We start from the raw sequence: 100,504 nt of genomic DNA, 5'->3' as shown, positions 1-100,504 counted from the left end.
GCGCGCGTTTTGCGCTTTTTTCCCAATCTCAGTAGAAGTTTAATTGTAACCAGTTCGCTCAGCGCTTGCCTAAATCTTAGATGTTCCCGAGAAACACCGTATCGAGCCGCTTACGGGCCAGTTCCGCCGCCCGCTCCATCGTCTCTCGGGGGGTGGGGCGCTCGGTGAAGCGATACATGGGGTAGTAGCGGCTCAGGTGCAATGGCGTGTCCCGGCCCAGTTCGCCGGCCACCCAGTCGAAGAGGCCGGTAAGCTCCTCATCGCTGTCGTTTTTGCCCGGCACGACGAGGGTGGTGATTTCCAGGTGGCAGGCGGCTTTGTACAGCCGCGCCGAACGCAGCACCGGTTCGAGACGTCCCTTGCAGATGCCGCTGTAGTAGTCTTCCGTAAAGCCCTTGATGTCCAGGTTGACGGCGTCGATGTAGGGCAGCAGCGCCTTCAACGGCGCCTCCTCAATGTAGCCGTTGGTGACGAGGACGTTTTTCAGCCCCGCCGCCCGGATCTTGGGGGCTGTGTCATAGATGTATTCAAACCAGACGCTCGGTTCCGAGTAGGTGTAGGCGATGCCGATGTTGCCGTGGGCCTTCGTCTCTTCGGCCAGGGCGACGGCCTCGTCGGGGGTGATCTCCCGGGAATCGGCGTCCCGCTGGGCGATGTGGTAGTTCTGGCAGAAGCCGCAGTCAAAGTTGCAGCCCAACGTGCCTAACGAGAGGATCATGCTCCCGGGGTGAAAGCAGCGCAGCGGCTTTTTTTCGATGGGATCGAGACTGATGCCGGTCACTTTGCCGTAGTTGAGGCTGTACAGGGTCCCCTGTTCGTTCATCCGCACGCGGCAGACGCCCACCTTCCCCTCGGGGATGTGGCAGCGCCAGGGACAGAGAACACAGTGGACCTTGGGCGGGTCGGCTTCATAGTACATGGCTTCCCGCAACAATTCGGTTCCCTCCTTATGAACAGCCGTCGAAGGGAGACGCTCTCCTTATACATACCCTTTTCAACAAAAAGATGCAACTTTTTCGGCAAAAAAATGACCGGCCACAGGAGTCGCGCCGGTCCTGCCTCTTTTTTTGCAGTAAGCGGTCAGCACAGGGCTGTCCGCTTACGTCGTCACCGGTGCCTCACAACCTCAAAACGGGATAACGCAACGTCTTTTTCTGCTGGGATGCCGGCTTTCTGCCGGGCGATGCCCACCTGCTCCTCCACCGTGTCGACGCCGTCGAGCATGGGCAGCAGCAGCCCCTGTTGGCGGCCGGAGCGGACGATGACGCCATAGCGCTGGGGATCGAGGTCATTCATCGACGCGACAGGCTCTTCTGGCATGAGCACGTCGACGGAGTAGACCAGTTCATCCAGTTCGTCCTCCTCGACGGGGAAAAAGCGCGGGTCGTTTGTCCCGGCGCTGATGGCATTGTGGCGGATCTCCTCGCCCAGGCTCTCTTGCGTCGGCGAGATGGTGCCGATGCAGCCGCGCAACTGGCCCTGCATTTTGATGGAGACAAAGACGCCGGCGGGGTCGGCGTCGGCCAGTTCGGCCGGGATCGGCGGCAGCGGCTCTTTGCAGACATGGGCCTCCAGGGTCTGGCGGGCGAAACGGACGTAGACCGATTCACCGGCGCGGGACTTTTCAATCTGCGCGCGCCGCCCTTGGATGTAGCGGGAGAGGCGCGCTTCCCCCATCGCCGGCGCGTGGCCTGCCTCTTCCCCGCTGGTGACCGAACCGACGAGGTATCCGACGCCGAAGGGGCCTTCATAGCTGTAGACGCGGCTCTTCGTTCCCGGCCGGTCAAAAGCGCCGGCCATCATCAGCAATGACCGGTAGCCGCATTCTCCCGCTTTTTCGCAGAGACTCTCCTCTATATTCAGCAGGTCGTCCAATTCCCAGACGCCGAAGGCCCGCTCGATGGCCTTGTCAAACTCATGGGCCTGCGGGTGATAGCCTGCCGGCGCATCCTCGGTCAGGCGGTGGGACAGGTCGCTCGACGCGATCAGGGCGACGCGGCGGGGCGACTCGCTCATGGCCTCGCGCAGGGCGATGCCGAAGCGAAAGAGTTCTTCCCTGGATAGCATGGCCATGGCGATGGGAACGACCTTGCCGCCAAAGCCGGCCTCCATGAGGAAATATAGCGGCACCATGGTGCCGTGATCGAGTTCCTGTTCAATGGAAAACCGTTTCGCCAGGCTTTCGTCCATCGCGGCGACGCTGACGCCGCGGCGCTTGGCCTGGGCGATGATGGACGACACCAGGGGCAGGTCGTTCTCCACATCGGCCTTCACCTCTGGGGCGTTGAACCGGGCCAAGTCACCCTTCAGACGCGGAAAAGCCGTGACGGCGATGGCGTCTTGAAAGACGGGGCCATGGGGGCTGATGATGATCACCGTTTCCGGGTCCTGCTCCAGGCACTCCTTCGCCCACGCCCGCATGGCATCGACGGTCTTCTGGACGCGGGGCAGGTTGCGACCGCCCACGGCCGGCACGATGATCGGCGGATGGGGCGCCACCCCGCCAAAGACGACAGTCATGGGAACACCTCCCTAGCTCGAAAAGGGCATTTCTTTCCATTCCTATTTACCATTTCTATTGTACCGCAAGTCCAATCCAATGGTAGTGTTTTCTCTTGCCGCGCCTTTATACGGAAGATGATCCGCCGCCGGCAGGAATGAGCGGCCCTTCTGTTGAGCGACGTCACTCTGCCGACAAAAGCCGCACTGGCAGACAAGCCGCACGGCCAAGAGGATACAAAAAACCTGCCTTTCCCTCTTCGGGACTGGCAGGCTTTTATCAGGGTTGCGGCTGAATCGTCGCAATGTCCCCCGGTCACTGCTGGTTCAGATGCATGATGATCACGCCGCCCTTTTCATCGCGCACAGGCGTGACAAGCATCTGAAACCTGTCGCATCCAGTAGGTGAACTGCATAAGTACTCATGAGAAAAAACCTTCTCTTTTCCCTCGAGAACGGACAGGATGCCTTCATAAGCGGGGCGCACATCGTCACACCCCTGGTCGATGGCGGAGCGACAGACTTTCAGATAGTTGATCCCGACGCCGGCCAGCGAGGGATCGGAAATGTCGTTTTCAATGGAATGGCGCTCCCACTCCTGGTTGACGAAGGTGATGTACCCGCTGGCGTCCAAAACCACCAACAAGATGGGCAGGGAATTTAGAATCGTGATATACCGGTTCTCGTTTTCTTGAAGCACCTGAATGAAGCGTTTCAGTTGGGCTTCCCGCTCTTCGCACCTGCGTATGGCTGCTTGAGAGTCTTGCACGTGTTCCATAAGAAGCCCCCTAAGCAATATTAATATCGATAATCATTCTCTATTAATCAGCAAATTCCTTCATCGTTATTGTCATTATTTTAACAAACCTTCTTCGACAAAGCCAGACGTCTGTATTTCTGAAACACAGTAAAGGCCCTGCATCCCGAGTATTCCGGTCGCAGGGCCTCTTTGTTATGATAATCTTCTCTCTCACGAATCGAACATCCCCGGCGACAGGGCGCGATCAACCTCGGGGATGAACCCGCCAGGCGCATCGGTCGTGGCGCCTTTCGGCTCCTCCGCCGGTTCACCGGCCAGATAGCGGGCGATGCCGGTGGCGATGCCTTGGGCCAGTTTATCCTGGTAATCGTCTTTGAGGAGCAGCGCCTCTTCGGCCGCGTTCGACAAAAAGCCGGTCTCCACCATCACCGCCGGGCATTTGGTCATGCGCAGGACGAAGTAGTCTTCTGCCTTGGCCTGCCGCTTGTCCTTGTTGCCGACCCGTTGGGTCATCTCTTTTTGGATGTGCAGGGCCAGGCGCTTCCCTTCCGCCGATCCCGGCTGGTAAAAGACCTGCGCGCCTGAACAAGACGGCGACACGGGAAAACTGTTGGCATGAATCGATACATAGACGAGGGCGTTGGCCGCCTGGGCCTTTTCCACGCGCTTCGTCAATTCGCTCCGCTGACTCCATTGACCGACGCTGAGATTGTCTTCCGTCTCGCGGGTGAGGATGGCTTTGCCCCCTGCCTGGTTCAACTGATCGACCACTTTTTTGGCGATCTGCAGGTTGACGACCTTCTCCTGGGTTCCCCGCGTCCCTTTGGCGCCGCCGTCTTCCCCGCCATGGCCGGGATCGATGGCGACGACCTTGTCCTGGATCATCCCCGAGAGAGACTGAACGGTCCGATCCTCCAGCAGCCGGTCAATGCCTGCGTAGATGAGGACAGCGGACAGGGCCAGGACGGCAGTCACCCACAGCCGGGGATGCTTGCCCACGATCATGAACACCGAACGCACGGTACAACCCCCCTTCCTGCGAAAAACATATGCAGAAAATGGGGGCGCAAGACCCTCGATAGAAGAAAGCGATAGGGGTTTTATGGAATCCGATGAACAGTAAGCCTTTCAAACAGAAGTTCTTTGCAATTCTCCCAGAGGGTTTTATTGGCGTATTAGAGGGTCATAGACTTTCTGCATTTTTTCTTCGCTAAAGGGCAAGCCGTACAGCGTTCCCAAGGTGACGCATTCCGTATATGATTGGCCTGCCATGTTGTATCGCAGCAGCGGTCGAGCGAAGAAAACATCGCTCTGATCTTTCAGGGCAATGTCGAGCGAAACAGATATCGTTTCCGCAGGCGCTAAGGTGATCCCGGCGATATGATCATACTTTTGATCGCCTTTCGTAATCGCGATTTTACCCAGAGCAACCTCTTCGGAGGCAAATGTGAGTTCTTTCAATTCCACGCCGCTCGTCGAATTGTTCCTTAACTCAAAGGATGTTCGAAACAATGGGGAGACGGCTGTTTCCTGTGAACCGACCACTACGTTGGAAGTGGTTTTTGGAAGGACATGAACAAACATCCGATTCATCGGATATACCTGCTCAGTATTATCCCGAAAACTTTACTCCGAGAACGCCAAAAAGGCTGCCGACTTTCGCCGGCAGCCTTTTTGTTACGCCTTTTCTGGCTGTCAATCTTGCGTCTATCCTCGTGTCTGTCACGGTGGAGACGGCGGAAGGGAAGCCCGGCCTTGCGGCGGGTCTTACATCCCCATGTCCATGCCGCCCATGCCGCCCATGCCGGGGGGCATCGCGGGGCCGTCTTTCTTCTCGGGCTTGTCGGCCACGATGGCTTCCGTCGTCAGCAGCATGGCGGCGATGGAAGCGGCGTTTTGCAGGGCCGAACGGGTCACTTTGGCGGGGTCGACGATGCCGGCGGCGATCATGTCTTCATACACTTCGGTGGCGGCGTTGAAGCCTTGGCCGACGGGCAGGGACTTGACCTTCTCGACAACGACGGAGCCTTCGTAACCGGCGTTGTTAGCGATCTGACGGAGGGGTTCTTCCAGGGAGCGGCGAATGATGGCCACACCGGTCGCTTGATCGCCGGCGGGAACTTCCACGCTGTCGAGGGCTTTCTGAATGCTGACCAGAGCGGTGCCGCCGCCAGGGACGATGCCCTCTTCAACGGCCGCGCGGGTGGCGTTCAGGGCGTCTTCGATGCGCAGCTTCTTGTCTTTGAGTTCGGTTTCGGTCGCGGCGCCGACTTGGATGACGGCAACACCGCCAGCCAGTTTGGCCAGGCGCTCTTGCAGTTTTTCCTTGTCGAACTCGGAGGTGGACTCTTCATGTTGACGGCGGATCTGGGCGATGCGGGCCTTGATATCGTCGGCGCTGCCGGCGCCGTCGACGAGGATGGTCTCTTCTTTGTTGATGCGGACCTGACGGGCGCGGCCCAGCATGTCGATGGTGGCGCTGTCGAGCTTGATGCCGACTTCCTCAGAGACGACGCGGCCGCCGGTGAGGATGGCGATGTCTTCCAGCATGGCTTTGCGGCGGTCACCGAAGCCGGGGGCTTTGACGGCGACGCAGGTGAAGGTGCCGCGCAGCTTGTTGACAACCAGGGTGGCCAGGGCTTCGCCTTCTACGTCTTCAGCGATGATCATCAGTTGCTTGCCGCTCTGGACGACACGCTCCAGGATGGGCAGGATCTCTTTGATGGAGGAGATCTTCTTATCGGTGATCAGGATGAAGGGGTCGTTGAGGACGGCCTCCATCTTGTCGGGGTCGGTGATCATGTAGGGAGAGATGTAGCCGCGGTCGAAGTTCATGCCTTCGACGACTTCTAGGTCGGTGGTGAAGCCTTTGGACTCTTCGACGGTGATGACGCCGTCTTTGCCGACTTTCTCCATGGCTTCGGCGATCAGGTTGCCGATGGTGGCGTCGCCGGCGGAGATGGCGGCAACCTGGGCGATGGCTTCTTTGCTCTCGACAGGCTTGGAGATGGCCTTGATCTCGGCGACAGCCTTCTCAACGGCGCTCTCGATGCCCCGCTTCAGCACCATGGGGTTGGCGCCGGCGGCGACGTTCTTCATGCCTTCGCGGATGATGGCTTGGGCCAGGATGGTGGCGGTGGTGGTGCCGTCACCGGCCACATCGTTGGTCTTGGTGGCGACTTCTTTGACCAGTTGGGCGCCCATGTTTTCAATGGGGTTTTCCAGTTCGATCTCTTTGGCGATGGTGACGCCGTCGTTGGTGATCAGGGGAGAACCGAACTTCTTCTCCAGAACGACGTTGCGGCCTTTGGGGCCAAGGGTGACACGAACGGCTTCCGCCAGGGTGTTGACGCCTTTTTCCAGGGCGCGGCGGGCCTCTTCGTTGAAGACGATCATTTTAGCCATGGGGTTGTCTACCTCCTTAACAGCTTCCCGCCTGTATGGTCGGATTTGCTCCGGCGCGGGCGGGGGCGGGTCTCATGCGCTGGGTTTCCTATAAGTAAGGGAACGCCTCGATTCGATCAAGCGATTACAGCTTGGCCAGGATGTCGCGTTCGTTGAGGATCAGGTACTCATTGCCTTCGATCTTGATCTCGGTGCCCGAGTATTTGCTGTAGATGACCCGGTCGCCGACGGTCACTTCCAGAGCGGCCCGCTCGCCGTTGTCGAGCAGACGGCCGATGCCCACAGCCACGACTTCGCCTTGCTGGGGTTTTTCTTTGGCGGTGTCCGGCACGATGATGCCAAATGCGGTTTTTTCTTCCGCTTCGATGGGCTTCAATACAACCCGATCAGCCAAAGGTTTGATGTTCATACGAAACGGTACCCTCCTTCAGATGCTTGCAATTGTCTCGTTTGTTAGCACTCACCTTGGACGAGTGCTAACACCCAAGTACTATAATAGGGAGCCGCCCAAAGTGATGCAAACACCACGATCGGTCGTTTGGCTGATTTAGCTCCCGAAATTAAATATTTCCCACACCTTTTGCCAATATACACCTTCATCCTTCTTTTTTGGGATTTAACCAAACAGGTTTTTTTCCCGCCTCAAATCCTCCCTTTAGCAGGGATGAGCCACAAGAAGGGAGAAGATCTCCCCAATTATCGACGACGACAGTCTAGAATGAGATTAGAATGCCGGCTAATTAATCGGAGGGCTTCCAGTGAGCGATCGCCTGTTTCCTCAATACAAACAACTGCAAGACAGCGTGGCCCTCTGCAGCGTCTTTTTCGACCTTGTTGATTCCACTCGGCTGAAGCAGCAGTTGGGGCCGCTGGAAGGCGTCGCCCTCTCCCTGCGCCATAACGAACTCTGCGCTCAGACCGTCGCCCTTTACCAGGGCCAGGTGGTCAAGCATATCGGCGACGCCATCTACGCCGTCTTCCCGAATCCGCTGCCGGCGTTGCTGGCGGCCCTGGATGTGAAGTACACCATCATCAAGGAAAACCTGCCCTTTCAGACCAAGATCGGCCTCTCCTTCGGCCTTGTGACGCCGGTGCGCACTCCTGATGCCGATTACCTGGGGGCTTCCATCGACATGGCCGCCCGCCTGGCTTCTCAAAGCGCCCCCAATCAGGTCCTGCTGGACGAGTCGACCTTCCAGATCCTGAAGCCGCTCCTCAAGAGCCTCGACACGGTCATCTTTCGCTTTCTGGGGATCCAGGAACTTAAAGGCCTCTCGTACACGCCGCTCTACGAACTCTCTCACATCGATTTGGGTTTCGTCCAGGAGAAAAAAGCGCCTTCGCCCCAGGCAACCCGTTTCTTCGCCCGTCCGGCCAATCCCCAGCCGGCGACGATTCAGTCCGTCTCCCCTTCGTCAGCGGGGGGCGAAGGTTCCGCTGGCAGTTCTGGCGGCAGTCACAACGGCGGTTCCGTCAGTCCGGGCGGCTTGACGGGTTCTATCGGCTCCACCTCCGTCGCTTCGAGCTTCTTCGGGGGCACCGGCGCCAGCCCCGGTTCTGCTGCGGTCACAGCCGCGGCCGTCGACCATACCGCTGCGCGGCAAGGGGGCGCCGGCCCAGTCGGATCAGCGGCAACGGCAGCGGCAGCCGCGGTGGCGACGGCCGGCCTTTCCCCGCTCGTTCAAACCTATCTGGAACCGGTCCCTGTGGCGGACGAAGCCTTCCGTCAGTTTCTGCGGCGGATTAACCTGAGTCGCGAGGATGTCGATCAGGTCTTTACGATGCTGCAGAACATGCACTATGCCCTGAAAGATCGCGCTGACTTTCCCGTGCGGAGGATCCGTCCGGGCGGATCGTTCATGCGCGGAACGATGATCCGGCCGAAAAAAAGCCTGGACCTGCTTGTGGAGATTTCCCCTACCGATGGCAAGACGCCTAATGTGACGGAGGTCCTCGGCCAGATGCGGGAAATCCTGTCCAAGGTCGGTTGGAACCGCGATGTGGAAGAACACCAGACATTCCTCGTCCTGGGGCATGAGGACAGTTTCCGCATTTCCCCCGTGTTGTCGCTGGTAGAGGAGGAAAAGGAGGTTTTCTATCTCCCCAACGGTCCTGACACCTGGATCCCCCGCGACCCCCAGGCGCCGGAGCGGTGGATGTCAGAGGCTTTCCGGCGGCACGGACCGACCTTCCTCGCCCTGATCCGCATCCTCCGTGCCTGGCAGCGCACGAACTGCCGCATCCTGCGCACCTTGCACTTGGAAATGCTCACCGACCTGCTGCTGCGCAAGGTCCGCCTCGAACCGGGTCCCGAAGGGCTTTACAACTGGTTTCGCTACATCCACCAGATCTTCAGCCAGCAGAAAAAACCCTTCCTGGCCGATCCCTCTGATCCCACCTACTTTGTTGACGGTTATCTGATGACCAACCCGGCCACCTTCAACCAGTTCGGCCGGTTGCTTTCCCATTCGCTCCAATTGGCGACGGAGGCCGTCAACCTGGCGCAGCAGAAACAGTACCTGCTGGTCCAGAACAAGTGGCGGGCGCTCTTGGGTCCCGGTTTTGGCGCCTGATCCATTAGCCGGAGAACCTTAGCCGAGCGGGTACGCCGGCAAGAACAGCAGCCGCATTCCCGGCTGGAGCGCTAGGCGGCGGGCTGTTCCGGCCGCCAGTTCGAGCGTCGACAGGGCGTCCGATCGGCGTTGCCCGAACCTCCCCGGCGGCAAGGCCTCATCGATGTCGATGATGACGCCTTGCCCGTCGAGATAGAGAACATCGATGGCAAAACCCATGCCCACCGTGTGGATCTGGTTGCAAGGGGTCAGCAGCAGCCCCCGGTCCGGCGGCAAGGCTGTCTCATCGAGCAGGCCGCGCAAACGGCGCCAGAAGCTGTCGGCGACGTCCACCCAGACGGGCAGGAGCACCGGCGTCGACCCGAGACCGGCGATTCCCAACTGGTACAGCGGAGTCAACAATCAAAGTCCCGCCCTTCTCAACGCTTGTAGAGAACCGTTTCTGAACCTATAGTGAACCTATAGAGAAACCTCTCTCTTCAGGCTATGGCGAAATGAAAACAAAGGTCCGCGAGGGTTGCCAACCGATCGGTTGGGCAACTTTCGCGGACCTTTTTCCATGAACCGATTCAAAAACCAACCTGTGTTTTATTTGCGATTGCGCTGTCGTTTCAGGCGCTATGCCAGGCTAAGCCATAACGCCGTACACGTATGCTATCTTACACCTTATACCTTGCCGCAGCCGACTGCAACTCCGTCGCCAGGTTGGACATGGCCTCGATGGCACTGGCCGTCTCTTCGGCGCCGGCTGACGATTCCTCGGCGATGGCGGCCACGTTCTGTACAGCCCGTGAGGCCTGTTCCGTCGTGGCGGCCTGTTCTTCCGCCGCTGCGGCGATCTCGCCGACCTCGGTGGCCGTCTGCTTGACCTGCTCCTTGATGTGCTGGAAGGATGCGCCGGCCTGCTGGGTCAACTCGCGGCCGCTCTTGGCCGCTTCCACGGCCCGGCCCGTCACCGCCTGGATCTGTTTGATCAGGCTGGCGATCTCCTTGGTCGCTGAACCGGACCGTTCAGCCAGCTTGCGCACCTCGTCGGCCACGACGGCGAAGCCTTTGCCGGCGTCACCGGCCCGGGCGGCCTCGATGGCGGCGTTGAGGGCGAGCAGGTTGGTCTGGGCGGCGATATCGTCGATCATCTCGACAATTTCGCCGATCTTTTCCGAGTTCTGGCCGAGGACCATCACGTTTTCCGAGATGGCGTCCATGCCCCGGACGGTCTCGTCGATGATCTTGCCGCCCTCCATGGTGGCGTTGGTCGTCGTCTCAGAGGACATGGCCGCTTTCTGGGCCGATGTGGCCACCTGGGTAGCCGCGCCGGACATGTCGTTCATCATCGAAGACAGGCTCTGGGCCTCCTGGGCCTGGGACTGGGCGCCGCTGGCCAACTGTTGAGACGAGGCCGAGATCTGCTGGCTCGATGCGGCCACCGACTGGGCGCCGTCCTGCACCTGCTTGACGAAGCTGCGCAGGTTGTTGACCATCTGATGGATCGATCGGGAGAGGGAGGAGATCTCGTCGCCGCCTTGCTTGTCGGCCACGTTTTTCGTCAGATCGCCCTGGGCGATCCTCTCGGCCAGTTGCTCCAACTCGCCGAGCGGCTTGGAAATGCTGCGGGAAAGGACCACCCCTGCGCCCAGGGAAAGCAAAAAGGCGACGGCGATGACGGCCACCATCGTGGTTCGCGTCGATGCATATATATCATCGGAGTCCTTTTTGGTTTTTTCAGAGAGTTCTACCTGGAACTGGACCAGTTTTTCCAACTTTTCATCCAGATCGAGCGCTTTTGTCCGCCCTTCCGTGCGGGCGATCTCCAGCGCCCTGGCGTTCCCTTCCGCCGTTCCCATAGCGCTAGATTGAAGTAACCGCTGCGACACCTCACGGTAGCTGCTCCAGGATGATTCAAGGTCAGACAACATCCGCTTTTCATCAGCGCTGATTTCGGTTCCGCCGTATTTTTTTAATTCCTGTTCAAAGCTCTTGGCGTACTCTTTCGTCTTCGCTTCCCATTCGTCCAGATCCCGTCTGTCGGAGGAAATGATGTGGTTATAGAGGGCCACGCGGTATTGTTGCAACTTGGCCTTAGACTCTCCCAGGTAACGGACCGGCAGCAAGGAGTTGCTGTACATACCGTCAAGGCTCGCCTTTTCTTGGGCGAGGCTGTTCAAGCCGTAGAAACCGACGGCGGCTGTGATCAGGCACGAAATAAGGATCACCAGGAGTATCCGGGCGCCGACTTTCATCCGCGAAAGCATTTGCATCCACTTCCCTTCGCTTTACCTTCGCTTGCGTTACGCTTTCCTTTCGCTTGCCTCATCGCTTCCTCGCGCTGCCTCCTGATTGCCTTACGACGCACTCGTTACTTCTGGGAAAGCTTTGCCACGGCTTCTTCTTCCGTCTCCACGATAGGGAGCAACTTGTCGAGGCGGGTGATCTCCAGAACCTGACGCACCGACGGGGTGATGTTGCAGAGGACCACCTGCCCTCCCTTTTCCCGGTAGCGCTTGTAGAGGAAGATCAGATTGCCGATGGCTTCACTGGTGACAAAACTGACGCCCAGGTTGATGACCAGGCGCTTGTTTTCGCGTGAAAGTTGAGACAGGGAATCCTTGATCCGGTGGGCGTCGCCGACGCCGATACTGCCATAAAAGCGAATGACCGACACGTCGCCCCGTTCCTTGATCTCATACTCCAACAAATTGGATCACCTCGTCCCCTCAGTTCTGCAACCGATCTCCCGCTCCCCGGCGGAAGATGGCGCCGATATTCAGGATCAGGCTGACGCGACCGTCACCCAGGATGGTGGCGCCGGCAAAGTGTTCCAGGTTCAGCCAGGGCGCCTTGATGGGCTTGATCACGATCTCCTTCTTGCCGATCAGAGAGTCGACCTCCAGGCCCATCCGCCGTTCGGCCAAGCCTACCATGACGACTGACCGGTACTTGCGACGCCCTTTCTCGGGATCGGGCGGGAGCTGCAGCAGGTCTTGCAGCCGGTAGAGCGGCACGATCCGCCCCCGCACCGAAAAAACCTCCCGCCCACCGACCGACTGCACCTCGTTGTTCTGCAGTTGGAAGCTTTCGAGCACGTTGTCCAGGGGGATGATCAGGCTCTCCTGCTCCACCCGGACGGTCAACCCCTGGATGATGGCCAGGGTGATGGGCAATTGCAGTTGAAAAGCCGTTCCCTGTCCCGGCTCCGATTGGATGTCGATGATGCCGTGAAGGCTGCTGATGGCGCGTTTCACCACGTCCATCCCGACGCCGCGCCCGGAGATGTCTGTCACTTTGTCGGCGGTGCTGAAGCCGGGGGCGAAGATCAGGTCGAGGATCTCCTGACGCGAAGGCGTCTGTCCCTCGGGAACCAGCCCCAATGCCCGCCCCTTGGCGAGGACCTTGCCTTCGTCGATGCCGCGCCCGTCGTCGCGGATCTCGACGACGATGCGGCTGCCTTCATGGGTGGCTTTCAACCGGATGGTCCCTTCCTCCGGCTTGCCGGCCTGAAGGCGAACCTCCGGCGGTTCGATGCCGTGGTCGACGCTGTTGCGGATCAGGTGCATGATCGGATCGCCGATCAGGTCGACGACCGTTTTGTCCAACTCGGTGTCCTGGCCTTCCATGATCAGATTGACTTTTTTCCCCTGCTTGCGGGCCAGATCGCGGACGATGCGGGGGAAACGGCTGAAGACGCCGCCGATGGGGACGAGGCGCGCCTTCATCAGCCCGTCTTGCAGTTGTGTCGTGATCCGCGCCAGTTGGTGCGTCTCTTCGGCCATCTCGACAGCCAACGGCGTCTGGCCGTGCCGCTCCAGGTAATTCTCCTGGATCCGGGCAAAGCGCGCCTGGGAGATGAGCATCTCGCCGATCAGGTTCATCAACAGGTCGAGCCGGTTGGCCTCAATTTTGATGTACTCTGTCGCCCGGTGGGCGTCGCTGTGGCTGGCCCGGTCGGCTGCCGGTGTTTCCGCCGCCTCTGTTCCGCGGTGGTCTGCCGCTTGGTTATCCGCCGACCGGTTCTCCATCCCTGGCGACACCGTGTCAACAGCCGGCAGGGAGACCGCCGAGGAGGCGCCCGGCTGCGCCGAAGTGCCGAGTTCAGCGCCTTTTTCGTTGCCTTCTCCGCTGTGAATATCGATGCGCCGCACATCGGCTACGTTCAAGGCCCGTTCCAGATCGTTGCGGCTTCCCTGACGCCAATCGAGCAGTATGGTCGCCTCTTCGTAGGCGTTTTCGTTGGCTTCCATCTCCGGCCAGGCGGGCACGGACCCGATCACTTCGCCGAATTCTTTCAGGTTGTTCAGGATGAGGAAGAAACGGACGGAGCGCATAAAGCAGTCGGTCGTAAAGGTGACGTGAATCTCCGTCGCTTTGCCCTTGTGGGTCGCTTGGCTGCGCAGTTCGGCCAGTTGGGCCGCCCGTTCCCTGGCGCCCTTCTCTTCCGATCCTTTGGCTGGCGCAGGCTGCTCCTGGATCTCCGCCAGTTTGCGGGCCAGTTCCTCTGTCTTCGCCGGATCGACTGCTTCGGGATGGAAGAGGCAGTTCTGTATGTAATCAAGCGCCTGAAAGACCGTGTCGATATCCTTGGCGCTTAAAGCATGCTTCCCTTCTCTCACCTTGCCGAGCAGGTCCTCCACCTTGTGGGTCATCTCGGTCACCGCCGGGAATCCGGCCATGGCGCTGGAGCCCTTCAAGGTGTGGGCAGCGCGGAACATCTCGTGAATCATTTCCTGACTCGAACTGCCTGATTCGATGGCCAACAGATCCCGGGTCAGGATGTCGAGTTGCTCCTTCGCCTCCGAATAAAAAAGGTCCATATACTGGTCCATGAAATTTTCGTTGCTCAATCCTGTCACCCCCTCCGTTCTGGATTATTGCGGGGTGGTTTCAGTGCTGAATCAATGCAGGGATGTTCAGTAAGGCGATCAGCCGTTCCTCTGTCTTGACCACCTTGTCGATGAACTGTTCCCCCACGCTGAGGCCTTCCGGGTTGTCGGCGAGCATCTCCTCGCGGACGGCCGTCACCGCCGAAACGGCGTCGACCCATAAGCCGACAACGATTTCATCGAGGTGAACGACGATAATGCGGTTGTACTTCCCATCGCCCTGCGGGTCCAGTGTCAGGCGGCGCCGGAGGTCGATTACCGGGATTACGTTCCCCCGCAGGTTGATCAGGCCGAGCACATGGGGCGGCGCATAGGGGATAAAGGTCACCGGCGACGGCCGGATGATCTCCTGCACCTGTTCGATCGGAATGCCGTACGCCTCGGTTCCCAGTGAAAATGTGACGATCTGAAAGGGCTCCATGGACGTCTCCCCTTTCTTGAGACCTGCCGCTGACCTTAATGCGGATATGACCGTTACGCTGGATTGTTTATCTTGTTCGTAGTTTAAACATACGCCTAATTCCAAAGACTAGCAAGTACTAATCGACATTTTTCATATCATTGATTTATATTTCTTCGAGACCAAGCCGGATTTCCATTATACCAAGGGATGTCTCCAACTCCGTCAACAAGACGTTATCCTGCCCGGCCATGATGGCCAGTTTTTGTCCCGTCACCAGCGTAGGCGGCGTGATGTCTGCGGTCACTGCAGGGGCCAAGGCTGTCACCGCCGTACCGGCGGCCATGTTGGCGAACTCGCAGAGGGCGCTTTTGACCATATCGTCCAATTCCGGCAGGACCATGCCCCCCATCATCTGGCCGGCCAGGGCTAAGGCCGTCCCGGCAGCCATGGAGATGACGACGGCGCCGCGCAAGTCCCGGGCAAGACCGATGATGATGGCCAGTTCGTAGACGCTGAAAAAGGAATCGGGCGGGACACACCTGGCCTGGGGGGTGGCCGTCACGCCCATCATGGACAGAACATCGGCGGTTCCGCGGGCAAAGGTTTGCAGTTGGGCCTCCATGTCACCGGTCCCCCCTTTCCATGCTCAGGTGAATGAAGATTTCCCCGTCGTTCCAGGCGACGCGAGCCGTCTGCAGATCGGCCTGGGCGTCGAAGACCTGCATCCCTTCGCCCACAAGGATATTGGGCGGCGTCAGGCGCAAGCCGGGGCGCTCAGGACCGTTGTTGATGCGCGTCACCGCAGCGCCGCAAAAGATGTTGCTCAGTTCGGAAAGGGCGTAAAAGATCATCTTGTCAAAAGGGGCCAAGTCCTCCTGGTTGAGCGCCTGACCGAGGTGCTGGGCCGTGTCGATGCTCATCTCCATCACGACCCGGCCCTTGCGGGCGCCGACGAAACCCAGCAGGGAGACGACGGTGACCCCGGCGGTGATGGAGGGCAGCACCGGCGCCGCCTCGAGCCAGACGCTGTCGATGTCTGTCATCTTTTTTAGCACCGAAGTCATGCTTTCGGCCAAACAGGTCAGGTATTCCCTGCCCATGGGGGATTCCTCCTTACGGCTCATCAGAATGGTTTTGCGGGACCTGTCAAGATACGCTCAAATGTTTTTCCACCGCTTCCAGCAGTTCGGGGTTGGAAAAGGGTTTGGTCATAAAGCCGCTTGCGCCGGCGTTGCGGGCCTCTTCGAGGATCTCTTCATCGCCCATGGCGCTCAGCATCATGATCTTTGCGCCGGGGTGTCGGGAACTGATCTCCCGCGCGGCCTCGACACCGTCCATGATCGGCATGGTGATGTCCATGATCAGCAGGTCCGGTTGGAGGCTGCCGTAGTTCTCTACGGCCTGCTGGCCGTTGCGGAAAGCGCCGCAGATCTCGTAACCGGCCGGCTCCAGGGCTCTGCTCAGGGCCTTGTGGATGAAGGGAGAGTCGTCGACGAGCATAATCCGGTGTTTTTGCAGTTCTGTCATGGCTGTTCCTCCTTGATTTTCAGTTAGCCGATCTGTCGCGCGCCGCCGGTGGCCATGTGGATCACCTCGACGGCGTTCATCACCAGCGCCACGCGCCCGTCTCCCATGATGGTGGCGCCGCCCATGCCCGGCAGGGAGGCCAGGTAGTCCGGCAAGGCCTTGACAAGCACATCCTGCTCGTCGATCAGCCGGTCGACGACGACACCCACCCTCACGTGGCCGTCGCTGAGCACAACCACTGGTGTTTGCCCCTCCGCCGGCTGTTCGGGCATCCCGAGGATGCCGGCTAGGGAGAGGACGCCGAGCACACCGCCGCGGTGCTGAAGCATCCGGCGGCCGCGGCGAAAGACGAACCGATCGGCTGGAACCTTCAGGGTTTCGATCACGTTTTCGAGGGGAAGGATCAGCAATTGTCCCGCCGACTCGACGAGCAGGCCTCGGGAGACGACCAGCGTCAGGGGCAGTTGCATCGTCATCTTCGTGCCTTGGCCTAAGCGGCTGTGGACGGCGACGGTTCCGCGCAAGGCGGAGATATTGTTGCGGACCACGTCCATCCCGACGCCGCGTCCGGAAATCTCCGACACGGCGCGGGCTGTGCTGAAACCGGGGAGGAAGATGAGTTGGAAGGCCTGGGCGTCGCTGAGTTCCTCCGCCTGGGCCGCTGTGATGAACCCTTTCTCCACCGCCTTGGCCTTCAACTTCTGCGGGTCCATTCCGCGACCGTCGTCTTCGATCTCGATGAATACATCCTTGCCGCGGCTGTAGGCGCGCAACCAGACGCGCCCCTGGGGCGACTTGCCGGCGGCTCTGCGTTCCTCTTCCGGTTCGATGCCGTGATCTGCGGCGTTGCGGACCAGGTGCATGAGGGGGTCGCCGATCTGCTCGATGATCGTCCGGTCCAGTTCCGTCTCTTCGCCCTCCATGATCAGTTGGATCCGCTTGCCTGTCTGCAAGGCGATGTCGCGGATGACGCGGGGGAACTTCTGGAAGACCATGCGGACCTCGGTCATGCGCATCGCCATGATGGCGTCTTCCAGTTCTGCCGAGATGCGCTCCACCCACTGGCCGGCCTCTTTGACTTCCCGGGAAATGACCGGCAGGTTGTAGTCCATCATCAACTTGCGGGCGATCTGGCTGAAGGCGTTTTTCGTGACGGCCAGTTCGCCGATGGCGTTCATCAGACGGTTCAGCTTTTCTTCGCTGACCCGGACCGAGTGACCGTTGCCGTTTTCCTGCCCGTTGCGCTTCGCGCCGTTGGAGTTCACGGGATCGGCCCCTGGGCGATGATCGCCTTTGGCGCCGCCACCCTCCTGGGGCGAATGGGAGCGAGCCTTTTCTGGATGCATATCCGGCAGGTCCGTTGATGTGGGAGGGGCAATTTGCGGCACATCCGCTCCCGGTGCGAGGGGGGCCGCCGGTTCTGCCGCTCGGGCTGCAGAATCGCCGGCGCCGATTTGCTCCAACCGGAGGCGGGCGTCATCCAGTTGCAGCATCAGCGGCGGGTTGGCCGGATCGGGATGGCCTTCGCCGGAGCGGACCATCTGCACGAGGCGGCGCAGGGCGTCCATGCAAGCAAAACAGAGGTCGATCGCCCATACGGGCAAGGGCAGCCGGAGGGTGCGCACCTTTTCCAGCATCTCTTCCATCCTTTGGAACACTTCCATCGTTTCTTTTATCGGCGTCCAGAGTGAGCCTTCCGGCGCGTTAAAACTGAGCAGCAGACCGAGGTTTCCCTTCAGGGTGTGGACGCGCCGGAACAGTTCGGCCAAGGCGGATGTATCGGCCGGCTCGCTGTCCAGGGTGATGAGGAGGCGGTCACAGACGATCTCGCTGTGCTCCTCCGCTTCGAGCAAAAAATTTTCCAGCGCCGCCTTGCCGGCTTTTCCCTTGATCACGACGAGGAGTTCGTCCTCTTCCCCGGCAGGCGCCGGCGGAACGGTGCTTCCGGCGGCTTGGGATTTCGCGCCGGCAGGGGCATCTACGGCGGCACCGTCCACCCCATCCGCTTCCGCCTGACTCGCCGCAACGAAAGCCCCCTCCTTCGGCGGCAGCGCCGCTTCAAGATCGCCGATCAGGCCGTCCAGGTCGCGGTCGATCTGGAACCGGACCTCCACACCGGCGCCGGCCGACACCGCCTCACAGGCGGCGCGCAACTGGCTGAGCAACTCCCCAAGGGCGTCGACGCTGTCCAGCAGCAATCCGATGCGCATGCCGTCCATTTGGGCGCGGCCGCTGCGAATGCTGTCGAGGAGGAATTCCGCCTCATGGCTGAGCCGGGTGATCTCGGCAAAGCCAAAAAAGGAGGCCAGTCCTTTGATCGTGTGGACATGGCGAAAGATATCGTTGATTGAGCCGGAGTTTCCCTCCGCCGCTTCGAGTTGCAGGAGTGCTTCTTCGACCTGCTGCAGGTACTCGCCCGCCTCGTCGGTGAAGGCCTGCAACATCTCCAGATCATCGGGACCAAATTGATAATGCATGGGGGTCAGGCCTCCTTTCCGCCGCTCCCTGGAAGCAGACGGCGGATCCAGTGAACGAGTTTTTCCGGCTCCGTCGGCTTGACAACGTACACATTGGCGCCCAGCTCCAGTCCCCGCGCCGCGTCGACGGCATGGTCCTGGGTGGTGACGATGATGATCGGAGTCTCCCGGTGGGCCGCCATTTCTCGAACTTCGGCGATAAACCGGAAGCCGTCCATGCGCGGCATATTGATGTCGGTGATGATCAGGTCGTGATCGCCCTTCAGCAGCGTTTCCAGAGCGAGTAGGCCGTCTTCCGACTCCTCCACGTCATAGCCGAGGGAAGTCAAAATATAGGCGTGGTATCGTCTCACCATGGCAGAATCGTCAACAACTAAGATGTGTGCCACATCGTCACCTCCTACGGCTTGTAGTACACGATGTTTCCGCCGACCCGCTTCATCTTGAAGGCTTCCGTGATCCGGCTGACCGACTCGGAATGACCGAGATAGATGAATCCGCCGCTGCGGATGGACCGGTAGAAGTTCTCCAACACCTTGAGACGCGATTCGGGATTGAAGTAAATGAGCACATTGCGGCAAAATATGAAATCAAACCCCGACTGTTCCTGCATCCCCTGTTGATCCATCAGGTTCAAATACTTGAACTGAACCATCTTTTTCACATTCAGGTTGATCAGGTGCCTATCCAGCCGGCGGGTGAAATATCGTTCCAGGTACTCGGGAGGAACATCCTTAACCGAGCGGGCGTTGTAGTACCCCTTGCGCGCCTCCTCCAGGACCCTTGTGTTGATATCGGTGGCCAGGATCTCGATCTCCCAGGACTTCGGATCCGGCAGCATCTCCAAAAGAATGATGGCGAGGGTGTAGGGTTCCTCGCCGGTGGCGCAACCGGCGCTCCAAATCTTCAGCTTCCGCACGCCGGCGGCTTGCTTTTCTCGGACGACCTCCGGAAGCACCGCTTCGGCAAAACCGGCCAGTTGGGGAAAGTCTCGAAAAAAGTAGGTCTCGTTGACGGTGAGCCGGTTGATCAACAACTCGATCTCGGCGGTGTCGTTGGAAAACTTGATCAGGTGGTAGTACTCGCGGTAATCGATGACATCCAGTTCTTCCATCCGCTCGCTGATCCGCTTTTCCACATAGTAGAGTTTGTGCGGTTCAAACCAGATCCCGGTGCGTTTGTAGATCAGATCGACATAGCGCTGATAGAGGTCAGTCGTCAAGCTCATCCCGCCGACCTCCTATCCGTTTCAGTTCCTGGCTGACCGCCTGGGCCATCTCTTCATCGCACCCGGTCACGGTTCCGCACCCGGTCCCGGACAGGGACTCCAGCAAGGCCTCCAGGTACTCCTTCCCTTTGGCGCCCATCCGGGTCATACCGCGAACGGCTGCGAGGCGCAAGAGCGGGTCAACCTGCTCGATGTTGTCTGTGAGCCACTCGAAGGTTTCCGGATGCCGGAAGATCTCGGGACAGGTGAGGATGTGGTAGCGGTGGTTGCGACAGGGGTCGTTCTCATAGAGATAGCGGAGCAACCGGTAGACGCCGTCGCCGCTGCGCGAGGCCAGGCTGGCGATGGCCACGCGCCGAACCTCCTGATCAGGGTCGTTGGCCAGCGATTCCATGACCGACAAAAAGACCTCTTCCGAACGAATCAGGCGGCTGGCGCGGGCGACGCGGGAGCGGACATCGCGATCGGCCGCTGCGGCGGCGCGCAGGTAGGCGCTATGCAGGTTGGCGCTTCCCAGGGCGGTCATTACCTCCAGCACCTCTGGCCGCGCCGTTTCGGGGCAGCGGTCAAAGAGCCGTTCCAGTTCCGTCTGCAACCCTTGCGGCGACAGGATGGACAGGGTGTCCGCCGCCTGTCGCCGCACGCGGCCGCTGGGGTGTTCCAGCGCCTTGAGGAGCACCGGCTGGGCGCCTTCGCCGCAGATCAATCCGAGACCGGAAAGGGCGACAGCCGCCACTTCCGGTTCCCGGTGACGGGCCATGGCGTTCAAGAAAGGTTCCGCCCCGATCCCACAGCGCCAGGCCAGCGACACCGACTGCCGCACGATCACCTCGTCAGCGCGCCCCGCCAGTTCTTGCAGGACCTCCAGGGGAAGGATCACCATGGCCTGTTCGGCCGCCCCGAGGAGCAGGCCGGCCAGGCGATCTTCGGCGTTTTCTAAAAGCCGTGAGAGCCGCTCAGGGGACGGGCCGGCTTGCAGCAGCGCTTGGAGCAGTTCCTCCCGCACGCTCTCGCTCTGACCAAACTTCGCCACAAGTTTGGGAAGGTGTATGTACAGCAGCGCCGGACAACAGCGGGCGGCAAGGCGGGCGGCGGTGACAGCCTCCCGGGAGCCGCCGTCTTCCAGATACTGCGCGATCAGGTCGTTCATTTCCGCCCCCGCCGGTCCCGGCTCGATTCCACGGTCTTGCAGGCTGCCGAGCAAAATCAGCAGTTCTCGCGGCGTCAGCAAGCCCTCCCGGCGCAAGTCCCAGGCTGCGGGCAGGCATCGCTCATCGCCGAGCCGGCCGGCGGCAAAGGCCCAGATGCCCGCCAGCGCCATCCGCTCCCGCCTTCCGCCCCGGAAGGATGCGAGATAGGTGTCAATGGTCGGCATAGCGGTGGGATCGCCGAGGCGAGCCAGGGCTTCTATGATGCTGAAGGCAACCCAGACGTTGTTTGCCTCGGCCAGTTTCATCCGCAGCAGCGCTGCGGCGTCCGGTTCCTTCCGTCCGCCTAACGCCTCGGCGCTGGCGGCGGCCACATTGGGATCGGGATCGTCCAATCCCTTTTGCAGCAAGCGGCTGGCCCGTTCGCCGGGAATGGCAGCCAGGGCGTCGGCGGCCAGCTTGCGCAGGTCCCGGGAGGGGGACTGCATCCGTTCCTCCAACGCCGGCACCGCCACCGGACCGAGGTTGCGCATCACTTCCAAAGCGGCGTTGCGAACGGCTGCGTCAGCGGAGGAGAGCAGCCCGGCGGTGACGGCGGCGGTGCGGTGGTTGCGCATCTCCCCTAAAGCCCGGATGATCTGTCGGCGCACATAGGCGGACGGTTCCCGCTCCAACTGCCGGGCCAGCAGCTCCACGCCGCTCAGCGAGGCCGTTCCGGCGAGGAGAGCCACCGCCTCGCTGCGGTCTGATTCACGCTCGCTCTCTAGCAGCCCTTTCGCCTTGTTCATTCCATGAGCCCCCTCAGGCAAAATTTCCCCGCATGCTCTCCCACCAACGGCGCAGCTTGGCCTCCGACAACCGGACCGCCTCGATCACCTTGTCCAGGTCGGAAAAAGGCTTGAGCAGATAGTCATTGGCGCCCTTTTCCAAGCAGCGCACCGTCTTGTCCATTGTCGAGTAGCCCGTCATCATGATCACCTGGGCCAGGGGATCATAGGCCTTGACGGCCGACAAGAGTTCGATCCCGTCCATTTCCGGCATGACGATGTCAGCCAGGATGATGTGATACTTGCGGGCCTTGACCATGTCCAGCGCCTTAATGGGCGATGTCGTGTATTCGGTCACATAGCCCTCCAGTTGCAGGATTCGCTGCAGGCTGATGCAGAGTTCCTCTTCGTCGTCAATGAGCAGCACTTTCGTTTCCGGGTACATCCCCTGTCCTCCCTTCCGACCGGTTCTTCCGTTCCGGCCTGTCGCAACGGGCTTCAAAGTGGCTCCTGTAGACCGGCAGTTCCCCTGTCACAGGGGCCGCCGCCTCCAGGATGTTCAGGTGGCGTCGCGTATAGGGGCCGTCGGTAATCAGACCCAGCTGTTTTCCCTCTCTCGCCAGGGCAGAACGGGCTTCGCTGAGGCGCCGCAGGTCGGCGGGTTCGAGGATTTCCCTTTCGCTGATATCGATCAGCGCGACCCCAATCCCCCCAAATCCGGCCTCGGCGATCAGCGCATCGGCGCCGGAAAACAGGCGGTCATTGACCGGCGTCAGCGCCACCTTTTCCACATCGCCCACATCGCAATTCTGCCGGATCGCTTCATCCGATTGATCGGTGGTCACAACCAGGATCAGCGGGTGATCGGGCCCCTCGCCGCGCCGGCTATCGAGAATCCGGCCGGCCTGCTTGAGGCGCTCCTGCACCAGGAAGTGGCGAACGTCAGGCATCGGCGCATCGACGTTCAAGCTGATCCGCAGGCAGAGCAGGCGGCTGCCCGGCGGATTTGCCGGTGTTATCGCCTTCGCGGCGCTATCTTCAATCACTGACGGTCCTGCAGCTGCTGGATTCACTGCTCGCCCATCTTGGCCGGCAGCTTTTTCTTCAAAACCGGACCCATGTCCGGCCGCAACCTCCTCAGCAAACCCCTCGTCAGTTGCCTCCAGTGTCTGCAGATACCGCCGCTGTTCCTCAGCCCAATCGATGTCCAGATCGCCGGAACGCAATCCTGTCAATCCGGCCTCCATCCGGTCCATCGCATCGAGCAGGATATTCACCATGGCCGTCCCTGCCGGTTTTCCCCGGCGGAAGGGATCGAGCCAGTCCTCCATGCGGTGGGCAAAGCGGGCCAGATCGTCAAGATCCAGGCTCTGGGCGCCGCCCTTGATGCTGTGAAAGGCCCGGAAGACCTCTGGAACGGCCCGGCTCGGCTGTCCCGTCTCTTCGGCGGCCAGCAACGCCGCGCCGGCCGCCGCCAGCATCTCCAGCGACTCATCAAAAAAAACGGCGTAGAAATCGTATTGGCTGTTCAGATTCATGGTCATACCTCCTCCGGCGGCATGGCCGGCAGCCGGATAGTGAAGACGGCGCCTGCCCCGGGTTCGCTGGCCACGGTGATGGTGCCGCCATGTTCTGTCACAATGCCCTGGACAATGGACAAACCCAAGCCGGTTCCCTTGCCGTCGTTGGTGTAAAAAGGCTCAAAGACATTGGGCAATTCTGCCGGGTCGATGCCACAGCCATTATCGCGAACGCGGATGATGGCCTGTCCGCTTTGATCACTAGCGACGTAAGACTCCACCAGGAGCCGTCCCGGCGCGCGTTCGGAACGTTGAATCGCCTTGAGGGCGTTGTGCATCAGGTTGATCAGCACCTGCTCCAACTGCTGGGCGTTTCCCCGCACGTACAGGTCGCCAGGGACCTGATGGGCAAATTGGACGTGCCGGGATAGCTCGCTGTCGCTCGACACGAGCAGCCAGGCGTCCTCCAGGCATTTGCGCAGTTGGACGGCGCATTTTTCTCCCCGTTCCTGCCGAGAAAAGTACTTGAGACCGCTGACGATGTTGGCGATGCGTTCCACGCCCCGGAAGATGGCCTGATTGGCCCGCTTCGCCTCGGCCTCCAGCGCCGCCTTGCCCGTTGTGGAAGATGCGGGTCCGGTGGCGGCAGCAGAAACGGCAGCAGGCTTGCCGGCAGGATCCGCCGCAGCAGTTGCGATAGGATCGACAGCAGGCGCATCGCAGAACAGCTTTCCCCGCTCCAGATACCGCGACAACAGTTCCGCATTCACCTTGATGAAGGTGAGGGGGTTGTTGATCTCATGGGCCACGCCGGCGACGAGGCGACCGATCGTGGCTAGGCGATCCGCTTGCTGGAGCGCCTTCTCTTTTTCCTGCAAGCGGTGGACCAGATCGCGGTTCGCCCGCACCCGATCCTCCAGCAGGCCCGAGGGCGCCATTCCCTCGCCTTTTTCCACCCAGATCTGCATCTCTTCCACGAGGGCCACGACGCCTTGGCTGGTCAGCATCAGTTCCTCCGTCAGGCTGCGCACCTCATCCTGGAGCCGGTTGAACTGATTCAGTAAGGCGCCCAGGCTCCCGGCCACCTGGCGCCATCCGTCTCCCTCCGCCCAGCCCTTGCCTTGGTCGGGCGCGGGAAGCGGGTGGGTGTCGCGAATCTGCAATTCCCACCACCGTTCCCCCGAGGAGGCAGATATGGCATTGGGAAAGCAGGCGTCGAAAACAGGGTCTGATTGGGGGGGAACCATCCCCGCCGGAACGGCCAGCCGGCTGGCGATGAGAAACCCCTCTTTATCCTGCGACAGGCGCCCCTGCCACTCGCCGGCCTCTTCGCCGGCAGCAGACAACTGCCAGAGGATCAGCACAATCCCGCGCAAAAAAGTATCCGGCCTAGCGCCGGCTTCTCCCAAAAGGCGAGCAAAGGCCGGCAACACAGCCTCGGCCTGCCCGCGACACCGGGCCTCCAGCGTTTCCTTCATGAGCGGACCCGGGCCAACAGCACCGTCGCGTCGTCATCCTGTTTTCCCCATGTCCGCACCCATTGACGGCACATATCCCCCAGATTCCCCCCCTTCAGGTCTGCCGTTGCGATGGATTCCCAGTGGAGCGCAACGCCTTTTGTGGCCGCTGCCAGCACCATGCCCGTTGTCATGGGCAATCGGCGCAGGATCAAGGGCGGCAACGAATGCCCCACCCTTCCCGTCTGGCACTCGACCTCACGCCACCCTCCTGGCCAAAGCAACGCCCCGGAGATCTCCCCGACAGCCACGTATTCGAGTAAATGCCTTCGGTGATCATACCTCCCCAGCAACAGGGAGGCCCCTCCTCCGCCGAAGGTCTGGCGGTGCGCCATGGCGACCATGTCTGTGAGCGGCAATCCCTGCAAGCTGCGCAGGGCGCCTTCCAGGGAATTGCGGCGCCAAACCGCACCTCGTTCAACCGGATAGTGGGCGTTATCAAAAAGGGCCAGCCATGTCGTCAGCCGGTCCTGTTGAATCCAAAAACCGTCGTCACAGCAACTGTGTTCGCGATGGGGCCGGCTGTAGACGCCGAATTCCAATTCGTTGCCGCGCCCCTCGCCAGCCCATTTCGTCGCCTTGACCTCGGTGCCGCCGGGACCGGAGCGGATGGAAAACTCGTCGGCCAAGCGACGAATCGCCCCCAACCCACCGCCGAGGCTGCCTTTCGAGGAGGCGCCATCGACGAGCGCGGCCGTTACATCGCCGATCCCCGGGCCTTCGTCAAGCGCCTCGATGGTAACACCCTTACCCCCGGGAAGCGCTTCCACGCTCAATCTCCCGGCGGTGGCGTGCCGCGCCAGATTGGTGGCCAGTTCGGTGATGATGATGGCCAATTCCGCCTGCTCCTGCGGGCTGAAGGCGATCTGGCCGCAAAAGGAGAGCGCCTGCCGGCGAACGTGGCCCACCTCGTCATCGCGGTTCACCTTGTACGCTGGCATAGCACCGGCCCTCCCTGATGGGTCAGCCATTCAGGCCAACCATTTGATGATCTGGACAACCGTTCCTTGACCGATGCGGGAGTCGATAGTAAACTCGTCCATCAGGCGGCGAGCGCCGCTCAACCCCAGCCCTAAACCGCCGCCGCTCGTATAGCCCACAGTCATGGCCAGTTCCACGTCAGCGATGCCGGGCCCCTGATCGCGAAAGACGAATTCCAGGCCTTTTTCTCTGCCTTTTCCCTCGCCTGACACCTCCCGGCACTCCATCGTACCCCGTCCGGCATAAAGGAAGGTGTTGCGGGCCAATTCACTGACAGCGGTGGTGATGCGGGTCTGGTCGATCAGGGAAAAACCAAGTCGAATCGCTGCCTGGCGGGCAACCTGCCGGCAAAGGACGATATCCGGTTCGGTGGCAATCTCCACCCGGCCCATCATTGGCCGTTCCCCCTTCGGGTTATCCCGCCCCCTTTAAATTTCGCCATAGCGTCTTCCAGATTTAGGGCGGTTTGTGTCTCTTCGATGATCAGACCCATCTCCACCATGGTGATCGCCACCGTCGGTCGCAATCCGACCAGCACGGTGACGGCGCCCATGAGGCGGATCATCCGGGCTGTATCGGAGAGGAGGCGGGCCATATAGGAATCGATCAGATCCAGTTGGGAGACCTCGATGATGACGCCGCGCACACCTGAACGCGAGACCGTTTCGAGCACATTGTGCTGCATCCCCATGGCCGACTGGTCGTTCATGTCGCTCTGGAGAGTGACCAACAGGAGATCCTGCAATTTGACGATGGTCGCCTTTTCCATGGCCTTAACCGGCCGTCGCTTCGGAACCGATCCGCTTCTGTAACAACTCCAGGGCCAGGGCAATCCCGTCGGCCATGACGGCCCGCGTGGTGACGGCGCCGAGATCGACGCCCATATGGACCATCGTCTGGGCGATGACGGGGCTGATCCCGGTGATGATCAGGGTCGCGCCAAGGAGTCGCACGGCAGCGGCCGTCTTGAGGATATGGTTGGCAACCAGCGTATCGACAGTGGGGACACCGGTGATGTCGAGAATGGTCACCCGGGAATTCGTCTCGACGATCATGTTCAGCAGCTTCTCCATCACCTGCTGGGCGCGCTTGCTGTCCATCGTTCCGATCAACGGCACGGCGAGGATGCCCTCCCAGACGCGGATGACAGGCGTCGAGAGTTCGAGCAGGTCCTGGCGCTGGTTGATGATCAACTCTTCCCGAGATTTCAGGTACACATCAAAGATATAGAGCCCCGCCTGATCCAGCACGGTCGTCCTCTTTTTCCCGTCGATATGGGGCAGCAAATCATCCAGGAAGGGACGCAAGGAGAAGACAAAAAGCGCCGTGTCGTAGGGATTCAAGCCGTGCGCCACCGCCATTTCCGTGATCTCCCGCAGCGTCTTCCGTAAAAACTCCGGCAATTCTCCCGTCGTCGCGGTGATGGAGATCCCGTCGATCAAATGTTGTCCCAGCCGTTCCGTCTCCTGAAGGTTAAAAGCGCCGCTTGCGCCCCATGCGCTCCTTCTGACGGCGGAAAGCCAGTCGGCATAGGCATTTTGATTATCCTTTTCCGTCGGATGCTTTTCATTCATCGTTGTTCCTTTTCTCCCTTCATGGTAAGCGGCCGCTACCAGCGGTTCACGGCTTTGACGATCTCCCGGGCGATCTGATGGGAAGGCGCCACGATTTCGGCGCCGCCCCGCTCGATCGCCTCCCGAGGCATGCCAAAGACGACAGCCGTCGAGGCATCCTCGGCGATGGTCACCCCTCCGGCCTGGCGGATGGCCACCATGCCGTCGGCCCCGTCCGAGCCCATCCCGGTGAGCAGCACGCCGACGGTCCGTTTTCCAAACAATTCCACGACCGAATGCATGGTCACGTCAACAGAGGGGATAAAGAGGGTGTTGGCCGGCTGCGAAGTGAGGCGGATGAGCACATCGTCACGGAGGGCGTTTTTCTTCAACACCAGGTGGTGACCGCCAGGGGCGACAAAACCCTCACCCCTGGCCAACTTGTCGCCCGCCTTCGCTTCAGAAAAGCGCAGATGGCAGTAGTCGTCAAGGCGCTTGGCGAAGCTGTTTGTAAAGGTGGGCGGCATGTGCTGGACGACGATGACCGATGCGTCGAGATCAGCGGGCAGGTAGGGCAGGATTTCCATCAGTGTGCTCGGCCCGCCCGTCGATACGCCGATGACGACAACCTTGCGGAAGGCGCGGTCCGGAACAAGGATGGAATGGTCGCCTCGCTCAGCGCGGTTCGCGCCAAGGGGGGGCCGCCCGGCGCTCCGGCTGGCGTTGCGCCCGGCCAGACGGGATCCGGGACGGCGGCGTTTGCGCTTCGCCGCCGCTTTCACCTTGGCGATCAGTTCCCGGCCGACAATGTGCAGGTTTGCCGAGACGGTCCCCGAGGGTTTGGCCACATAGTCAAAGGCGCCCAGTTCCATGGCTTCAAAGGTGGTGATAGCGCCTTCCTGGGTCAGGGAACTGACCATCACCACCTGCACCTCGGGGATTTGTTCGAGGAGAAGGGACAGGCAGGTGAGCCCGTCCATCACAGGCATGTTGATGTCCAGGGTGATCACATCAGGCGAGAGTTCTTGGGCTTTCTTCAAGGCGTCTTCGCCGTCGCGTGCGGCGGCCACCACCTCGATGTCCAGATCGGTTTCGAGGATCTGACGGAGCGCCTTACGCATCATGGCCGAATCATCGACCACCAACACTCGAATGCTCATCGGCTATCCCTCGATTTTTAGTATCCGTTCCGAGTCGAGAATCATGACCATGCGCTTGCCGCCGCTCAGTTTGGCCACACCGCTGATGTACTCACGGTCGACTGTTTCAGAAAGCAGGCGGGGCGTCTCTTCGACCAGACTCCGTTCGAAGCGGAGGACTTCAGTGACGGCGTCGACAATGATGCCGGTTTTGCGCAGGCCCACGTCGACGATGATGATGCGGGTGGCGTCATCGTGGGTCCGTTCGGTCATGCCAAATCGGCGGCGAAGGTTAAGCGCCGGGATGATGTTGCCCCGCAGGTTGACGAGCCCTTCCACATAACCCGGCGCGCCCGGCATCTGGGTCACCTGGGTCATGCGGTTGATCTCCTGCACATCGGTGATCTTGATGGCAAACTCTTCCTTGCCGAGACGGAAGGCGACCAGTTGTTCCTCTTCAATGGCCCCGGAACTGCTCTGGTTTTCCCGGACCACGTTGCTCTCGCCTCGCTCCAGCAGGTCGCTGACCAGGTCGGCGTCGAGCAGGTTGGCGGCGTTCAGGCACATGAAGAGCCGTTTGCCCTCATTCAACTTTGCGACGCCGCGGATCTGCTCCAGTTCTCCGTTGATGAAGATGGGCGGCGGCGGCTCGATGACGCTCCTGGGGACCCGGATGACCTCTAGGACGCGGTCGACGCGGAAGCCTGCCGTCATCTGGCCCAGGTCGACGATGATGATCCTCGACTGGTCGGTGACAGGCACGTTCGGCATGTTGAAATACAGGCGCATGTTGACGATGGGAAGCAACTGGTTGCGGATCGAGACGACCCCTTCCAGATAATGAAGCACATTGGGCACTGCGGTGATCTCGGGGACCCGGATGATCTCCTTGACATGCATTATGTCGAAGGCGTATTCCTCCTGGCCGAGCAGGAAGGTGACCAGTTGGTCTTCTTCCAACTCGGCGCGCTGGGCCGCTACTTCGCGGACCGCTGCCGCCGCGGCTGTTTGCAGGTCAAAGTCCCTGTTCTCTGATTCGACGGTGAGCGCCTGTTCCAGGTTCAAGGCCATGATCAGGCGCTTGCCTCCGTTCAATTTCACAACGCCGTCAAGGTAGCGGACCGCTTCGTTGCGGATCACCGCCGGCGGCGGATCGATATCGGCGCCGGCGACACGGAGGACCTCTGATACGCGGTCAACGACGATCCCCGTCACCTGTCCGCTCACATCGACAACGAGGACCCGCGTGTTTTCGTCGCGTTGACCTCGATCCATCCCGAAGCGGGTGCGGCCGTCGATGATCGGGAGAATGCTTCCTCTCAGATTGCAGACACCTTCCACATAGTCTGGCGCTTGGGGGATCTTCGTCACTTCGGCGAAGCGGATGATCTCCCGCACATTCATGATGTCGGCGCCAAACTCTTCGTTGCCGAGGTGGAAGGTGACCAGTTGCCGCTCCGTCAGGCCGACGGCCCTTGCAGTTTCGGCTGCTGTCATTCCTTTTGCTCCTTCCCCTCCGCTTACATCGTCTGCAGTTCGTCGGCCAATCCGGAGATCTCCTCAATGGCTTCGGCCAGTTCCTGCATTCCTTTGGCTTGTTCTTGGGCGGCTATGTTGGCTTCCGCGGCCGCTTTCTCGGCTTCCTGGGCGGCGGCGGCAATCTGGTCGACGCCTTTGCGGGCCTGTTCAAGGGCGATCAGCGATTCTTCGGCGCCTTTAAGCACCTCTTTGACACCCTTAAGGATGACCAGCATGGCGTCCTCAATCTCGTTCAGGTTGTGGGTGGACTTTTTCGCCTTTTCCACTTCCTGAACGGCCTTTTTCGCCGACAGTTCGATGTCTTCCGTAACCTTCTGAATCTGACTCTGGATATTGCGGACCAGGTCTTTGATCTTGTCGGCATTCTCAGCCGACTCGTTGGCCAGGGTGCGGATATCACCGGCGACGACGGAGAAGCCGCGGCCGTACTCGCCTGCCCGGGCGGCTTCGATGGAGCCGTTGACAGCCAGCATGTTTGTCTGGATGGTCACATTCACAATCGCGTCGACGATTTTGTCGATCTTGCGCGTCGTCTCTTCAAGGATCTTGATGTTGCGGGCTGAAACAATGCTTGCGTCGGAAGCATTGGTGATACCGATGATTAGGCCGTCGACACCTTTTTTATTGGTATCGAGCAGGGTGCGCAGTTCGGTGACTTTCTCTTCGGAAACTGAGGAGAGGCTGCGCATCTGGTTGGCTGCGGCGACGAGGCGCTCCGAGAGGGCGGCGCCCTTCTGGGTCATTTCCCCTTGGGCCTTGGCGCCTTGGGACAACTGGCCCATGGCCGTCATGATCTGGCGGGAGGCGCTGTTGGCTTCTTCCACGTTGGCTGACAACTCTTCGGCGGCAGAGGCCAGTTCCTCCGAGGACTTCTGGGCGTCCGTGGACACCTTCAGCGTCTCGGCCAGTTGGGCCAGTTCGTTGGCGGCGGAGCCCATCTCTGAGAAGGCTTTATTCTGCTCCGACACAGCCTGGTTGACCTCTTCTGCGGCGTTGCTCTGCTCTTCAGCGGCGGCGGCCACCTGTTCGGCCACGGAGAGGAATTCGGCCGCGCCTTGGGTGGCGTCGACAGCGCTCTGGGCGACTTCCGTAACGGCGCTCTGAACGGCCACCATCTCTTTGCTGATCTTGTTCAGATCCTCGGTGATCTTTTTCGAATTTTCCACCTCGGCGTTGGCGGCGACGCCGGCCTCTTCCACATCCTTGACGACGATCTTCACGTTCTCCTGGATGTTGGAGACGAGGTTGCGGATGTCGCGGGCCGATTTTTCCGAGATCTCGGCCAGGTTGCGCACCTCGTCGGCGACGACGGCGAATCCGCGGCCGTGTTCGCCGGCGCGAGCAGCCTCGATGGCGGCGTTTAAGGCCAGCAGGTTGGTCTGGTCGGCGATGCGGACAACTGCATCGACGATGTTTCCGATCTCAGCCGATTGCTTCTCCAGATCGTTGACCAATTTCGTCGATTCTATGTTCGTATCGGCTGATTCTTTGATGCCGTCGATCAGTTGTTCTATGTCGGCAGCGGTGGACAGGACCAGGGGTTGGGCGATATTGACCTTCTCCAAGGATTCTTTGGCGCGGCTGCTGGCGATGACCGACGCCTTGTCGATCTGGTTGATCGCTGCTCGCTGCTGCTCGGCGGCGGATGCGGCTTCATCGGCGCCAGTGGCGATCTGCGCCATCGTCGAGCCCAGTTCAACGGCGGCGTTGCTGGCCTGTTCGATGCCGGAAGCCAGTTGCTCCGTGGCGGTGGCGATGCGTTCAGCCAACTGCTGTTGCTTGGCCAGGGTGCGGGCGCGGACCTTCTCCATGGCCTTCCGTTTGGCCAGGTCCCGCTTCTGGGCGATCTCTTCCGCCGCACCCCCTTGATCTTGGCGTCCCAGTTTGTGATTCAACTGGGTTGAGCTAGGGCCGCTCACCGATCCTGCAGCCGGTCTGGCTAATTTTTTCTCCACGCTGATGTCCTCCTTCTGCATTTTCAATGGCCCCATAAGACTTGGGTCCTATTATTTATTAATGCAAAATCCGTGCCAACGAGGAGTGGGCGCCATATTTTTTTGAGAGGCCCTTGTAATTCCATCAATTCTTAACAAATTTTCGCTGAGTGAATGCAACGGGCATCGGCTTCGCGTCGCCCTGGACAGTGCGGCGTGTACGGATCGGTGCACCGATCGGTGCATCTGTACGTTTTCGCGCGCTCTCGCAGGGAGCTAAGCAAAACGCCGCTGCGTCCTCTCTATCGACCAGCGGCGTTTCTTTAGATTTTTCAGGGTTTATTTACGGAGTTCACGGTTTTATTTACCGAGACACGCCTATTTCCATCCCTCAACATTGGCCACGCCTTTGAAGCGGTTCTGTATCCTTTCCAGCCGACAGTAGAGGGATCGGCGGGAAATGCCCAGATAGCGGGCAGTCTCTGTCTTATTCCCCCGGTGCATTTGCAAGGCCTCACTGACGATGCGATCAACAAAGTCCTCCAATTCAAAACCCTTGGCAGGCAGGCTGAACCGGTAGGGATCGAGGCTGGGGGTTTCGGGCGATTGCGCGACCAACGACTGCGGACGCGACGCCTGCAACAGAGCCAGGTGGGTCGGCTGGAGTTCCTCCTCGTCAAACATGAAGACGACCCATTCCATGGTGTTGCGCAGTTCGCGCACATTGCCCGGCCAGGGGTAATCGAGAAGAATCATGGCCGCTTCCGTGCTGATCCGCTTAAACCGTTTTTGTTTCTGTTTGGCCGCCGCCCGCAGGAACATGCCCGCCAGCGGGACGATGTCGTCGGGACGCCGACGTAGCGGCGGCAATTGGATGTGGCCTACCCGGAGGCGATAGAACAGGTCTTTGCGAAAGCGGCCTTCGGATACGTTTTTCTCTAAATCCTGGTTGGTGGCGCAGATGATCCGCACATTGGCGGCAACCTTTTTCAGTCCGCCGACGCGATAGTACTCCTTTTCCTGGATCACCCGCAGGAGCTTGCCCTGCAGTTCAAGGGCCAGTTCGCCTACCTCGTCGAGAAAAAGCGTACCGCCCTGGGCCAGGTCCAGTTTGCCCCGCTGTCCCTTGGTCAGGCCGCCGGTGAAGGCGCCGGCCTCATAGCCGAATAGTTCGCTCTCAAAGAGTGTGCTCGTCAGGGCGGCGCAGTTGATATCGATGAAGGGCGCCGATTCTTCGATGCTGCCAAAGTGGATCAACCTGGAGATGACCTCTTTGCCTGTCCCCGTTTCTCTTTCGATGAGCACCGGTATGGATCGGTCCGTGTGGAACTTGAGGGCCGACTGGACAATCGACCGCATGGTCTCTGAAAAGATGCCGATGCCGCTCAAGGTGGCCGAGTGAATGACCACCCGCGTCTGGCCCGGCTCCGTCACGATGGCCTCTTTGACCTCCACCGGCGCGACGCCGCTGCTCCGGCGGGGCTTGGGGTTCCAAACTTGGCGGGCGGCGATCCGCTCGGTGATGACGGCCAGTTGCTCCACGTTGATCGGTTTGAGCAGGTAGTCGCTGGCGCCGGCGCGCAGGGCCGAGACAGCGGACTCCACATCGCCGTGGCCGGTGAAAAGGACGACAGCCGTATCCTGTCCGGAAGGCTGGGCCATGATCGTCTGCAGCAGGTCGAGCCCCGACAAGAGGGGCATGCGGATATCGGAGAGCACCATCGCGTAGGCGCCCTGGTAATAGCGGGTTAAGGCTTCTCTTCCGTTGTCACATTCGTCGACAGCATGCCCGAGATCGCGCAGAAAATCGCCGATGCAGGCGCGGCTGTCCAAATCGTCGTCGACCAAGAGGATGTTCATCCCTGCGCCCCCTCTCCTGCATGTCCGGCATAGGTGGGAAAAGTAACGCGGAAGGTGGCGCCGCAATCAGCGTTGGCGACGGTGTCGATACACCCCTGAAAAGATGTGACGACAGAATGGACAATGGAGAGGCCGAGGCCCATCCCCTCGATCGGTTTGGTCGTAAAAAAGGGTTCAAATATCCGCCCACGCAGTTCTTCTCCGATGCCGCAGCCGTTGTCTTCCACTTCCAGGATGACCCGGCTTCCCGCCTGCCGGGTGGAGATACAGATACGCTTTTCCAGCCGTTCCACGCTGTCGAGGGCGTGCATGGCGTTGACGACCAGGTTGATGATCACCTCTTCCAGCCGGTTGCTCACCGCCAGAATCTGCGTCAGCGAAGGGTCAAGGCAGGTTTTGACGACAATCCCGTGCGAGGAAAGTTGGCTGCCGAGCAGCGCCAGTGCGCCTTCCACTGCCACGTTAACCTGGCAGGGCCTCGGATCTACGGGGGTCTGATTGCGCACAAAGGTGCGAATATGTTGAATGATGTCGTTGATCCGATCGGCCTGGGCCGATATACGGCTCACATTCTCCATGATTTTTTCGATGTCGGCAGGTTTTCCTTTTCTGTGCCAGTAGAGCATGCTGTCGGCGATCACCTTCAGTGAGTTGAGGGGCTGGTTGATCTCATGGGCGATCCCGGTGGCGATCCGCCCCAGCGATGCCATCCGTTCCGCCTGCTCGTCCCATTCGAGAACCTCTCTTTGGGGTTTCCGCGCCCGGCTATCCTCGGGCATACCAATGGAAACATCGCGCCTGCTGTCCATCTCGATGTCTCTCACCTCACGCTTGTTCCTTTCGGTATGTAAACGCAGGGATAATCACTTTCGTTGGTTATATGATGACATACTTTAATAAGTCGTCAATCGATAGACTTCATCAAAGCTTATTCTCCGTCGACGGCGACAAACCCTCTTCATCAATGGCGCGAAGCGCATGCAAAAGGCGGAATAAAAAAAGCGAACCTATGCAGGTTCGCTTTTTCTGTGACTTTGCGTTTTTGTGCCTGTCGGGTCCAGCTTCGAATGATATTCGAGGCCGGCATCGACATGGAGACAAATTAGCGCTTGGAGAACTGGGGAGCGCGGCGGGCCGCTTTGAGGCCGTACTTTTTCCGTTCCTTCGCCCGGGGGTCGCGGGTGAGGAATCCGGCGCGCTTGAGGACGGGACGCAGGCCGATATCGGCTTTCAACAGCGCCCGGGCGATGCCGAGGCGGATGGCGCCGGCTTGTCCGGTGGTGCCGCCGCCATGGACGTTGCACAGGACGTCGAAACGGCCTTCGCTCTTGGTCAGATCGAGAGGCTGACGGACGATCATCTCCAGGGTTTTCTTCCCGAAGTACTCCATCAGGGAACGGTTATTGACGAGGAACTTGCCTTCGCCGGGAACGAGACGCACGCGGGCGACCGACTTCTTCCGGCGGCCAGTCCCTAAAAATTGCACTTGAGCCACAGGTCACTACCTCCTTCCCTAATCGCGAATGGTCCAGGCTTCCGGTTTTTGGGCCTGATGGGGATGCTCGCCGCCTTTGTAGACATTGAGCTTGCGATACATCTGCTCGCCCAGGCGGTTCTTGGGCAGCATGCCCTTGATCGCTTTTTCCACGGCGCGCTCGGGTTTGGTCTTCAGCAGGGTGCCGTAGTTGATCAGGGTCATCCCACCAGGGTAGCGGGAATGGTGGTAGTACATCTTTTGGGTCAGTTTCTTGCCGGTCAACGCCACTTTTTCGGCGTTGATGATGATGACATGGTCGCCGGTGTCCACATGGGGCGTGAAAATGGGTTTATGCTTTCCGCGCAGCAAGCGGGCAGCCTCGGAAGCGACCCGGCCCAGAGGCTTGTCGGCGGCGTCGATGACGTACCACTTGCGTTCGACGTCTTCGGCCTTGGCCATGAAGGTGCTCATCGCGTTCCCTCCTCAAAGGTATCGTCCTGTTTATCCTATCGGGGCGGCCCTGCATTCGTTTGGCCGGTCGTCGCCGCCCGCAACGCCGGGACCTGCCCACCCACTCCGCCTGGCGTGTCACTGATGAAAGGAAACGCCTCCGGTGGTTTTTCAGTGAAGGGACTTTCTCCGGACTTCTGGGGCTAGTAGAAGTTTTGGAGAAAAACTCACTATAACATTTTATTTTACGTTGAACGGAAAGTCAAGGGGATCATGCCATACCTTCATCAAGCAAAGTCCCTGCGGCGGCGCTGTAGTCCCCGCCCGGGTGCGGTCACGGGAGGCAATGATCGCAGGGATCTCCTCGGGGGCTATTTTCCCCTTGCCTACATCGATCAGGGTGCCGGCGATGATGCGGATCATATTGTACAAAAAGCCATTGCCCATCACGTCCAAGACCAGCCGGTGCTCCTCCTGCCTTGTCAGGTCGCAGCGGTAGACGGTGCGAACAAAGTCCTTGACGGGGGTGCCGGTGGCGCAAAAACCGCGAAAGTCATGGGTTCCGACAAAGCATTGCGCCGCCGCCGCCATGGCCTCGAAACGGAGGGGCGGAAAGACCTGGTGGGAGTAGCGCCGGTGAAAGGGCGATGGGATGCGGTGGTTGTAGATGGTGTAGCGGTAGTGCTTGCCAAGGGCGCCGAAGCGGGAGTGAAACTCCGAGGGCACTGTCTTCGCCGCGACGACGGCGATGTCCGACGGCAGGAGCGTGTTCATGGCAAAGGGAAAACGGTCGTCGGGGATCCGTGACGCCGTGACAAAGTCGACGACCTGCCCACGGGCATGGACACCGGCGTCGGTGCGACCGGCGCAGTTCACCTTGGCCTCCTCACCGGTCAGGACTCTGATCGCCCGGACCAACTCGTCCTGAATGGTGGGAAGGGCGGGGTCCTCCTGGGTCTGAAAGCCGTGGTAGCAGGTCCCGTCATAGGCCACGGTCAGTTTTAGGCGGCGTTCGCTCATAAGGCATATCTCCAGAGACACATCAGGGTAAAGAAACCCAGGACAGCGCCGGTGACGGCATAGTCCTGTCGCGTCATCGCGAGGGGTCGCATGCGGGTGCGCCCTTCGCCGCCGCGGTAGCAGCGGGCTTCCATGGCCATGGCCAGTTCATCGGCCCGGCGGAAGGCGGAAAGCAGCAGCGGCACCATCAGGGGGACCAGGCTTTTCACCCGCGCCACCAAGCTGCCGCTCTCGAATTCGGCGCCCCGTGAGGACTGGGCTTTCATGATCTTTTCGGTCTCCTCGATCAGCGTCGGGATGAACCGCAAGGCGATCGATGTCATCATGGCGAACTCGTGGGCCGGCAAGCCGAATTTTTTCCCTGGGGAAAGAAGTCGTTCTAAACCGTCGGTGAGGGCGATGGGCGATGTGCTCAGCGTCAGCAGCGATGTGGCTGCGTAGAGCCAGACCAGCCGCAGGCTCACCATGGCCCCCTGCTGAAGCCCTTCCCAGGTGATATCGAAAGGGCCGAGCCGGACCGCCGTCTCCCCCGGCGTACTCAACAGATGGACGAGCAGGGTGAAGACGATGAAGATCCAGAGCGGCTTGATCCCCCGCAGGATGTAGTGGACCGGCAACCGGGACGCCACGACTGCGATGATGATGGGCAGACCGGCCAGGGTGACAGAGATCAGCGTGGGCAACAGAAAGAGGGTGATGCTGAAGAGCAGCGTCGCCATCAATTTGGTGCGCGGATCAAGGCGGTGAACCGGCGAATCGAGCGGCACATACTGGCCGAGGGTGATGTCTTTCAGCATGGCTGTCCCACCCCCAGCGCCCGTAAAATCTCCTCTGCAGCGCCTTCCATGTCGACAGCCTGCTTGTGGACAGGCACTCCCTCCTGGCGCAAGCGGTGCAAAAGCCGCGCGGCAAAGGGCAGTTCCAGGCCGAGGTCAGCGATCCTGTCTGCTGCCGCGAAGACCTCTACAGGCGACCCTTGCAGCACAAGCCGCCCCTGGTCCATGATCGCCAAACGGTCGGCCAGCTGGGCGACCTCTTCCATGTGGTGGCTGACCATGAGGATGGTCATGCCCTGGCGGCGGTGGAGGTCATCGATCAAAGCCAGCAACCTGCGCCGCCCCTGCGGGTCGAGACCGGCCGTCGGCTCATCAAGGATCAACTTTTGGGGGCCCATGGCCAAGACGCCGGCCAGGGCCACCCTCCGTTTCTGACCGCCGCTCAGTTGCAAGGGAGAACGCTTTGCCATCGCTTCGACGTCCAAACCGACCAAGTCCATCGCCTCACGCACCCGGCGCTCCACTTCCTCTTCGTCGAGGCGGAGGTTGCGGGGTCCGAAGGCGATGTCGTCATAGACGGTTTCATCGAAGAGTTGATGCTCCGGGTATTGAAAGACGATGCCCACCCGCTGGCGCAACCGGCGAAAGGCGTCTTTGTTAGTAGCGTTTGTGCCTTTGGGAGGGGTGCCTTTGGCATGGGGGCCTCTGGGATGCGAACCCTTGTCATCGGAACCGCTAACCGTGATTTCATCAACGACGACAGCGCCGGAGGTGGGCAGCAAGAGCCCATTGAGATGCTGGATCAGCGTCGACTTCCCTGAACCGGTGCGTCCCACGATGCCGACCAGTTCCCCGTCACGGACAGACAGATCGACGTCAAAGAGCGCCCTGACCGCCAGCGGCGTCCCCGCTTTGTAGACATGACTCAGTTGTCGGATTGCAATCGGCACAGGGCACTCACCAACTTTTCCATCGTGACTGCTTCCAGGGGGATCGTCAATCCCCTCTCCCGCAAGCGACGGGCGATTTGGGCAGACGGCGGCGGTTCCAAACCAGCCTGTTCCAAGAGGCTTTCCTCTTGAAAGAGAGACTCGGGCAGGCCGTCAAAGACCACCCTACCTTGTGACATGACGACGACCCGTTCCGCCTCCGCCGCCTCATCCATGTCATGGGTGATCGTGATGACCGTCATCCCAAGTTCCTTATGTAAGCGACGGACCGTCTGGAGCACCTCGCGGCGGCTCTGAGGGTCTAGCATCGACGTGGCTTCGTCAAAGACCAGATAGGCCGGCTGAAGCGCCAAAGCGCCGGCAATCGCCACCCGCTGCTTCTGCCCGCCTGACAGGTCATGGGGCGGACGCTCCCGCAGGGACTGCAAGCCGACAACCGCTAACGCCTCAGCGACGCGCCGCCGAATCTCCTCTGAAGGCAGGCCGATATTCTCCGGCCCAAAGGCCACATCCTCCTCCACCGTCGTCGCCACTAACTGGTTGTCAGGGTTCTGAAATACCATCCCCACCCGCCGACGGATGTCATAGCGCTGCTGGGCGTCCTTGGTATCCATCCCCTCCACCAGCACCCGCCCCTCGGCAGGCGTCAGCAAGGCATTCAAATGCTTCGCCAGGGTCGACTTCCCAGACCCGTTGGCCCCGAGGATTGCCACCCACTCGCCGGGGCGGATCGTGAGCGATACATTCGATAGCGCCTGGATGGCGTCACCGTCAGGGTTCCGATATTGAAAGCTTACGTTTTCAACGCTGATCAAAGAAGAGTCCCCCATTCATCGAGGCCGATTGACGTTAGGGTCTATGGGTCAAATCCATCGATCAACGGGTCATAATCGGTCTATGGGTATTGAAAAGGGGATTCCCGCGCGGGGTGGCATCGGGAAGGAGTGGCGGAATCACTCGCGCGGCAATAGTCGCATAGGGGTGGAATGGCGCAGCGAGCGATTTGGGCGGAGCGGCGTAAGCGAGCGCAGGCTGCGAAGCGTAAAGGACGCCATGACATGCAGAATAGCCCGGAAGATTTGGCGTCCTAGCGTAGCAGACAAGCGAGTAGCCGCGCAGCCCTTAGCGAGCGGAGCCATTCCACCCCGTCGCGCAATACACGCCGCCTAAAAGGAAAGCCAGGAACCCCTGATCCAGCGGATCAACGGCCCTGACCTCGTAACAAAAAGGACACACGCCAATAGCCCGCCAAAGCGGGCTAAAGGATTAGACGAGCTCGACGATGCACATGGGGGCAGCGTCGCCGCGGCGGAACCCGGCCTTCAGGACGCGGGTGTAACCGCCTTGCCGTGTGGCGTATTTGGGGGCGATTTCCTTGAACAGTTGGGTGACGACCGATTCTTCCTGGATGAACGCCAGGGCTTGACGGCGCGAATGGATATCGCCTTGTTTGCCCAGGGTGATCATCTTGTCGGCGATCCGGCGCAGTTCTTTGGCCTTCGGCTCGGTGGTCACAATCTTCCCGTGCTTGAGCAGGGAGGTGGTGATGTTGCGCAGCAACGCCCGGCGATGGTTGGTCGGACGGCTGAATTTACGGTAGGGCACTCGATTCCCTCCTTTGCGACGGGGCTAGATTTAGTCTTCCGATTTACGCAACGACAGACCAAGGGCAGCCAACTTGGCGTCGACTTCCTCAAGGGATTTGCGGCCAAGGTTGCGCACCTTGATCATGTCTTCTTCCGTCTTATTGGTCAGGTCCTTCACGGTGTTGATCCCGGCCCGCTTCAGGCAGTTGTAGGAGCGAACAGACAGGTCCAGTTCCTCGATGGTCATCTCAAGGATCTTGTCCTGGGGACGTTCTTCCTTCTCGACCATGATCTCCACGTTCTCCGTGTTCTCCGTCAGGCCGACGAAGAGCTTGAGATAGTCGTTCATGATCTTGGCCGACCAACTGATGGCTTCTTCGGGCGTCAGGCTGCCATTCGTCCAAACTTCAAGAATCAGGCGATCATAGTTGGTGATCTGGCCGACGCGGGTATCCTCGACGCGGTAGTTGACCTTGCGGACCGGCGAGAAGTTGGCGTCGATGGGGATCACGCCGATGATGTGCTCCGATTTCCGGTGTTTGGTGGCCGTGATGTAGCCGCGGCTCTTCTCCACAGTGATCTCCATGAAGAGACGGCCGCCTTTATCGACGGTGGCGATGACCTGGTCGGGGTTGAGGATCTCCACATCGGCATCGGTGAGGATGTCCTCTGCGGTGACGACCCCTTGCCCCTCGAACTCAACCCGGACAACCCGCGGTTCCTCGGTATGCATCTTGATGGCAAGCTGCTTGAGATTCAGGATGATATCCGTCGTGTCTTCGACAACGCCGGGTATCGTAGAGAACTCGTGAAGAACACCCTCGATCTTCACCGAAGTAACGGCGGCCCCGAACAGGGAGGTAAGGAGAATGCGACGAAGGGAGTTGCCCAGGGTCACCCCGTAACCTCGCTCCAGAGGCTCGACCACAAACTTACCGTAGGTGGCGTCGTCACTCCGGGCGACACACTCGATCTTCGGTTTTTCGATTTCCAGCATGTACTGCTGAACCCTCCCTTGGCTTGAATCGGAAAACCCCTAATACTAGCGGGAGTACAATTCGACGATCAGGTGTTCTTGCAGGTTCGTGTCAATGTCTTCCCGTTTGGGCAGGGCGACGACCCGTCCGGACAGGGTGTTGACATCGAGCTCTAACCAAGCCGGCGGGGTTTTCTGGCCGAGGCCATCGACGATTTCCTTGAAGAGCGGCGTATCCTTGCTCTTCTCTTTCAGTTGGATCACATCTCCCACCCGCAGTTGGATGGAGGCGATGTTTACTTTCTTCCCGTTCAGGGTAAAGTGGTTGTGCAGAACAAATTGACGGGCCTCATTCCGGGAACGAGCAAAGCCGAGCCGGAAGACGACGTTGTCCATACGGGTTTCCAGAAGGCGGAGCAGGTTTTCGCCGGTGACGCCTTGCTGGCGGTCAGCCTCAGCGAAATAGGTGCGGAATTGGCCTTCCAGAATGCCGTACACCCGGCGGGCTTTTTGTTTTTCCCGCAACTGCAGGCCATATTCGGAGATTTTCTTACGGCCTTGGCCGTGCTGACCCGGCGCGTAGGTGCGGCGGTCAACGGCGCACTTGCCCGTGTAGCAGCGATCCCCTTTGAGGTATAATTTGGCCCCCTCCCGCCGGCAAAGGCGACAGACCGGACCGGTATAACGTGCCATTCTGCGGATGCACCTCCTAGGTGTTCAGATTAGACGCGGCGACGCTTCGGCGGCCGGCATCCGTTGTGGGGGATGGGGGTAACGTCTTTGATCATGTTGACTTCCAGGCCAGCGGCTTGCAGGGAGCGGATGGCCGCTTCCCGGCCGGAACCAGGGCCTTTGACCAGGCATTCGACTTCCCGCAGGCCATGCTCCATGGCTTCCTTGGCAGCCGATTCGGCGGCCATCTGGGCGGCGAAGGGCGTCGACTTTCTCGAACCCTTGAAGCCCAGGACGCCGGCAGAAGCCCAGGAGAGGGTGTTGCCGTTGGGGTCGGTGATGGTGACGATGGTGTTGTTGAAGGTGGACTTGATGTGGGCCACACCACGGTCCACATGCTTGCGTTCTTTCCGCTTGGTGCGGGTTACGCGACGTGCTGCTGCCATATCCGGTGATGACCCCCTTTACTTCTTCTTCTTGCCGGCAACGGTCCGGGCGGGACCTTTGCGCGTGCGGGCGTTCGTCTTGGTGCGCTGACCACGGACGGGGAGCCCGCGGCGATGGCGAAGGCCGCGGTAGCAGCCGATCTCCATGAGGCGCTTGATGTTCAGGGAAACTTCCCGGCGGAGATCCCCTTCGACTTCCACGTTCTTATCGATGTATTCCCGCAGGCGGGCCACTTCTTCATCGGTCAGATCGCGGGTCCGCGTGTCGGGGTTGATGCCGGTTTCAGCCAGGATCTTGTCGGCGGTGGGACGACCGATCCCAAAAATGTAGGTCAGCGCGATTGCAATCCGCTTGTCCCTGGGCAGGTCGATGCCGGCAATACGTGCCATAGTGGTGTGTGCACCTCCCGATTATTAACCTTGTTTTTGCTTGTGTTTCGGGTTCTCGCAAATGACCATGACTTTGCCTTTGCGCTTGATGATCTTGCATTTGTCACAGATCGTCTTCACTGAAGGCCGCACTTTCATCTTCGTTCCTCCTCGGGGGATCGACGGCTTGTATGATGACCGTTCAAGTATACTACGACCTTACTTGAACCGGTAGGTGATCCGTCCGCGGGTGAGATCATAGGGCGACAATTCGACCGTCACCCGGTCGCCGGGCAGGATCCGGATGAAGTTCATCCGAATTTTTCCCGACACATGGGCGAGGACCTTGTGGCCGTTCTCCAACTCCACGGTGAACATTGCGTTCGGCAAGGGCTCGACTACGCGACCCTCGACTTCAATCACGTCCGTTTTGGACATAAGGAATTCCAGCCTCCTTGATTTTACGAACCGGTCTCCAAGGTCTCCAGCAGTCGGCGGAGCGCACCGGAGACCTGGGCGTTGGCAGGAGTTTTGCCCTGTTGAAGCATTTCGCCGATTTCCGTTGCCACCAAGCCGGTGCACCGGAGGTGTTTGATCTTCTTCTTCTTGGGATTTTCCACTTTGCGATAGTGTCCGTCCGCAATTAGAAGGTAATCGGGATCAAGGATGTTGAGCACGATGAAATGCTTATCCCCATCCCTTCCGGCTTGAGAACGCACCAGCTCGCCTGGCTTGACGCACCGTACCGTCATAGTCACTTACCATGGAGGCGTGTGAGTATTTCCGGTCCATCATCAGTAAGGGCGATGGTATGCTCAAAATGGGCGGACGGTTTGCGGTCTTTCGTGACCACCGTCCACTGGTCTTCCTTGGTTTCGACTTCCCAGGTTCCTGCGTTGACCATCGGTTCGATGGCCAGCGTCATGCCCGCTTGAAGCCGCGGTCCCCGTCCAGCCGGCCCAAAGTTGGGCACCTGCGGCTCTTCATGCATCTTTTTACCGATGCCGTGGCCCACAAATTGGCGGACAACGGAAAACCCGTTTCCTTCAACATAGTTCTGAATGGCATGAGATATATCAAAGAGACGGTTGCCTACTTTCGCCTGTTCGATGCCGATCTCCAGGGAACGGCGCGTCACGTCCAGCAGGCGTTGCAGCTCCTCGTCAATCTCCCCGACGGGCAGCGTGATCGCTGCGTCGCCATGGTAATCATTGACAGAGGCGCCAACGTCAATACTGATAATATCCCCCGTTTGCAAGTGCCGTAAACCTGGAATGCCATGAACGACTTGTTCGTTGATGGAGGCGCAGATGGTGGCGGGGAAGCCCTGGTAGCCTTTGAAGGCGGGCTTGGCGCCCTTGGCGCGGATGTAATCCTCCGCCTTCCGGTCCAGGTCTGCCGTGGTCACCCCCGGCTCCACCGCTTTTTCCATCTCTCGCAAGGTCTCGGCCACAATCCGCCCGGCGTCCCGCATGTAATCGAGTTCCCGGGCGGCTTTCAAGACGATCATCAGGCGTCTCTCCCCAGGGCGGCGCAGATGTCCTTGAACACCGACGCCATGTCCTGTTCCCCGTTGATTCGCTTGTAGCGTCCTTTGGCCTCATAGTATTCGATGAGGGGTTGGGTCTGCCGGGTGTACACGTCAAGACGGTTTTCCGCCGTTTCGCGGGAGTCGTCGCTGCGCTGGTACAGCTCGCCGCCACACTTGCCACAGGCGCCCTCAGTCGGGGGCGGGTTGAAGACGACGTGGTAGGTGGCGCCGCACTGGCGGCAGATGCGGCGACCGGTCAGCCGCTCGATCAGCTTTTCCCGGGGCACATGGATGTCGACGACGGCATCCAGTTCCAGGCCCAGTTCCTTCAGGGTTTCTTCCAGCGCGTCAGCCTGCGGCACGGTCCGGGGGAAGCCGTCCAGGAGAAAGCCTTGGCGGCAATCGTCCTGGGCCAGGCGTTCCCGCACGATCCCGATGGTTACTTCATCGGGAACGAGTTGACCGGCATCCATGAAGGCTTTGGCCTTCCGACCCAGTTCCGTTCCGTTTTTGATGGCTGCGCGAAACATGTCGCCGGTGGAAATGTGGGGAATGGCAAACCGGCTCACCAGCATTTCGGCTTGAGTCCCTTTGCCGGCGCCCGGCGGACCCATCAGCAATACGTTCACGGTATATCCCTCCGTAAATCCCCCGCCCATACCGGCGGGGATGGTTGCTGCGGGCAGGTCCGGAATGTGTCCTTGCCGCTCCTAGACAGGTTTCCTCCGTCCTAGGACATGCCCACACTCTATATACTTCTATTTCATGAATCCTTGGTAATGCCGCATCAACATGTTTGATTCCAGCTGTTTCATCGTGTCTAGGGCAACGCCGACGCAGATCAACAGCGCCGTGCCGCCGAAGTAGATGTTGGTGATGCCGGTCAACATGATGACGAAGGTCGGCAGCAGGGAGATGACCGCCAGGAACAGCGCGCCAACCAGCGTGATGCGCGACATCACCCTGGTGATGTAGTCGGCTGTCGGTTTGCCGGGACGCAGCCCGGGGATGAAACCGCCATGCTTCTTCATATTGTCAGCCACATCGACCGGGTTGAAGGTGATGGCGGTGTAGAAGTAGGTGAAGAAGAGGATCAGCAGCGCATAGAAGGCGCTATGCAGGAAGGAACCGAAGTTGAAATACTGCTGAAACCACTGTCCCACCGGGGATTCTGGGAAGAAGGCGGCGATGGTCGTCGGCAGAGCCAGGATGGAGGAGGCGAAGATGACGGGGATGACACCAGCCTGGTTGACCTTCAAGGGGATGTGGGTGCTGTGCCCGCCGTAGACGCGACGTCCGACAACCCGTTTGGCGTAGTTGACAGGAATCCGGCGCTGCCCTTCGCTGATGTAGATGATCCCGGCGATGGTGACGCCGGCGATGATCACGAAGAGCAGAACGTTCAGCACGTTGGTGGTGCCGACGCGGACATACTCATAGAGTGCCGCGATACCGGCGGGGAGACGGGAGACGATACCGGCGAAGATGATCAGCGAGATCCCGTTGCCGATGCCTTTCTCGGTGATCCGTTCGCCGATCCACATGAGGAAAACCGTGCCGGCCGTCAGGGTGGTGGCGACGAGCAGGTACTGGGCGAAGCTCGGGTTGGCAACAGCGCCTTTCAGACCATAGGAGAGACCGATGGCCTGAATGAAGGCCAGGATGATGGTGAAGTAGCGGGTGTATTCGGTGATTTTTCTCCGACCCTCTTCCCCCTCCTTGGCCAGTTGTTCCAGTGAGGGGATGACGACGGTGAGGAGCTGCATGATGATCGACGCGTTGATGTAAGGGGTGATGCTCATGGCAAAGACGGAGAAGTTTCGGAAGGAGCCGCCCGAGATCACGTCAAAAAAGCCGAAGAGGGCCCCCGAGTTCAACAGTTGTTCGATCACTTCACGGTTGATGCCTGGCACGGGGATGTGGGCGCCGATGCGGAAGACAAGGAACATCATCAGGGTGAAGACGATCTTGCTCCGCAGATCGGGCAGTTTCCAGGCATTTTGCAGAGTGCCCACCAGAGTGGACATGTCTTACATCACCTCTACTTGGCCGCCGGCAGCTTTGATCTTCTCCGCCGCAGCCTCACTCACCCCATGGAGTTTTACCGTCAAGGCTTTTTCGATGTTGCCGTCGGCCAGCAGTTTGACGCCGTCCTTCAGCTTCTTGATCATTTTCCGTTCCAGAAGCAGTTCCGGCGTCACCACGGTGCCGGCCTCGAAGACATCGAGGTCGCCCACGTTGATGATGGCGAATTCCTTTTTAAAGCGGGCATTGGTGAAGCCGCGCTTGGGGAGCCGGCGCTGCAGCGGTTGTTGGCCGCCTTCGAAGCCGGGGCGGACGCCGCCGCCGGAACGGGCTTTTTGACCTTTGTGACCCCGGCCGGCCGTTTTGCCCAAGCCGGAACCGGTGCCTTGCCCTTTCCGGGTCGGTTTTTGCCGCGACCCCGGTGCCGGTTTCAGTTCATGGAGTTGCAAAGGGTACACCTCCTTGCGTTAGGCTTCCACTTCTTCCACGGTCACCAGGTGGTTGACCGTGCGAATCATGCCGCGGATGGCGGGGGTATCGTCATGGAGGACCGATTGATGGAGCTTTTTGAGACCCAGGGTGGCCACGGTGAGTTTCTGGTTCTTGGAGTAACCGATGGCGCTTTTCACCCAGGTGATCTTAAGTTTGTTGGCCACGGTTGACCCTCCTAACCAGTAATCTCTTCGACCGTCTTGCCGCGCAGTTTGGCGACCTCTTCGGCGCGCTTCAGGCTGCGCAGGCCTTCCATGGTGGCGCGCACCATGTTGTTGGCGTTGTTGGAACCCAGGGATTTGGTGAGGATATCGTGAATCCCAGCCAGTTCAAGGACGGCGCGGACAGGGCCGCCGGCGATGACGCCGGTACCTTTGGAAGCCGGCTTGAGCAACACCCGGCCGGCGCCGAATACGCCGAGGGTGGGATGGGGGATGGTCGTACCGACCATGGGGACGACGATCAGGTTCTTTTTCGCGTCTTCAACGCCTTTGCGGATCGCTTCAGGCACTTCGCCGGCCTTGCCGAGGCCGAAGCCTACGTGGCCTTTGCCGTCGCCGACAACAACCAGGGCGCTGAAGGAGAAACGGCGACCGCCCTTGACGACTTTCGCCACGCGGTTGATGTAGACGACTTTTTCCTGAAGTTCCAGACCACTCGCGTCTATTCTTGCCATTCTTTTCCCTCCTTTATGCGGGACGCTTAGAATTGAAGCCCCGCTTCCCGGGCTGCTTCGGCCAGAGCTGCGATCCGGCCGTGGTAGATATAACCGCCGCGGTCAAAGACCACTTTGTCGATGCCTTTTTCCAGGGCTTTCTTGGCGACGAGTTCGCCGACCTTTTTGGCCCCTTCGATGTTCCCGCCGGATACGTTGGCTGCCTTGAAGTCGCCGTCGAGGCTGGAGGCGGCCACCAGGGTCCGGCCGGTGACATCATTGACCACTTGGGCGTAGATATGATTCAGACTGCGGAAGACACACAGGCGGGGACGTTCTTCAGTGCCCTGCACCCGTTTGCGAATCCGCATGTGTTTCTTCTGACGTGCGGCATCGCGGTCAAGCTTTTTGATCACTCGGGCTCACTCCCTTCGACCTCGGGTTAGGGCTTATTTCTTGCCTTTTTTACCGCCGGTCTTACCGACTTTGCGGCGGATCACTTCGGTATCATACTTGATGCCCTTGCCCTTATAGGGTTCGGGCTCTCGTACGGCGCGGATGTTGGCCGCCAGCGCGCCCACTTTTTCCTTGTCGATCCCTTTGACGATGACCTTCGTCGGAACAGGGACTTCCACTTCAAGGCCTTCACCGGGGTCGATCTCGACCGGGTGGCTGTAGCCGACCGTGAGGACGAGCTTCTTGCCCTGCTTGGCCGCCCGGTAGCCGACGCCGACCAGTTCCAGGTTTTTGCTGAAGCCGGTAGACACGCCGTCGACCATATTGGCGACGAGGGTGCGGCTCAGGCCATGAAGGGAGCGATGGAATTTATCGTCGCTGGGGCGCGTAACCTGGACGGTGTTGCCTTCCACCGTGACGATGATGTCTTTATGGAGCTCCCGGCTGAGTTGGCCCTTCGGTCCTTTCACCGTAACGACGTTGCCTTCAATCGTCACGTTGACGCCGGCCGGGATCGCCACGGGTTTCTTGCCGATCCGTGACATGGTCACACCTCCTGCTGTGTGCGATTCGGTTCGATGGTGGGTCTGTTACCAGATGTAGCAGAGAACTTCTCCGCCCAGGCCGGCTTTGCGAGCGGCTTTGTCGCTCATGATGCCTTGCGAGGTCGAGAGAACGGCGACACCCAGTCCGCCGAGGACCTTGGGGATCTCTTCTTTGCGGGCGTAGACGCGCAGGCCCGGCTTGGAGATCCGCTTGACGCCGGTGATGACTTTCTCACGGTTGGGGCCGAACTTCAGGTAGATGCGGAGCAAGCCTTGCTTGTTGTCTTCGACGTATTCCACGTCTTTGACGTAACCTTCGTTCTTGAAGATTTCTGCGATGGCCCGCTTGACTTTGGAAGCCGGAACTTCCACTTTGTCATGGTAAACCATATTGGCATTGCGGATCCGTGTCAGGAAATCCGCGATTGGATCGGTCATGACCATTGGGCTGGTACCCCCTTCCGTGTATCTTTACCAACTGGCCTTGGTCACGCCGGGGATTTCCCCTTTGTAGGCCAGGTTGCGGAAGCAAATCCGGCACATCCCAAATTTACGCATATAAGCGTGGGGGCGTCCGCAGATCTTGCAGCGGTTGTGGGCGCGGACGCGAAATTTGGGGGAACGGCTTTGTTTCACGATCATGGATGTTTTTGCCACGAGATTCCCTCCTGTAATGCCTTATTCGGCGCGGAACGGCATTCCGATCAGCCGAAGGAGTTCACGGGCTTCTTCGTCGGTCTTGGCCGTCGTCACAAATGTGACGTCCATACCGCGCATACGGTCGATTTTATCGTACTCAATTTCGGGGAAAATCAGTTGTTCCTTCAGGCCGAGGGTGTAGTTGCCGCGACCGTCGAAGGACTTGGGGCTGATGCCGCGGAAATCGCGGACGCGGGGCAGAGACACGGTGACGAGCTTGTCGACGAAGTCGTACATCTTGTCGCCACGCAAGGTCACCTTGCAGCCGATCTTCATGCCTTCCCGCAGTTTGAAGCCGGCGATGGATTTCTTCGCCGTCGTGATGACCGGTTTCTGACCGGTGATGCGGGTCAGGTCGCCTACAGCCGCGTCAAGACCTTTGGGGTTTTGAATCGCTTCCCCGAGGCCCATGTTGACGACGACTTTTTCCAGGCGAGGGATCTGCATGACGTTCTTATATCCGAACCGCTGCATCATAGCAGCGTTGACATCGGTTTGAATCTTCTCTTTCAGACGGGCCAATCTGCTGACCTCCTCTCGGACGAGGCTTTACTTGTCTTTGTCAAGCACGTCGCCGCATTTGCGGCAGATGCGAGCCTTGTCGCCGTTTTCCAGGAACTTGTGACCGCTGCGCACCGGCCGGTCGCATTTGGGGCAGAAGATCATCACGTTGGAAGCGTCGATCGGCGCCTCTTTCTCGATGATGCCACCCTGGGGATTGGCTTTGCTGGGCTTCGAGTGCCGTTTGACGACGTTGACCTTCTCAACGACAACCCGGTTTTTGGCGGGAATCACTTCAATGATTTTGCCTTTTTTGCCAGCATCCTTGCCGGTGATGACCTGTACCAGATCGCCTTTTCTTACATGGACTTTCGGGTTGGCCATGGTGCTTTCACCTCCACCCTACAGTACTTCGGGGGCCAACGAAATGATCTTCATGAAATCGCGGTCGCGAAGTTCGCGGGCCACGGGCCCGAAGATACGGGTCCCCTTCGGGTTTTTTTGATCATTGATGATGACAGCGGCGTTTTCGCTGAAGCGGATGTAGGAGCCGTCAGGCCGTTTGATCGGTTTCCGGGTCCGGACAACCACGGCTTTGACGACGTCTCCCTTTTTAACCACGCCGCCGGGCGTTGCCTCTTTAACGGAAGCGACGATGATGTCGCCAACAGAGGCATACCTCCGGTAGGAGCCGCCCAACACACGGATGCACAACAACTCTTTGGCTCCGGTGTTGTCACCGACCCGGAGTCGAGTTTCTTGCTGGATCACGACGGTAACCTCCTATGCCGTGGTTTATACGATGACGGCCTTTTCGACGATACGGGTAACCCGCCAGCGCTTTTCCTTGGAGAGGGGACGGGTTTCCATGATTTCTACGACATCGCCGATTTGGCAGGCGTTTTCTTCATCATGGGCCTTGAATTTCTTCGTCTGCTTGACGGTACGGCCGTACAGGGGGTGCTGGATGCGGCTTTCAACGGCGACAACGACGGTCTTTTCCATCTTGTTGCTCGTGACTTTACCGATGCGAGTCTTTCGTTCGGCACGTTCGGACACTGCTTCTTACCTCCTTACCCGCTGCACTAAGCCTTTTGGGCTTCCAGTTCTCGTTGACGGAGGACTGTTTGCGTCCGGGCGATGTTTTTGCGCACGTCCCGGATCCGCATGGGGTTCTCCAACTGTTGGGTAGCAAGTTGAAAGCGGAGGCGGAAGAGCTCGTCTTTGAAGTTGGTGAGCTGTTTCTGCAGTTCTTCCGTGCTCAGGTCATGCAGTTCTTTAGCTTTCATTCGCTTCACCACCCACTTCTTCCCGTTTTACAAACTTGCACTTAATGGGCAGCTTGTGCATGGCCAGGCGCATGGCTTCCTTGGCGATATCTTCAGGAACGCCGGCCAGTTCGAACATGATCCGGCCCGGTTTGACAACGGCAACCCAGTATTCGGGAGAGCCTTTACCGGAACCCATCCGGGTTTCAGCCGGTTTGGCCGTTACAGGCTTGTCGGGGAAAATCTTGATCCAGACTTTACCGCCCCGTTTGATGTAGCGGGTCATGGCGATACGAGCGGCTTCGATCTGGCGGCTGGTGATCCAGGCGGCTTCAAGGGCTTGCAGGCCGTATTCACCAAAAGCGACGCTGTTGCCGCCTTTGGACTTGCCTTTCAGACGGCCCCGTTGCACCCGACGCCACTTGACGCGTTTCGGCAGCAACATGGGTTATTTCCCTCCTTCCGCGGCGGCAGGCGGCCGGCGGTCACCACGGGGGCGGCGATCGCGACGGTCGGAACGTTCAGGACGCTCAGCGCGCTCGGCAGGCTCACGGGTTTCACCGGTGCGGTTCTTGGCGCCCGGCAGGATTTCGCCTTTGTAGATCCAAACCTTGACGCCGATGATGCCATAGGTGGTGCGGGCTTCAGCGAAGCCGTAGTCGATATCGGCGCGGAGGGTGTGGAGGGGAACCTTACCTTCGTTGTACCATTCGGTCCGGGCGATCTCAGCGCCGCCGAGGCGACCGGAGACCATGATCTTGATGCCTTCGGCGCCAAGGCGCATGGTGCGGCCGACGGACTGTTTCATGGCCCGGCGGAAGGAGGTCCGCTTTTCCAACTGGGCAGCCACGTTCTCGGCGACGAGTTGGGCGTCCAGTTCAGGCTTTTTCACTTCGGCGATATTGATGTTGACGGCGCGACCCGTCATTTTTTCCAGCTCTTTGCGCAGGTTTTCCACCTCGGCGCCGCCGCGGCCGATAACGATGCCCGGCTTGGCGGTGTGGATGGTCACCTTGACGCGGTTGGCGGCCCGCTCGATCTCGATGCGGGGAATGCCGGCGGCATAGAGCTTCGATTTGACAAATTTGCGGATTTTGAGGTCTTCATGCAGCAGTTCGGCGTAGTTTTTGCCAGCGAACCACCGGGCATCCCAGTCCTTGATGATGCCAATCCGCAATCCTTTCGGATTGACCTTTTGACCCACGGCTTATCCCTCCTTCGTCCCGGCGTTGGCCTCGGCCTTCGCAGCAGCGGCTTTGGGGTCCTTCTTGGCGGCTGCGGGCTTGGCGGGCTTTTCGGCGACAATGACGGTGATGTGGCTCATGCGCTTCTTGATGACATCGGCGCGGCCTTGGGCGCGGGGGCTGATCCGTTTCATGCTGGGACCCTGGTCGACAAAGCAGGTCTTCACATAGAGATCGGCCGTGTTCATCTCGTAGTTGTGCTCGGCGTTGGCGACAGCCGATTTGAGGACTTTCGCAACGTCAGCGGCGCTTTTCACGGGGGTGAATTTCAAAATGGCAAAGGCGTCGGCTACCGATTTGCCCCGAATGAGGTCAATGACTTGACGTACCTTCCGGGGAGAGGTGCGGACGTACTTGGCCACCGCTTGGGCGGTTTTGGCTTCCATTGGCCTTCCTCCTCTTCTCCCTTGGCCTAGCGCAGACGGCTGGATTTCTCCGAACCGGCATGGCCTTTGAAGGTCCGGGTCGGGGCGAATTCGCCCAGTTTGTGGCCGACCATGTCTTCGGTCACGTAGACGGGGATGTGTTTGCGCCCGTCATGGACAGCGAAGGTGTGACCGACAAATTGCGGAAAAATGGTCGAGCGCCGGGACCAGGTCTTGATGACCCGTTTCTCGTTCTTTTGATTCAGTTCCTCAACCTTTTTAATCAGGCTGGTTTCAACATAAGGTCCTTTTTTCAGAGAACGGCCCATGCACGATCCTCCCTTCTGGTGTCGGGGTGGCGAGTGGTGTTACCCGCTCCGTATCACCGAACCAAATTACTTGGTGCGGCGTTTGATGATCAGCTTGTCAGAAGACTTCTTCCGACGGGTCTTGCCGCCGATGGCCACTTTGCCCCAGGGGGTGACGGGCGCTTTGCGTCCGATGGGGGAACGGCCTTCACCACCGCCATGGGGGTGATCGACGGGGTTCATGACAACACCGCGGACGGTGGGACGGATGCCCATCCAACGCTTCCGGCCGGCTTTGCCGATGGTGATGTTTTCATGTTCGAGGTTGCCCATCTGACCGATGGTGGCGCGGCACTCGGCCAGCACCTTGCGCATTTCGCCGGAGGGCAGGCGCAGGGTGGCGTGGTCGCCTTCCTTAGCCATGAGCTGGGCAGCGGCGCCGGCGGAACGGACGAGTTGGCCGCCTTTGCCGGGGCGCATCTCGATGCAGTGGATCAGGGTGCCGACGGGGATGTTCTTCAGGGGCAGGCAGTTGCCGGTCTTGATGTCGGCGTCAGGACCGGAGACGACGGTGTCGCCCACGTTCAGCCCGTTGGGGGCGATGATGTAGCGCTTGTCGCCGTCAGCGTAGTGGAGCAGGGCGATGCGCGAGGTACGGTTCGGATCGTACTCGATGGAAGCGACCTTGGCGGGAATGCCGTCCTTGATCCGCTTGAAGTCGATGACCCGGTACATGCGCTTGTGGCCGCCGCCCTGGTGGCGAACGGTCAGTTTGCCCTGGTTGTTGCGTCCGGCCTTCTTTTTCAAAGGCTGGAGCAGCGATTTTTCCGGTTGGGACTTGGTGATTTCATCAAAGCTCGCCACCGTCATCTGGCGGATACCAGGCGAGGTGGGCTTAAACTTTTTCACAGCCACGCGGTTTCCCTCCTTTGGTCCAGCCAGACTTAGACGCCTTCGAAGATTTCGATCTTGTCGCCCTCTTTCAGGGTGACGATGGCTTTCTTCTTGTCAGCGGTCCGACCGGCGTACTTGCCCATCCGCTTGGGCTTGCCTTTGACGTTCATGGTGTGAACGTCGAGGACCTTGACGTTGAAGAGCTGTTCGACAGCGTGCTTGATCTCGATTTTGTTGGCTTTCGGCTCCACCACGAAGGTGTATTTGTTCTCCTGAGCCAAGTCCATCGACCGTTCAGAGATAACGGGTTTTTTCAGAACGTCATAGGGGCTGCGCATCAGGCGAACACCTCCTCAACCTTGGCCACGGCATTTTTGGTGATGACCAGTTTGTCGTGGTTCAGGATGTCATAGACGTTGATGCCAACGGCTTCTACGGGGGAAACGCCGGGGATGTTGCGGGCCGACTTAAAGACGTTCTCGTCGATGTCGGCGGTCACCAACAGGGCCTTGCGTTCCACGTTGAGCTTGTTCATGATACCGGCGATGGCTTTCGTCTTCGGGGCGTCCATTTCCAGGGCGTCGACGACGATCAGGTTGCCGGCGCGGACTTTGTCCGACAGGGCCGATTTGAGGGCCAGACGGCGGGCCTTCTTCGGCATGGCGATCTTGTAGCTGCGGGGCTGGGGCCCGAAGATGATTGCGCCGCCTCGCCAGAGGGGCGAACGGCTGGTGCCGGCGCGGGCGCGGCCGGTGCCTTTTTGTCTCCAGGGCTTTTTGCCGCCCCCGGAGACTTCGCCACGGGACTTGACCTTGTGGGTACCGCGCCGCCAGGCGGCCAGTTGGGTAACCACGGCCTGGTGCATGACGGCCTCGTTGGGCTCGATGCCAAAGATCTCATCGTTCAGATCGATTTCACCGACCTGAGCGCCTTCGATGTTGTAAACGGCTACTTTCGGCATGTCGTGTCCTCCTTTCTCCGGGGGTTGATTACTTGGCTTTGACAGAGTTTTTGATCAGCAGCAGGCCGCGCTTGGGACCGGGCACTGCGCCTTTGATCAGGAGCAGGTTGCGCTCGGCGTCGACACGGACGACTTGCAGTTTTTGGACGGTGACGCGCTCGTTGCCCAGGCGACCGGGCATCTTGCGGCCTTTGAAGATACGGGCCGGACCTTTGGCGCCGGCAGAACCGGGGCGACGGTGGTATTTGGAACCGTGTTTCATCGGTCCACGCTTGAAGTTGTGGCGCTTGATGCCGCCGGCAAAACCTTTGCCTTTGGACGTGCCAACCACATCAACATACTCACCGGCGGAGAAGACGTCGGCTTTCAGTTCTTGGCCCACCTTATACTCGTCCATGCTCTCTACCTTAATTTCGCGCAGAACGCGAACCAGGCGAACGCCGGCGTTTTTCAGGTGACCTTTTTTCGGCTTGTTCAGCAGTTTTTCACGGACATCGCCGAAACCGATCTGTACAGCTTCGTATCCGTCCTTCTCCATGGTTTTCTTCTGAACGACAACACAGGGGCCGGCCTGGACAACCGTCACGGGCACAGCAACACCGTTGTCGGCAAATACCTGCGTCATACCGATTTTCCGTCCGAGAAGACCTTTCTTAGCCACCAATGACACCTCCCATCTCTAGCAAAAGGATTACAGCTTGATTTCGATATCCACGCCCGCCGGCAGGTCCAGACGCATGAGCGCATCGACAGTCTTCGGATTGGGTTCGAGGATGTCGATGAGGCGCTTGTGGGTGCGCATCTCAAACTGCTCACGGGAGTCTTTGTTGACGTGGGGAGAGCGCAGGATGGTGTAGATGCTCTTCTCCGTCGGCAACGGAATCGGACCGGATACCGCTGCGCCGGTCCGCTTGGCGGTTTCAACGATCTTTTCGGAAGACTGGTCGAGAATCCGATGATCGAAAGCCTTGAGGCGGATCCGAATTTTTTGTTTACCCATGTAGGTAAGTCCCTCCTTTTGTTCGCCCGATTGATTACGGACCTTCTCCGCGAAAATTACCCCAACAACGCTCTCGGGCGTGTCGTAAGTAAAAAAGACACAAAGAGAGCATCGCCCACCAATCCCGAGCCATTGTTGGGCAACCTTTCGCTTCATCGCAAAGCCAACCCACAATATGAAATTTTAGCACCAAGTGTTCGGAAATGCAAGTGATTTTCGCTTCGTATTTGAATATTTCTCGGAAAATCTGCGGGAAGTGGGCTGTTGGCGTGCGGGTACTGATCAAAGGCCGAGGGTTACCACGCGGGTAGTCATGTGACGCCGGAGAAGATGCCTGAGGTAATTCGCGCTACGATAGCGGGGGCTGACGGCGACCTTCGCTAAGAGCTCCGTGGCGGCTCGCTTGTCGTCTGCGCTCGCTCTTCGCCGCTCCGCTCAAATCGCTCAGGCCGCCCTGCTTTTATGGTAGATTGAGTACAGGGCTGAGCAATTTCAACGAGTTTAATAACCCCCACAATACGAAAAAAACAACCGGCTGGGGTATCCGTTTCATCGCCAGATCAAACTTGAGGCTATTACGGATGATTTAGCCCGTAATCTTCACAACTTGCTTTCTTTAGATGTCGCACACCATAACAGCTTATTCGTATTTGGAAAAATAAAGGAATATTAGATGTTCCGGATCAGTATTGTGCTATAATGTTTTTCAGGGGGGGGTGGTAAAGTGGCCGATCGGGATTTACTGCTTAAGATCCTAGAGCGTCTGGACCGGATGGAGGCACGACAGGGTGAGATATATCATGTCGTCCGAGCTATTGAGTCAAACCAAATCACAGGCCGGGCAGAGTTGGTTGCTGTGACCGACCGTGTAGTAGACCTAGAGCGTGGACAAAGCCGCGCAAAGCAAATAGTTTCTGAAGTCGCTGCAATACTCACATCAGCGAATAAGCCAGGTGCATAATGCTACCGGCTCTTTATACAGTCTATCAGCCCTAACCAGAGCCACACTACGCCATACGTCACCTATAATACCCCAAACAATATCGGATTACCAACCTAACGTCACCTAACCATATGCACATATTAAATAGGAAGGCCTTCCCCCTTAGCAACGGTGGAAGGCTTTTATCATGCTCTTTACTGCTGCCGTTAAAGTATAGTCTATGCGTTCGACGGAAAACACCCAAAGTGGCACCGGGTGCGCCAGCGGGGTGAGCGGTTTGAGCGGAGCGGCGAAGAAGCGAGTGAGGAGGCGGAGCGGAAAGGGCGCCATTGACATGCAGAAAAACCCGAGAGATTTTGGCGCCCGAGCGGAGCCGACGAGCGAGCCGCCGCGGAGCTCTTAGCGAACCCCGCTGGCGCACCCGCGCCACCCTCCGCAATTTTGTGACTCGGCGAATCTTATAATGAGGGAAGTTCAAGGACGCTTACAAAAAGAAAGCGACCGGGTCGCCTGAAACCTCAGGGACCCGGTCGCTTATTAGCCGCGTGGCGATCGATTACTCGATGATACCGGTGACAACACCGGCGCCGACGGTCCGGCCGCCTTCGCGGATAGCGAAGCGGAGGCCTTCTTCGATGGCGATGGTTTTGCCGAGCTCGATGACCATCTTGATGTTGTCGCCAGGCATGCACATTTCAACGCCTTCAGGCAGTTCGATGAAGCCGGTGACGTCGGTGGTCCGGAAGTAGAACTGGGGCCGGTAGCCGTTGAAGAACGGAGTGTGGCGGCCGCCTTCTTCTTTGGACAGGACGTAGACTTCGGAGGTGAACTTGGTGTGGGGCTTGATGGAGCCGGGCTTAGCCAGAACCTGGCCGCGCTCGATGTCTTTCCGTTCAACACCGCGCAGCAGGGCGCCGATGTTGTCGCCGGCTTGGGCGAAGTCGAGAAGCTTGCGGAACATTTCAACGCCGGTGACGACGGTCTTGCGGGTGGCTTCAGCCAGACCGACAATCTCGATTTCTTCGCCGACTTTGATCTGACCACGCTCGACGCGGCCGGTGGCGACGGTGCCGCGACCGGTGATGGTGAAGACGTCTTCAACCGGCATCAGGAAGGGCTTGTCGGTGGCGCGCTCGGGGGTGGGGATGTACTTGTCGACTTCGTCCATGAGCGACCAGACCTTGCCGCACCATTCGCACTCGCGCTTGCCGCAGCCGCACTCGAGGGCTTTCAGGCCGGAACCGGCAACGATGGGAATGTCGTCGCCAGGGAACTCGTAGGAGGAGAGGAGTTCGCGAACTTCCATCTCAACCAGTTCCATCAGTTCGGCGTCGTCCACCATGTCGGCTTTGTTCAGCCAGACAACGATGTAGGGAACGCCAACCTGGCGGGCCAGGAGGATGTGTTCACGGGTCTGGGGCATGGGGCCGTCAGCAGCGGACACAACCAGGATGGCGCCGTCCATCTGGGCAGCACCGGTGATCATGTTCTTGATGTAGTCGGCGTGGCCGGGGCAGTCCACGTGAGCGTAGTGACGGGTGTCCGTCTCATACTCGACGTGGGCGGTGTTGATGGTGATGCCGCGTTCACGCTCTTCGGGAGCAGCGTCGATTTCGTCGTACTTTTTGAAGGAGGCTTTGCCGACTTTGGAGAGAACCAGAGTGATGGCAGCGGTGGTGGTGGTTTTGCCGTGGTCAACGTGACCGATGGTGCCGATGTTCACGTGCGGCTTGGTGCGCTCGAATTTGGCTTTTGCCATTTCGTACTCATCCTTCCTTTTCAGGCTTAAGGATTATTGGTGAGGGCGGCTTGGCCACCCTCTATCCGGCGAAAATCGCCTGTGGCGATTTAGCCTTTTCTTTTCGCGATGATGCCTTCAGCGATGTTGCGGGGCACTTCTTCGTTATGGCTGTACATCATGACGTACTGGCCGCGGCCTTGGGTGCGCGAACGCAGGTCGGTGGCGTAGCCGAACATCTCCGACAGGGGAACGAAGCCGCGCACCACTTGGGTGTTGCCGCGCGCTTCCATGCCTTCAATGCGGCCCCGGCGGGAGTTGATGTCGCCGATGACGTCGCCCATGTATTCCTCGGGAACAGTGACTTCGACTTTCATCACCGGCTCAAGGATGACGGGCTTGGCCTTAGCGGCGCCTTCTTTGAACGCCATGGAGCCGGCGATCTTAAAGGCCATTTCCGAGGAGTCCACATCGTGGTAGGAACCGAAGACAAGGGTGACGCGGAAGTCAACAGTGGGATAACCGGCGAGGACGCCTGTTTCGGCGGCTTCGCGGATCCCGTTGTCGATGGGCTGGATGTATTCGCGGGGAATCACGCCGCCAACGATCTTGTTGACAAATTCGTACCCTTCACCAGGCTCACGCGGTTCGATCTCGATGACAGCGTGGCCGTATTGACCGCGACCGCCAGACTGGCGAACGAACTTGCCTTCCGCCTTGGCTTTGGTGCGAATGGTCTCCTTGTAGGCGACCTGAGGCCGTCCGACGTTGGCTTCGACCTTGAACTCGCGCATCATCCGGTCGACGATGATCTCCAGGTGGAGTTCGCCCATACCGGAGATGATCGTCTGACCCGTTTCATGGTCAGTGGACATGCGGAAGGTCGGGTCTTCTTCGGACAGGCGCTGAAGGGCGATGCCCATCTTGTCCTGGTCGGCCTTTGTCTTCGGTTCAATGGCAACGTGGATGACCGGATCAGGGAACTGCATCGACTCAAGGATGATGGGCTGCTTCTCATCGCAGAGGGTGTCGCCCGTCGTGGTGTCCTTCAGGCCGACAGCAGCGGCGATATCACCGGTGTAAAACTCGGCGATCTCTTCCCGGTGGTTGGCGTGCATCTGGAGGATGCGGCCGATCCGTTCCTTTTTGCCCTTGGTCGAGTTGTACACGTATGAGCCGGAGCTCAGCTTGCCAGAGTAGACACGGAAGAAGGCCAGTTTGCCCACATAAGGGTCGGCCATGATCTTGAAGGCCAATGCGGAGAAAGGCTCTTCGTCGGAAACCTCACGAACATCTTCCTCGCCGGAGTCGGGGTTAACGCCCTTGACGGCAGGGATGTCGACCGGCGCCGGCAGGAACTCAACGACGGCGTCGAGCAGGGGCTGTACGCCTTTGTTCTTGAAGGAGGAACCGCAGAGAACAGGGATCATCTTAACGGCCAGGGTGCTCTTACGAACGCCGTTGCGGACTTCCTCTTCGGTCAGTTCTTCCCCTTCAAGGTACTTCATCATCAGTTCCTCGTCAGACTCAGCAACCGCTTCCAGCAGCTTTTCCCGGTATTCGGCGGCGATATCGGCGAGGTCCTCGGGGATCTCGGTGACATCGCTCGTCTTGCCCAGGTCATCGACGTAGATCATGGCTTTCATCGTGATCAGGTCGACGATGCCTTTGAATTGGTCTTCAGAGCCAATAGGAATCTGGATGGGCACAGGGTTGGCGCCCAAGCGCTCCCGGATCATGCTGACGCCGCGGAAAAAATCGGCGCCGATGCGGTCCATCTTGTTGATGTAGGCGATCCGGGGAACACCGTACTTGTCAGCTTGGCGCCATACCGTTTCCGACTGCGGTTCAACACCGCCAACGGAACAAAAGACGGCGACGGCCCCGTCCAATACCCGCAGGGAACGTTCGACTTCAACGGTAAAGTCCACGTGGCCGGGCGTATCGATGATGTTAATCCGGTGCCCGCGCCATTGGCAGGTCGTCGCGGCAGAGGTGATGGTGATGCCGCGTTCTTGTTCTTGAACCATCCAGTCCATGGTGGCAGCGCCATCATGAACCTCACCGATCTTGTGCACCCGGCCCGTGTAGAACAGGATGCGCTCGGTGGTTGTCGTTTTGCCGGCATCGATGTGGGCCATAATGCCGATGTTCCGTGTCTTATCTAACGGAAACTGTCTAGGCACGCTCGTTCCCCCTTTCTGTCGGATCTCAGGTCCTGGCGGGACTCTGTTTGTTTACCAGCGATAATGGGCGAAGGCCTTGTTGGCTTCGGCCATCTTGTGGGTGTCTTCTTTTTTCTTCACGGCGCCGCCGGTGCTGTTGGCGGCATCCATGATCTCTCCAGCCAGCTTGTCAATCATGGTTTTGCCGGAACGCTCACGAGAGTACTTGATGAGCCAACGCAGGCCCAGAGTCTGGCGGCGTTCGGGACGAACCTCGATCGGCACCTGGTAGTTGGCGCCGCCGACACGGCGAGCTTTGACTTCCAGGAGAGGCATCACGTTTTTCAACGCGGCTTCCAGGACTTCCATGGGGTTCTTGTTGGTCTTTTCCTTGATCACATCAAGGGCGCCGTACAAAATGGCCTCGGCAGTGCTTTTTTTCCCGTCCAACATGATCTGGTTTGCCAGTTTCGTGACAACCTTGGAGTTGTAAATGGGATCGGGGAGCACTTCACGCCGGGCGACAGATCCTCTACGCGGCATAGGATTCTCCTCCCCTCATTACCTCTTGCCTTTGACAGGTCCTTTGGCAGCCGTAGCGGCGCCTTTTTTGGGGCGCTTCGTTCCATATTTCGAACGGCCCTGGTTGCGGTTCTGGGTACCGGCGGTATCCAGAGCGCCACGAACGATGTGGTAGCGCACACCGGGGAGGTCTTTCACCCGGCCTCCGCGAACCAGAACGACGGAGTGCTCTTGAAGGTTGTGCCCGATGCCGGGAATGTAGGCGGTCACTTCCACCCCGTTGGTCAAACGTACCCGGGCCACTTTGCGCAGAGCCGAGTTCGGCTTCTTGGGAGTCGTCGTATAGACGCGGGTGCAAACCCCACGCTTTTGCGGACACTCTTTCAATGCCGGAGCGGTCGATTTCTCCGTGAGAACTTCGCGGCCTTTGCGGATCAACTGGCTAATCGTTGGCATGAACATCCACCTCCTTCCCGGAATTCTTCTTACAACTCACCCATGCGTATCGTCAGTGAAGAAATTATCTACTCAGCCACAATGGCCGCTGACGCCGAGCCAACCTTGATGTTGCAAGCCAGGCCTAGCGCCTCCATCGAATCCACGTTGACAACGGGAATCGCCTTTTCTTCACACAGCTTCATTAAAGGATTCACCAGATGGGGGTCGGCGTCTCCGGCGATATAGACCAGTTTGACCTGCCCCTTCTCCACCGCCTTCAGGGTCTGCTTGGTGCCAACCGTCTTCTGGCGGGCCTGTTTCAAGCGCTCTAAAGGCATAGTAAGCCTCCTTTAACGAATCACACACTTGATTATAGTATCACTTCCAAAGATGCGTGTCAACAAAAATGCTGTTCGTCCCGCTGTCTCTGTCAATAAAGGAAAATGGGCCGGTCAGGCGGCGCCTTCGTCCGGCCCATCCCCTATCAAGTAAAGGCTATCTTTTCACTTTGTTGAAAACTCTCTTAGACCGTTCCGTCTTCCAGGTACTCATCGTCCATTTCGTCGCCCGCGAGCAGTTGGATGTTGCGGTAGCGCGACATGCCTGTGCCGGCCGGGATCAATTTGCCGATGATGACGTTTTCTTTCAGACCGAGCAGCGGGTCCACTTTGCCTTTGATGGCGGCTTCAGTGAGCACCCGCGTCGTCTCCTGGAAGGAGGCGGCGGAGAGGAAGGAGTCGGTGGCCAGTGAGGCCTTGGTGATGCCCAGCAGGATCGGACGCGCGGTGGCCGGTTCCAGGCCGGCTTCGATGGCTTTGAAGTTCTCGGCCTCGAAGTCAGCGATGTCGATGAGACCACCGGGAAGCAGGTCCGTATCGCCTGGCTCCTCGACCTTCACCTTGCGCATCATCTGCCGGACCATGACCTCGATGTGCTTGTCGTTGATGTCGACGCCCTGGAGGCGGTAGACGCGCTGGACCTCCCGCAGCAGGTAGGTCTGGACGCCCTGGATTCCCTTGACGCGCAGCATGTCATGGGGGTTGACGGAGCCTTCCGTCAGTTCGACGCCGGCTTGCACCCGCTGGCCGTCTTCGATTTTCAGACGGGAGTTATAGGGAATGGCGTAGTGATGCTGCTCGCCGTCGTCGGTGACGATCTCGATATCCTTGCGGCCTTTGTTCTCGACGATCCGGACGATACCGTCCTGTTCGGCGATGATCGCCAGGCCCTTCGGTTTGCGAGCTTCGAAAAGTTCCTCAACCCGCGGCAGACCTTGGGTGATGTCATCGCCGGCGACACCGCCGGTGTGGAAGGTCCGCATCGTCAACTGCGTCCCCGGTTCGCCGATGGACTGCGCGGCGATGATGCCGACAGCTTCGCCAATCTCGACGGATCGGCCGGTGGCCAGGTTGCGGCCGTAGCAGCGGCGGCAAACACCGTAGCGGGTGCGACAGGTCAATACGTTGCGGATATAGACGGAATTCTGTTTGAGCTTGCCCTGTTTGATCAACTGATCGATCCTTTCGGCGGCATCCGCCTGGATCTCTTCGTTGTAATCGGCAAGCTTTTCACCCGTTTCGGGATCGATGATCTCTTCCAGGGCGTAGCGGCCGGTGAGGCGATCGGTCAGCTTTTCGATAACCTGCTTGCCGTCGACAATCGCTTCAACGGGGATGCCTTCGTGGGTGCCGCAGTCGATCTCCCGCACGATGACATCCTGGGATACGTCGACGAGACGACGGGTCAGGTAACCGGAGTCGGCTGTCCGCAGCGCCGTATCGGCAAGGCCTTTGCGGGCGCCGTGGGTGGAGATGAAGTATTCCAAAACGGTGAGGCCTTCGCGGAAGTTGGCTTTGATCGGCAGGTCGATAATGCGGCCCGACGGGTCGGCCATCAAGCCGCGCATCCCGGCGAGCTGACGGATCTGCTGAATGTTACCGCGGGCGCCCGAGTTGGCCATCATGTAGACGGGGTTGAATTTGTCCAACGTCTGCATCAAGGCTTGGGTGACGCCGTCCGTTGTCTTGTTCCAGATGTCGATAACCTTCTGGTAACGTTCCTCTTCGGTGATCAAACCGCGGCGGTACTGTTGTTCAACCTTTTCTACGAAGCCGTCGGCCTCGCCGATAAGGCGTTTCTTCTCTTCAGGAACTTCCACGTCGGTGATCCCGACGGTGATGCCAGCGCGGGTGGAGAAGGTGTAACCCAGTTTTTTAATGCCGTCAAGCATGGCGGCTGTTTCGCTGATCCCTAACTTGTCATAGCAGCGGGCGACGATGTTCCCCAACTGCTTCTTGCCGACGACCTCGTTGACGTAGCCGACCTTGGGCGGGATGACGCTGTTGAAAATCAGCCGTCCCACCGTGGTCGAGAGGCGTCCCTGCTCATCAAAGGAGCGGGCTTCACCTTTGGCGTATTCGAGGGCTTCTTGCACACGCGCTGTGGGCCGGACGCGAATCCGAGCCTGCAGGTTGACGCTCTTGGCGTCATAGGCGGCAATGGCCTCATCGGGGCTGGCGAAGATCATGTTCTCGCCTTTGGCGCCTTCGCGCTCAATGGTCAGGTAATAAGCGCCGATGACCATGTCTTGGGTCGGCGTGGCGACGGGCCGACCATCCTTCGGGTTAAGGATGTTATGGGCCGACAGCATCAGGTTGCGCGCCTCCGCCTGGGCTTCAGCGGAGAGGGGCACGTGGACGGCCATCTGGTCGCCGTCGAAGTCAGCGTTGTAAGCCGTGCAGACGAGCGGGTGGATCTGCAACGCCCGGCCTTCGACGAGAACCGGTTCAAAGGCCTGAATGCCGAGGCGGTGCAGGGTCGGCGCCCGGTTGAGCAGGACGGGGTGTTCGGCGATGACGTCCTCCAGGACATCCCAGACTTCGTTTTTGACGCGCTCCACCATCCGCTTGGCGCTCTTGATGTTGTGGGCGTGGCCGTCCTCGACGAGCTTTTTCATGACAAAGGGCTTGAACAGTTCCAGCGCCATCTCTTTGGGGAGGCCGCACTGGTGCAGCTTTAGTTCGGGACCGACGACGATGACGGAACGTCCGGAGTAGTCGACCCGTTTCCCGAGCAGGTTCTGGCGGAAGCGGCCCTGTTTGCCCTTGAGCATGTCAGAGAGGGACTTGAGGGGTCGGTTGCCCGGTCCGGTGACGGGCCGGCCGCGGCGACCGTTGTCGATGAGGGCGTCGACAGCTTCTTGCAGCATCCGCTTTTCGTTGCGGACGATGATGTCGGGAGCGCCCAGATCGAGCAGCCGCTTGAGGCGGTTGTTCCGGTTGATCACGCGCCGGTAAAGATCGTTCAAGTCAGAGGTGGCGAAGCGGCCGCCGTCGAGTTGCACCATGGGGCGCAGTTCCGGCGGGATGACAGGGACGACGTCCATGATCATCCAGTCGGGACGGTTGCCGGAATTTTTGAAGGCTTCCACGACCTCCAGGCGGCGGATGGCGCGCACCTTCCGCTGCCCCGACACCTCTTTCAATTCCTGGCGCAGTTCCCGGCAAAGTTGATCCAGGTCCATCTCGACGAGGAGTTCTTTGATCGCCTCAGCGCCCATACCGGCGCGGAAACGGTTGCCGTATTTTTCCCTGTGTTCCCGGTATTCCGTCTCCGTGAGGAGCTGCTTTTTCATCAGCGGCGTGTCGCCCTGTTCGATGACGATGTAGGCGACAAAGTACAGGACTTTCTCCAGCGAACGGGGCGACATGTCGAGCAACAGGCCCATCCGGCTGGGGATGCCTTTGAAGTACCAGATGTGGGAGACAGGCGCCGCCAGTTCGATATGGCCGAGGCGTTCCCGGCGGACCTTGGAGCGGGTGACCTCGACGCCGCAGCGGTCACAGACGATGCCCTTGTAGCGGACCCGTTTGTATTTGCCGCAGTGACACTCCCAGTCGCGGGTGGGGCCAAAGATCCGTTCACAGAACAAGCCATCCCGTTCCGGCTTAAGGGTCCGGTAGTTGATGGTTTCCGGTTTCTTCACTTCCCCGCTCGACCATTGCCGGATCAGATCCGGTGAAGCCAGGCCGATGCGCATGCGGTCGAAATTATTGACATCGAGCAACGGATTCTCTCCCTTCCGGGTTGTCACCTTTGGGCGGATCAGTCTTCTTCCAGTTCTTCCAAGGCATCCTGCAGGAAGCCGGCGGCAAAATCGATCTCCTCTTCATCATCCATTTCATCGGGCGATGCGGGCTCACCGGCCGTTTCCGGCTTATCTTCGCCTTGGATGTCGATGCCGAGTTCCTTGGCCGTCTCGGCCACGTCTTCCTCGACTTCCTTGATCTCGATTTCCCGTTCGTCTTCCGAGAGGATTTTGACATCCAAGCCCAGGCTCTGCAGTTCTTTGATCAATACCTTGAAGGATTCGGGCACGCCCGGTTCGGGGATGTTCTCGCCCTTGACGATCGCTTCGTATGTTTTCACACGACCGACCACGTCGTCCGATTTGACGGTGAGGATCTCCTGCAGGGTGTAGGCGGCCCCGTAGGCCTCGAGCGCCCAAACCTCCATCTCGCCGAAACGCTGGCCGCCGAACTGGGCCTTGCCGCCCAAGGGCTGCTGCGTGACGAGCGAGTAGGGACCGGTCGAACGAGCGTGGATCTTGTCGTCAACAAGGTGGGCCAGTTTCAACATGTACATATAGCCGACGGTGATCGGATTGTCGAAGGGTTCGCCAGTCCGGCCGTCATAGAGGATTGATTTGCCAAGGGGAACAGCGGCCATGGTCTCGCGCAGGCCCTCGGTCCGGGTGTCCGTCAAGGCCACTTCGTTCGATTTGGGCAACCCTGCCTTGGTGAGGAATTCAAAGATATCATCTTCTGTGGCGCCGTCAAAGACCGGCGTGGCCACGCGGATCCCTTTTTCTCCGCTCGGCGTCCCTTCGGCGAGGAAACCGCGGTCCATATGCTTGGAAGCCCAACCGAGGTGGGTCTCCAGGATCTGACCGATGTTCATCCGCGAGGGAACACCCAGGGGATTGAGTACGATTTCGACGGGCGTGCCGTCGGCCAGGTAGGGCATGTCGGCTTCCGGCATGATCCGGGAGATGACGCCCTTGTTACCGTGGCGGCCGGCCATCTTGTCGCCCTCGGAGATTTTCCGCTTCTGAGCGATATAGACGCGCACCAGTTGGTTGACGCCAGGCGCAAGTTCGTCGCCGTTTTCCCGCGAGAACACCTTGACGTCGACGATCTTGCCGGCTTCCCCGTGGGGGACGCGCAAGGAGGTGTCGCGCACTTCCCGCGCCTTTTCGCCGAAGATGGCCCGCAGCAGGCGCTCTTCCGCCGTCAATTCCGTCTCGCCTTTGGGGGTAACCTTGCCGACGAGGATGTCGCCGGGGCGGACCTCGGCGCCGACGCGGATGATGCCGCGATCGTCCAGGTCTTTTAAGACCTCATCGCCCACGTTGGGGATGTCGCGGGTGATCTCTTCTGGTCCCAGCTTGGTGTCGCGAGAGTCGCATTCATATTCTTCAATATGAATGGAGGTGAAGTAGTCCTCTTTGACCAGTTTTTCGTTGACCAAGATGGCGTCTTCGTAGTTGTAGCCTTCCCAGGTCATGAAGGCGACGAGGACGTTGCGCCCCAGGGCCAATTCGCCCTGATCGGTCGAGGGGCCGTCGGCGATGGTCTGGCCGGCCTCGACGCGCTGCCCTTTATAGCAAATCGGTTTTTGGTTGATGCAGGTGCCCTGGTTGGAACGGAGGAACTTGAGCAGCTTGTGATGCTCGGTTGTGCCGTCGTCACAGCGGATGAAGATCTCGTCGCCAGTGACCCGCTCCACGTAGCCGGCTTTGCGGGCGATGGCGCAGACACCCGAGTCGTAGGCAGCCTTGAATTCCATCCCTGTGCCCACATAGGGGGCGTCGGTGCGCAAGAGGGGCACGGCCTGGCGTTGCATGTTGGCGCCCATCAAGGCGCGGTTGGCGTCGTCATGCTCCAGGAAGGGGATCAAGGCGGTGGCGATGGAGACGACCTGTTTGGGTGAAACGTCCATGTAGTCGACTTTTTCGACGGGGACGACGAGGATGTCGTGGCCGTGACGGGCGTTGACCCGTTTTTCCTTGAAACGCCCTTCTTCATCGAGAGGGGCGTTGGCCTGGGCCACGATATACTTGTCTTCCTCATCGGCGGTCAGGTAGTCGATCTGGTCGGTGACGACGCCGCGCTCCTTGTCGACCTTGCGGTAGGGCGTCTCAATAAAGCCAAACTCGTTGATCCGCGCAAAGGTGGACAATGAGCCGATCAGGCCGATGTTGGGACCTTCCGGCGTCTCGATGGGGCACATGCGTCCATAGTGGGAGTGGTGAACGTCGCGCACTTCGAAGCCGGCCCGTTCCCGCGAAAGACCGCCGGGACCGAGGGCGGAGAGGCGGCGCTTGTGGGTCAGTTCGGCCAGCGGGTTCGTCTGGTCCATGAACTGGGAGAGCTGGGAGGAGCCGAAGAACTCCTTGATGGCGGCCACGACAGGACGGATGTTGATCAGCACCTGCGGCGTGATGACCTCCACGTCCTGGATGGTCATCCGCTCGCGAACCACCCGTTCCATCCGCGAGAGGCCGATGCGGAACTGGTTCTGCAACAGTTCGCCGACAGAGCGGAGGCGGCGGTTGCCCAAGTGGTCGATATCGTCGGCCCGTCCCTCGCCCTGCATCAGCTTGAGCAGTTCCCGGACGGCGGCGATGATGTCATCCCGAGTCAGGTGGCGGATCTCCCGTTCCACGCTGACACCGAGGCGTTTATTGATCTTATAACGGCCGACTTTGGCCAGGTCGTAACGCTTGGGATCGAAAAAGAGGGTCTCCAGCAGGCTCCTCGCGCTGTCCACTGTCGGAGGCTCGCCGGGACGGAGGCGTTTATAGATCTCAACGAGCGCTTCTTCCGTGTTTTCCGTGTTATCCCGTTCCAGGGTGATCCGGATCCGCTCGTCGCCGTCGAAGAGTTCGTGCACCTGGGCGTTGTTGGAATAACCCAAGGCCCGGATGAGCACGGTCGCCGGCAGCTTGCGGGTGCGGTCGATGCGCACGAAGACGTTGTCGTTGATGTCGGTTTCAAATTCCAGCCAGGCGCCGCGGTTGGGGATGATGGTGGCGCCGAAGAGCTTTTTGCCGCTTGGTGGGTCGATGGCTTCATTGTAATAGACACCAGGTGAACGAACGAGCTGGCTGACGATGACCCGTTCAGCGCCGTTGATGATGAAGGTGCCTTTGTCCGTCATCAACGGGAAGTCGCCCATGAAGACTTCCTGCTCTTTGACCTCGCCCGTCTCTTTGTTGATCAGGCGGACTTTGACGCGCAAAGGGGCCGCAAAGGTGACATCGCGTTCCTTGCATTCTTCCACGCTGTATTTGGGGTCGCCCAGGGCATAGTCGATGAACTCCAGGATCAGGTTCCCCGTGAAGTCCTGGATGGGCGAGATATCGCGGAACATCTCGCGCAAACCCTCTTCGAGAAACCAGCGATAAGAGTTCTGCTGGATTTCTATCAGATTGGGCATGTCCATGACTTCCTGGATGCGGGCAAATGTCCATCGCTCGCGAGGCCCACATTGCACAGGATATACCATCCGATTCACCTCTTGTATCGTGATAGCAAAACAAAAGAAACACCAGTTCGAGGGTCTGTCTTCACCTACCCTCTACGACCAGGTTTCTTTTCTACGATTGCGGCAATAGACTCCCTCCCCGGCGAGTCCACCCAGGTTCCCCCTCATATCCGGGTATTCTACCCTGTCGAAACCGAAATTATTCCCGGTAAAATGCACCCTTGCTGGAGTGATCACCCCAATCACGGGCACAATCGCAAGATATAATATTAGCATAAGAGGCGTAAACTGTCAATGACAGTGAGCCGTTGCCAGAAAAATATTTGGAGTGAAAAAAAGCAGGACGGAGGGATCCGCCCTGCTTTTTTCCAACTGTTCCTGAAGCGAGATTACTTAACTTCGGCAGAAGCGCCGGCTTCTTCAAGCTTCTTCTTGATGGCTTCGGCTTCTTCTTTGGCGATTTTCTCTTTAACGGCTTTGGGAGCGCCGTCAACGAGGTCTTTTGCTTCTTTGAGGCCCAGGCCGGTGATTTCGCGGACGACTTTGATGACGTTGACTTTCTTGTCGCCAGCGGCTTTCAGGATGACGTCAAATTCGGTTTGCTCTTCGACAGGAGCAGCAGCGGCGGCGGCCACGGGCATGGCGGCCATGGCGACGGGAGCGGCAGCGCTGACGCCGAATTCTTCTTCGAAGGCTTTGACCAGTTCGGCCAGTTCGAGAACGGTCAGGCCTTTGACCGCTTCGATGATTTCATTGATCTTGCTCATGGTATTGAATTCCTCCATTTAATATTATCATGGTTTGAGGGGTTGCCCTTGCTCCAAACCTACCGGAAAGGAGCGGGGCTTAGGTTAAGCGCTCAGGCGGCTGGCCTTATGCGCTTTCCTTTTGTTTGCGCAGGTCTTCCAGGGCGTAGCCCAGTTTGCGGATGGGACCTTGCAGGACATTGACCAGGCCGACGAGGGGACCTTGGATGCCGGCGAGGACCTGGGCCAGCAGGACTTCGCGCGACGGCAGATCGGCCAGGGCCTTGACGCCGTCAACAGTGATGACCTTGCCTTCGACAACGCCGGCTTTGATGGCGAAGTTTTTGTTCTTGGTCGTCTTGGCGAATTCCGTCAGCACCTTGGCGGGAGCGACGGGGTCCTCAATACCGAAAGCGATCGCTGTCGGGCCTTCCAGGTAGGGGTCCAGACCTTGGATACCGAGCTCGTTGGCGACGATGCGGGTCAGGGTGTTTTTGCAGACCTTGAACTCCACGCCGGCCTTGCGGAACTCGTTCCGCAGTTTGGTGGCTTCCTTGACGGTCATTCCCCGGAAGTCGGCGAGCACGCAGGACTTGGCTTTGCCCATGGTTTCTCTGATTTCAGCGAGTTGTGCAGCTTTTTGTTCTTTATTGGCCATGCGGGTTGTTTCACCCCCTTTGCGGTGAGAAAGCGGAAAAGCCTCCGCTGCAGACAGCGGAGGCTTGGCGACAAAACATATCCTGATGAAGCCGGCGCAAGGCCGCTTCACTGGTTATCTTGACCAATCACCTCGGCAGGTGTTTTCACATTAAGCCGCATCACTGCGGCGCCTGCTGTCTACAGCGAGTCTTTTCAATTTTCATAGTCACTAGACTGTATCTATCCTAATCATCAGCCTTCCGGTTGTCAAGCCGGAATTTACTGTTGGACCTGAACGGCATGAGGCTTCAGCGGGTTGATGCGAACGCCAGGGCTCATCGTGGACGACAAGGTGATGCTCTTGATGTACTGGCCTTTCGCCGCCGCCGGTTTCGCCTTGATCAGGGTGTCCAGCAGGGTCTGATAGTTCTCCAGCAGTTTCTGGGCATCGAAAGAAGCCTTGCCGATGGGGGCATGGATGATCCCCGTCTTGTCAACGCGGTATTCGATCTTACCAGCTTTGATCTCTTGGATCGCCCGGGTCACGTCAAAGGTGACGGTGCCGGTCTTGGGGTTGGGCATCAAGCCCTTGGGACCGAGCAAACGGCCCAGTTTACCGACGAGACCCATCACGTCGGGCGTGGCGACAGCCACGTCAAAGTCCAGCCAGCCGCCCTGGATCTTTTCAACGAGATCCTCGGCGCCAACGGCATCAGCGCCGGCAGCTTCGGCTTCCTTGGCCTTGTCGCCCTTGGCGAAGACGGCCACTTTCCGGGATTTGCCGGTGCCATGGGGCAGAACGACAGCGCCCCGGATCATCTGGTCGGCATGGCGCGGATCGACGCCGAGCCGGAAGGCGGCTTCCACCGTCTCATCGAACTTGGCGGTTGCCATCTTCTTGACCATATCCATGGCCTCTTGGGCTTCCAGGACTTGATCCCGGTCAACCAGTTTGGCCTGTTCCAGATACTTTTTCCCGTGTTTCGGCATGTTTTATCCTCCTCGTGGTGTTGGCGGGCTTTAGCCCTCCCACTGGGTCAACGCGATCCCGATTAGACGATCTCAATGCCCATGCTGCGGGCGGTGCCCTCGATCATGCGCATGGCCGCCTCGACGCTGGCCGCGTTGAGGTCTTTCATCTTCATTTCGGCGATTTCCTGCACTTTCGCGCGAGGAACCTTGCCGACTTTTTTCTTGTTGGGCGTGCCGGATGCTGTTTCGATACCGGCTGCTTTTTTCAGCAGAACGGCGGCCGGGGGCGTCTTGGTCACGAAGGTGAAGGAACGGTCTTCATACACCGTAATTTCCACCGGGATGATCAGGCCGGCTTGGGCCGCGGTAGCTTCGTTGTACTGCTTGCAAAAGGCCATAATGTTAACCCCATGCTGGCCCAGGGCAGGACCGACCGGGGGGGCGGGGTTCGCTTTACCGGCAGGACATTGCAGCTTGACGACTGCGACTACTTTTTTTGCCATTGGTTGGTGCCACCTCCTTCTCTTGGTCTATTAGCACGACTTATACTTTTTCTACTTGTGAAAAATCAAGCTCAACGGGCGTCTCCCTGCCAAACATGGAGACGAGCACCTTCAGCTTGCCTTTTTCCGGCTGAATGTCTTCGATGGTGCCGATAAAATCCTGAAAAGGCCCGGAGATCACCCGCACGTTCTGCTTGAGTTCATAGTCGTGGCGGGTCCGCGCCTCATCAAGGCCCATCGATTTCAGGATGTGCGCCGCTTCGCCAGGCTGCAAGGGAATCGGTTTTGTTCCCGGACCCACAAAGCCGGTTACCCCAGGCGTGTTGCGCACTACATACCAGGAGTCGTCCGTCATGATCATCTCAACGATGACATAACCTGGGAAGACCTTGCGCTTCGTTACCTTGCGCTTGCCGTTTTTGATCTCGACTTCGTCTTCCATGGGGACGAGGATGCGAAAGATCTTGTCCTCCATGTTCATCGATTCGACACGGCGTTCCAGGTTGGCCTTCACCTTGTTCTCATAGCCGGAGTAAGTATGGATCACGTACCACTGCTTTTCCATGGTCACTTGATCAATGCTTTCAGCGTGAGACTCAAGGCTTCATCGACTACGAAAATCAGCGCCGCCACGAAGACGACAGCGGTGAGGACGACACCTGTGTAGGTGATCACTTCCTGGCGGGTCGGCCAATGGACCTTCTTCATCTCGCTGGCTACGCCGCGGGCGAAGTTCTGGGAGCGTTCCATCGTTGAAGAACGTGTAACAGCGGGTTTTTTTGCCGGCTCCCCTTTTTTGGCAGCGTCCTTGACCAGGGTTGCTTTGGTCGCTTTTTCTGTTTTCTCGACCTTTTCAGGCTTATCCGTTTGTTTTATCTCGCCCACTGGAACTTCCCTTCCTCAAACACCGATTCGCCGCAAGTCATGGCGCTACCCACGTCCGGCGGATTAGGGACGGCGACAGCACCGCAAGTGAGCACAGACCTACTTGGTCTCTTTATGGACCTTTTGCGTCTTGCACCATTTGCAGTACTTCTTCAACTCGATACGATCAGGATCGTTCTTCTTGTTCTTGTTCGTCATGTAATTCCGGCGCTTGCACTCCGTGCAGGCCAGGGTAACACCGACACGCATTGCGACACCTCCCCCGTTGCATTGACAAAACCACCCGTACCGGGTGGTCCGAATTTGCCCATTACTCACATTACTTTAGCACAAGCAAAAACGGAAGTCAACAACATTCCCGGGTGGTTCCTGCCCGCGCAGGACGCAATAAAAGAGGGCACTCTCTACAAAGTATGCCCTCAGAAAAATGTCTTTATCCGGCGAAAAATCCACCCGTCTCCAGGTGGATTATTTCGGCTCGTCCACGATTTCTTTGGTTAAAAAACGGACTTCCCGGGTAGGGCACCGATCGCGCAGGGCGCCGGCCAGACGTTCCTCGTCCCGGTTTTCCAGGTATTTTTCCAACTTGCGCTTAACCCGCTGCAAGGCGTTGTCGATGGACTTGACGTGCCGCTTTAAATCAACAGCGATCTCCTGATAGGACTTGCCCTCCAGATAGGACATGAGGACCTTCCATTCGAGAGAACTCAGGATCTCGCCCATCTTTTCCTCAATATCGTCGAACTCCTCACGGCTGATGATCAACTCTTCCGGATCGGTGATCTTGGTGCCAGAAATGACATCGAGGAGCGTCCGATCAGAGTCTTCATCATAGATGGGCTTGTTTAACGAGACGTAAGAGTTCAGGGGGATATGCTTCTGACGGGTTGCCGTCTTGATGGCCGTGATGATCTGGCGGGTGATGCATAGCTCGGCAAAGGCGCGAAAGGAGGAAAGCTTATCACAGCGGAAGTCGCGAATCGCTTTGTAGAGGCCGATCATCCCTTCCTGAATGATGTCCTCCCGATCCGCCCCGATCAAAAAGTAGGAACGCGCTTTGGCGCGAACGAAGTTCTTGTATTTGTTGATCAGGTATTCGAGGGCTTCTTCATCGCCCTCTTTGGCCATTTCTACGACTTCTTCGTCCACGAGTTGCTCAAAGTCGTCCAACAGTTCTCTCTGGGCATTCACACTCACGCCTATCGCCCCCACAATTGAGTTTCCCTTCGAATCGCCCGATTCGTGTGAAGCCCTGTTCCGCTTGAAGGCGGGTTGTCCTTTGGGAACAACCTCATTATACCCGAAGGTCTTTTTGACCGTCAAGGACTCGCCCCCAATCATCGGCAGTTTTAGGAGGTCAGGCCGCGGCGCATCTGTTCCAGTCTCCGGCGGAGTTCTTCATCGAGACGGCTATCGAGGCGGCTGTCAAGGGCATCGCCCTCTGCGCCTGCTTGCAGGCGCTGCTTTTTCTCCCGCGTCGACGCCCTGACTTGGGCGTGGAGTTCCCGCACGGGGAGCCGGCAGGCTCCCCGCCCGAGGGCGATGGCCTGCTCGACAGCGTCTCCCGTAGCCACCCAGACGTTGCCGCGGACCTGCCGCCCCAGCAGGCGCTCGATGTACCGGTCGGCCGTCTCCTCTTCGCGGGTGTAGACGATGCGGGCACCGGCCCGCTCCTCGACCCGCTCCTTCCCCCCCTTGACATGGTGGGCATCGAAGACGACGATCAGCCGGAGCCCCTGCAGGGCGGCGTATTCCATGAGGATGTCGATCAGTTTGTCTCGGGCGTGGTCGAAGCTGCGGGCGCGCAGATCATGCAGGTCGGGCCAGGCGTTCAAGGCGTTGTACCCGTCGACGATCAGGGTGTCTTTCATTGCATGCCCATGGGTTTATTGCTGCGTCGTTGCGCCCTCCTGAAGCTGGCGGACACGCTCGTACATGAGCAACGCGCCGGCGACAGAGGCGTTGAGGGAGTCGACCTTTCCTCCCATGGGGATCGAGACCAGGTGATCACAGTGTTCCCGCAGCAGCGGGCTGATTCCCTTGCCTTCACTGCCGACGATCAGTCCCACGGGGCCCTTGAAGTCCTGGCGGAAATAGGGTTGGGGCGCGTCCATGGCGCTGCCGATGATCCAAAGTCCTGCTTTTTTCAGTTGTCCTACCGTCTGGACGAGGTTGGTCACCCGGGCGATAGGCACGTATTCGACGGCGCCGGCTGAGGCTTTGGCGACGGTGCTGGTGATCGCCCCGCCGCGTCGTTTGGGGATGACGACGCCATGGGCACCGGCGCCTTCGGCCGTGCGCAAAAGCGCGCCGATGTTGTGGGGGTCCTCCAGTCCGTCGAGGAGCAGGACGAAGGGCGGCTCCCCTTTGGCTTTGGCTTTTTCCAGGATCTCCTCTACCTCTACATAGGCAACCGGCGCCACATGGGCGATGATGCCCTGGTGGTGGCGCGCCTCCTGGTCGAGGACTGTCCGCTCCAGTTCGGTGATGGGGATGCCTTTATCGCGGGCCATGCCCAGGATCTCCCGGATGGAGCCCTCCCGGGCGCCTTTTGCGATGACGAGCTTATTGATGGCGCGGCCAGATTTCAGCGCTTCCATGACAGGTTGCCGGCCCGCCAGCAAGTCCTCCCGCTCTTCGGGCTCGGGCCTTTCCACGGCGATGCGCCGACCGCGTCCGTCGCGCGGTTTTGCCGATTCACGGCCTTCACGATTATCTCTCGGCTCGAAGGGCTTGCCGAATTCGCGACGCTCTTCCGGTCCGCCAGCTCCCCTGCGGAAGTCGCGACGGTCACCTGTTTCGCCGGCTCCTTTACGGAAGTCGCGACGGTCGCCTATTTCGCCGCCAGCCGGACCTTTGCGGAAGTCGCGGCGGCCTCCCGGTTCACCGGCGGTCGGACCCTTGCGAAAATCGCTTCTTTCGCCGAAACCGCCGGTCCCGGGGCCTTTGCGGAAGTCGCGACGGTCCCCCGGTTCACCAGGGGCCGGACCCTTGCGAAAATCCCGCTGGTCACCCAAACCGCCGGCGGCAGGACCCTTGCGGAAGTCACGACGGTCACCCGAACCACCGGTCGCCGGTCCTTTGCGGAACTCACGGCGTTCTCCCGCTTCGCCGGCACCCGGACCCTTGCGAGCCCCCCGGTTTTCTTTCGGCCCTTTCCCAAAGGGCTTTTCACGGGAAGGAATTTGTCTTTCCCTCTTCATACTACTTCGGCTCCATTTCCTTCATGCCGGGAAGTGTGTCACTTCCGCAGCCTCTTTCGTTTTCCCGCTTGTCCAACCACAGGGCGAGCTGCTCCCGCAGGAAAGGCAGGCGCTCCGGCCGCGCGAGCGACCAATATCCCACGAGGCATTCGAAGCCTGTCGACAACCGGTAGGTGGTCACATCGGTCGATTTGGGCGAGCGGCCGGAGTCAGCGTTGCGGCCACGGCGCACCCATTCCTTTTCCTCCTCATCAAGGAGGGGTTCGATGCGTCGCAACAGGGCGACCTGTGATGCGGCCCGGACGAGCTCGACAGCCTGCTTGTGCAACTGGGCCACCTTGACAACGCCGGCCTCGATCAGTGTCCGGCGGACCCACAACTCGTAGACGGCGTCGCCCAGATAAGCCAGCGCCAGGGGCGACGGCAGTTCGGCCGGGACGCTGCCGCGCCAGTCCTTCCAACCGCCGCCCATGAACGTGCAACCTGGTTCCACCGGTTCATCCCTTTTTTCCACGGTCAAGTCTTCTTCCAGCGGGCGCCCTGGGGCGTATCCTCGATGACGATGCCCAGTTCCTTCAGGCCGTCGCGGATGCGGTCGGCTGTCGCCCAGTCCTTTTTCTTCCGCGCCTCGGCGCGGAGGCCGATCAGCAGGTTCATCAGACCATCGACGGTTGAATCATCAGCCGCTGCCGCCCCTCCCGACAGGTCGATGCCGAGCACGCCGGCCAGTTCATTGAAGGTTTCACCCACCTGGAGCAGGATTTGCCGGTCTTCCGGCGACAGGGTGAAGCCGCCGTGCAGGAATGTGTTGGCCTCCCGGGCCAGGTCAAAGAGCATGGACAGGGCGAGGGCGGTGTTGAAGTCGTCGTCCATGGCCTCGCGGAAGCCGTTTTTCGCGGCCGTCCACTGTTCCTCCAAATTTTCCCGCTGCCCGGCGGGCCGTTCCGCCCCCCCTTTCCCGCTTGCGGCCAAGGTCTCTTCGATGAGGCGCCGGCTGGTGCGCAGGCGCTGCAGCCCTTTTTGCGCCGCTTCCAGCTTGCTGTCGTCAAAGTCGATGGGGCTGCGGTAGTGGGTGGAGAGGAGGTAGAAACGGATCACGTCGCCGGGGAATTTTTTCAGGATCTCCCGGAGGGTGAAGAAGTTGCCCAGTGACTTGGACATCTTCTCCTGGTTGACGGTGATAAAGCCGTTGTGCAGCCAGTAGCGGGCCATGGGGGCCACGCCGGTGCAGGCTTCCGATTGGGCGACTTCATTCTCATGGTGGGGGAAGATCAGATCCTGGCCGCCGCCGTGGATGTCGAAGGAGTCGCCAAGGTACTTGCGGGACATGGCGGAGCACTCGATATGCCAGCCCGGCCGACCCTGGCCCCAGGGGCTTTCCCAGGAGGGTTCGCCGGGCTTTGCCCCTTTCCAGAGGGCGAAGTCCATGGGGTGGCGCTTGCGTTCGTTCACATCAACGCGCGCGCCGGCTTGCAGGTCCTCAAGAGAACGGCCCGAGAGTTTGCCGTAGTCTTTGAAGCTGGGGATGGAGAAGTAGACATCTCCGTCCAGTTCGTAGGCGTGGCCCTTCTCGACCAGCGCCCCGATCATGGCGATGATCTCGGCCATGTGAGCGCTCACCTTGGGGTGAATGGTCGCCGGCCGCACGTTGAGCGCCTTGGCGTCGCGGTAGTATTCTTCCACAAAACGGGCGGCCATGGCGATGGGATCTTCGCCGATCTCGTTGGCGCGGTTGATGATCTTGTCGTCGATGTCGGTGAAGTTCTGAATATATTCGACCTCGTAGCCGACATGCTCCAGGTAGCGGCGGACTGTATCGAAGACGACCAGCGGCCTCGCATTGCCCAGATGGATATAGTCATATGTTGTCGGGCCGCAGACATACATGCCGACGCGTCCGGCCTTATGCGGAACAAACGTCTCCTTTTCCCTGCTGAGGGTGTTGTACACTCGCAGACTCACCGTGGTTCTCCTCCATTTGCGCGATCCGTTCCTCGAGATGGCTGATCTTGCGCTGCAGGCAGAAGATCATCTCGGCCACCGGATCGGGCAGTTTGTTGTGTTCCAGGTCGACGAGTTGACGATCCCGCACACTGACGCCGTCTTGGACGACGATGCGCCCGGGAACGCCGACGACGGTGCAGTTGGGCGGCACCGGTTTCAAAACGACAGAGCCGGCGCCGATCTTGACGTTGTCGCCGATGGTGATCGAACCGAGCACCCGCGCGCCCGATGAGACGACGACGTTGTTGCCGATGGTCGGGTGGCGCTTCCCTTTTTCCTTGCCCGTCCCGCCCAGGGTGACGCCCTGGTAGATGGTCACGTTGTCGCCCACTTCAGCCGTCTCGCCGATGACGACGCCCATGCCATGGTCGATGAAGAGGCCCTCGCCGATCTTGGCGCCCGGGTGGATCTCGATGCCCGTGATAAAGCGCACCACCTGGGAGAGGAAGCGGGCCAGGACGACCCATCCCTTTTTATAGAGCCAGTGGTTCAGCCGGTGCAGCAGGATGGCGTGAAAGCCCGGGTAACAGAGGACGACCTCCCAAACCGACTTTGCAGCGGGATCCCGTTCGAAGATGACTTGGATGTCTTTGCGGATGCGAGCAAGCATTGTCAGTTTTCCCCCTCTGTCATAAAAAGTGAAGCAAATAGAAAAACCCTTCCCTCTGTCAAAGGACAGAGGCGAAGGGCGGTTCGCGGTTCCACTCTGTTTGGCCCAAAGGACCATCTCAGGCCGACGTCATCAGGCGACGCGGCAGGCCGGTAACGGGGCCAAGCCGTCCGGACCTACTCGTTTTCGGTCCGGCGATTCCCGGGCGCACGGCCACCGCAAAGCGCCCCCGGTCGCTTCCAGCCAAGGCGACCTTCTCTGGTGGGGATTTGAGGTGGAACCTCCCGTTCCTCATCGTTGTAGCGGATGCGTTTTTGCCGACTTTGCGGATCGGCTTGATGGGGATACACCTTTATTATAGGCGGCGCCGGGACCAGGTGTCAACGCGGCGGGAGACTTCAGCGACTGAACGGCGAGGAATGACAGGAAAAGCCTCGCCGTTTACAGCGCAACCCCCGCCAGTTCCGCCGCCCGTCTCATGCGGGTGACGGCGCTTTCCCGGCCCAGGGCGGCAATGAGGGCGTTGAGGTCAGGCCCGTGCTGCTGCCCTGTCAAGGCGACGCGGATGGGCATGAAGACATTGCGGCCCTTTTCTTTCGTCTCCTTGGTCACCTCTTTGAGCATGACCTTGATGTTGTCCGGCGTCAGGTCGCGGCCTTCCGAGAGCTTGCGCAAGAAGGCGTTGAGGACCTTGGGAACCTGTTCTTCGGTCATGACGGCTTTGGCCTCGTCGCTCTCAAAGGTGATGTCGTCGCCAAAGAAGAGCGGGATGAAGTCGGCGATTTGGGCCATGTAACTGACCTTCTCCTGGATGGCCTGCACCATGTAGCGGACCTTGCGCGCCGCCGTTTCGTCGAGGGGTTCCTGGACGACGCCGGCTTCGAGCAGGTGCGGCATGGCGAGGGTGACGAGGCGGTCTAGGTCAGCCTTGCGGAGGTAGACGCCGTTGATCCAGTTCAGTTTCTCAAAATCGAAGACAGCCGGGCTCTTGGCGACACGGTCGAGGGAGAACTGGGCGATCAGGTCGTCGAGGCTGAAGATCTCCTCTTCGCCCCCCGGCGACCAGCCAAGCAGGACGAGGAAGTTGACGAGCGCCTCCGGCAGGTAGCCCTGTCGCTGGTAGGCGACGACCGAGGTGGAGCCATGGCGTTTGCTCATCTTGGAGCGGTCTTTGCCGAGGATGAGCGACACATGGGCGAACTTGGGCGGCGTCAGGCCGAGGGCGTCGTAGATGAGCATTTGGCGCGGCGTGTTGGACAGGTGTTCCTCACCGCGGATGACATGGGTGATCGCCATCAGGGCGTCGTCGAGGACAACGGCGAAGTTGTAGGTGGGGATGCCGTCCGATTTGACGATGATGAAATCGCCGATGCCGGCGCATTCAAAGCTGACATGGCCGCGGACGAGGTCGTCGATGGCGACGGCGCCCTCATCGGGGACGCGGAAGCGGATGACCGGTTTCCGGCCTTCGGCCCGGAAGCGCGCCTCATCGTCGGCGCTGAGGCAGCGGCAGCGGCCGCCGTAACGGGGGAGTTCCCCTTTCTCGGCAAAGGCTTGACGCTCGGCTTCCAGTTCTTCTTCCGAGCAGTAGCAGCGGTAGGCCTTGCCTTCGTCCAGCAGCTTGTCAGCCGCCTCGCGGTAGGTGTGAAGGCGCTCCGTCTGCCGGTAGGGGGCGTGGGGTCCGCCGACGCGGATGCCCTCGTCCCAGGTGATGCCCAGCCATTCGAGAGCGTCGAGGATGTTGTCCTCGCTCTCCCGGCTGGAACGCTCCAGATCGGTATCTTCGACACGGACGATGAATTGACCGCCGAAACGGCGGGCCAGTAGGAAGTTGAAGAGGGCCGAACGGGCGCCGCCGATATGCAGGGGGCCTGTCGGGCTGGGGGCGAAGCGAACGCGTATGTTTTCCATGCGCTTTGCGGCTCCTTTGCTTACGGGCGAGGCCTCGCCCGGAAAATCGAAATCCATATAGCGACACCGGGTTGGCAAATCGGGGTGATAAGGCAGCGTTCGCTAAGAGCTCCGCGGCGGCTCGCTCGCTTTTCGCCGCTCCGCTCAAACCGCTCACGCTGCCTTATCACCCGGTTTGCTGTTACCGCCGGATCGTCGCCACAGCGTACGAAGCGATTCCCTCACCGGTGCCAGCGAAGCCGAGGCCTTCGGTGGTGGTGGCTTTGACGTTGATCCGGTCGGGGGCGATGCCGAGGGTGCGGGCGATGTTCTCTTGCATTTTTGGGATGTGGGGCGCCAGTTTGGGCCGCTGGGCCACGACGGTCGCGTCGATGTGGCCGACAGACCAGCCCTGGGCGGCCAGTTTTTCGCCCACGATTTTTAACAGGAGCAGGCTGGAGACGCCTTTATACGCCTGATCCGTGTCGGGGAAGTGGCGGCCGATGTCGCCCATTCCGGCGGCGCCCAGCAAGGCGTCTTTGATAGCGTGGAGCAGCACGTCGGCGTCGGAATGGCCGAGGAGGCCCTTTTCGTAGGGGATATCGACACCGCCGAGGATCAAGGCTCGTCCTTCGACAAGGCGGTGCACGTCATAGCCCATGCCGGTGCGAACGTCCGTCCCGCTCGGGGACGCCGGGGATGCGCCGGGGGTCGATACGGCTGAAGTGCCCGCAGGGGTGCTGACGGAGTTTCCCGCTGCAGCCGCCGCTTCCCGAGAGGCAAGCGATTCAACGCTATTGGCTTGTCCCGGCGCTTTGACGCCGCGCCGGGCCAGGATCGCCTCGGCCAGCACCAGGTCGTCGGGCGTCGTCAGTTTCAGGTTTTCATAGTCGCCTTCCACCAGGTAGACGGGATGGCCCGCCTGTTCCATGACCATGGCGTCGTCTGTCGGCAGGGGGCCGGTATGGCGCGCCCCGGAATCGTACCAGGCGGCATAGGCTCGAGTCAGTTCATCGTAGGCGAAGACCTGCGGGGTCTGCACGGCGTAGAGGCCGGACCGTTCGGGCGTGGCGAACACCTTGCCGTCGTCGGCGGCCTGTTTGATCGTGTCTTTCACCGGGACAGCGGCGACGGCTGACCGGTATTGGCGGACTTTCTGGATGCATCTGGAAAGCAGCGCAGGCGTGAAAAGGGGCCGTGCTCCATCGTGCACGGCCACCCATTGACAGTCTTCCGAGGCCAACGCCTGCAACCCGTTCCATACGGAATCGATGCGCTCGTCGCCGCCTTCCACCAGGCGGACCCGGTCGGTCCACCGGTACCGCTCCAGCATTTCTCCCATCTCTCCGGCGTCGTCCCGGTGGATGACCAGGACGCAGGGGCCGAAATCAGGATGGGCGAGCAGCCCTTGCAAGGTCCAGGCGAGGACCGGCCGGCCCGCCAGGGGCAGCAGCACCTTGTTCGCTCCGGCGCCCATGCGCTTGCCCCGGCCGGCGGCAACGATAACAACGGCGCAGGTGTCCTTAGACAATGGCGTTCACCTCATTGAGCGCCGGTGTCGGCGATACTTTCTTTCCTTCGCCGGGCTTCGGTTTGGCGAAGATCATCCGCCCGGCCGATGTCTGCAGGACCGATGTGACGAGAACGGTGATGGTCTGGCCCATGAAGCGCTTGCCGCCGTCGACGACGATCATGGTGCCGTCGTCGAGGTAGGCGACGCCTTGACCCAGTTCTTTGCCGTCTTTGATCACCTGAACGGTCATCTCTTCGCCGGGCAACACGACCGGCTTGACGGCGTTGGCCAGTTCATTGATGTTGAGGACCTTGACGCCTTGCAGTTCCGCCACCTTGTTCAGGTTGTAGTCGTTGGTGACGATGTGGCCGTTGATCTCTCGGCAGAGCCGAACGAGCTTCGAGTCGACCTCAGCCAAGTCGTCGTAGTCGCGCTGATCGATATGGACCGCCACGTCCAACTCCTTGCGGATCTTGTTCAACACGTCGAGTCCGCGGCGACCGCGGTTGCGTTTGAGCAGGTCCGAGGAATCGGCGATATGCTGCAGTTCCTCCAGGACAAAGGCGGGGATCACCAGGGTGCCGTCGATAAAGCCGCTCTTGCAGATGTCGGCGATGCGGCCATCGATGATGACGCTGGTGTCAAGCACCTTCAGGCAGGCGCCTTTTGCCTCGGCCTTATCCTCCGTTTTTTCTTTGGCCTGTTTTTCCTTCCAACGGGGATAAATAAAGATGAGAATCTCTTCCCGTTTTTTGACGCCGACGCGCATACCCACGTAACCCATGATGGCCGAAAGTCCTACCGAAAGATACCTTCCCAACCCCGGGAGTTCCGAAATGGAGACATCCAACAAATTGGCAATGATCAAGCCAACTATAAGACCGATCGCCCCGCCAACAAGATCCTGAATGGGTGTGCGCTGCAACCTGTTTTCCAACCAGCCGGTCATCACGACAACCCATCGTATCAATTGCGGGGCGATAATGAAGCCCAACGCGCCAGGGATCAATGTGATAACAGCTAAGAATGAATGCTTCGCCGGATAGGAAGAAAGATCAAAGACCCGGTTTGCGCCAGAGAGCAAGGACATGCCGACGGAAAAACCGACGGCGGCAAAAGCGACTGCAATGGCGCTGCGCATGAAATTGCGAATCATCCTATCACCTCCTTTACTATTATTTTAACAAAGTAACATTAACATTATACGGGAAAAACATATTTACGGCAAGGATATGGATATTTTTTGAATAGATTAGACTTTTTTCCCTAAAAAAGCAAAAAGCCCCGTCGGCCCTCAGGCCAGCAACCGGGACAGCATGGCTTCAATCTGCTCTGGCGGGGTGTCGTAGGCCAGAACTAGTTCACTGACAAGGATCTGTTTCGCGTTTTCGAGCATCCGCCGTTCCCCTGTGGACAACCCTTTCTCCTGGTTGCGGTGGATCAGATTGCTGACCACCTCCGCCACGGCGTACACATCGCCGCTCTTCATCTTGTCCAGGTTGGCCCGGTAGCGCCGGTGCCAGTTATTGGACATGACCGACTTTCTCGTCTGAAGCAAGGACATCACCTGATCGGCCTCGATGGCGTCGATGACCTGCCTCAGTCCGATTTCCGAGATCTGCCCGCTGGGAACCAGGATGCGCATATCGCCCAAGGACAGGCGAAGCACGTAGTACTGCCGCTTCTCCCCCAGCACCTCCCGTTCCTCCACGGCCTCGATCACGCCGGCGCCATGCATGGGGTAGACCACCTTGTCACCGATGGCAAACACGCCCTTCCTCCTTTCCCCTCGGTCCCGTTGGCCGCCGCTTCGCCCCTTCATTGACAATCCTTGACTGTCACCGCTATAATAAGTGCAAACATCCGGTTGGGAAAGGACGGGAGCATTGGAGCATGAAGGACTTGGCGTGCCAGCAGTTTCAGGATACGGTAGCGGAATTTTTAATTCGCCACCAGAGCATCCTGGACATCATCTCCAAGTCTCAGGAATCCAATGCCCGGGTAAACCGGGCGGTGGTGAAGGCAGTGACCCACTGCGGCTGTGTCAAAGTCAGGGCCGAAAAGTCTGCCATCCCGCCAGAAGCGACCCTCGCGGATCTAAAACAGCTGCTTGACAGCCATCTTGACGGCGAGTTGTGCCCCAACTGCCGGGAAATCATTGAGAGCGAGATGGGTAAGTCCATCTTCTACCTGACGGCGCTTTGTCACAGCCTGGGTCTGAGTCTGGCCGATGTGCTCCAGCGGGAGCACGAAAAAGTCTCCACGCTAAGAGTATTCAACTTCACCTGATTCCATGACCTGAGAGGACGGTTGTCCCTTCAGGATCCGCCCACGAATGCAGGCGGCCGCGTTGCGGTCGCTTTTTTATTTGCCTATCGCATAACTTGCGCCTGCCGGCGCAAACTTTTCATTGAATACTGGCCGATCAGAAAGGGGCGCGACCGTGCAGGCCGACCAAAACAACAGCCATCCTCAAACCGGCATCCCCGTTCCGGCAGCATCGGTAGTCATTTACCCGCCGTCCCACTGGCCGGGACAGACCACCCCGCCGACAGGATTCCGCAGCGCCGCAGGACCACGAGATCAGAATCAACAAGATAATCAAAAGGCGAGTCAGCAGGGCAACGACGATTCGCAGCAGGGGCAGGGTCAGGGACAAGGGCAGGGGCAGAAGCAGGCCAAAGGGCAGGGACGAGGACGGGGACAAGGGCAGGCTCAGGGACAAGAACAAGGGCAAGGACAAAAGAACAATCAAGGCCAACACCAGGGAACGCAAGGCGGGGGAAACCCGCAGGAAGGTCAAGGCAACCCTTTCCACATGGGTCCGGCCCCCTTCGCAGGCGGTTTCACCCCGCTGGGCGGCGGTTCTCCGATCATGGGCGGCAACTCTCCCATGATGGTGGCGGGAACCTTTCCCTTCGGCGCGCCCGCTTACGGGTACACCGTCCCGGCGGCCCAACCGATGTACACGACCTCTGCCGCCCCTGTGATGTCTGCCGGGACGAACGCCCTTACCGAGAAAGACCTGCTGCTGCTCGTCGAACTGATGGCGCTGGAGATGAATGCGGCTCGCAAATACCGGCACTTTGCCCAATCCGCCGGTGACGACGGAGTGACGACGGCCTTGGAACGGGCAAGCCAGATGCACCAGCGACATCTGAAGGTGATGTTGCAGCACTGCCAGGTCGGCGGCATGAGCCTATGGTCATAAGGGAGGACAGGATATGGCCGGCGCGCTGAAAATGCGAAAAACTTCCCGCCAGTCGCCCAAAGGCCAAGGCCAGGGGAATGGTCAAGGAAACGGTCAAGGAAATAACCAGGCAACGGGGAACGGGACGGGAGGCGGCCCCCAGGGTTCCGACGGTCTGACCGCGCAGGAGATGTTTTGGGACGTTTTGAGCACCGAGAAGCAACTGGCCCATTTATGCAACCAGGCTGCCCTGGAGGCGGGACAGCCGGGTCTTTATCAGGATCTGATGGCCATTCTGAACGAAACGCAAGCCTGCCACCGGGAACTCTTTCACCTGATGCTCCAGCGCGGATGGTACCACCTGCACCCGGCCGATTTGATGCAGGCGCAACAGGTCTTCCAGGAGTTTCATTCCATGTCCCAGTCGTTGCAGGATCAAAAACGGGGCGGTCAAGGCGGCCAGGGCGGCGGCGCGCAGGAGAGCGGCGGCGCAGCCGCAACAGGCGGCAATGCGTCGCAAAGCTCCGGCGGTTCAGCGGGTGGAGGGAATTGACTCAACCTTCCCCGAGCAACACCTGTTCGCGCAGGCGGCGCAACCCTTCCTTGATCGCGCGAGCCCGAACCTCGCCGATGCCCTCGACTTCGTCGAGTTCCTCCGTGGAAGCGCGGCAGACGTTCTGGAGCCCGCCAAAGGCGCCGACCAGGTTTTCCACGACCGAATAGGGCAGGCGCGGGATTTTGGCCAGGACGCGGTACCCCCGCGGAGAGACGGACATATCGAGAACACCCAGCCCTGCCCCATAGCCGAGGGCGCGGGCGATGGGAATCAGGTCCGGGATGTCATTGGAGTGGTAGTGGATCTCCTCGCGGATCTGGGTGACGGTGCGGTTCTCCGTCGTCCGGTAGTCCTCGATGATCGACTGCCCCTGTTCTTCCACGTTGTCGACCAGTTCGGCCATCTGCATGCGCACGAGGCGCCCCTCGTTGCCCAACTCGCAGATGTACTGCTGCATCTCCTGGAACATGCGGGAAAACATCTCGATCCGTTGCAGGATCCGGGCCACGTCGAAGACAGTGACAAGATCCTGAAACTCCAGCGCCGTCAGGTTGTTCAGGGACTTGCTGATCACGGACTTGTACTTTTCCAGAGTCTGTAACCCTTGGTTGGCTTTCGTCAGGATGGTGGGGATGTCGCGCAGGGTGTAGCGAATCGCGCCCTGGTAGAGGGTGATGATCCCCCGGCGCTGGGAGATGGAGACGACCATTTCCCCTGTCTGGCGGGCCACCCGCTCTGCCGTCCGGTGGCGGATGCCCGTTTCCCCCGAGGGGATGCCCGGATCGGGGACCAGTTGCGTATTGGCGTAGAGGATGCGGCTGGCGTCGCCGTTAAGAACGATGGCCCCGTCCATCTTGGCCAGTTCGTAGAGGGCTGCCGGCGAATAGGGACAGTTGATCAAAAAACCGCCCTCCACGGCGTCCAGAACCTGCCGGCTGTCGCCGATGACGATGAGCCCGCCCGTTTTTGCCCGCAGGATGTTCTCCAAACCCTCCCGCAAGGGGGTTCCCGGAGCGAGGACGCGGAGCGCCCGCAAAAACTTTTCGTCCGGTTCTCTCATGACGCTATCCTCCCAAAAGTGCAGCGAGCGCTTCTTCCACCGTTTCTACTGCAATCAGTTCGATCCCTGTATCTTCCTTCAAGTATTTCCGGTTTTGTTTCGGGCAAACACAGCGGGTGAATCCCAACTTGAGCGCCTCATGCATGCGTTTTTCCAGGTGCCCGACGGCGCGCACCTCTCCGGTAAGCCCCACCTCGCCGATGACGACGGCCTCGGGGTCAGCCGGCTGGTTGCGCCAACTGGAGGCGATGGCCGTCACGACGGCCAGATCGGCTGCCGGTTCGGCGATCTTCAACCCGCCGGCCACATTGACATAGATGTCCTGTTGCCCCAGTTGGAGGCCGATCCGTTTATCGAGGACCGCCGCCAGCAGGACCGTCCGGTTGTAGTCAAGGCCTGTGGCCATGCGGCGAGGTTGGCCGAAACTGGTGGCCGCCACCAGCGCCTGGACCTCGACCAGGACCGGGCGGGTCCCCTCCATGCAGGGGACAACGACAGAGCCGGCCACCCCCTGGGTGCGCTCGGCCAGGAAAAAGGCCGACGGGTTGGGGACCTCCACCATGCCTTGTCCGATCATCTCGAAGATGCCCAGTTCGTTGGTGGAGCCGAAACGGTTTTTGACGCCCCGCAGGACCCGGTAGGGGTAATGGCGTTCGCCTTCCAGGTAGAGTACGGCGTCCACCATGTGTTCCAGCACGCGGGGCCCGGCGATGGCCCCCTCTTTCGTCACATGTCCCACCAGGGTGACGGCGACGGGCAGATCCTTGGCGAGGCGCATCAGTTGGGCGGCGCACTCGCGCACCTGGGCCACGTTGCCCGGCGCCGACCCCAGTTCATCCCAGTACATGGTTTGGATGGAGTCGATGACGACCCAAATGGGCTTTCGCTGGCGGATCGTCTCAATGACAACGGCGATGTCCGTCTCCGCCAGCAGGTAGAGATCGACCCCCTCAACGCCGAGCCGGCGCGCCCGCATCTTGATCTGCTGGACCGATTCCTCTCCGGAGACGTACAAAACCGGTCCCGATGCTGCGGCCATGTGCCGGGCCGCCTGGATCAGCAGGGTCGATTTGCCGATCCCCGGATCGCCAGCCAGCAGGGTCAGAGAGCCGGCGACCAGCCCGCCGCCGAGCACGCGATCCAGTTCGGCGATGCCGGTGGAGAGGCGGATGTTGCTCTGCACCTCCGCCTGGTCAATATGGATGGGACCACTGGTTAGGGTCGCCCCGAAGCGGTTGGAAAGGGACTTCTCCCCCCCTCCTTTGGCCACTTGTTCTTCCACAAGGCTATTCCAGGCGCCGCAACCGGGGCAGCGCCCCAGCCACTTGAGCGACTCCTGGCCGCATTGGGAGCAGAAAAAGCGGCTTTTTGACTTTGCCATGGCTTCCTCCGTCTCATCCGGTTCCGCCTCCGGTTACATGAAGGCGTGTTCCGGGGCTGTTTTTCAATGGAATCATTCGGGATATGTTTACTCTTTCGGGAAATGAGGAAAAACCCCTGCTTGGAACGAGAAGAGAAAAGGCCCTCCGTTCGCTGTAAGAACGGAGGGCGCTTGTTTATTCATGAACAACAATTTTTTGCAGGCTACTTTCTCTCAAAGCGGAGTTTTCCATCGGCCACACCGACGGTGATCTGATCGCCGGCTTTGTATTCGCCCTTCAGGAGCGCCTCGGAGATCTCGTCTTCCACGAGCCGCAGAATGGCCCTACGCAGGGGGCGAGCGCCGAAGGTCTCATCATAGCCGACCTTGGCCAGGTGATCCTGGGCGGCTTCGGTGACCTCCATGGAGAGACCTGTTTCGACCAAGCGGCGGTTCACCTCGCCGAGCATCAGGTTGACGATCCGGCGGATGTCCTCGGCGGCCAGTGTATGGAAAACGATCGTCTCGTCGATGCGGTTGAGGAATTCAGGTCGGAAGCTGCGCTTCAGTTCCTCCATGACCCGGTTTTTCATGCCCTCATACTGGACTTCCCGCTCCTTGACGCCCTGTTCGGTCGGCTTAAAACCCATGACGCCGGAGCGCTTGATCGTCTGGGCGCCCACGTTGGAGGTCATGATGATCACCGTGTTGCGGAAGTCGACGGTCCGCCCCTTGCTGTCGGTGAGCCGACCGTCTTCGAGCACCTGGAGGAGGATGTTGAAGACCTCGGGGTTGGCCTTTTCGATCTCATCAAGGAGGATGACAGAGTAGGGGCGGCGACGGACGGCCTCGGTCAGCTGGCCGCCCTCGTCATGGCCGATGTAGCCGGGGGGCGCGCCGACGAGCCGCGACACGGAGTGTTTTTCCATGTATTCGGACATGTCGATGCGGACCATGGCGTCTTCCTGGCCGAAAAGGGCTTCGGCCAGGGCGCGCGCCAGTTCTGTCTTGCCGACGCCGGTGGGTCCGAGGAAGATGAAGGAACCGATGGGGCGCTTGGGATCCTTGAGTCCGGCCCGGGCGCGACGGACAGCCCGCGAGACGGCGGCGACGGCTTCGTCCTGGCCGATCACGCGGCGGTGCAGTTCCTCTTCGAGCTTCAGCAGGCGCGCGCTTTCGCTTTCGGCCAGACGGGTGACGGGAACGCCGGTCCAACTGGAGACGATCTGGGCGATGTCTTCTTCACGGACGACCGTGTTGGCGCTGCCCCGGGCATGCTCCCAGTCGGACTTCTGCTTTTCCAGTTGGCCGCGCAACTGCATCTCCTGATCGCGCAACTGGGCGGCTTTTTCAAACTCCTGGGCCAGGACGGCGGCTTCCTTCTCCTTGCGCAAACCCTCCAGGCGGGACTCGAGTTCCTTCATATCGGGAGGCGCCGTGAAGGTTTGCAGCCGCACGCGGGAGGCGGCCTCGTCGATCAGGTCGATGGCCTTGTCGGGGAGGTAGCGGTCGGAGATGTACCGATCAGAGAGGCGGACGGCGGCGTCGATGGCTTCGTCGGTGATCTTCACCCGGTGGTGGGCTTCATAGCGGTCACGGAGCCCCTTGAGGATGGCGACGGCCTCTTCCCGCTTCGGCTCGCCGACGGTGATCGGCTGGAAGCGGCGCTCCAGGGCAGGGTCACGCTCGATGTGCTTGCGGTACTCATCCAGGGTGGTGGCGCCGATGCACTGCAGTTCCCCCCGCGCCAAGGCCGGCTTGAGGATGTTGGCGGCGTCGATGGCGCCTTCCGCCGCGCCGGCGCCGATCAGGGTGTGCAGTTCGTCGATAAAGAGAACCACGTTGCCGGCCTGGCGGATCTCGTCCATCACTTTTTTCAGCCGTTCCTCAAACTCGCCGCGGTACTTGGAGCCGGCGACGACCGAGGAGAGGTCGAGGGTGACGACCCGCTTGCCGGTCAGGGTCTCGGGCACCTTACCGTCGACGATGCGCTGGGCCAGCCCCTCGGCGACGGCCGTCTTGCCGACGCCGGGCTCGCCGATGAGGACGGGGTTGTTTTTCGTGCGGCGGGAGAGGATCTGGACGACCCGCTCGATCTCCGATTCCCGGCCGATGACCGGATCGAGTTTGCCGTCCCGGGCCGACTGGGTCAGGTCGCGGCCGAACTCATTCAAGGTGGGGGTCTTGCGGTCCCGTTCTGCGGCGGCGCTGCCGCCTTTTCCGTTGGGGGCCGCCTGGGGTCCGCCGAGCAGGGTCATCACCTGATGGCGCACCTTTTCCAGGGTGAGTCCCAGTTCAGCCAGGACGCGGGCGGCGACGCCCTCGCCTTCGCGGATGAGGCCGAGCAGGATGTGTTCGGTGCCCACGTAGTTGACCCCCTGGCGCCGTCCCTCTTCGTTGGCCAGTTCGAGCGCACGCTTCGCCCGCGGCGTCAATCCGATCTCAGCGGGTTCGCCGGCGCCCTCTCCGACGAGCCGGATCACCTGCCGGCGGACCTGTTCCAGATCGAGGTTCATGCTGAGCAAGGCCTTCGCCCCGATGCCTTCGCCCTCTCGGATCAACCCCAAAAGCAGGTGTTCCGATCCGACGGCGGGGTGTTTGAGGGCCACCGCTTCCTCTTTCGCCAGGAGGAGCACCTTTTGCGCTCGCTCCGTAAAACGTCCCATCATGGGGCCCCATCCTCCTTCCGAACAGAACAATGCTGTCTATATGTCCATCTTCATCGCCTGTGAGCGCCTATCTGACGGCAGGTCTCCCATTAAAACCTGCCCCATGATGCCTTTGATTACGCAATGTCCCAAAGCGCCATGATTTATCTCACAGTACACCAAAATGACGCAAGTCCCTGGACTGCCGGTTTATCTGCCGCTACCCGTCGAGACTAAAGCGCTCGCGGATCAGGGAGGCCCGTTGCACATCCCGCTCGAAGGGGCTCAACTCCCTGCCAGCCAGCTTTTGCAAAAAGGCGGGCCGGGTCAAAACCAGCATCTCGTTGAGGACCTGTGGCGAGACGCCCTGGATGATCCCCAGATCGATGCCGAGGCGCACGTTCGACAAGAGGGTCATCGCCTCCTGGGAGTTGATGATGCGGGCGCTGGTCAATGTGCCATAGGCGCGGCACACGCGGTCTTCCAATTGAGGTTTCGTCTCTTTGAGCAGCACCTGGCGGGCCATCCGCTCATGATCGATCAGTTGGGTGGCCACGACAACCAGGTTAGAGATGATCTCCTCCTCAGAGCGGCCCAGGGTAACCTGGTTGGAGATCTGAAAGAGGTTACCCGTGGCATCGGTGCCCTCGCCGTAGAGCCCGCGAACAGTCATCCCGATCTGGGACAGAGAGGCGAGGACGCGGGAGGCCTGGTTGGTCAGCACGAGCGCCGGCAGGTGCATCATCACCGAAGCCCGTAGGCCCGTGCCCACGTTGGTCGGGCACGCGGTCAGGTAACCGAGTTTCTCATCAAAGGCGAAATCGAGCTTCGATTCAAGCAGGTCGTCGATCCGGCTGGCCAGATCCCAGGCTTCCTCTAATTGCAAACCGGGGAAGAGGCACTGGATCCGCAGGTGATCCTCCTCGTTGATCAGCACGGACACGGCTTCATCGGCCCGGAGGATGAGCCCCTTCCCGGCGGCCTCTTCGGCGTGCTGGGGGCTGATCAGGTGCTTGTCGACGAGCACCAGCCGGTCGAGGGGCTCCAGTTCCTCCAGGTTGACAAAAATCAGTTCACCGGAGGTTTGTTCGATTTCCGCATCCTTGATCGCCCCTTCCACCTGGCTGACGACGGCCTTGGTCTGTTCCGCAGCGGCCACATTGGGGAAAGGGATGTCACAGAGGTTGCGGGCGAGACGCACGCGGGAACTGATGACAATTTCCGACTCTTTTCCCGTTCCTTCCATCCACTTGGTCAAAGCCTGATTGACAAAACGATCGCGCATCGTCATCCCCCTCACTCTGCCATACCTTTTTCCAACTCGCGGATCTGGTCGCGGAGCCGCGCCGCCTGTTCAAACTCCTCATTGGACACGTGCTGTTGCAATCGGGCGCGCAGGTTCTGGATCTCCCGCTGCAAGCGGATACTGCCGCCGCTGCGTTTGGGCACCTTGCCCGTATGGCGGTTAGAACCTTGCACACGCCGCAGCAGCGGCTCCACCTTGTCCTGGAACCGATCGTAGCACTGGTGGCAGCCCAATCGCCCCGTCTGACTGATCTGGTTGTAGTTGGCGCCGCAGTGCTCGCATTTGCCCGGCGCATGGAGGTTCAGGTTGACGGAACTGGCCGTTTTTCCGGTGTCAAATCCGAGCAGGCCGGCCAGGAATTTGTTGATGGGAAAGTTGTCGTCATAGGCCATGCTCCATTCCTTGTGGTGGGCTCGGGCGCACTCCTCGCAGAGATTGACCTCCGATTTCTGCCCGTTGACAATCTTGGTCACATGGACCGTGGCCGGACGCTTTTTGCATTCATCACAAAACATGGCGGAACCCCCCTCTGTCATTTCAGCCTTCCTCTATCCGTTCAGCCTTTTTCCTTCCCCTGCTCCGCTTCCGCTTCGGGCGCCTGATAGCGCTTGAGGTTGGAGAGCATCGCCTTGAGCAGGCGAGCGCGGAGCAGGTCCCGCTGGGGAAAGCTGATCTGAAGCACATCACGCTGGACGGCGGCCTGCATGATCAGCCCTTCCCGGATGGTCAGGATCTGCTCTTCCATCAGCCGTTCGATGATCCGGCGGGCCTGGTCTTCCGACAGCAGGTCGCCCAACCGGGTAGCCAGGATCTCCCACAGATCCTCCTCCATATCCAATTTGACGATGCGGACGAAACCGCCGCCGCCGCGTCGGCTTTCCACCACATAACCCTGCTCGGCGGCGAAGCGCGTCGTCAGGACATAGTTGATCTGGGAGGGCACGCAGCCGAAAAGGGCGGCCAACTGCTGGCGCTGGATCTCGATCATCCGTTCCCGGCTTTTTTCCAACTGTTCTTTAATGTAGCGCTCGATCTGATCGGCCAAATTAGCCATGTCCCATCACCACCGTTTTGTTGATGACAAGGGAGCGCCGACTTCCCTATCTTACGTCGATTTCCAATTTTTATCAATCGGCGGTGTTCCCTTCGTACGCCTGCTCCACCTGGAGTCGCCCATCCCGTTCGTCAACAATGATCCGCCCACCGTCGCCAACCGAGCCGGCGATCAGCGCCCGGGCCACTGGTGTTTCCACATGACGCTGGAGGTAGCGCTTCAGGGGGCGGGCGCCGTAGACGGGGTCAAAGCCCTCCCGGGCGATATGGGTTTTAGCCGATTCTGTCAGTGTCAGGCTGATCCGGCGCTGCCCCAGCCTCTTCTGCAGGTCCCTAATCAGGATGTCGATGATCGCGGTAATCTCCTGCAAGGTGAGCGGCTTGAAGAGGACCACATCATCAACGCGGTTGAGAAACTCGGGCCGGAAGTGAGCCCGCAGGCTGCCCATGACCTGCTCGCGGGCATGGGGCCGGATCTCGCCGTCTTCTGCCGCCCCCTCCAATAGATGATGGGAGCCGATGTTGGAGGTCATGATGATGACTGTGTTTTTGAAATCGACGGTGCGCCCCTGGCTGTCGGTGACCCGCCCGTCGTCGAGGATCTGGAGCAGCACGTTGAAGACGTCGGGGTGCGCCTTTTCAATCTCGTCAAAGAGGATGACCGAATAGGGCTTGCGTCGCACTGCCTCGGTCAATTGGCCGCCCTCCTCGTAGCCCACATATCCGGGGGGCGCGCCGATCAGGCGGGAGACGGCGTGTTTTTCCATGTACTCGGACATATCGATGCGGATCAGGTTCTCTTCGCTGTCAAAGAGCGACTGGGCTAAGGTCTTGGCCAGTTCCGTCTTGCCGACGCCCGTCGGCCCCAAGAAGATGAAGGCGCCGATGGGGCGGCGGGGGTCCTTGATGCCGGAACGGGCTCTCAAGACGGCATCCGTCACCAGTTGGACGGCCTCCTCCTGGCCGATAACCCGTTCATGGAGGATCTCGCTCAGCCGGAGCAGCTTTTCCCGTTCCCCCTCCACCAGACGCGTCACCGGGATGCCGGTCCAGCGGGAGACGATGTCGGCGATCTCCTCTTCTGTCACCTCTTCGCGAAGCAGCCGGTTTTCGCCGGACTTGCGTGCCAGTTCGGCCTCTTCCTGGGCAAGCCGCTGCTCCAACTGGGGCAGCCGCCCGTATCTCAGTTCGGCGAGGCGATTGAGGTCGTAGTTGTAGCCCCGCTCAGCCTCTTCCACCTCGCGTCGGACTTTTTCTATCTCTTCTCGCAAGGACTGGACCTTGCGGATCGCCTCTTTCTCCAGGTCCCAGCGCGCCCGCATCTGGTCTTCCTTTTCCCGCAGGTCGGCCAGTTCCCGGCGGAGCGCTTCGAGCCGCTCCTGGCTGGCCCTGTCTTTTTCCCGGGCCAGGGCGGCCTCCTCCACCTCCAACTGCACACGGCGGCGGCTCACCTCGTCCAGTTCCGTCGGCAGGGAGTCGATCTCCGTGCGAATCAGGGCGCAGGCCTCGTCAACGAGGTCGATGGCCTTGTCGGGCAGGAAGCGGTCGCTGATGTAGCGGTTCGACAGGGTGGCCGCCGCTACGAGGGCGTTGTCATGGATTTTGACGCCGTGGTGGACCTCGAAACGCTCTTTCAGCCCCCGCAGGATGGAGATGGTGTCTTCCACATCGGGCGCGTCAACGAGGACCGGCTGAAAACGCCGCTCCAGTGCCGCGTCTTTTTCGATGTACTTGCGGTATTCATCCAAGGTGGTGGCGCCGATGCAGTGGAGCTCGCCCCGGGCAAGCATGGGCTTCAGCATATTGCCGGCGTCCATGGCCCCTTCTGCCTTGCCGGCGCCGACGATGGTGTGCAATTCGTCGATGAAGAGGAGGATGCGCCCGTCGCTCTTCTTGATCTCCTGCAACACCGCCTTCAACCGTTCCTCAAACTCGCCGCGGTACTTGGCGCCGGCCACGAGAGCGCCCAGGTCCAGGGCAAAGATGGCCTTATCTTTAAGCCCCTCCGGCACATCGCCGCGCACGATGCGCAGGGCCAAACCCTCAACGATGGCCGTCTTGCCCACACCGGGCTCGCCGATGAGGACAGGGTTGTTCTTCGTCTTGCGGGAGAGGATGCGGACGACCCGCCGGATTTCGGCGTCGCGGCCGATGACCGGGTCGAGCCGTCCCCGCCGGGCTTCCTGGACCAGTTCGCGACCGTACTTTTCCAAGACCTCGTAGGTGACCTCCGGGTTGGCGCTGGTGACGCGCTGGTGGCCACGGATCGCCGTCAACGCCTTCAGCAGGTTTTCGCGGGTCAGCTTGAACTCGGCAAAGATCCGCTTGAGCGGTCCGTCGAGGGCGGGATCCAAAAAGGCCAGCAGCAGGTGCTCTACAGAAACGTACTCATCTTTCAGGTTGCGCGCCTCTTCCTCGGCTTTCACGAGGAGACGCTGGAGACGCGGTGTGATATATACCCGTCCCGGCTCGACACCCGGTCCGGACAGGCGAGGCTTTCGCTCTATCTCCCGCCGGATTCCTCTGCCAAACTGATCGCTGTCTATCCCCATCTTGTCCAGGACTCGGCGCGTTAACCCTTCTTCCTGTTCTACCAAAGCGGTCAAAAGGTGCTCCAGATCGACTTCCGGGTTCCCCTGTTGCACCGCCAGCGCTTGGGCCGCCGTAAAGGCTTCCTGGCTTTTCTGGGTCAACTTGTTGAAGTCCATGTTTCCACCTCCAAAAAGCGAGACTTTCTATCAGACAGGAGACTTCCCATAACGCAAAAGACACAAAGGACACAAAAGGGCTGCAGCGCCAGAACGGGTTTTGGATTAGACAGATAGGACAGGATTTTCCTCTGTCATTGACTAACTTTGACCTTTACGACTCTATTTTATCACCGCCTGGCTCCATTTATTCAAGATGCGCCGGAGGAAAATATCACGCCGTAGATTCACTTCGTAAAGATTATCTCCTCATTTCTGCGAAAATCTCTCTGTTTCATTATTTTTGCGCATCCGCTGTTTTCCTTGACATCAACCTAGTTGGGTGTAAAATTACACTATAGAGTGTAATTTTACACCAATACGGGAAGGGGGGACTTTCCGATCAAAGTCGATGACGCAGGCGTTCTCACCCAGGACGCCTTTGATCACTTGGTTTCCGAAAAACTCCGCGAGATACGCACGGAAGCCGATTTGACCCAGGATAAGATGGCCGAGAGCATCGGCATATCGAAAAAGACGCTCGTCGATGTGGAGAAAGGGCGGAAGACCTTGGGCTTTACGGCGGCGGCGCTGACAGCCCTCTTGTTCCGCCGGAGCGAAACGGTGCAATCCCTCTTCGGCGACATGACCATCGACGTGATCGAGTTCGTTTCCAGGCGAGCCAAGTCGCGCGCCTGGTACAAAACCTTAGGCGGCCGTGTGTGGTGGAATGAGGAATGCCGGCAAGGGCCTTTCATCGTCCAGAAGCACCTCTTCACCCCCTATTACCGGATCATCGACAACGTTCATTACCTCCATTATTACAGCCTAAACCGGGAGGAGACCTACAAGCGATTAACCGAACTGGGGTCGGAAACGATGATGGAAGAAAATCAGGGAAAGGAAGGTGAAGGGCCGTGACGTCTCGGAACAAGTGGTTGCGCGGCGAGATAGCCCAGTGGCATGGGGAAGGCCTGATTACCGCCGATCAAAAAGAACGCCTCCTGGAGCGGTATACCCCCTCTGAATGGCGTTCATCGCAGATCATCCTCTGGCTGGCCGGCCTGCTCGTCGGCCTCGGCTTTATCCTGCTGGTGGCCCACAACTGGGACGATATCCCGCGTCTTGCGCGGCTGGCCTTGGTCTGCGGCGTCATCGTCACCACCTACACCGCAGGCTATCTCCTCGCTTACGGCAAAGGCCCCAACCCGCTCGCCGGACGTTACCCCCGCATCGGTTCGGCCTTCCTCTTGCTTGGCTTGCTCTCCTACGGCGCCGGCATCTGGCTCGTGGGCCAGATGTACCACATCACCGCTTATGATGCCACCGGCCTCGGCTTATGGTTCCTTGGCGCCATCGCCATCGCCTACCTGACTGGGCATCCCCTCTTTTTCCTGTCAGCGCTGGTTCTGCTCACAGCCGCCAATATCAGCGACGCCACCGACAACGCCGTGTCCCTCATCACCGGCCCCTGGTTTTACGCCGCTTTTGCCGGGCTCATCTTCCCCTTTCTGTGGCGCCACAACGAACCGCTTCACCGGTATGGCGCGACCATCGCCTTCTTTCTCTGCATCCTCTTCCAGTTGCTCGAAGCGGAGCAGAGCCTGATCTGGTTCTCCCTTTTCCCGCTCCTGAGCCTGATCTATGACGAGACAGCGGAAAAGAGCCGTCGCCCCTTGCGACCGCTGCTCTCCACGCCGCTGCTGCTGTGGGGCGCCTTCTTCGTAGAAATCGCGGTCCTCATGGCCCGTCCACCCCTTCAACCGGAATGGACATGGCTGGTCGGCCTCTGGGTAACGCTCTCCGCTGTTCTCCTTTGGATCGGTCTTTGCAAGAGAGCCCTCCTTGAATCGCTGGCTATGGTCGCTCTCACGTCGCCGCTTCCCTTTGTGGCCAGACTCTTCGAACCGGAAAAACAGTTGACGGCCAACAGCCCTCTGTTGCAGTACAGCGCCACCCTGAACACCTATACGGAAGTGACGGCCCTGCTCATCCTCTTCGCCGGCGCCATCGCGCTGATTCAAAGCGGGAGCCGCCTGCGCGAGGAATGGCAGATCAACAGCGGGACCTTCTTCTTCCTCGTCTGCGTCATTTACGCCTACGGTCGTTACGCCTGGGGGATCCTCGACAAGTCCCTGTTCTTTATCGGCGGCGGCCTCATCCTCTTCGCCCTCGGCTATACGTTGGAACGCAAACGGCGCCAACTCCTGGACGCCTCACGGAAGGAGGAATAGATGATGCGTCGCAACGCTTTTTTCGCCGTCGTCGTCCTGCAGGTGCTCGTCCTGCTCCTCATGGCGGGCAGCCGGGCCGTCATCGTTTCCGCCGGCCAGGAAATCACCTTGAAAGCAGCGCCCGTCGATCCGCGCCATCCTTTTATGGGTGACTATGTGCGCTTACGGTACAACATTTCCGAGATCGACACGCGCGTCGTGCCGAACGACATCACATTAGAGAAGCTCAAGCACGGCAGCAAGGTCTATGTCGTCTTGGAAGAACAGCAAGGCCTCTATCAAGCGGTCGGCCTCTATCGCAGCGAACCTGCCGCCGGGCCGGGGCAGGTGGTTTTAAATGGGCGCTTCGAAGGGCTGCGATACCCGGCGCCCCCGGCCGAGATTTTGTCGAAACCGGAGGAAAAAGAATTCTACCGCAACGCCGAACCCAGCTTCGCCTGGATCGAGTACGGGCTGGAAGAGTATTATGTGCCGGAGGGCACAGGCCTGCAACTGGAGCAATCGCTGCGGGAACGAAAGGATGTGTTCGCCCGCGTGAAGGTTTGGCGCGGCGACAGCGTCCTTACAGAGGTTTCCTGAACGACTTTTGATGGCGCCTGATCGCTTCTCCTACTCCTGTTCACTGTTCCTCCAAGAGAGATGGGTCGACTCAATCGCGAAACTCACTGTAAGGGCAATCGGGGTCATGACCAAACCAATCGCCGGCGCGGATATAGGCGTTGGCTCGACAACCTCCCCGGCATTCCTCTCCAAAAAAGACACACTTTCGGCAGTACTCAGGCAACTCGGCGGCCGATAATGAGCGGAATTGGATTAGCGGTTTTGCCGTGCGCCACAGCTCGGAAAAGGGCATCTCCCGGATCGACGGACCCTGCCAATCGGCGTCACTGAGATAGCTGCAGGCGATGATCCGCCCGTCGGGCGTCAATCCGCAGTTATGGCGTCCCGGGCCGCAGTTAACAGAACAGGTGTCGTTCGGACAGTCATTCCCCTGATAAGGCTTTCCCTGCGCATAGCGCATCGGAACCAGGCCTTCGTGATTGAGGAACTTGGCGGGATAGCTGGCAGAAATCCGCTCCAGTTGACCGTCCAGTTCCTCCATCTCTTCCCGGCCTACAGCCAGATGCTCGCCTCTGGAACGGCCAAAGGCATGTAATCGCCTGTATTCGAGGGAAGTGGCCCCCTCCTGCCGCGCGAACTCGGCCAGATCAGCCAGGCAGTGCTGGTTGATCTGGGTGACAACCGCCTGCAGTGTAAAGGGCATGCCCGCCTTTCGCAAAGCGGCCAAGGCGGATTGGACTCGCCTAAAGCCATCCGAGGATACCCGAATGGCGTCGTTGACTTCGGCGGTGGGCCCATCGAGGCTGATCGAAAGGCGCAGCCAGCGCAGTCGCTTCAGCCGAGCGGCCATTTGTTCATCGATCAGCGTACCGTTGGAGATGACGATGGGGATGATCGAGGCCGCTTCCAGCATCTCCAGTATCTCTAGAAAATCTTCGCGCAGGAAAGGCTCACCGCCGCCAATGATCGCCTTGTACACACCAAGGCACTGCCATTGTTGGATCAGGTCCTGGCACTCGCCGGTGGTCAATTCCTCAACCGTTCTTTCCCCGGAGTGGTTGTAACAGTAGCGACAGCGCAAATTGCACTTCCAGGTGATCTCCCAAAAAACCTCCGTCGGCGCTGAGAGAGGACCGTCAGCATGATGCGCTTTCACTGCTACAGCGTCCTTTTCAGGGTGTTCCCCCGCGACCCAAGCCTCGAGATAGCGGACCATCCCCTCGTAGTCCCTTTGCAGGCGTTCCCGACCGGTTCGCGGATAGAGGAGCGACAACCGCGCCAGCGGATCAGGCAAGTCTTCGAAATAATGACGCAGGAAAGCAAAGGCGGTGTGATTTACGCGCAACACCCTGTCCGTAGGAAGATGAACGACCATTCCTCCGAAGGTTTCGCCGCGCAACACAAAGTCCCGGGCATGCAACATGAACCACCCTTCCCTAAAAAGAAATCGACCTCACGGTCGATATCAGCCTAAGATAATGGCCTGATAAGTATCTCTTACTCAAACGGTCATGTTGCCGGCGTAGGTCATGTTCGAGGGGCAATAATTTTCTGCACAGCTTCCTTTCGGCGTTTTGAAGCTTTGTGAGCAGTACGCGCAGACGCCCTCACAATGGTGATCCTTGGTATAGTTCTTCGAACAGTGCGTCTTCCCAGGCGGACAGTACGCGGCCGGGCAAGATACACTCTTTTGGACCTCATACACCTCCGGGCTGACATAGTCGTCCTTGTCTTCCTTAAACATTCCATCTCACCTCCCTAGAAATTTTTCCTTGGGAGGTTTTATTCGTTATATGTAGGTGTTTTCCTTTCATACTTCCTCGCCTGTGGCTACTATTTCCGACGCTCTTCCTTCATTGGACCGTTAACAACCAGAAAAAGAACGAGAAAGTTCAAAAGAAAACAACAAAAAGCCTCAGACCTGTTTGTCTGAGGCTTCATCTGCGTAAATGGCTCCTCGAGTAGGATTCGAACCTACAACCTACCGGTTAACAGCCGGTTGCTCTACCGTTGAGCTATCGAGGAACAACGGCAAGGAGTTTCAACAATCCTATATGAGTGCATATGGGAATTGTTTGCCCCTTGAAAACCACACATCGGATAAAGCGCAAAAGGTCAAGTCCTCGACCGATTCGTACCCGTCGACTGAACGCCTCA

The 100,504-nt window shown here is 59.6% G+C and carries 107 protein-coding genes, 1 tRNA gene, 1 pseudogene and 1 other annotated feature; of the genes and pseudogenes, 7 read left to right on the top strand and 102 right to left on the bottom strand.

Annotation, left to right across the window (positions count from 1 at the left end; all coding sequences use genetic code 11):
• Positions 1–76 precede the first annotated feature (76 nt).
• The 7 genes from amrS to groES all read right to left on the bottom strand — a co-directional run bounded on the left by amrS (position 77) and on the right by groES (position 7,073).
• Positions 77–931, bottom strand: coding sequence for an AmmeMemoRadiSam system radical SAM enzyme (amrS, locus tag GTO91_RS11400; protein WP_235919546.1), 855 nt, complete (start codon positions 929–931; stop codon positions 77–79).
• 176 nt (positions 932–1,107) lie between these two features.
• The gene (gene amrA / locus GTO91_RS11395; protein ID WP_161258839.1) at positions 1,108–2,520 is read right to left on the bottom strand and encodes an AmmeMemoRadiSam system protein A; all 1,413 of its coding nucleotides are present in this window, start codon (positions 2,518–2,520) and stop codon (positions 1,108–1,110) included.
• A gap of 295 nt (positions 2,521–2,815) precedes the next feature.
• A complete protein-coding gene (locus GTO91_RS11390; RefSeq protein WP_161258838.1) occupies positions 2,816–3,277 on the bottom strand; it encodes a nitrogen regulation protein NR(II) in 462 nt (153 codons plus the stop codon).
• A gap of 192 nt (positions 3,278–3,469) precedes the next feature.
• Entirely contained in the window at positions 3,470–4,279 is an 810-nt protein-coding gene (locus tag GTO91_RS11385; RefSeq protein WP_161258837.1) for an N-acetylmuramoyl-L-alanine amidase family protein, read from the bottom strand.
• A 144-nt stretch (positions 4,280–4,423) separates the two neighbouring features.
• The gene (locus GTO91_RS11380) at positions 4,424–4,852 is read right to left on the bottom strand and encodes a hypothetical protein (RefSeq protein WP_161258836.1); all 429 of its coding nucleotides are present in this window, start codon (positions 4,850–4,852) and stop codon (positions 4,424–4,426) included.
• Positions 4,853–5,026: 174 nt separating this feature from the next.
• Positions 5,027–6,664: a chaperonin GroEL gene (gene groL / locus GTO91_RS11375; RefSeq protein ID WP_161258835.1), complete on the bottom strand. Its 1,638-nt coding sequence runs from the start codon at positions 6,662–6,664 to the stop codon at positions 5,027–5,029.
• 124 nt (positions 6,665–6,788) lie between these two features.
• On the bottom strand, positions 6,789–7,073 hold the full coding sequence (groES, locus tag GTO91_RS11370) for a co-chaperone GroES (protein ID WP_161258834.1): 285 nt from the start codon (positions 7,071–7,073) through the stop codon (positions 6,789–6,791).
• Positions 7,074–7,422: 349 nt separating this feature from the next.
• Between groES and GTO91_RS11365 the strand changes: the two genes are divergently transcribed.
• A complete protein-coding gene (locus GTO91_RS11365; protein ID WP_161258833.1) occupies positions 7,423–9,237 on the top strand; it encodes an SMODS domain-containing nucleotidyltransferase in 1,815 nt (604 codons plus the stop codon).
• Between the two features lie 18 nt (positions 9,238–9,255).
• Here the strand turns inward: GTO91_RS11365 and GTO91_RS11360 are convergent, their stop codons facing one another.
• The 86 genes and pseudogenes from GTO91_RS11360 to GTO91_RS10935 form a co-directional block, all read right to left on the bottom strand.
• Positions 9,256–9,639 (bottom strand): DUF192 domain-containing protein, encoded by a 384-nt coding sequence (locus GTO91_RS11360; protein ID WP_207709014.1) that lies wholly within the window; start codon positions 9,637–9,639, stop codon positions 9,256–9,258.
• Positions 9,640–9,896: 257 nt separating this feature from the next.
• A complete protein-coding gene (locus GTO91_RS11355) occupies positions 9,897–11,489 on the bottom strand; it encodes a methyl-accepting chemotaxis protein (RefSeq protein WP_161258832.1) in 1,593 nt (530 codons plus the stop codon).
• Positions 11,490–11,593: 104 nt separating this feature from the next.
• A complete protein-coding gene (locus tag GTO91_RS11350; RefSeq protein WP_161258831.1) occupies positions 11,594–11,932 on the bottom strand; it encodes an STAS domain-containing protein in 339 nt (112 codons plus the stop codon).
• A 19-nt stretch (positions 11,933–11,951) separates the two neighbouring features.
• Positions 11,952–14,075, bottom strand: coding sequence for a chemotaxis protein CheA (locus tag GTO91_RS11345; RefSeq protein WP_161258830.1), 2,124 nt, complete (start codon positions 14,073–14,075; stop codon positions 11,952–11,954).
• Positions 14,076–14,115: 40 nt separating this feature from the next.
• Entirely contained in the window at positions 14,116–14,535 is a 420-nt protein-coding gene (locus GTO91_RS11340; RefSeq protein WP_161258829.1) for a chemotaxis protein CheW, read from the bottom strand.
• Between the two features lie 145 nt (positions 14,536–14,680).
• Positions 14,681–15,139, bottom strand: coding sequence for a chemotaxis protein CheX (locus GTO91_RS11335; protein ID WP_161258828.1), 459 nt, complete (start codon positions 15,137–15,139; stop codon positions 14,681–14,683).
• Between the two features lies 1 nt (position 15,140).
• On the bottom strand, positions 15,141–15,617 hold the full coding sequence (locus GTO91_RS11330) for a chemotaxis protein CheX (protein ID WP_161258827.1): 477 nt from the start codon (positions 15,615–15,617) through the stop codon (positions 15,141–15,143).
• 46 nt (positions 15,618–15,663) lie between these two features.
• Positions 15,664–16,044: a response regulator gene (locus GTO91_RS11325; protein WP_161258826.1), complete on the bottom strand. Its 381-nt coding sequence runs from the start codon at positions 16,042–16,044 to the stop codon at positions 15,664–15,666.
• Positions 16,045–16,067: 23 nt separating this feature from the next.
• Positions 16,068–18,521, bottom strand: a complete 2,454-nt coding sequence (locus GTO91_RS11320) for a chemotaxis protein CheA (protein ID WP_161258825.1) — start codon at positions 18,519–18,521, stop codon at positions 16,068–16,070.
• Between the two features lie 5 nt (positions 18,522–18,526).
• The gene (locus tag GTO91_RS11315; RefSeq protein ID WP_207709013.1) at positions 18,527–18,910 is read right to left on the bottom strand and encodes a response regulator; all 384 of its coding nucleotides are present in this window, start codon (positions 18,908–18,910) and stop codon (positions 18,527–18,529) included.
• 11 nt (positions 18,911–18,921) lie between these two features.
• Positions 18,922–19,749, bottom strand: coding sequence for a CheR family methyltransferase (locus GTO91_RS11310; protein WP_161258824.1), 828 nt, complete (start codon positions 19,747–19,749; stop codon positions 18,922–18,924).
• On the bottom strand, positions 19,733–21,685 hold the full coding sequence (locus tag GTO91_RS11305; protein WP_161258823.1) for a HEAT repeat domain-containing protein: 1,953 nt from the start codon (positions 21,683–21,685) through the stop codon (positions 19,733–19,735). Before GTO91_RS11305 ends, GTO91_RS11310 begins: the two co-directional genes overlap by 17 nt.
• 13 nt (positions 21,686–21,698) lie before the next feature.
• Positions 21,699–22,109 carry a response regulator gene (locus GTO91_RS11300; RefSeq protein ID WP_161258822.1) on the bottom strand — a complete coding sequence of 137 codons (411 nt, stop codon included), beginning with the start codon at positions 22,107–22,109 and terminating at the stop codon, positions 21,699–21,701.
• Positions 22,078–23,202, bottom strand: a complete 1,125-nt coding sequence (locus GTO91_RS11295) for an Hpt domain-containing protein (RefSeq protein ID WP_161258821.1) — start codon at positions 23,200–23,202, stop codon at positions 22,078–22,080. The genes GTO91_RS11300 and GTO91_RS11295 overlap by 32 nt, the downstream gene beginning before the upstream one ends.
• A 2-nt stretch (positions 23,203–23,204) precedes the next feature.
• A complete protein-coding gene (locus tag GTO91_RS11290; RefSeq protein WP_161258820.1) occupies positions 23,205–24,662 on the bottom strand; it encodes a sensor histidine kinase in 1,458 nt (485 codons plus the stop codon).
• Positions 24,659–25,642: an ATP-binding protein gene (locus tag GTO91_RS11285; protein WP_161258819.1), complete on the bottom strand. Its 984-nt coding sequence runs from the start codon at positions 25,640–25,642 to the stop codon at positions 24,659–24,661. The genes GTO91_RS11290 and GTO91_RS11285 overlap by 4 nt, the downstream gene beginning before the upstream one ends.
• 30 nt (positions 25,643–25,672) lie before the next feature.
• Positions 25,673–26,077, bottom strand: coding sequence for an anti-sigma regulatory factor (locus GTO91_RS11280; RefSeq protein ID WP_161258818.1), 405 nt, complete (start codon positions 26,075–26,077; stop codon positions 25,673–25,675).
• Positions 26,074–26,451 (bottom strand): STAS domain-containing protein, encoded by a 378-nt coding sequence (locus tag GTO91_RS11275; protein WP_161258817.1) that lies wholly within the window; start codon positions 26,449–26,451, stop codon positions 26,074–26,076. The genes GTO91_RS11280 and GTO91_RS11275 overlap by 4 nt, the downstream gene beginning before the upstream one ends.
• Before the next feature lie 4 nt (positions 26,452–26,455).
• Positions 26,456–27,256 carry an STAS domain-containing protein gene (locus GTO91_RS11270; protein WP_161258816.1) on the bottom strand — a complete coding sequence of 267 codons (801 nt, stop codon included), beginning with the start codon at positions 27,254–27,256 and terminating at the stop codon, positions 26,456–26,458.
• Between the two features lie 35 nt (positions 27,257–27,291).
• Positions 27,292–28,395 (bottom strand): protein-glutamate methylesterase/protein-glutamine glutaminase, encoded by a 1,104-nt coding sequence (locus tag GTO91_RS11265; RefSeq protein ID WP_161258815.1) that lies wholly within the window; start codon positions 28,393–28,395, stop codon positions 27,292–27,294.
• Positions 28,396–28,398: 3 nt separating this feature from the next.
• A complete protein-coding gene (locus GTO91_RS11260; RefSeq protein ID WP_161258814.1) occupies positions 28,399–29,871 on the bottom strand; it encodes a chemotaxis protein CheW in 1,473 nt (490 codons plus the stop codon).
• A gap of 23 nt (positions 29,872–29,894) precedes the next feature.
• Complete coding sequence (locus tag GTO91_RS11255; protein WP_207709012.1) at positions 29,895–31,868, bottom strand: methyl-accepting chemotaxis protein; 1,974 nt, start codon at positions 31,866–31,868, stop codon at positions 29,895–29,897.
• A 357-nt stretch (positions 31,869–32,225) separates the two neighbouring features.
• Positions 32,226–33,707, bottom strand: coding sequence for a sigma-54-dependent transcriptional regulator (locus tag GTO91_RS11250; protein WP_161258812.1), 1,482 nt, complete (start codon positions 33,705–33,707; stop codon positions 32,226–32,228).
• Complete coding sequence (locus tag GTO91_RS11245) at positions 33,704–34,531, bottom strand: sensor histidine kinase (RefSeq protein ID WP_161258811.1); 828 nt, start codon at positions 34,529–34,531, stop codon at positions 33,704–33,706. Before GTO91_RS11245 ends, GTO91_RS11250 begins: the two co-directional genes overlap by 4 nt.
• A 278-nt stretch (positions 34,532–34,809) precedes the next feature.
• Entirely contained in the window at positions 34,810–35,202 is a 393-nt protein-coding gene (rpsI, locus tag GTO91_RS11240) for a 30S ribosomal protein S9 (protein ID WP_161258810.1), read from the bottom strand.
• A gap of 18 nt (positions 35,203–35,220) precedes the next feature.
• On the bottom strand, positions 35,221–35,655 hold the full coding sequence (gene rplM / locus GTO91_RS11235; RefSeq protein ID WP_161258809.1) for a 50S ribosomal protein L13: 435 nt from the start codon (positions 35,653–35,655) through the stop codon (positions 35,221–35,223).
• 219 nt (positions 35,656–35,874) lie between these two features.
• Positions 35,875–36,654, bottom strand: coding sequence for a tRNA pseudouridine(38-40) synthase TruA (truA, locus tag GTO91_RS11230; protein WP_161258808.1), 780 nt, complete (start codon positions 36,652–36,654; stop codon positions 35,875–35,877).
• A complete protein-coding gene (locus tag GTO91_RS11225; protein WP_161258807.1) occupies positions 36,651–37,451 on the bottom strand; it encodes an energy-coupling factor transporter transmembrane component T family protein in 801 nt (266 codons plus the stop codon). The genes truA and GTO91_RS11225 overlap by 4 nt, the downstream gene beginning before the upstream one ends.
• Positions 37,445–38,380 (bottom strand): energy-coupling factor transporter ATPase, encoded by a 936-nt coding sequence (locus GTO91_RS11220; RefSeq protein WP_161258806.1) that lies wholly within the window; start codon positions 38,378–38,380, stop codon positions 37,445–37,447. The genes GTO91_RS11225 and GTO91_RS11220 overlap by 7 nt, the downstream gene beginning before the upstream one ends.
• Complete coding sequence (locus GTO91_RS11215; RefSeq protein ID WP_407929524.1) at positions 38,356–39,195, bottom strand: energy-coupling factor transporter ATPase; 840 nt, start codon at positions 39,193–39,195, stop codon at positions 38,356–38,358. Before GTO91_RS11215 ends, GTO91_RS11220 begins: the two co-directional genes overlap by 25 nt.
• A 451-nt stretch (positions 39,196–39,646) precedes the next feature.
• Complete coding sequence (gene rplQ, locus GTO91_RS11210) at positions 39,647–39,985, bottom strand: 50S ribosomal protein L17 (RefSeq protein WP_161258804.1); 339 nt, start codon at positions 39,983–39,985, stop codon at positions 39,647–39,649.
• 30 nt (positions 39,986–40,015) lie between these two features.
• Complete coding sequence (locus GTO91_RS11205) at positions 40,016–40,963, bottom strand: DNA-directed RNA polymerase subunit alpha (RefSeq protein WP_161258803.1); 948 nt, start codon at positions 40,961–40,963, stop codon at positions 40,016–40,018.
• Positions 40,964–41,008: 45 nt separating this feature from the next.
• On the bottom strand, positions 41,009–41,635 hold the full coding sequence (gene rpsD / locus GTO91_RS11200) for a 30S ribosomal protein S4 (RefSeq protein ID WP_161258802.1): 627 nt from the start codon (positions 41,633–41,635) through the stop codon (positions 41,009–41,011).
• Between the two features lie 29 nt (positions 41,636–41,664).
• Positions 41,665–42,060, bottom strand: a complete 396-nt coding sequence (gene rpsK, locus GTO91_RS11195) for a 30S ribosomal protein S11 (protein ID WP_161258801.1) — start codon at positions 42,058–42,060, stop codon at positions 41,665–41,667.
• 18 nt (positions 42,061–42,078) lie between these two features.
• Entirely contained in the window at positions 42,079–42,450 is a 372-nt protein-coding gene (gene rpsM / locus GTO91_RS11190; RefSeq protein WP_161258800.1) for a 30S ribosomal protein S13, read from the bottom strand.
• A gap of 24 nt (positions 42,451–42,474) precedes the next feature.
• Positions 42,475–42,588 carry a 50S ribosomal protein L36 gene (gene rpmJ / locus GTO91_RS11185; protein ID WP_012282496.1) on the bottom strand — a complete coding sequence of 38 codons (114 nt, stop codon included), beginning with the start codon at positions 42,586–42,588 and terminating at the stop codon, positions 42,475–42,477.
• Positions 42,589–42,648: 60 nt separating this feature from the next.
• Entirely contained in the window at positions 42,649–42,867 is a 219-nt protein-coding gene (infA, locus tag GTO91_RS11180) for a translation initiation factor IF-1 (protein ID WP_012282495.1), read from the bottom strand.
• Between the two features lie 23 nt (positions 42,868–42,890).
• A complete protein-coding gene (locus GTO91_RS11175; protein ID WP_161258799.1) occupies positions 42,891–43,181 on the bottom strand; it encodes a KOW domain-containing RNA-binding protein in 291 nt (96 codons plus the stop codon).
• Positions 43,182–43,183: 2 nt separating this feature from the next.
• Positions 43,184–43,939: a type I methionyl aminopeptidase gene (gene map / locus GTO91_RS11170; protein ID WP_161258798.1), complete on the bottom strand. Its 756-nt coding sequence runs from the start codon at positions 43,937–43,939 to the stop codon at positions 43,184–43,186.
• Complete coding sequence (locus GTO91_RS11165; RefSeq protein WP_161258797.1) at positions 43,939–44,589, bottom strand: adenylate kinase; 651 nt, start codon at positions 44,587–44,589, stop codon at positions 43,939–43,941. The genes map and GTO91_RS11165 overlap by 1 nt, the downstream gene beginning before the upstream one ends.
• 129 nt (positions 44,590–44,718) lie before the next feature.
• Entirely contained in the window at positions 44,719–45,978 is a 1,260-nt protein-coding gene (gene secY, locus GTO91_RS11160; RefSeq protein ID WP_161258846.1) for a preprotein translocase subunit SecY, read from the bottom strand.
• Between the two features lie 12 nt (positions 45,979–45,990).
• Positions 45,991–46,434: a 50S ribosomal protein L15 gene (gene rplO, locus GTO91_RS11155; RefSeq protein ID WP_161258796.1), complete on the bottom strand. Its 444-nt coding sequence runs from the start codon at positions 46,432–46,434 to the stop codon at positions 45,991–45,993.
• Between the two features lie 18 nt (positions 46,435–46,452).
• Positions 46,453–46,641, bottom strand: coding sequence for a 50S ribosomal protein L30 (rpmD, locus tag GTO91_RS11150; RefSeq protein WP_161258795.1), 189 nt, complete (start codon positions 46,639–46,641; stop codon positions 46,453–46,455).
• 11 nt (positions 46,642–46,652) lie between these two features.
• Positions 46,653–47,153, bottom strand: coding sequence for a 30S ribosomal protein S5 (gene rpsE, locus GTO91_RS11145; RefSeq protein WP_161258794.1), 501 nt, complete (start codon positions 47,151–47,153; stop codon positions 46,653–46,655).
• 26 nt (positions 47,154–47,179) lie between these two features.
• Complete coding sequence (rplR, locus tag GTO91_RS11140) at positions 47,180–47,548, bottom strand: 50S ribosomal protein L18 (protein WP_161258793.1); 369 nt, start codon at positions 47,546–47,548, stop codon at positions 47,180–47,182.
• 33 nt (positions 47,549–47,581) lie between these two features.
• The gene (rplF, locus tag GTO91_RS11135; protein ID WP_161258792.1) at positions 47,582–48,133 is read right to left on the bottom strand and encodes a 50S ribosomal protein L6; all 552 of its coding nucleotides are present in this window, start codon (positions 48,131–48,133) and stop codon (positions 47,582–47,584) included.
• 45 nt (positions 48,134–48,178) lie between these two features.
• Positions 48,179–48,577 carry a 30S ribosomal protein S8 gene (rpsH, locus tag GTO91_RS11130; protein WP_012282485.1) on the bottom strand — a complete coding sequence of 133 codons (399 nt, stop codon included), beginning with the start codon at positions 48,575–48,577 and terminating at the stop codon, positions 48,179–48,181.
• A 27-nt stretch (positions 48,578–48,604) separates the two neighbouring features.
• On the bottom strand, positions 48,605–48,790 hold the full coding sequence (locus GTO91_RS11125; RefSeq protein WP_161258791.1) for a type Z 30S ribosomal protein S14: 186 nt from the start codon (positions 48,788–48,790) through the stop codon (positions 48,605–48,607).
• A 21-nt stretch (positions 48,791–48,811) separates the two neighbouring features.
• A complete protein-coding gene (gene rplE / locus GTO91_RS11120) occupies positions 48,812–49,354 on the bottom strand; it encodes a 50S ribosomal protein L5 (protein WP_161258790.1) in 543 nt (180 codons plus the stop codon).
• A 27-nt stretch (positions 49,355–49,381) separates the two neighbouring features.
• Positions 49,382–49,717, bottom strand: a complete 336-nt coding sequence (rplX, locus tag GTO91_RS11115; protein WP_161258789.1) for a 50S ribosomal protein L24 — start codon at positions 49,715–49,717, stop codon at positions 49,382–49,384.
• 18 nt (positions 49,718–49,735) lie between these two features.
• Positions 49,736–50,104, bottom strand: coding sequence for a 50S ribosomal protein L14 (gene rplN, locus GTO91_RS11110; RefSeq protein ID WP_161258788.1), 369 nt, complete (start codon positions 50,102–50,104; stop codon positions 49,736–49,738).
• Between the two features lie 24 nt (positions 50,105–50,128).
• Positions 50,129–50,392 (bottom strand): 30S ribosomal protein S17, encoded by a 264-nt coding sequence (gene rpsQ, locus GTO91_RS11105; RefSeq protein ID WP_161258787.1) that lies wholly within the window; start codon positions 50,390–50,392, stop codon positions 50,129–50,131.
• A gap of 26 nt (positions 50,393–50,418) precedes the next feature.
• Positions 50,419–50,622, bottom strand: a complete 204-nt coding sequence (gene rpmC, locus GTO91_RS11100; RefSeq protein WP_161258786.1) for a 50S ribosomal protein L29 — start codon at positions 50,620–50,622, stop codon at positions 50,419–50,421.
• Positions 50,612–51,046, bottom strand: a complete 435-nt coding sequence (gene rplP / locus GTO91_RS11095) for a 50S ribosomal protein L16 (protein ID WP_161258785.1) — start codon at positions 51,044–51,046, stop codon at positions 50,612–50,614. The genes rpmC and rplP overlap by 11 nt, the downstream gene beginning before the upstream one ends.
• 3 nt (positions 51,047–51,049) lie before the next feature.
• Positions 51,050–51,805: a 30S ribosomal protein S3 gene (gene rpsC, locus GTO91_RS11090; protein ID WP_161258784.1), complete on the bottom strand. Its 756-nt coding sequence runs from the start codon at positions 51,803–51,805 to the stop codon at positions 51,050–51,052.
• A gap of 87 nt (positions 51,806–51,892) precedes the next feature.
• Positions 51,893–52,231: pseudogene (gene rplV, locus GTO91_RS11085) on the bottom strand (50S ribosomal protein L22); the annotation flags it as partial.
• Positions 52,232–52,257: 26 nt separating this feature from the next.
• A complete protein-coding gene (gene rpsS / locus GTO91_RS11080; protein ID WP_161258782.1) occupies positions 52,258–52,539 on the bottom strand; it encodes a 30S ribosomal protein S19 in 282 nt (93 codons plus the stop codon).
• A gap of 66 nt (positions 52,540–52,605) precedes the next feature.
• Positions 52,606–53,433, bottom strand: coding sequence for a 50S ribosomal protein L2 (gene rplB / locus GTO91_RS11075; protein ID WP_161258781.1), 828 nt, complete (start codon positions 53,431–53,433; stop codon positions 52,606–52,608).
• Between the two features lie 29 nt (positions 53,434–53,462).
• Positions 53,463–53,750: a 50S ribosomal protein L23 gene (gene rplW, locus GTO91_RS11070; protein ID WP_161258780.1), complete on the bottom strand. Its 288-nt coding sequence runs from the start codon at positions 53,748–53,750 to the stop codon at positions 53,463–53,465.
• The gene (gene rplD, locus GTO91_RS11065; RefSeq protein WP_161258779.1) at positions 53,750–54,373 is read right to left on the bottom strand and encodes a 50S ribosomal protein L4; all 624 of its coding nucleotides are present in this window, start codon (positions 54,371–54,373) and stop codon (positions 53,750–53,752) included. The genes rplW and rplD overlap by 1 nt, the downstream gene beginning before the upstream one ends.
• 28 nt (positions 54,374–54,401) lie before the next feature.
• Positions 54,402–55,034, bottom strand: a complete 633-nt coding sequence (gene rplC, locus GTO91_RS11060; protein ID WP_161258778.1) for a 50S ribosomal protein L3 — start codon at positions 55,032–55,034, stop codon at positions 54,402–54,404.
• A 30-nt stretch (positions 55,035–55,064) separates the two neighbouring features.
• A complete protein-coding gene (gene rpsJ / locus GTO91_RS11055) occupies positions 55,065–55,373 on the bottom strand; it encodes a 30S ribosomal protein S10 (RefSeq protein ID WP_012282470.1) in 309 nt (102 codons plus the stop codon).
• 1,499 nt (positions 55,374–56,872) lie between these two features.
• Complete coding sequence (gene tuf, locus GTO91_RS11050) at positions 56,873–58,075, bottom strand: elongation factor Tu (RefSeq protein ID WP_161258777.1); 1,203 nt, start codon at positions 58,073–58,075, stop codon at positions 56,873–56,875.
• Positions 58,076–58,164: 89 nt separating this feature from the next.
• A complete protein-coding gene (fusA, locus tag GTO91_RS11045; RefSeq protein WP_161258776.1) occupies positions 58,165–60,240 on the bottom strand; it encodes an elongation factor G in 2,076 nt (691 codons plus the stop codon).
• Positions 60,241–60,291: 51 nt separating this feature from the next.
• Positions 60,292–60,762, bottom strand: a complete 471-nt coding sequence (rpsG, locus tag GTO91_RS11040; protein WP_161258775.1) for a 30S ribosomal protein S7 — start codon at positions 60,760–60,762, stop codon at positions 60,292–60,294.
• Positions 60,763–60,780: 18 nt separating this feature from the next.
• A complete protein-coding gene (rpsL, locus tag GTO91_RS11035; RefSeq protein WP_161258774.1) occupies positions 60,781–61,197 on the bottom strand; it encodes a 30S ribosomal protein S12 in 417 nt (138 codons plus the stop codon).
• A 68-nt stretch (positions 61,198–61,265) separates the two neighbouring features.
• A complete protein-coding gene (locus GTO91_RS11030) occupies positions 61,266–61,517 on the bottom strand; it encodes a L7Ae/L30e/S12e/Gadd45 family ribosomal protein (RefSeq protein WP_161258773.1) in 252 nt (83 codons plus the stop codon).
• A gap of 185 nt (positions 61,518–61,702) precedes the next feature.
• On the bottom strand, positions 61,703–65,245 hold the full coding sequence (rpoC, locus tag GTO91_RS11025) for a DNA-directed RNA polymerase subunit beta' (RefSeq protein WP_161258772.1): 3,543 nt from the start codon (positions 65,243–65,245) through the stop codon (positions 61,703–61,705).
• Between the two features lie 38 nt (positions 65,246–65,283).
• On the bottom strand, positions 65,284–68,748 hold the full coding sequence (gene rpoB / locus GTO91_RS11020) for a DNA-directed RNA polymerase subunit beta (RefSeq protein ID WP_161258771.1): 3,465 nt from the start codon (positions 68,746–68,748) through the stop codon (positions 65,284–65,286).
• Positions 68,749–69,116: 368 nt separating this feature from the next.
• Positions 69,117–69,494: a 50S ribosomal protein L7/L12 gene (gene rplL, locus GTO91_RS11015; RefSeq protein WP_161258770.1), complete on the bottom strand. Its 378-nt coding sequence runs from the start codon at positions 69,492–69,494 to the stop codon at positions 69,117–69,119.
• A 106-nt stretch (positions 69,495–69,600) separates the two neighbouring features.
• Positions 69,601–70,131 (bottom strand): 50S ribosomal protein L10, encoded by a 531-nt coding sequence (gene rplJ / locus GTO91_RS11010; RefSeq protein WP_161258769.1) that lies wholly within the window; start codon positions 70,129–70,131, stop codon positions 69,601–69,603.
• A gap of 25 nt (positions 70,132–70,156) precedes the next feature.
• Positions 70,157–70,334: a sequence feature (ribosomal protein L10 leader region), on the bottom strand.
• Between the two features lie 57 nt (positions 70,335–70,391).
• Positions 70,392–71,102: a 50S ribosomal protein L1 gene (gene rplA, locus GTO91_RS11005; RefSeq protein ID WP_161258768.1), complete on the bottom strand. Its 711-nt coding sequence runs from the start codon at positions 71,100–71,102 to the stop codon at positions 70,392–70,394.
• A gap of 62 nt (positions 71,103–71,164) precedes the next feature.
• The gene (gene rplK, locus GTO91_RS11000; RefSeq protein WP_161258767.1) at positions 71,165–71,587 is read right to left on the bottom strand and encodes a 50S ribosomal protein L11; all 423 of its coding nucleotides are present in this window, start codon (positions 71,585–71,587) and stop codon (positions 71,165–71,167) included.
• Between the two features lie 40 nt (positions 71,588–71,627).
• Positions 71,628–72,152, bottom strand: coding sequence for a transcription termination/antitermination protein NusG (gene nusG, locus GTO91_RS10995; protein ID WP_161258845.1), 525 nt, complete (start codon positions 72,150–72,152; stop codon positions 71,628–71,630).
• A 2-nt stretch (positions 72,153–72,154) separates the two neighbouring features.
• Positions 72,155–72,472, bottom strand: coding sequence for a preprotein translocase subunit SecE (gene secE, locus GTO91_RS18670; RefSeq protein WP_328793787.1), 318 nt, complete (start codon positions 72,470–72,472; stop codon positions 72,155–72,157).
• A gap of 99 nt (positions 72,473–72,571) precedes the next feature.
• The gene (rpmG, locus tag GTO91_RS10985; protein WP_161258766.1) at positions 72,572–72,721 is read right to left on the bottom strand and encodes a 50S ribosomal protein L33; all 150 of its coding nucleotides are present in this window, start codon (positions 72,719–72,721) and stop codon (positions 72,572–72,574) included.
• A 219-nt stretch (positions 72,722–72,940) separates the two neighbouring features.
• Complete coding sequence (sigH, locus tag GTO91_RS10980) at positions 72,941–73,669, bottom strand: RNA polymerase sporulation sigma factor SigH (protein ID WP_328793786.1); 729 nt, start codon at positions 73,667–73,669, stop codon at positions 72,941–72,943.
• A 152-nt stretch (positions 73,670–73,821) separates the two neighbouring features.
• Positions 73,822–74,343: an NYN domain-containing protein gene (locus GTO91_RS10975; RefSeq protein ID WP_161258765.1), complete on the bottom strand. Its 522-nt coding sequence runs from the start codon at positions 74,341–74,343 to the stop codon at positions 73,822–73,824.
• 15 nt (positions 74,344–74,358) lie between these two features.
• The gene (gene rlmB / locus GTO91_RS18170) at positions 74,359–75,675 is read right to left on the bottom strand and encodes a 23S rRNA (guanosine(2251)-2'-O)-methyltransferase RlmB (RefSeq protein ID WP_235919545.1); all 1,317 of its coding nucleotides are present in this window, start codon (positions 75,673–75,675) and stop codon (positions 74,359–74,361) included.
• A gap of 1 nt (position 75,676) precedes the next feature.
• On the bottom strand, positions 75,677–76,189 hold the full coding sequence (locus GTO91_RS10965; RefSeq protein ID WP_328793785.1) for a Mini-ribonuclease 3: 513 nt from the start codon (positions 76,187–76,189) through the stop codon (positions 75,677–75,679).
• Between the two features lie 2 nt (positions 76,190–76,191).
• Positions 76,192–77,631, bottom strand: a complete 1,440-nt coding sequence (gene cysS, locus GTO91_RS10960; RefSeq protein ID WP_170294205.1) for a cysteine--tRNA ligase — start codon at positions 77,629–77,631, stop codon at positions 76,192–76,194.
• Entirely contained in the window at positions 77,579–78,289 is a 711-nt protein-coding gene (cysE, locus tag GTO91_RS10955) for a serine O-acetyltransferase (RefSeq protein ID WP_161258763.1), read from the bottom strand. The genes cysS and cysE overlap by 53 nt, the downstream gene beginning before the upstream one ends.
• Before the next feature lie 441 nt (positions 78,290–78,730).
• Positions 78,731–80,200, bottom strand: a complete 1,470-nt coding sequence (gene gltX / locus GTO91_RS10950; RefSeq protein ID WP_161258762.1) for a glutamate--tRNA ligase — start codon at positions 80,198–80,200, stop codon at positions 78,731–78,733.
• Between the two features lie 181 nt (positions 80,201–80,381).
• Complete coding sequence (gene ispD, locus GTO91_RS18665; RefSeq protein WP_207709011.1) at positions 80,382–81,710, bottom strand: 2-C-methyl-D-erythritol 4-phosphate cytidylyltransferase; 1,329 nt, start codon at positions 81,708–81,710, stop codon at positions 80,382–80,384.
• Entirely contained in the window at positions 81,703–82,848 is a 1,146-nt protein-coding gene (locus tag GTO91_RS10940; protein WP_161258761.1) for a PIN/TRAM domain-containing protein, read from the bottom strand. Before GTO91_RS10940 ends, ispD begins: the two co-directional genes overlap by 8 nt.
• A gap of 138 nt (positions 82,849–82,986) precedes the next feature.
• The gene (locus GTO91_RS10935; RefSeq protein WP_161258760.1) at positions 82,987–83,463 is read right to left on the bottom strand and encodes a CarD family transcriptional regulator; all 477 of its coding nucleotides are present in this window, start codon (positions 83,461–83,463) and stop codon (positions 82,987–82,989) included.
• Between the two features lie 122 nt (positions 83,464–83,585).
• Here GTO91_RS10935 and GTO91_RS10930 point away from each other — a divergent pair, with 122 nt between their 5' ends.
• The 3 genes from GTO91_RS10930 (at position 83,586) to GTO91_RS10925 (ending at position 85,435) form a co-directional block, all read left to right on the top strand.
• Complete coding sequence (locus GTO91_RS10930) at positions 83,586–83,981, top strand: nucleoside triphosphate pyrophosphohydrolase family protein (RefSeq protein WP_161258759.1); 396 nt, start codon at positions 83,586–83,588, stop codon at positions 83,979–83,981.
• A gap of 154 nt (positions 83,982–84,135) precedes the next feature.
• Complete coding sequence (locus GTO91_RS17770; RefSeq protein ID WP_170294202.1) at positions 84,136–84,903, top strand: hypothetical protein; 768 nt, start codon at positions 84,136–84,138, stop codon at positions 84,901–84,903.
• Positions 84,904–84,916: 13 nt separating this feature from the next.
• Positions 84,917–85,435, top strand: coding sequence for a spore coat protein (locus tag GTO91_RS10925; protein ID WP_161258758.1), 519 nt, complete (start codon positions 84,917–84,919; stop codon positions 85,433–85,435).
• Between the two features lies 1 nt (position 85,436).
• Here the strand turns inward: GTO91_RS10925 and disA are convergent, their stop codons facing one another.
• The 7 genes from disA to clpB form a co-directional block, all read right to left on the bottom strand.
• A complete protein-coding gene (gene disA, locus GTO91_RS10920) occupies positions 85,437–86,498 on the bottom strand; it encodes a DNA integrity scanning diadenylate cyclase DisA (RefSeq protein ID WP_161258757.1) in 1,062 nt (353 codons plus the stop codon).
• A 4-nt stretch (positions 86,499–86,502) separates the two neighbouring features.
• Positions 86,503–87,879, bottom strand: coding sequence for a DNA repair protein RadA (radA, locus tag GTO91_RS10915; protein ID WP_161258756.1), 1,377 nt, complete (start codon positions 87,877–87,879; stop codon positions 86,503–86,505).
• 203 nt (positions 87,880–88,082) lie between these two features.
• Positions 88,083–90,527: an ATP-dependent Clp protease ATP-binding subunit gene (locus tag GTO91_RS10910; protein ID WP_161258755.1), complete on the bottom strand. Its 2,445-nt coding sequence runs from the start codon at positions 90,525–90,527 to the stop codon at positions 88,083–88,085.
• Positions 90,528–90,726: 199 nt separating this feature from the next.
• Positions 90,727–91,791, bottom strand: coding sequence for a protein arginine kinase (locus GTO91_RS10905; protein ID WP_407929523.1), 1,065 nt, complete (start codon positions 91,789–91,791; stop codon positions 90,727–90,729).
• Between the two features lie 11 nt (positions 91,792–91,802).
• A complete protein-coding gene (locus GTO91_RS10900) occupies positions 91,803–92,327 on the bottom strand; it encodes a UvrB/UvrC motif-containing protein (protein ID WP_161258753.1) in 525 nt (174 codons plus the stop codon).
• A gap of 41 nt (positions 92,328–92,368) precedes the next feature.
• Positions 92,369–92,866: a CtsR family transcriptional regulator gene (locus GTO91_RS10895; RefSeq protein ID WP_161258752.1), complete on the bottom strand. Its 498-nt coding sequence runs from the start codon at positions 92,864–92,866 to the stop codon at positions 92,369–92,371.
• 73 nt (positions 92,867–92,939) lie between these two features.
• On the bottom strand, positions 92,940–95,573 hold the full coding sequence (gene clpB / locus GTO91_RS10890) for an ATP-dependent chaperone ClpB (RefSeq protein ID WP_161258751.1): 2,634 nt from the start codon (positions 95,571–95,573) through the stop codon (positions 92,940–92,942).
• Between the two features lie 429 nt (positions 95,574–96,002).
• Here clpB and GTO91_RS10885 point away from each other — a divergent pair, with 429 nt between their 5' ends.
• From GTO91_RS10885 to GTO91_RS10875, 3 genes are read left to right on the top strand one after another with little or no spacing between them, the layout of a single operon-like run.
• Complete coding sequence (locus tag GTO91_RS10885) at positions 96,003–96,473, top strand: helix-turn-helix transcriptional regulator (RefSeq protein WP_161258750.1); 471 nt, start codon at positions 96,003–96,005, stop codon at positions 96,471–96,473.
• Complete coding sequence (locus GTO91_RS10880) at positions 96,470–97,786, top strand: DUF2157 domain-containing protein (protein WP_161258749.1); 1,317 nt, start codon at positions 96,470–96,472, stop codon at positions 97,784–97,786. Before GTO91_RS10885 ends, GTO91_RS10880 begins: the two co-directional genes overlap by 4 nt.
• A gap of 3 nt (positions 97,787–97,789) precedes the next feature.
• Positions 97,790–98,365, top strand: coding sequence for a GDYXXLXY domain-containing protein (locus GTO91_RS10875; protein WP_161258748.1), 576 nt, complete (start codon positions 97,790–97,792; stop codon positions 98,363–98,365).
• A 70-nt stretch (positions 98,366–98,435) separates the two neighbouring features.
• Here GTO91_RS10875 and GTO91_RS10870 read toward each other — a convergent pair whose 3' ends face one another.
• A complete protein-coding gene (locus tag GTO91_RS10870) occupies positions 98,436–99,770 on the bottom strand; it encodes a radical SAM/SPASM domain-containing protein (protein WP_161258747.1) in 1,335 nt (444 codons plus the stop codon).
• A 527-nt stretch (positions 99,771–100,297) separates the two neighbouring features.
• Positions 100,298–100,372: transfer RNA gene (locus GTO91_RS10865), tRNA-Asn, on the bottom strand.
• Positions 100,373–100,504: the final 132 nt, after the last annotated feature.

Source organism: Heliomicrobium undosum, assembly GCF_009877425.1.
GTDB lineage: Bacteria > Bacillota > Desulfitobacteriia > Heliobacteriales > Heliobacteriaceae > Heliomicrobium > Heliomicrobium undosum.
This window is presented reverse-complemented; position numbering and strand designations above follow the sequence as displayed.

Coding starts and splice junctions, on each gene's coding strand:
- amrA (WP_161258839.1), bottom strand. CDS start 2,520: ATGACTGTCGTCTTTGGCGGGGTGGCGCCCCATCCGCCGATCATCGTG.
- GTO91_RS11390 (WP_161258838.1), bottom strand. CDS start 3,277: ATGGAACACGTGCAAGACTCTCAAGCAGCCATACGCAGGTGCGAAGAG.
- GTO91_RS11380 (WP_161258836.1), bottom strand. CDS start 4,852: ATGAATCGGATGTTTGTTCATGTCCTTCCAAAAACCACTTCCAACGTA.
- groL (WP_161258835.1), bottom strand. CDS start 6,664: ATGGCTAAAATGATCGTCTTCAACGAAGAGGCCCGCCGCGCCCTGGAA.
- groES (WP_161258834.1), bottom strand. CDS start 7,073: ATGAACATCAAACCTTTGGCTGATCGGGTTGTATTGAAGCCCATCGAA.
- GTO91_RS11355 (WP_161258832.1), bottom strand. CDS start 11,489: ATGCTTTCGCGGATGAAAGTCGGCGCCCGGATACTCCTGGTGATCCTT.
- GTO91_RS11340 (WP_161258829.1), bottom strand. CDS start 14,535: ATGGAGCCCTTTCAGATCGTCACATTTTCACTGGGAACCGAGGCGTAC.
- GTO91_RS11335 (WP_161258828.1), bottom strand. CDS start 15,139: ATGGAGGCCCAACTGCAAACCTTTGCCCGCGGAACCGCCGATGTTCTG.
- GTO91_RS11330 (WP_161258827.1), bottom strand. CDS start 15,617: ATGGGCAGGGAATACCTGACCTGTTTGGCCGAAAGCATGACTTCGGTG.
- GTO91_RS11325 (WP_161258826.1), bottom strand. CDS start 16,044: ATGACAGAACTGCAAAAACACCGGATTATGCTCGTCGACGACTCTCCC.
- GTO91_RS11320 (WP_161258825.1), bottom strand. CDS start 18,521: ATGCATTATCAATTTGGTCCCGATGATCTGGAGATGTTGCAGGCCTTC.
- GTO91_RS11310 (WP_161258824.1), bottom strand. CDS start 19,749: ATGAGCTTGACGACTGACCTCTATCAGCGCTATGTCGATCTGATCTAC.
- GTO91_RS11305 (WP_161258823.1), bottom strand. CDS start 21,685: ATGAACAAGGCGAAAGGGCTGCTAGAGAGCGAGCGTGAATCAGACCGC.
- GTO91_RS11300 (WP_161258822.1), bottom strand. CDS start 22,109: ATGTACCCGGAAACGAAAGTGCTGCTCATTGACGACGAAGAGGAACTC.
- GTO91_RS11295 (WP_161258821.1), bottom strand. CDS start 23,202: ATGAATCTGAACAGCCAATACGATTTCTACGCCGTTTTTTTTGATGAG.
- GTO91_RS11290 (WP_161258820.1), bottom strand. CDS start 24,662: ATGAAGGAAACGCTGGAGGCCCGGTGTCGCGGGCAGGCCGAGGCTGTG.
- GTO91_RS11285 (WP_161258819.1), bottom strand. CDS start 25,642: ATGCCAGCGTACAAGGTGAACCGCGATGACGAGGTGGGCCACGTTCGC.
- GTO91_RS11280 (WP_161258818.1), bottom strand. CDS start 26,077: ATGATGGGCCGGGTGGAGATTGCCACCGAACCGGATATCGTCCTTTGC.
- GTO91_RS11275 (WP_161258817.1), bottom strand. CDS start 26,451: ATGGAAAAGGCGACCATCGTCAAATTGCAGGATCTCCTGTTGGTCACT.
- GTO91_RS11270 (WP_161258816.1), bottom strand. CDS start 27,256: ATGAATGAAAAGCATCCGACGGAAAAGGATAATCAAAATGCCTATGCC.
- GTO91_RS11265 (WP_161258815.1), bottom strand. CDS start 28,395: ATGAGCATTCGAGTGTTGGTGGTCGATGATTCGGCCATGATGCGTAAG.
- GTO91_RS11260 (WP_161258814.1), bottom strand. CDS start 29,871: ATGACAGCAGCCGAAACTGCAAGGGCCGTCGGCCTGACGGAGCGGCAA.
- GTO91_RS11250 (WP_161258812.1), bottom strand. CDS start 33,707: ATGAACATCCTCTTGGTCGACGACGATTTGGACAGCCGCGCCTGCATC.
- rplM (WP_161258809.1), bottom strand. CDS start 35,655: ATGAGCACCTTCATGGCCAAGGCCGAAGACGTCGAACGCAAGTGGTAC.
- truA (WP_161258808.1), bottom strand. CDS start 36,654: ATGAGCGAACGCCGCCTAAAACTGACCGTGGCCTATGACGGGACCTGC.
- GTO91_RS11225 (WP_161258807.1), bottom strand. CDS start 37,451: ATGCTGAAAGACATCACCCTCGGCCAGTATGTGCCGCTCGATTCGCCG.
- GTO91_RS11205 (WP_161258803.1), bottom strand. CDS start 40,963: ATGCTGGAAATCGAAAAACCGAAGATCGAGTGTGTCGCCCGGAGTGAC.
- rpsD (WP_161258802.1), bottom strand. CDS start 41,635: ATGGCACGTTATACCGGTCCGGTCTGTCGCCTTTGCCGGCGGGAGGGG.
- rpsK (WP_161258801.1), bottom strand. CDS start 42,060: ATGGCAGCAGCACGTCGCGTAACCCGCACCAAGCGGAAAGAACGCAAG.
- rpsM (WP_161258800.1), bottom strand. CDS start 42,450: ATGGCACGTATTGCCGGCATCGACCTGCCCAGGGACAAGCGGATTGCA.
- rpmJ (WP_012282496.1), bottom strand. CDS start 42,588: ATGAAAGTGCGGCCTTCAGTGAAGACGATCTGTGACAAATGCAAGATC.
- infA (WP_012282495.1), bottom strand. CDS start 42,867: ATGTCCAAAACGGACGTGATTGAAGTCGAGGGTCGCGTAGTCGAGCCC.
- GTO91_RS11175 (WP_161258799.1), bottom strand. CDS start 43,181: ATGACGGTACGGTGCGTCAAGCCAGGCGAGCTGGTGCGTTCTCAAGCC.
- map (WP_161258798.1), bottom strand. CDS start 43,939: ATGATCGTCTTGAAAGCCGCCCGGGAACTCGATTACATGCGGGACGCC.
- rpsE (WP_161258794.1), bottom strand. CDS start 47,153: ATGGCAAGAATAGACGCGAGTGGTCTGGAACTTCAGGAAAAAGTCGTC.
- rplF (WP_161258792.1), bottom strand. CDS start 48,133: ATGTCACGGATCGGCAAGAAACCCGTGGCGATCCCGGCCGGCGTCAAC.
- rpsH (WP_012282485.1), bottom strand. CDS start 48,577: ATGGTCATGACCGATCCAATCGCGGATTTCCTGACACGGATCCGCAAT.
- rplX (WP_161258789.1), bottom strand. CDS start 49,717: ATGGCCAACCCGAAAGTCCATGTAAGAAAAGGCGATCTGGTACAGGTC.
- rpmC (WP_161258786.1), bottom strand. CDS start 50,622: ATGAAAGCTAAAGAACTGCATGACCTGAGCACGGAAGAACTGCAGAAA.
- rplP (WP_161258785.1), bottom strand. CDS start 51,046: ATGTTGCTGCCGAAACGCGTCAAGTGGCGTCGGGTGCAACGGGGCCGT.
- rpsS (WP_161258782.1), bottom strand. CDS start 52,539: ATGGGCCGTTCTCTGAAAAAAGGACCTTATGTTGAAACCAGCCTGATT.
- rplW (WP_161258780.1), bottom strand. CDS start 53,750: ATGCGCAGCCCCTATGACGTTCTGAAAAAACCCGTTATCTCTGAACGG.
- rplD (WP_161258779.1), bottom strand. CDS start 54,373: ATGCCGAAAGTAGCCGTTTACAACATCGAAGGCGCTCAGGTCGGTGAA.
- rpsJ (WP_012282470.1), bottom strand. CDS start 55,373: ATGGGTAAACAAAAAATTCGGATCCGCCTCAAGGCTTTCGATCATCGG.
- tuf (WP_161258777.1), bottom strand. CDS start 58,075: ATGGCAAAAGCCAAATTCGAGCGCACCAAGCCGCACGTGAACATCGGC.
- rpsG (WP_161258775.1), bottom strand. CDS start 60,762: ATGCCGCGTAGAGGATCTGTCGCCCGGCGTGAAGTGCTCCCCGATCCC.
- rpsL (WP_161258774.1), bottom strand. CDS start 61,197: ATGCCAACGATTAGCCAGTTGATCCGCAAAGGCCGCGAAGTTCTCACG.
- GTO91_RS11030 (WP_161258773.1), bottom strand. CDS start 61,517: ATGCCTTTAGAGCGCTTGAAACAGGCCCGCCAGAAGACGGTTGGCACC.
- rpoB (WP_161258771.1), bottom strand. CDS start 68,748: ATGGTATATCCTGTGCAATGTGGGCCTCGCGAGCGATGGACATTTGCC.
- rplL (WP_161258770.1), bottom strand. CDS start 69,494: ATGAGCAAGATCAATGAAATCATCGAAGCGGTCAAAGGCCTGACCGTT.
- rplJ (WP_161258769.1), bottom strand. CDS start 70,131: ATGGCCAATAAAGAACAAAAAGCTGCACAACTCGCTGAAATCAGAGAA.
- rplA (WP_161258768.1), bottom strand. CDS start 71,102: ATGCCGAAACACGGGAAAAAGTATCTGGAACAGGCCAAACTGGTTGAC.
- rplK (WP_161258767.1), bottom strand. CDS start 71,587: ATGGCAAAAAAAGTAGTCGCAGTCGTCAAGCTGCAATGTCCTGCCGGT.
- nusG (WP_161258845.1), bottom strand. CDS start 72,152: ATGGAAAAGCAGTGGTACGTGATCCATACTTACTCCGGCTATGAGAAC.
- rpmG (WP_161258766.1), bottom strand. CDS start 72,721: ATGCGTGTCGGTGTTACCCTGGCCTGCACGGAGTGCAAGCGCCGGAAT.
- GTO91_RS10975 (WP_161258765.1), bottom strand. CDS start 74,343: ATGAAAGACACCCTGATCGTCGACGGGTACAACGCCTTGAACGCCTGG.
- rlmB (WP_235919545.1), bottom strand. CDS start 75,675: ATGAAGAGGGAAAGACAAATTCCTTCCCGTGAAAAGCCCTTTGGGAAA.
- cysE (WP_161258763.1), bottom strand. CDS start 78,289: ATGCTTGCTCGCATCCGCAAAGACATCCAAGTCATCTTCGAACGGGAT.
- gltX (WP_161258762.1), bottom strand. CDS start 80,200: ATGGAAAACATACGCGTTCGCTTCGCCCCCAGCCCGACAGGCCCCCTG.
- GTO91_RS10940 (WP_161258761.1), bottom strand. CDS start 82,848: ATGATTCGCAATTTCATGCGCAGCGCCATTGCAGTCGCTTTTGCCGCC.
- GTO91_RS10930 (WP_161258759.1), top strand. CDS start 83,586: ATGAAGGACTTGGCGTGCCAGCAGTTTCAGGATACGGTAGCGGAATTT.
- GTO91_RS10925 (WP_161258758.1), top strand. CDS start 84,917: ATGGCCGGCGCGCTGAAAATGCGAAAAACTTCCCGCCAGTCGCCCAAA.
- disA (WP_161258757.1), bottom strand. CDS start 86,498: ATGAGAGAACCGGACGAAAAGTTTTTGCGGGCGCTCCGCGTCCTCGCT.
- radA (WP_161258756.1), bottom strand. CDS start 87,879: ATGGCAAAGTCAAAAAGCCGCTTTTTCTGCTCCCAATGCGGCCAGGAG.
- GTO91_RS10910 (WP_161258755.1), bottom strand. CDS start 90,527: ATGATGGGACGTTTTACGGAGCGAGCGCAAAAGGTGCTCCTCCTGGCG.
- GTO91_RS10905 (WP_407929523.1), bottom strand. CDS start 91,791: ATGCGCGATCGTTTTGTCAATCAGGCTTTGACCAAGTGGATGGAAGGA.
- GTO91_RS10900 (WP_161258753.1), bottom strand. CDS start 92,327: ATGTTTTGTGATGAATGCAAAAAGCGTCCGGCCACGGTCCATGTGACC.
- GTO91_RS10895 (WP_161258752.1), bottom strand. CDS start 92,866: ATGGCTAATTTGGCCGATCAGATCGAGCGCTACATTAAAGAACAGTTG.
- clpB (WP_161258751.1), bottom strand. CDS start 95,573: ATGGACTTCAACAAGTTGACCCAGAAAAGCCAGGAAGCCTTTACGGCG.
- GTO91_RS10875 (WP_161258748.1), top strand. CDS start 97,790: ATGCGTCGCAACGCTTTTTTCGCCGTCGTCGTCCTGCAGGTGCTCGTC.
- GTO91_RS10870 (WP_161258747.1), bottom strand. CDS start 99,770: ATGTTGCATGCCCGGGACTTTGTGTTGCGCGGCGAAACCTTCGGAGGA.